Here is a 111,396-nt window from a genome sequence, read left to right on the forward strand (position 1 = left end):
GTCCACATTCATCGCTGGATTACCAGACGCCAGCTGAATTTGCAGCGGACTGGCGAAACGGGAAATATGAAGAAAAACCAACTGACATTACTAACTGAAGGTTGTATCTAATCTTGGGGGCAGGTCACATTTACAACAACTGGAAGACAGACAGGGAGTTAGCTTTTTACCAGACGTACACAATGCTCGTTAAGAACGTTGCTAAGCAGATTAAGAGTGATGTTGAGGTGATCATCGACCAGAAGATTGATAAATACAAAAAGAACGATGAAGTGACAGGTATTGTTGCTAACAACATGCTGGCTAGGGCAGGGATGAAGAAGCTGGTTAAGTCTGTGACGATGCACGACTCTAAGCATCATCTTGGATTACAAGTTGTCGACATTCTGACCGGAGCTGTGAACTCTGGGTACTTGAAGTACCTTAATCCTCGGCTAGAACTATCAGTGGCTAAGGAGCTTGCCTTTGAACGTATGGCTGCTCTGCTTGGCTGGGATTTTTTCCATTACGATACATTCCCGAATAAGGATTTTAATATCTGGCATTTCCCGCAAGAGATGCGAGCTATGCCGGGTTCAAAGAGTATTCGACCTGATTACAGCGTTCCATTGGTTAATCGGGAAGAGCTGCCCTAATCTTGACTTCAAAAATCGATTGTTTATGCATAGGCCGACCAGATTTAAAGGATAGGTGTCAATCGATACTGTAGTAGTGCACTAAATTTGGCCACTGGAACAAATATGTAAATGTCGGCTTCTCGCTCAAAGCCGACCAACAGCGCCCCTAGACACTGTAAGTCCAGTAGTGAGCTAGCACAGCTCAACATCATCCTCGATAACGCTTCCGGATTTTCTCCTTGAATAAAGCCATTCGTTTTTCTGCCTCCGAATGGCTGAGATAAACCGCGGTACCGTTTCTTAAGCGTTCAAGGTCGGCATCCACCCTTTCACGCAGCGACTGCTCCAGCAACATCGCCTCTACGTCCATTTCAGATTTATTCCGCTGTTCCATTGCCATCTCCTCCTTGAGATAGCATCGGGTCACGAATCAGTTACACCAACCCCATCCCCACCACGCCGGTCAGTGCGCCGCACAGCGCTACCAGCGCCGCCGTCAGGCACAGCGCCCGGGCGGAGAAAGCTTTGTTGAGCATCAGCAGCGAAGGCAGGCTAACCGCCGGCAGGGTCATCAGCAGCGCCAGCGCCGGGCCTGCGCCCATACCCGCCAGCATCATGGTCTGCACGATCGGGATTTCCGCCGCGGTGGGGATAACGAACAGGCAGCCGACGATCGCCAGCGCGATGATCCACAGCAGGCTATTGTCGACGGCGCCGTCGGCGTGCGGGAACAGCCAGACGCGCGCCGCCCCCAGCGCCAGCACCGCCAGCACGTAGATCGGGATGGTCGACCAAAACAGCGCCCACAGCGCTTTGCCCCAGCGGGCGAGGAACGGCTGCTCGTCGTTCTGCGCCGTCATCACCGGCGGCTGCGGCGCGGCGGGCTTCGGATCGTTGGCGGTCACGCGCTGCACCAGCCAGGCGATGCCCAACACCATCACCACGCCCGCCACCAGACGGATGGCGGCGAACGGCCAACCGAGCACAAACCCCATAAACACCAGCGTCGCCGGGTTCAACACCGGGTTGGCGAGCCAAAAGGCCAGCGCGGCACCGCTGGATACCGACTGGCGGCGCAGGCCGGCGGCAACCGGTGCGGCGCAGCAGGTGCACATCATGCCCGGCAGCGCGATCAGCGCCCCCAGCACGGTGCCGGAAAAACGCCGGTGGCCGAGCGTGCGCGCCAGCCAGTCGCGCGGGATCAGCACCTGCACCAGCGAACCTAACAGCACCCCGAGCAGCGCCGCCTTCCACACCGCGGTGAAGTAGACCAGCGCGTACTGCCAGGCCGCCAGCCAGGGACTCGCGGCGCCGTCGGCCAGGATCGATTTGCCGATCGAGTGGCTGTCCGCCGCCACGAACGCCTTGCCGTAGTAAGGCTGCCATTTGACGTAGTAGAGGCCGACGGCCACCACCAGCAGAAACAGGATCGGTTTCCACAGCGGCCAGGCGCGTGGGGCGGGTTCAGGGGCATTCAAAGGTTGCGGCATGGTAGCGGCCAGAGTCAGTCAACAGTGGCGCCAGCATAGCGCGCCGCCGCCGCCCGTGCACGTTCGGGCTGTCCTAAATAGTTCATCTGTTCGCCACCGAGGCGTAACGCGATTGTCATCTGCGCCCGTCACCATGATGCCAACTTGAAAACCACAGGATAGACGCACGATGAAACGCACCGCTTCCGCCTTCATCGCACAGCCATCGGTATGACGAGGTTTTTATTATGATGGAGTTATCTAGACATCCGACCACTTACCCCACCCGCTATCAGCAGATCGCCGCGCAGCTGGAACAGGAGCTGCGCACGCAGTACCGCTGTGGCGACTACCTGCCTTCGGAACAGCAGTTGGCCGAGCGTTATCAGGTCAATCGCCACACCCTGCGCCGCGCGGTGGATCAGCTGGTGGAGCGCGGCTGGCTGCAGCGCCGCCACGGCGTCGGCATTCTGGTGTTGATGCGGCCTTACGACTACCCGCTGCACGCCAACACCCGCTTCAGCCAGAACCTGTTCGAGCAGGGCAGCCATCCCACCAGTGAGCGCTTACTCGCTGTCTTGCGCCCGTGCAATGGGCATGTCGCCAGCGCGCTCTCGCGTGAAGAAGGCGAAATGGTGATCCACCTGCGCACCCTGCGCCGGGTCAACGGCGTGCCGATGAGCGTGATCGACCACTATCTGCCCGATCTGGACTGGTGGCCGGCGCTGCAGCAGTTCCACAGCGGTTCGCTGCACCAGTTTATCGAACAGCACCTCCAGCAGCCGCTGACCCGCCGCCAGACGCGCATCAGCGCACGCCGCGCGCAGGCCAAAGAGAGCCGGCTGCTGGAGATCGCCACCCACGCGCCACTGCTGTGCGTGCGCACCCTTAACGTCCGCAGCGGCGGCGAAGACGTGGCGGAATACTCCGTCAGCCTGGCCCGCGCCGACATGATTGAACTGACGATGGAGCACTGAATGCACGCCTTAGAGTCGAGACAACGCTGGATGTCGGTGCTGGCGCACAGCCGGCCCGAGCAGCTGCGCAGCCACTGGCAGGCGCTGAACCTCAGCCCGGGTTACCGCAGCATCCGCGCGCCGGAGATCGGCCTGGCCCAGCTGCAGGGGCGCATGGGCGCCACCGGCCGCCGCTTCGTGCTGGGGGACATGACCGTCACCCGCGCGGTGGTGCAGCTGGACAACGGCGGCTACGGCTACAGCTATATCGCCGGGCGCGACAAGGCGCACGCCGAGCTGTGCGCGCTGGCCGATGCGCTGCTGCAACAGCCGGAACACGGCGAACGCCTGCAACAACAGCTGATCGCGCCGCTGGCCGCGCTGCAGCACGAACAGCGCCAACTGCGCGCCCGGGCGATCGCCGCCAGCCGGGTGGACTTCTTTACGCTGGTGCGAGGGGATTAAGCCATGAGTTTATTGACCGGTTTTGAACAACCGATAGACCAATCGCAGCACGCTTTCCGTTTGATTCTTAAAGCCTTGAGCGAACCGGGCCACCGGGTGACGCTGCCGGCCGGCCCGGCCTGGGCGCCGCTGAACGCCGCCAGCACCGCCGCGCTGCTGACGCTGGCCGATCAGGAAACGCCGCTGCAGCTGTGCGCGGCGCTTAAAAGTAAGCAAGTGCTAACAAACATTCGTTTTCACAGCGGCGCGCCGCTGGCCGCCACGGCGCAGGAGGTCTGCTTTGCCCTGTTCGATGAGCACGTTCAGGCCGCCGATCTGCAGGCGTTGCCGCACGGCACTGAAATCTCGCCGGAATGCGGCGCCACGGTCATCGTGCAGCTCGCCGAGCTGGAGAACGGCGCCGCGCTGCGCCTGACCGGCCCCGGCATCGAGAGCCAACGCCTGATAGCGCCACGCCTGCCGCCGGCGCTGCTGGATTATCTGGTCAATCGTCCGCAGCGCTTCCCGCTGGGGCTGGATATTTTGCTGACCTGCGGCGATCGCCTGCTGGCGATCCCGCGGACCACCCGCGTGGAGGTGTGCTGATGTACGTAGCGGTAAAAGGGGGCGAAAAAGCCATTGAGGCCGCCCATCAGCTGCAGGAACAGCTGCGGCGCGGCGACGAGGCGCTGCCGGCGATCGGCGCGGAACAAATCGAACAGCAGCTGGGGCTGGCGGTGGATCGGGTGATGACCGAAGGCGGCATCTACGATCGCGAGCTGGCGGCGCTGGCCATCAAACAGGCCAGTGGCGATCTGGTAGAGGCGATCTTCCTGCTGCGCGCCTATCGCACCACCCTGCCGCGCCTGGCGGTCAGCGAGCCGCTGGCCAGCGAAAACATGCGGCTGGAGCGGCGCATCTCGGCGGTTTACAAGGACTTGCCCGGCGGGCAGGTACTGGGGCCGACCTACGACTACACCCACCGGCTGCTGGACTTCGCGCTGCTGGCAGAAGGCGAGGCGCCGCGTGCGCCGCAGGCCGACGAACCGCTGCCGGACAACTGCAGCCACGTGTTCGATCTGTTGTGTCGCCAGCAGCTGGCGCGGGAGGAACAGGACGACGGCAGCGCGCCGGACGACATCACCCGCAACCCGCCGGTTTACCCCTGCTCGCGCTCGGCGCGCCTGCAGCAGCTGGTGCGCGGCGACGAAGGTTTTCTGCTGGCGCTCGGCTATGCCACCCAGCGCGGCTACGGCCGCAACCACCCGTTCGCCGGCGAGATCCGCACCGGCCACGTTTCGGTGGAGATCGTGCCTGAAGAGCTCGGTTTCGCCATCGATATCGGCGAAATCCTGCTGACCGAGTGCGAAATGGTCAACGGCTTCGTCGATCCAAAAGACCACCCGCCGCACTTCACCCGCGGTTACGGGCTGGTGTTCGGCCGCGCCGAACGCAAGGCGATGGCGATGGCGCTGGTGGACCGCGCATTGCAGAGCCCGGACTACGGCGAAGGCGTCGCCGGCCCGGCGCAGGACGAAGAGTTCGTGCTGGCCCACGCCGACAACGTCGAGGCCGCCGGCTTCGTCTCCCATCTCAAGCTGCCGCACTACGTCGACTTCCAGGCCGAACTGGAGCTGCTCAAGCGGCTGCGACAGGAATACAGCGAGCGTCAGGAGGCCCGCGATGAGTGAAGTATTGACCGGCTATAACCTCGGTTATCTGGACGAACAGACCAAGCGCATGATCCGCCGCGCCATCCTGAAGGCGGTGGCGATCCCCGGCTATCAGGTGCCGTTTGGCGGCCGCGAGATGCCGATGCCCTACGGCTGGGGCACCGGCGGCATTCAGCTCACCGCCAGCGTCATCGGCCGCGCCGACGTGCTGAAGGTGATAGACCAAGGGGCCGACGACACCACTAACGCGGTGTCGATCCGCCGCTTCTTCCAGCGCGTCGCCGGGGTGGAAACCACCGAGCGCACGCCGGAGGCTACGCTGATCCAGACCCGTCACCGAATTCCGGAAACCGCGCTGCGCGAAGACCAGATCCTGATCTATCAGGTGCCGATCCCGGAGCCGCTGCGCTTTATCGAACCGCGCGAAACCGAGACCCGCAAAATGCACGCGCTGGAGGAGTACGGCGTGATGCAGGTGAAGCTGTATGAGGACATCGCGCGCTACGGCCATATCGCCACCACCTACGCCTACCCGGTTAAGGTCAACGATCGCTACGTGATGGATCCGTCACCGATCCCGAAATTCGACAACCCGAAAATGCACATGATGCCGGCGCTGCAGCTGTTCGGCGCCGGGCGCGAGAAACGCATCTACGCCCTGCCGCCATTCACCAAGGTGGAGAGCCTGGACTTCGACGACCATCCATTCAGCGTGCAGCAGTGGGACGAACCCTGCGCGCTGTGCGGCTCGCGCCACAGCTACCTGGACGAGGTGGTGCTCGACGATCGGGGCAACCGCATGTTCGTCTGTTCGGACACCGACTACTGCCGGCAGCAGCTGGCGCAATCTTCGCAAGAGGCGCAGCACTGATGACTTCCACCCTTTTGAGCACCACCCCGCTGCTGTCGGTGAACCGGCTCACCCACCTGTACGCCCCCGGCAAGGGCTTCAGCGACGTGTCGTTCGACATCTACCCCGGTGAAGTGCTGGGCATCGTCGGCGAATCCGGCTCCGGCAAAACCACGCTGCTGAAGTCAATCTCGGCGCGGCTGGCGCCGCAGCGCGGGCAGATCCTTTACCGCCCGCAGGCGGAGCAGGAGCACGACCTGTACGCCATGGCGGAGAGCGATCGCCGCCGCCTGCTGCGCACCGACTGGGGCGTGGTGCACCAGCACCCGCTCGACGGGCTGCGGCCGCAGGTCTCCGCCGGCGGCAACATCGGCGAGCGGCTGATGGCCATCGGCCAACGCCACTATGGCGACATTCGCCGCCAGGCCGGCCAGTGGCTGGAAGACGTCGAAATCCCGCTGTCGCGCCTCGACGATCTGCCGACCACCTTCTCCGGCGGCATGCAGCAGCGGCTGCAGATCGCCCGCAATCTGGTCACCCACCCCAGGCTGGTGTTTATGGATGAACCGACCGGCGGGCTGGACGTGTCGGTGCAGGCGCGCCTGCTCGATCTGCTGCGCAACCTGGTGGTGGAGATGCAGCTGGCGGCGGTGATCGTCACTCACGATCTCGGCGTGGCGCGGCTGCTGGCCCACCGCCTGCTGGTGATGAAACAGGGCGAAGTGGTGGAGAGCGGCCTGACCGACCGGGTGCTGGACGATCCTCACCACCCCTACACCCAGCTGCTGGTTTCTTCGGTGCTGTCGTAACCCAAGGCGATAACAAATGACTATGCAAATCCGAGTTGAACATCTCAGTAAAACCTTTGTGCTGCATCAGCAATACGGCACCCGCCTGCCGGTGCTGCACGACGCCAACCTGACGGTCCACGGCGGCGAATGCGTGGTGCTGCACGGCCACTCCGGCAGCGGCAAATCCACCCTGCTGCGCTCGCTGTACGCCAACTACCTGCCGGACAGCGGCCATATCTGGATCAACCACCAGGGCGACTGGCTGGACATGGTCAGCGCCGATGCGCGCCAGATTCTGGCGGTGCGCCGCCATACGCTGGGCTGGGTCAGCCAGTTCCTGCGGGTGATCCCGCGCATCAGCGCGCTGGAGGTGGTGATGCAACCCTTGCTGGAACAGGGCGTCGAGCGCGCCGAGTGCCGCGAACGCGCCGAAGCGCTGCTCGCTGCGCTCAACGTGCCGCCGCGCCTGTGGCCGCTGGCGCCGTCCACCTTCTCCGGCGGCGAACAGCAGCGGGTAAACATCGCGCGCGGCTTTATCGTCGATTACCCGATCCTGTTGCTGGACGAACCGACCGCCTCGCTCGACAGCCGCAACAGCGCGGCGGTGGTGCAGCTTATCGAACGCGCCAAGGCGCGCGGCGCGGCGATCGTCGGCATTTTTCACGATGAAGGCGTCCGCCGACAGGTCGCCGACCGGCTTTATGACATGCAGGCGCCGCAGGCGCTGGAGGCCCTCTGATGATCGTCAATAACGTTAAGCTGGTGCTGGATGACCAGGTGGTGCAAGGCTCGCTGGAGATGCAGGATGGCGTGATCCGCAGCTTCGCCGACGGCCCGAGCCGGCTGCCGCAGGCGCTGGACGGCGACGGCGGCTGGCTGCTGCCGGGGCTGATCGAGCTGCATACCGACAACCTGGACAAGTTCTTTACCCCGCGCCCGAACGTCGACTGGCCGGCCCATTCGGCGATGAGCAGCCACGATGCGCTGATGGTGGCCAACGGCATCACCACGGTGCTGGACGCGGTGGCGATCGGCGACGTGCGCGACGGCGGCCACCGGCTGGAAAACCTGCAGAAGATGATCGACGCGGTGATCCACAGCCAGCGCGCCGGGGTGAACCGCGCCGAGCATCGGCTGCACCTGCGCTGCGAGCTGCCGCACGAGAGCACCCTGCCGCTGTTCGAACAGCTGATGGACAAGCCGGGCGTGTCGCTGGTGTCGCTGATGGACCACTCGCCGGGCCAGCGCCAGTTCGCCTCGCGCGAAAAGTATCGCGAATATTATCAGGGCAAATACCACCTCAACGACCAGCAGATGAGCGAGTACGAGGAGCAGCAGGTCGCCCTGTCCGCCCGCTGGGCCGCACCGAACCGCGAGGCGATCGCCGCCCACTGCCGCGCGCGCCGCATCTCGCTGGCCAGCCATGACGACGCCACCGCCGCGCACGTGGCCGAGTCCTGCGCGCTGGGCAGCGCGATTGCCGAGTTCCCCACCACCGAGGCGGCCGCCCGCGCCTCGCACCAGCAGGGCCTGCAGGTGCTGATGGGCGCACCGAACATCGTGCGTGGCGGTTCCCACTCCGGCAACGTGGCGGCGCACCACCTGGCGGCGCTGGGGGTGCTGGATATTCTCTCTTCCGATTATTACCCGGCCAGCCTGCTGGACGCGGCGTTTCGCCTCGCGGCGGACGAGCGCAACGCCTACGATCTGCCCCAGGCGGTGCGTATGATCACCCGCAACCCGGCGCGGGCGCTGGATCTGCAGGATCGCGGCACCCTCGCCGAAGGATTGCGGGCGGATCTGGTGCTGGCACGGCCGCACGGCGAGCACGTTTACGTGCAGAACGTGTGGCGTCAGGGCAAGCAGGTGTTCTGATGGCGCGGCTCATCTATCTGATGGGGCCTTCCGGCGCAGGCAAGGACAGCCTGCTGGCCGCGCTGCGGGCCGACGCCGACCGCGCGCCGCTGGTGGCGCACCGCTACATCACCCGGCCGGCGGACGCCGGCTGCGAGAATCACATCGCGCTGAGCGAACCCGAATTTCTGCGCCGCCGCGCCAAGGGGCTGTTCGCGCTCGACTGGCAGGCCCACCAGCAGCGCTACGCGTTCGGGATCGAGGTGGATCTTTGGCTGCTGCAGGGGATCGACGTGGCGGTCAACGGTTCACGCGCCCACCTGCCGCAGGCGCAGCAGCGCTACGGGGCGCAGCTGCTGCCGGTGTGCCTGCAGGTCAGCGCCGCGATCCTGCGCCAGCGCCTGCAGGATCGCGGGCGGGAAAGCGCCGAACAGATCGAGCAGCGGCTGGCGCGGGCGGCGGAATATCAGCAGAGCCTGCCCGCCGGCTGCCGGGTGCTGCACAACGACGGCCCACTCGACGACACCCTGGCGGCGCTGCTGGCGCTGCTGCCGACCTCTACCCGACAAACTCAGGACGCGACGCCATGAACGACTTCGCCCAGCCGAAAATCGGCGACAACGTGACCCTTAACCGCACCCGGCTCGGCCAGTATGTGCATCTGGCCGACGATGCGATCCTGGAAGAGGTGGAGATGGGGGACTACTCCTACACCGCCGGGCACAACCAGATCTTTTACGCCACTATCGGCAAGTTCGTCTCCATCGCCTCCTATGCGCGCATCAATCCCGGCAACCACCCGACCTACCAGCGCATCGCGCAGCACCACTTTACCTACCGCGCCTCCGAATACGGGCTGGGGGAAGATGACGCAGCGTTCTTCGACTGGCGGCGCGAGCACCACGTCACCGTCGGCCACGACGTGTGGATCGGCCATAACGCCATTCTGATGCCGGGCGTCAGCGTCGGCAACGGCGCGGTGATCGGCAGCGCGGCGGTGGTCACCAAAGACGTGGAACCCTACAGCATCGTCGCCGGCGTGGCGGCCAAAAAGATCGGCATGCGCTTTGACGATGCGCTGATAGAGCGTATCGAACGCAGCCAGTGGTGGCACTGGGATCACGCCACGCTGCAGGCGCGGCTGGCGGATTTTCGCGACATCAACCGCTTTGCGCAGAAGTACCTTTAACGGAGGGGAGCGATGCAACTGACCTTTCTCGGCACCGGCGGCGCGCAGCAGGTGCCGGTGTTCGGCTGCGACTGCCCTATCTGCCAACGGGCGCGGCGCGAGCCGGCATTTCGGCGGCGGGCGTGCAGCGCCATGCTCAACTATCAGGGGGAAACGACCTTATTGGATGCGGGATTACCGGCTTTGGAGCGGCGGTTTTCGGCGGGGCAAATTCAACGTTTTTTACTGACACATTACCACATGGATCACGTTCAGGGGTTATTTCCTTTGCGTTGGGGGTGCGGAAATTCCATTCCGGTATATGGCCCGCCGGATGAACAGGGCTGCGACGACCTGTTCAAACACCCCGGCATTTTGGCATTTCAGCCGCCGCTGGCGCCCTTCGCCACCGTCGAACTGGGCGGCATGCGCATCACCCCGCTGCCGCTGCAACACTCCAAACTGACCCACGGCTATCTGATCCAGGCGGCGGGCGCTGCGCTGGCCTACCTGACCGACACCGTCGGCCTGCCGCCGGCCACCGTCGGCTATCTGCAGAACGTGGCGCTGGATCTGCTGGTGCTCGACTGCAGCCTGCCGCCTCAGCCGCAGGCGCCGCGCAACCACAACGATCTGACCCGCGCGCAGGAGACGCAGCGGTTGCTGCAGCCCAAACGCACGCTGCTGACGCACATCAGCCATCATCTCGATCTGTGGCTGCTGGACCACGAACTGCCCGCCGGGCTGGAGCTGGCGTTCGACCACCTCAGCGTCAGCCTCGGTAGCAGTGCAGCCGGTCCGACTCCAGCACCCTGACCCCTTCACCCGGCGTGAACGCCTGCTGCAACAGCGTCTGCGCCACGTCTTTGGCGGCGACCGCCCGCCATTTGCCGGGCAGCAGCCTGAACAGCGGCAACGTGAGGCGCTCCATCAGGCGCGGCGCCGGGCGATCCCCCACCAGCATGGAAGGCCGCACCAGCGTCAGGCGCGGCCAGCGCTGTTCGCGCAGCGCCTGCTCCATCTCGCCTTTGGTGCGGTTATACAGGAAGGTGGAATCCGCGTTGGCGCCCAGCGCGCTCACCACCAGACAGTGCTGCGCCCCCAAGCGGCGGCCGCTCAGCGCGCTCTCCACCACCAGTTGATAATCGACGTAGCGGAAGGCATCGGCGCTGCCCGCCGCCCGGCGGGTGGTGCCCAGGCAGCAGAACACCAGATCGACCGGTTGCTGCAGGCCGCTCAGCAGCTCGAACAGCGCATCGCCGACCGGGTTGGTCAGCTTGCCGTGCGGCGGCAGCGGCGTGCGCGTCGGCGCCACGATGGCCGTTATCTGCGGATCGCTTTGCAACCGCTGCAACAACTCGCGCCCCACCAGCCCGGTTGCGCCGACTAACAGTGCTCGCGCCATGCGATCTCCCGTTGTAATCAATACGTCGACTTAAAGTATAGACCGCGCCCAGTGCAGCTTCTTGCCGAAGCCGAGGGTGTTGTCGGTCATCTTCACCTCGTGCAGATCCAGCCGCCAAACCGAGGCCTTCATCGCCCTGGCGATCGGGAAACGCTTGCAGTAACGCGCGCGCGCCGCCTCGGCCTCTTCGCCGCTCAGCAGCACCGCCTCGGCGCGGTACTGCACGCCACGGATCAGCGCGATGCTTTTCGGCTTCGGCGCGATAGTGCCGACCACCCGGCCGTTGTTCAGCATCAGCCCGCCGTGGCGGGTGTGCGGTTCGGTCATCAGCCACAGCGCCATCGTCGCGGCGTCGAACACGTAAAAACAGTTGGCGCACCACATGTCGAGGCCGTCGCCGGCGCACAGCGTCAAGACGTGTTGCTTACCGATAAAATCCGCAATCTGCTGCCGTTGTTCTGGGGTATTCAAGGTCAATCGCCTCCCTGTTCACTCGCCTCATCTTACCCTGCGTTGTTGAGGCGAGTCACAAATAACGATAATCATCAAAAATCGCATGTGAATACAAAACCATTATATTTGAATTTTTACCCAATCCAGCATAAAGCAGGTTGATAACATAAATAACACAATACAGATTTATTTGATCGTTATGCAGCCGGTTATTTGACCGCTTTTTTTATTCCTTTCCGAGCGCCATTGAAATTAAGTGTTCAGGGCTCGCGAACATTAGCAATTCATTTACATGCCAACCTCTGCGCCTGGATGATACTTATGCAATACATTGCATAACCGGTGAATAGTTATTTATCAAAACCGGCATTTATGTGATTCTCATCACAATTTTTAGTGCATCTTGCGTTAAAATAGCGCCATCTTTTCACTCAGCAAGGTGGATTAGAAAATGGAAAACAATAACCGAAAAATGGCGCACATCAGGCGCACAACCCATATTATGATGATGGCTCATCGCAGCTGCTTTAGTTTCGCATTCTTCAACTACAGATAACCCTCACCCCCTCGCTCTTACGCCGTTGTTAAGAGTGTCTTTGCGTTTCACTTTATTCTCCGCACTCCGGTGATAATGTCTTTTTCTCGCTAAGCGGGAAGGACACGCAACACATTTTTAATTTCGGCCAAGCGCATCCAGGATAAATAAAACAGCGAACACAGTTAATGCCTTTCGGCATCACTGGGTTCTCGCACACCTTTATTTTCGTGAAGGCGTTAACGGCAAATGAAATTATTTGCCGGCGGAATGCCTTTGCCTGAAGAATGAGAAAAATGAAAAAATTAAAAATTGCCGCCAACACCCAAACCCTCGGCTGCTTTGAAACTGAACGCGACATTGTCGATGTGCATCACAGCGATTTCAATGACGTCGCCGCCATCGTGCTGTCGGTAGACGACGTCGCGCAAGGCATGGTGGCGCGCATCGAAGAACACGGCCTGAACATTCCGCTGTTCGTCGCCGTCTGCTGCGAAGAAGAGCTGGATAATGCCGTCTTGCCGGCGCTGCACGGCGTGTTTGAGCTGTGCGGCAAGAATACCCAGTTCTACGGCAAACAGCTGGAGGCCGCCGCCGCCAAATATGAGAGCGAGCTACTGCCGCCATTCTTCAACACGCTGACGCAATACGTAGAAATGGGTAACGCCACTTTCGCCTGCCCCGGCCACCAGGGCGGCGAGTTCTTCCGCAAACACCCGGCGGGCCGCCAGTTCTTCGACTTCTACGGCGAAACGCTTTTCCGCTCCGACATGTGCAACGCCGACGTCAAACTGGGCGACCTGTTGATCCACGAAGGCGCGCCTTGCGCCGCGCAGCAGCACGCCGCCAAGGTGTTCAACGCCGACAAGACCTACTTCGTGCTCAACGGCACCTCGGCCTCGAACAAGGTGGCGACCAACGCCCTGCTGACGCGCGGCGACCTGGTGCTGTTCGACCGCAACAACCATAAATCCAACCACCACGGCGCGTTGATCCAGGCCGGTGCTACGCCGGTTTACCTGGAAACCGCGCGCAACCCGTTCGGCTTTATCGGCGGCATCGACGCGCACTGCTTCGACGAACGCTACCTGCGCCAACAGATCCGCGAAGTGGCGCCGGAACGCGCCAACGAAGCCCGCCCGTTCCGCCTGGCGATCATCCAGCTCGGCACCTACGACGGCACCATCTACAACGCCCGCCAGGTGGTCGACAAAATTGGCCACCTGTGCGACTACATCCTGTTCGACTCCGCCTGGGTGGGCTATGAGCAGTTCATTCCGATGATGAAAGACTGCTCGCCGCTGCTGCTGGAGCTGAACGAAAACGATCCCGGCATCATCGTCACCCAGTCGGTGCACAAACAGCAGGCCGGTTTCTCGCAGACCTCGCAGATCCACAAAAAAGACAAGCATATCAAGGGGCAGAGCCGCTACTGCAACCACAAGCGCTTCAACAACGCCTTTATGCTGCACGCCTCCACCAGCCCGTTCTACCCGCTGTTCGCCGCGCTGGACGTCAACGCCAAGATGCACGAGGGCAAGAGCGGCCAGCGCCTGTGGCAAGAATGTGTGCGCGTGGGCATCGAAGCGCGCAAAATGCTGCTGGATACCTGCACGATGATCAAACCGTTCGTGCCGGATCAGATCGACGGCAAGCCGTGGCAGGCCTATGACACCGCGGCGATGGCCAACGATCTGCGCTTCTTCAACTTCGTGCCCGGCGAGAAATGGCACGCCTTTGAGGGCTATGCCGAGTCGCAGTACTTCGTCGATCCGTGCAAACTGCTGCTCACCACGCCGGGCATCGATACCGCCACCGGCAGCTACAGCGAGTTCGGCATCCCGGCGACCATTCTGGCCAACTACCTGCGTGAAAACGGCATCGTGCCGGAAAAATGCGATCTCAACTCGATCCTGTTCCTGCTGACGCCGGCGGAAGACATCGCCAAGATGCAGCATCTGGTGGCCCTGATCGCCCGCTTCGAGAAGCACATCGAGCAAAACTCATTGCTCAGCGAGGTGCTGCCTGCGGTCTATAAAAACCACCAGCAGCGCTACAAAAACTACACCATCCGCCAGCTGTGCCAGGAAATGCACGACCTTTACGTCAGCTATGACGTTAAAGAACTGCAAAAAGAGATGTTCCGCAAAAGCTATTTCCCACGCGTGGTGATGAACCCGCAGGACGCCAATACCGAGTTCGTGCGCGGCAATGTGGAATTGGTGTCGCTGGCCAAGGCCGAGGGCCGCATCGCCGCCGAAGGCGCCCTGCCTTACCCACCAGGCGTGCTGTGCGTGGTGCCCGGCGAAATTTGGGGTGGCGCCGCGCAGCGTTATTTCCTGGCACTGGAAGAAGGCATCAATTTATTGCCGGGATTCGCGCCGGAATTGCAGGGCGTTTATATCCAACAGGATGAGGACGGCTGGAACCGCGCTTACGGCTACGTCATGAAAAATTAATCACCTTACGGGGCGGCGATTATTCTCGCCGCCCGGATCGCATCCTAAAAGAGAAAATGATCATGAGTAAGTCCAATAATAAAATGGGGGTCGTGCAATTAACGATCCTGACCGCCGTGAATATGATGGGTTCCGGCATAATTATGCTGCCGACCAAGCTGGCCGAAGTGGGCACGATTTCGATCGTTTCCTGGCTGGTGACCGCCGTCGGCTCAATGGCGCTGGCCTACGCGTTCGCCAAATGCGGCATGTTCAGCCGTAAATCCGGCGGCATGGGCGGCTACGCCGAATACGCCTTCGGTAAATCAGGCAACTTTATGGCGAACTACACCTATGGCGTTTCGCTGCTGATCGCCAATATCGCCATCGCCATTTCCGCCGTCGGCTACGGCACCGAGCTGTTCGACACCACGCTCAGCCCGCTGGGGATCTGCATCGCCACCATCGGCGTGCTGTGGCTTGCGACCGTCGCCAACTTCGGCGGTGCGCGCATCACCGGCAAAATCAGCGGCATCACCGTCTGGGGCGTGATCATTCCGGTGGTGGGCATCTCGGTTATCGGCTGGTACTGGTTCAGCGGCAGCGCCTACGTCGCCGCCTGGAACCCGCATCAGGTGCCGACCTTCGAAGCCATCGGCGCCTCGATCTCGATGACCCTGTGGGCATTCCTGGGGCTGGAATCCGCCTGCGCCAACACCGACGTGGTGGAAAACCCGGAGCGCAACGTGCCGATCGCCGTACTGGGCGGCACCCTCAGCGCGGCGGTGATCTATATCGTTTCGACCAACGTGATCGCCGGCATCGTGCCGAACATGGATCTGGCCAACTCCACCGCTCCGTTCGGGCTGGCGTTCTCCCACATGTTCAACCCGACGGTCGGCAAGATCATCATGGCGTTGATGGTAATGTCCTGCGTCGGCTCGCTGCTCGGCTGGCAGTTCACCATCGCTCAGGTGTTCAAATCCTCCGCCGACAGCGGCTTCTTCCCGAAAATCTTCTCCAGGCTGAGCAAGGCCGACGCGCCGGTTAAAGGCATGCTGACCATCGTCGTCATCCAGAGCGGCCTGTCGCTGATGACCATCAGCCCATCGTTGAACAAGCAGTTCAACGTGCTGGTGAACCTGGCAGTGGTGACCAACATCATCCCGTACATCCTGTCGATGGCGGCGCTGGTCATTATTCAGAAAGTGGCGAAAGTGCCGGACAACAAGGCGCGCATCGCCAATATCATCGCCGGCATCGGCGCGCTGTACAGCTTCTATGCGCTTTACAGCTCCGGTGAGGAAGCGATGATGTGGGGCGCCATCGCCACCTTCCTCGGCTGGACGCTGTACGGCATCGTCTCGCCGCGCTTCGAGCTGGCGGGAAAAAAGGGGTAAAGCGGTAAAGCACCGGCGGCCGGGGATGGGATTGTGATAGGGCGCAATATCACCTCATCGCAACCCTGGCCAGCCGACGCTCTCTGTCGCCCACGCCGCTCTAGTGACTGGAATGACTCACTCTCTTTCTTACTCTCGGGCTTTATTATCAGTAAATCCAAGCCACCAAGCATAATTCCTGTTCACTACCGCCATTCATAAATAAAAAGCATCAAAACATCATTGATACCGCTTATATAAATCCATTTAAAACAGCGTTCTCGCTTCGTCACCCCATGTGCGCCAACGCCTTTACCATGAATAAAACCCCTTATTTAATATGTCGTTATGATGATTAATGCCGTTTTGCAGGGACTTTATTTCCTGAACGCCTAAGCACTTTCTATCATCTGCTCTGCTTTCCGGCGGTGCTATGATCATCGTTGATTTACAACCAATCACCGGCTCATCATCGGAATAAACGGCCAATTATTCACCCCGGAAGTCACGTGACGAGGTTTATATGAAAAACAATGAAAAACTCATTGTGAAAGCAGAAGAGACTCAACTGCCAAAAGATGTGGTTTATGCATTCTTGATGAACACGGCAAAGGAAGACGTCACCAATGCCGCCATGCGTCTTATCGATGAAAACGCGGTTTATACTTCCCTGAACTTTGAAAACAAAGAGCTCAAACAGATCGAGCCCTGGGCGGGCACTTCTCAAGGGCGACAGGTTTACATCGATACCTTTTCAAATGTCGGAACTTACTGGGAAATAAACGACTTCACGATCGGTGACATTCTTGCCGACGGAGGCACCGTGGCCGTATTTGGTCAATTCACCTATACCTCAGTAGCGTTAGGCCATCAGTTCACCTCTCCTTTCGCAATAAAAGCGCAAGTCAAAGACGGAAAAATCGTTTATTTCCAGTTTATGGAAGACACCTATGCTTCCGCGGCTTCATTCCGCGTCAGTGGCGAGTGGACAATTCAGCATCATAAAGGGGAAGAAAACAAATTTACCGTGGGTGTAAAATAATCCCTTATCGTCAAGACGGAATAAACAAACCGTTCCGCCAGTGGTGAAATCCATCGTTAAATCGTGACAAAATAGAGATGCCGCGCTTAGCTATGGCGGCCTGATGTCATCTCTACCCTTGCACAGGACCCCAATGATGGACTTACCCCACTGGTATCTCTATATGCTGCGTTTACCGAGCGGCATGCTGTATACCGGCATCACCACCGACGTGGCGCGCCGCCTGGCGCAACATCAAGCCGGCAAAGGTGCCAAGGCGCTGCGCGGTAAAGGGGAGCTGACGCTGGCGTTTCACTGCCAGGTGGGGGATCGCTCAACGGCGCTGAAGCTGGAATACCGCGTCAAACAGCTGAGCAAAATACAAAAAGAGCGGCTGGTGAATCACCCGCCGCTGTCGTTGGAGGATTTGTTGCCGATCGTTAAAAGCGATTAAACGGCGCCGAAAAAGCCACTTCGCCGCTGACGCCATTCAGGGCGTCTTCCGCCAGCGGATACACCTGGAATGCGCTTTCCGTGTCAGGCCAGCGACAATTCAGGCCATAGGCGGCGGCCGGTTTGAAACCGAAGCGGCCGTAATAGGCCGGATCGCCCAGCACCACCACCGCGGCGTAGCTGAATTCGTTCAGCGAATCCAACCCCTCGTACACCAGCTTTTCCGCCAGCCCCTGACGGCGCAGGCTTTCATCTACCGCCAGCGGCGCCAGCGCCACCCATTGACGGTCTTCACCGGCCACGTCTACCGGGCTGAACGCGGCATAACCCACTACGCCGCCTTCGTCGTCAGTGGCGACCACGCCCAGCGTCAGCAGGCCGTCTTCGCGCAGCTGTTGCACCAGGTCTGCTTCGTCGTCGCGGCCAAAGGCGCGGCGCAGCAAGGCATCGATGCCCGCCGCGTCTACCGGGATCTCTACGCGGATCAGCATGATACCGCCACACGGGAAGCCGACGCCGTGCCCTCCTGCAGCCCTGCTTCGACAAAATCAGCCAACTGCAGCAGCCCCATGCGCAGCGGCGCAGGCATGCTTTCCAGCTCGATGGCGTCCATCAAATTTTTCACATACAGGCCCAATTCGGTATCCCCTTCAATCTGCAGCCGACGCTGAAAGAACAGCGTATCCGGATCTTGCTTGCGCGCCGCGATCAGGATCAGATCGTTGGCGTCGCCGCTGAAGCTGACGTCCGCTTCGGCGTGCTGGCTGACCACCAGTTTGTCGTTTTCTACCGTCATAAACCAGTGTAGCGCCAGATCGCGAACTTCGATCTTTAACCAGCGCGATTCGAGAAATTCCAGCTCGCCATCCGCCAACGCCTGGCGGAACTGCCAGCTCAGCACCTGCTGCAGCAGCTGGCGCTGCAGGGCGAACGGCGTGAATTTCAGCGGGATGCGCAGCAGCGACGGCCCCTGGCGCACAAGGCGTGCTCGTAGTTGTTCCAACACGGTCATCCACTCCTTTCAATACGGACTACCGCTATTTTGCCACACTGGCGCGCGGCTTCAGCGGTCTATATCAACAAATAGTGCATTTCACCGCCATGTTTATCAATACGCCATAAGCTGCCCCAAATCAAAACCTGTGTGCGCCCCTTCGCCTAAAATGGCCTCCCCGATTCGCGTTTGCCGGCAGAACACCGCCGCCGGCAACCTTTAAAGACAGCGTGCGCCCGGCCGGGCGCACGGCTAAGCCAGGATAAATCTATGGAGCTGCTTTGCCCCGCCGGCAACCTGCCGGCCCTGAAGGCCGCGGTAGATAACGGCGCCGACGCCGTTTACATCGGGCTGAAAGACGATACCAACGCGCGCCACTTCGCCGGCCTCAACTTCACCGAGAAAAAGCTGCAGGAAGCGGTTGATTACGTGCATCGCCACGGCCGCAAATTGCATATCGCCATCAACACCTTCGCCCATCCCGACGGCTACGCCCGCTGGCAGCGCGCGGTGGATATGGCCGCCCAGCTGGGCGCCGACGCGCTGATTCTGGCGGATCTGGCGATGCTGGAATACGCCGCCCAGCGCTACCCGCAGCTGGAGCGCCACGTTTCGGTGCAGGCCTCCGCCACCAACGAAGAGGCGATCCGTTTCTACCAGCGCAACTTCGAGGTGGGCCGGGTGGTGCTGCCGCGCGTGCTGTCGATGCATCAGGTGAAACAGCTGGCGCGCACCAGCCCGGTGCCGCTGGAAGTGTTCGCCTTCGGCAGCCTGTGCATCATGGCCGAGGGGCGCTGCTACCTCTCCTCCTACCTGACCGGCGAGTCGCCGAACACCGTCGGCGCCTGCTCGCCGGCGCGCTTCGTGCGCTGGCAGCAAACCCCGCAGGGTATGGAGTCGCGCCTGAACGACGTGCTGATCGACCGCTACCAGGACCATGAAAACGCCGGTTACCCGACGCTGTGCAAGGGCCGCTATCTGGTGGACGACGTGCGCTACCACGCGCTGGAAGAGCCCACCAGCCTCAATACGCTGGAGCTGCTGCCGGAGCTGCTGGCCGCCAACATCGCCTCGGTGAAGATCGAAGGCCGCCAGCGCAGCCCGGCTTACGTCAGCCAGGTGGCGCGCGTCTGGCGCCAGGCGATCGACCATTGTCAGGCCGATCCGGCCGCCTACCGCGCCGACGCCGCCTGGATGGAGACGCTGGGCGCGATGTCCGAGGGCACCCAGACCACGCTGGGCGCCTATCACCGCAAATGGCAGTAGCCGGAGGAAACATGAAATACGCACTGGGGCCGGTACTCTACTACTGGCCGAAAACCGACATCGCGGCGTTCTATCAACAGGCGGCGGAGAGCAGCGCCGACATCATTTACCTTGGCGAGAGCGTCTGCACCAAACGGCGCGAGATGAAGGTCAGCGATTGGCTGGCGCTGGCGCGCGAGATCGCCCGCAGCGGCAAACAGGTGGTTATCTCCACGCTGGCGCTGCTGCAGGCGCCGTCCGAGCTGAATGAGCTGAAACGCTATGTGGAGAACGGCGAGTTCCTGCTGGAAGCCAACGATCTGGGCGCGGTGAACATGGCGGCGGAACGCGGCTTGCCGTTCGTCGCCGGCCATGCGCTGAACTGCTACAACGCCTATACCCTGCGCCTGCTGCGCCGCCAGGGCATGATCCGCTGGTGCATGCCGGTCGAGCTGTCGCGCGACTGGCTGGCCAACCTGCTGACGCAGTGCGACGAGCTGGGCTTCCGCCACGATTTCGAGGTGGAGGTGCTGAGCTACGGCCACCTGCCGTTGGCCTACTCGGCGCGCTGCTTCACCGCCCGCTCGGAGAACCGCGGCAAGGACGAGTGCGAAACCTGCTGCATCAAATATCCGCAGGGCCGCATGATGCGCTCCCAGGAGCAACAGCAGGTGTTCGTGCTCAACGGCATCCAGACCATGAGCGGCTACTGCTACAACCTCGGCAACGAGCTGCCAAGCATGCAGGGGCTGGTGGACATCGTGCGGCTGTCGCCGCAGGGCGCCGAGACGCTGGCGCAGATCGACGCCTTCCGCGCCAACGAGCGCGGCGAGCAACCGCTGAACTTGATCGACCGCGCCGACTGCAACGGCTACTGGCGCCGCGTGGCGGGGTTGGAGTTGGTGTCTTAACGAGGACAGAGCCGGCAGCGGGCGCTGCCGGCTCTGTTTATTTATCAAGATTAATGCGCTCATCTCCACCGTGGAACCAATGGAATAAACTTACACACATCAGGCAGCAGCTTCTGATACCAAAATAAGTGAAAACCGCGATGGCCGCATCTACCAAATGTTCTCCGTATGAAATAATACTCAGTGAGGAGAACGAGACAAGTAACATACTCAACGTTAGCGCAATCATATTACATAGCGGGTTTAAAAGACGTCTATTAACCATAACCCACCCTCTATTTTTGACACTCTAAAAGCGATTTACTCATCACCAGCGACATTGCCCATTAACGCTATTGGCGTTTTTATTCCCACCCAAGGCACCACCGTTATTCTTATTATTCCCGGCAGGGCTGTTATCTGCGCAAGAGACCGCCCCCATTAAGCCACCGGCAACGGCCATACCTATCATCCCTGGCGGGCCGCCGGAAAAACCGGTAAATGCGCCAATGATAATGCCCATTCCAACCTGATTGGCACAAGAGTTTGACGCACCTCTGCCTGGCCTGTCACGATCGCCGCCGTTATTTCCATCGCCACAACCGCCAATCAATTTCATCTCATCAAAATCAAGCGCGCTTATTGTTGACATATTATTCCATCCTTTAAATAACACGTTATAGATAAAGTTAACGCCAACCATTAATTCCCTAAGCAGGTCGACAATTACAACTACCAAAATCAACATAACAAATCAAATTAAAAATAAGAGTAGACGCCCAGCTAAATAAATCACCTTAGACATATCAATAATACGAAATAATAAAGGCGCCGAAAATGGCGCCTTTATTTATCCCCTACGCCCGCCGCTTCCTGAACATCCCGCGCAGCGCCACGCTGTTGCGCAAGAAGCCGACGCCAAAGCCTAGTAGGGTGTAGACCACACCGAGTATCAGCATCATCATCACGTCGCCCCACACCTCATTCAGCGACAGCCCCATCTGGTTGACGCCGGCGATCGCCTTGGTGCCCCAGGTGGAGGGAATGCTGTACGAGATGGCGCGCACCCAGGCCGGCATCGACTGCAGCGGCCAGATAGTGCCGGACAGGTAGAAGATCGGCGTGGTGATGAACGCCAGCGTCAGGTAGATCATCTCGACGCTGCGCAGACATTCTGTCACCAGCTTGCCCAGCCCCAATACCGCCAGCAGGAACGGGAAGGTCAGCAGCAGCAGTTCGGCGATGTTCGCCGTCTGCCTATAGCCCAATACCCACGGCCACAGCACGAACAGCACGATCGACAGGAACAGCCAGATCGGCAGCAGCGCCGTCAGCCCGCCGAGGTGCGCCGCCAGCGGCGCCTTGCCGCCGGGCATGCTCTTCATGGCGATATTGACGCGGATACAGGCGATCAGCAGCGAGTGCTGCAACAGCATCACCAGCAGGCCGGGGAAGATGATCGCCGCAAAGCTGATGCCGGGGTTGAACACGTCCAGCGTTTGCCCCAGTATCGGCGTCAGCAGTATCTGCGCCTGCCGTTCGCTGAAGCCGCTGCGCAGCAGCAGCCCGTTGTTGTATTGCGTCAGCAGCTGCTGATAGGCCGCCACCACGTCCTGCTGGATCTGGCCGTTGGCCAGGCGGTTGGTGGCGTCGCCGTACATCGGCACCACGATGTTCTGCCCGCTGAGAATTTTCTTCTCCAGATCCACCGGCATGATGATCACCGCAAACAGCTTGCGCCAGCTGAGATCGCGCTGCGCCTGTTCCAGGCTGTCGTAGGTTTCAATCGCGATCTTGGAGGTTGCGTCCAGTTGGCGGATCAGCTGCCGGCTGGCGGTGCTGTGATCCTGATCGATCACACCCACCGGCAGATCCCACACCGTGCGGTTGGCGTACACCAGGCTCATGATGCACAGCGACAGGATCAGCATCAGCCACACCGGCCGCTCCAGCATGCCGAGCAGCACTTTAACGAAGGTTTGCCAATAAAGCTTCATCAGGCGCTCCCCTCTTTTGCCAGCCGCGCCGGCAGGCGATTGCGCACCAGCAGCGCGGCCACCAGCGGATAGACCGCCAGCAGCGCGCACACGCTGAAGATGGCGCTGGCGTGCACCTGCCGCAGGAACACGTCAAACATCGCGTACAGCGCGTGGGTCAGCGGTTCGATGTTGGAAATAATGCGCGCCGGCAGCGGCATCGACAGCTCAGGCACCGCCATGCCGGAGAAGGTCATTGCGATACTGACCAAAATACCGATCAGGCTGTAGGCGGTGATGGTGCTGCCGGTAAAGGTGTACAGCAGCAGGCCGATGCTCTGCGCCGCCATCACATAGAACAGGCCGATCATCAGCATAAACAGCGGGTTGCCGCTGACGCGGGCGTCAAAGATGCCCACCAGCGCCGCGATCTCCACCATCAGCAGGGTGGTGAAACACAGCGTGTATGGCGCCAGCTTGCCGAGCAGCGCCAGGCTGAACGGCTTGGCCTGCAGCAGCGACTTGCTGCGCGCCAGCACATATATCATGCAGGTCACCGCGAACAGCTGCAGCAGGTGGATGGTGGCGGCGAACTGCTGGTAATAGATATAGCTGCCGCTGGCGTTGAACAGGCTGCCGTAGGAGAGCGTCACGTCCGCCAGCGGCGGCAACGTTTTGCCCATCTCGGTGGAGATGATGCTGCGGGTGCTGGCGTTGATTTCGTTCATCAGGCCGCCAAAGTCCTGGGTGGAGTACAGCCCGGCGCCGTAAAACAGCGCGTTGTAGTACATCACCACGCTCGGCTGTTTGCCCGACAGCGCATTGGCCTCAAAGTCCGGCGGGATATACAGCAACGCGTAATCCTGCGCGCTGCGCAGGCGGCTCAGCGACTCCGGCAGCCCGCCGCCGTATGCCTCGACGTGGGCGTGCGACCCGGCGTCCAGCCGGCGCGTCAGCGATTTGGACAGCGGGCTGTGATCGCTGTCCACTACCGAGACCGGCAGATCGAGCAGCGTGCCTTCGGAGAAGTTGCTGCTGATCAGCGCAAACAGGATCAGCGGAAAGATCCAGCTCAGCCAGTGCACCACCGGGCTGCGAAAGGCGACGCGACACTCTTTGTCGAACGCGTGACTGAAGCAGCGCCAGCCGGCCCTTACTCTTTCCATTGCCATAAGGTGCTCATCCCCGGACGCAGGCCGTCCACCGGCTGTGACGGATACAGGCGCACTTCGAAGGTTTTCAGGTCGAAGTCGCCGGTGGCGCGGGTGGCGCGTTTGGTGGCGTAATCCCCCAGCGGCGCGATGTAGCGCACCTCGGTGTCGATCATTTTGTCCTTCAGCGCCGGCACCCGCAGCTTGACCTTGTCGCCTTTGCGCACGTGGGCCAGGATGTCTTCACGCAGGTTAAACACGAAGTAAGCGTCCGGCACCCGGATCAACGTCACCAGCGGGCTGCCGGCGTTCAGCAATTCGCCCACTTCGGCCGGGATCGGCCCCACTTCGCCGTCCACCGGCGCTTTCACCTGCAGATCGTCGCTCTGCGCCTGGATCTGCAGCAGGTTCTCTTCCGCCGCCCGCAGCGCCGCCGCATATTGCTGCCGCTGCTCGACGCGGTCGCCGTTGATGCCTTCATCCAGGTTGGCCTTGGCGGCCTGCACCTGCTGGAAGGCGGTGTCGCGCGACCGGCGCGAAGCGTCCAGCTCGGACTTCGAGATATAGCCCTTGCCGGCCACGCTCAGGTTACGGTTGTAGTCGTTTTGCGCATTGCGGTACTGCGCCTCGGCCTGCGCCAGGTTGGCGCGCAGGTTGCGGATGCTCTCTTCTCGGGTGCCGTGCAGCGACAGTTCGAGCTGCGCTTTGGCCTCGTCGCGCGTCGCCTGCGCGGAACGCAGCTGCGCCATCAATTCGGGGCTGTCGAGTTGGATGATCAGCTGGCCGCTTTTCACGTCATCGCCGCGTTCGATCAGGCGTTCAACAACCCGGCCTTTCGCCTTGGATGCGACGATCACTTCGGGGGCATCCACTTCACCCTGCAGCAACAGATCCTGATTGTGCGCGCGGAACAGGATCGCCAATGCGATCGCCACCATCATCAGCAACAGGGTAAACAGCGTCTTTTTTTTCATTATATCGGCTCCCGGAACGGTAAGCGGCGGGCGGGGATCATCATTTCCATGTCTCAAATTGCTCCAAAAAACACCATTGCACTCATGAGGATATCACAAGCACATATCTCCTCTTTTATAACTATAAATTGGATTATGCTTTTAACACTAAAAAGCATCTTTTTTCGGCCTTTTAGTATGCAGATTCCTGCAATCGCCCTTTAAGCGATCCACTCTCTGATGGACGATGTCATGACTGAACACACTGCCGTACCGCTTTCGGTACTGGATTTATCGCCAATCCCGCAAGGGGCCAAGGCGCGCGACGCTTTCCACTGTTCGCTGGATCTGGCGCAACACGCCGAACGCTGGGGCTACCAGCGCTACTGGCTGGCCGAGCACCACAATATGACCGGCATCGGCAGCGCCGCCACCTCGGTGCTGCTGGGCTATCTGGCCGCCGGCACCCAGAGCATTCGCCTCGGCTCCGGCGGCGTAATGCTGCCGAACCATGCGCCGCTGGTGATCGCTGAACAGTTCGGCACGCTGGAATCGCTCTACCCCGGCCGCATCGATCTGGGGCTGGGCCGCGCGCCCGGCACCGATCAACGCACCATGATGGCGCTGCGCCGCCACCTGTCCGGCGATGTGGATACCTTCCCGCGCGACGTGCAGGAACTGCAAAACTACTTCTGCGACGCGCAGCCCGGCCAGCCGGTGCAGGCGGTGCCGGGCCAGGGGCTGCATGTGCCGCTCTGGCTGCTCGGCTCCAGCCTCTACAGCGCACAGCTGGCGGCGCAGCTCGGCCTGCCGTTCGCCTTCGCTTCGCACTTCGCTCCGGATATGCTGTTCCAGGCGCTGCAACTGTACCGCGAGAACTTCAAACCCTCCAAACAGCTGGCGCAGCCGCATGCCATGGTGTGCGTCAACGTGATCGCCGCCGACAGCGACCGCGACGCGCGCTTCCTGTTCAGCTCGATGCAGCAGCAGTTCATCAATCTGCGCCGCGGTTCGCCCGGCCCGCTGCCGCCGCCGGTGGATAACATCCACGCGCTGTGGAGCGCCGGCGAGCAGTACGGCGTCGAACAGGCGCTGCGGATGTCGATCGTCGGCGATGAAAAAACGGTGCGTCACGGGCTGCAAACGCTGCTGCGTGAAACCGATGCCGACGAGATCATGGTCAACGGCCAGATTTTCGATCATCAGGCGCGGCTGCGTTCGTTCGAGATCGTCGCCGGCGTGAAGGGCGACATCGTGAAGGGCTAAAAAGCGAAAAGGCGGTGGGAACCCCACCGCCTTGGCGTTAACGCTGGATCAGGTAGCGGATGGTCGGCCCGTCCTGCTGGATATCCAACACCTTGTAGCCGTGGTTGCGCGCATCGAGCGGGATGTTGTTGATCGACTGCGGGCAATCACTGATCACCTCCAGGATCTCCCCCGGCTTCAGCTGCGGCATCGCCTCCAGCGTCGCCACCGCCGGGTACGGGCAAGGCTCACCCAGCATGTCCAGCCGGTAGTCCGGCACTATCGTCGTCTCTTTCATGGCATGCTCCTCAAATTCACCACCTGCGCCTCAGGCCGGGCGCGGAAAAAGCGTTTCTCCCACCACAGCATGGCGGCGAAGGCCAGCGCCAGCAGCAGGTAAGTCACCAGCAGGCCGCCGATCGGGCCGAAGGTATCGAGCAGGTTGATCTTGTCGTAGTCGGTCGCCAGCGCCGGCGCCAGGTCGTCCCAGTAATAGGCCAGCAGCGTAGCGCCGATGATGTTGCCCAACCCCACCCACCAGTAGTGCACCTGCCCTTCCACGGCGCGGTACATCCAACCGGTCTCGCAGCCGCCGGCCAGCACGATGCCGAAGCCAAACAGCAAACCGCCCAGCACCGCATTCGGGCCGGCCCACATGATCTTCGGCGCCACGCCGAGCTGCACATAGCTGAAGATGCCGATGGCGCTCACCGCCATGCCGATGATGATGGCTTTCGCCATGTGGGTGCGGCCGGTGATCCACAGATCGCGGAACGCCGAAGTGAAGCAGATCTGTGCGCGCTCGATCAGCAGGCCAAAGCCGATGCCGAACAGCATGGCGATGCCGAGCTTCGGCGCATCGAACAGCGTCCACAGCGACCAGGCCACCGCCAGACCGAAGATCGCCATGCCCAACCGGAAGCGGCGGCGCGCCTGCTCAGGCTTCTGCGTCAGCGGCGCGGCGGCCTTCACCTTTTGCAATTTGACCGGAATGCGGAACATCGGCAGCAGCGTGAATTTGGCGCCGAAGTAAGAGCCGGCTGCGGTCGCCAGCGCGAAGAACCAGGCGTGCAACGAGAACTGAGGGATGCCGGTGAAGAACGCCGCCAGGTTGCACCCCATCGCCAGCCGCGCGCCGAAACCGGCGATGATGCCGCCCAGCAGCGCCTGCACGATGCGAATGCGGTGCTGCGGTTGACGCAGCTTGATGTTGTTGGCCCACAACGCGGCGGCGATGCAGCCGGCGAACATGCCGATGATCATGCGCCCGTCGATGCGCTCCAGCGGCGTGCCCTGCAGGCCGATGACCTTGAAATAGCCCCATTGCTCGGGGTGCAGGCCGAACCACTGCAGCACATGGCCGCCCCAGCGGGTGAATTCGCCGGTCACCGCCCAGAAGGTGCCGGTCATGCCGAAGTAGTAGGTAGAGAGGATCCCGGCGGCGATCACCGCCGGCAGCGGCGCCCAAAAGCGCACCAGGTATTGAGATTTGAACTGCTGCCAACTCATGGCATCTCCCGTGCATATCATCCGTAAGAAAAAACCTTATGAATGATACGCCATTCAGGGGCGTTTGACGGCAATTTTCAGGCATAAAAAAACCAGCCCGCAGGCTGGTTTTTCAGAGCGCTTCACCGCGAACGGCGAATCAGCGATTACGCGTCGCCGAAACGACGACGTGGTGCCGCCGGTGCGCCGTCATCACGGCGTGGCGCCGGCTTGCCGTCACGGTTGTAGTTACCGCCACGACGCTCGCCGCCGTTGCCGCCTTCACGACGTTCGCCGAAGGAGCGACGTGGGCCGCCTTCGCGACGTTCGCCGTTGAACGGACGACCGTTGCCGCGACGCTCGCCGCCGTTGCCACCGTCACGACGCTCGCGACGTTCGAACGGCTGTGCATCGCCCAGCAGCTGCATGTTCATCGGCTTGTTCAGGATGCGAGTGCGAGTGAAGTGATTCAGGATCTCGCCCGGCATGCCTTTTGGCAGCTCGATGGTGGAGTGGGAAGCGAACAGCTTGATGTTACCGATGTAACGGCTGCTGATGTCGCCTTCGTTAGCGATAGCGCCAACGATGTGACGCACTTCAACGCCATCGTCACGGCCCACTTCGATGCGGTACAGCTGCATTTCGCCAACGTCACGACGTTCGCGACGCGGACGATCGCCGTCACGGCTGTCACGACGGTCGCCACGATCACCGCGACGATCGTCACGGTCGTTGAACTCGCGGCGCTGACGCGGCTTGAAGACCGGATCCGGCGGCAGGATCAGCGGACGTTCGCCCTGTGCCATTTTCAGCAGCGCTGCGGCCAGGGTTTCCATATCCAGCTCTTCTTCCGGCTGCAGTTTGGTCAGCAGTGCGCGGTACAGGTCCAGATCGCTGCTTTCCAGCTGCTGCTGAACTTTCGCGGCGAACTTGGCCAGACGACGCTCGCCCAGCAGTTCTGCGTTCGGCAGCTCCACTTCCGGGATGGTCAGCTTCATGGTGCGTTCGATGTTGCGCAGCAGGCGGCGTTCGCGGTTTTCCACGAACAGCAGCGCGCGGCCGGCGCGGCCCGCACGACCGGTACGGCCGATACGGTGAACGTAAGACTCGGAGTCCATCGGGATGTCGTAGTTGACAACCAGGCTGATGCGCTCAACGTCCAGGCCACGGGCCGCAACGTCGGTCGCGATCAGGATATCCAGACGACCGTCTTTCAGACGCTCCAGAGTCTGCTCACGCAGCGCCTGGTTCATGTCGCCGTTCAGCGCGGCGCTGCTGTAACCGCTGCGCTCCAGCGCTTCGGCCACTTCCAGGGTCGCGTTCTTGGTACGGACGAAGATGATCGCCGCGTCAAAGTCTTCGGCTTCCAGGAAACGCACCAGCGCTTCGTTTTTACGCATGCCGTAGACCGACCAGTAGCTCTGGCTGATGTCCGGACGGGTGGTGACGCTGGACTGGATGCGCACTTCCTGCGGCTCTTTCATGAAGCGGCGGGTGATGCGACGGATCGCTTCCGGCATGGTGGCGGAGAACAGCGCGGTCTGATGCTCAGCCGGGATCTCAGCCATGATGGTTTCTACGTCTTCGATAAAGCCCATGCGCAGCATTTCGTCGGCTTCATCCAGCACCAGACCGCTCAGGTTGGAGAGGTTCAGGGTGCCGCGCTTCAGGTGGTCCAGCAGGCGGCCTGGGGTACCCACAACGATTTGCGGGCCCTGGCGCAGAGCGCGCAGCTGCACGTCGTAACGCTGGCCGCCGTACAGGGCTACCACGTTGACGCCGTTCATGTGTTTGGAGAAATCGGTCATCGCTTCGGCAACCTGAACCGCCAGTTCGCGGGTCGGCGCCAGCACCAGGATCTGAGGTGCTTTCAGGTCTGCCTGCAGGTTGTGCAGCAGCGGCAGCGAGAACGCTGCAGTTTTACCACTACCGGTCTGCGCCATGCCCAGCACGTCGCGGCCGTTCAACAGGTGAGGAATACACTCAGCCTGGATCGGAGATGGTTTTTCATAGCCCAGATCGTTCAGGGCGGAAATGATTGGAGCAGACAGCCCCAGATCGGCAAAAGAGGTTTCAAACTCAGTCGTCATGTACACGTGCCTCATTAATAATGGCAGCCAGTCTACATAACTCGTCGAGAAAATTTTCAGTCATTTTCATTGAAAAGTGTGAACCGGCTCAAATTAGATTATAAAACGAACAAAAAAGCCCTCGCCCGTTAAGGCGATAACTTTGGTTAAAAACCAATGTCCATCAGGCTGATAGGTGTTCGTCAGCTATTGCTGGTCCGATTCCGATAGGTCGTCTTGCTCTTGGCCCAAAAGCGCCAATTCCAACAATGCATAGCGGTGCTCAACGAAGTTGTGAACGTTGTTAGACACCGTCAGTTTGAACAGCGCCGAAGCGGTGTCCTTGTCCCCCAGACTCAGGTAGTGTTTACCCAAATAGAAGTCAGTTTCACTGAGATGCTCAGCGAGCGAAGTGTTATCCGTTGCATCTGCCTTGAGGCGTTCCATCAGCGTTTTTTCGCTGATCTTGCCCAGGTAGAATTCGACAATATTCCATCCCCATTGCCCTCTGTCCGCTTTGTCATAGCGCTGCTGAAGCGCTACCTCGGCCTTCTTGGGATCGATTTCTCGCTCCACCAGATACAGCCATAACGAACGGAAGGGATCGTTTGGGTCGTCTTGATAAAACGCCTGCAGATCATCCTGCGCCAACGGGAAGCGGCCGCCATAATACAGTGCGATGCCCCGGTTTAAACGCGCGTAATTGTAAGTTGGATCAAGCTCTAGTACAGAATCAAACGCTTCATAGGCAGCATCAAAATTGCCTGCCTGCGTTAAGTAAATGCCCAGGTAGTTGAAAACTTCCGGCATGTCGGGACGTATCGCCAGCGCCTGCGAGAAATCATTGCGCGCTAATGCACGTAACCCGAGGCTATCATACAGCACACCGCGCTCATATAAAAGCTGTGCGCGTTCGTCATCCGTCAGTGCCCGGCTGGCAAGAATTTGTTCCATGCGCGCCAGGATCACTTCCTGCTGCAACGTAGGCTGCAACGGGATTGCCAAAACTTCGTCTTTACGCCAATCATGGTTGCTGCATCCTGCCAGCATGAGTGCTGTCGCAACGTAACACCAGCGCAAGAAAGGCTTCATTTCCCACTCCCGAAGACAAACATTGGATGAACGTCCTGTCCTCCGTTTGCTAAAACGCGGGCATCCTACCCGCGCGATACGAACAGCCCCCAACCCCGTGGCGGGGAGCTGTAAAACTATCTATACAGTTATTCTGCTTCAGGCGCAGGTGAACCTGCTTCCGGCGCCATCGCTTCTTTGATGCTCAGACGCACGCGGCCCTGACGGTCAACTTCCAGTACCTTAACCGGCACTTCCTGACCCATCTGCAGATAGTCGGTCACTTTCTCAACGCGCTTGTCGGCGATCTGAGAAATGTGCACCAGACCTTCTTTACCACCGCCGATAGCGACGAATGCGCCGAAATCAACGATACGGGTCACTTTACCCTGGTAGATACGGCCCACTTCGATCTCTGCCGTGATCTCTTCGATGCGACGGATAGCGAATTTCGCTTTCTCACCGTCGGTCGCAGCGATTTTAACTGTACCATCATCTTCGATTTCGATGGTAGTGCCAGTCTCTTCGGTCAGCGCGCGGATAACGGAACCGCCCTTACCGATCACGTCTTTGATTTTATCCGGGTTGATGCGGATAGTATGAATACGCGGTGCGAATTCGGAGATATCGCCGCGCGGGGTGCTGATAGCCTGTTCCATTACGCCCAGGATGTGCAGACGCGCGCCCTTGGCCTGGTTCAGAGCCACCTGCATGATTTCGCGGGTGATGCCTTCGATTTTGATGTCCATCTGCAGCGCGGTGATACCGTCGCGGCTACCGGCCACTTTGAAGTCCATGTCGCCCAGGTGATCTTCGTCACCCAGAATGTCGGACAGAACCACATAGTTGTCGGCTTCTTTCACCAGACCCATCGCGATGCCCGCAACGGCAGCCTTGATTGGCACACCGGCGTCCATCAGCGCCAGAGACGCGCCGCACACGGAAGCCATGGAAGAAGAACCGTTGGATTCGGTGATTTCAGACACCACGCGAACCGTGTACGGGAAATCTTCCGGTTTAGGCATCATAGCCAATACGCCGCGTTTCGCCAGGCGACCGTGACCGATTTCACGACGCTTAGGAGAACCGACCATGCCGGTTTCGCCTACGGAGTACGGAGGGAAGTTGTAGTGGAACAGGAAGCTGTCGGTCTTCTCGCCCATCAGCTCGTCCAGGTTCTGGGCGTCGCGCGCGGTGCCCAGGGTCGCGGTAACCAGCGCCTGAGTTTCGCCACGGGTGAACAGCGCGGAACCGTGGGTGCGCGGCAGTACGCCGGTGCGCACGTCCAGGCCACGGATCATGTCTTTTTCACGGCCGTCGATACGCGGCTCGCCACGCAGTACGCGGCTGCGCACCACGTTTTTCTCCAGGTTGCCCAGGATGTCCTGGATCTCACCGGCGTCCAGCGTTTCGTCCTGCGCCAGCAGGGTTTCAACCACGCTGTCTTTGATCGCGTCAACCTGAGCGTAACGCTCTTGTTTTTCGGTGATGTGGTAAGCGTCGCCCAAGCGAGCTTCGGCCAGTTCAGCCACGCGCGCGTGCAGCGCTTCGTTGACCGCAGGCGCCTGCCAATCCCACTTCGGTTTGCCGGCTTCGGCAACCAGCGCGTTGATATTTTCGATAACCACTTGCTGCTGGTCGTGGCCGAACACCACGGCGCCCAGCATCTGATCTTCGCTCAGCACGTCCGCTTCGGATTCAACCATCAGCACCGCACCGGCAGTACCGGCAACCACCAGATCCAGACGGCTTTCTTTCAGCTCGTCGGTCGTCGGGTTCAGCACGTACTGGTCGTTGATGTAACCCACGCGCGCGGCGCCGATTGGGCCGTTGAACGGAATACCGGACAGGCTCAGGGCCGCGGAAGCACCGATCATCGCAACGATGTCCGGGTTCACCTGCGGGTTAACGGAAACCACGGTCGCGATCACCTGAACTTCGTTCAGGAAGCTGTCCGGGAACAGTGGACGGATCGGACGGTCGATCAGACGGGAAGTCAGGGTCTCGCCTTCGCTTGGACGGCCTTCGCGACGGAAGAAGCTGCCCGGGATACGGCCGGCGGCGTAGGTACGCTCTTGGTAGTTAACGGTCAGCGGGAAGAAGCTCTGGCCCGGCTTGGCTTTTTTCTGGCCAACGACGGTAACGAATACGGCGGTGTCATCCATGCTCACCATAACGGCGGCGGTGGCCTGACGAGCCATCATACCGGTTTCGATGGTGACGGTATGCTGGCCATACTGGAATTTGCGAATGATCGGTGTCAGCAAAATTATATCCTTGATTAGCGGCGCGCAATCGCATTGACGACTCGACACGCCTGTGACTCGATTTGCCTTCTCACTACATCCTCGCGACTAATGACAATCCTTATCTCAGGCGGGAGATAAAGCCTCTCATTAGCCGCGCGAACCTCTGTAACGGAAGAACCTGTTTGGAAACATCAGTAATACATTAACCTGATTTGCTTATGCTTCCTAGAAGAAAGGGGCCAAAATAGGCCCCTTTCCACTGAAACTTGCTAGATTAGCGACGCAGACCCAGACGCTCGATCAGGCTGGTGTAACGTGCTACATCTTTACGCTTCAGGTAGTCCAGCAGCTTACGACGCTGAGAAACCATACGCAGCAGACCACGACGGCTGTGGTGATCTTTTTTGTGCTCGGAGAAGTGGCCTTGCAGATGGTTGATCTGCGCAGTCAGCAGGGCAACCTGAACTTCGGTAGAACCGCTGTCGTTAGTACCACGACCGAAATCAGCTACGATTTGAGCTTTAGCTTCAACACTTAGAGACATTGTAATACTCCAGATTATAGATAATAAAAACAGGCGCCGATCTCTAATTCAGCAACCCAATGCATAAGCTGCGCCATTCTACTCTTAGCGCAGTGCGATCGCAAGGCGACGCAGTGCCCCGCCGTCAGTCGAAATGTTCGACCACCAGGCGGCGCGGCGCCACGCGACCATCCTCGGCGATGTCGCCAACGCCGATGAATTTCCGCTCTTCACCCTCGGTGATACGCACCATGCCGGAGGCCGGCGCGCCGGCCACCTGCACCGGCTGCCCCTGCTTGACGTAGCCCGCCACCACCGGCAACAAATTCACTTCCGGATAGTTCTCAACCGGGCTGTCCATCGGCATCAGCAGCGGATCGAGCAGCTCGCTGGGGGCGATCGCCTGTTCCTGCGCCTGCGCCAGCAAGGCGTTCAGCTGTTCCAGCGTCACCATGCGCGCGATCGGGTAAGTCGCCACCTGCAGGCGGCGCAGATAGATCACGTGCGCGCCGCAGCCCAGCAGCTCGCCGAGATCGTCGGTGATGGTGCGGATGTAGGTGCCTTTCGAGCAGTGGATCTCCAGCTCCAGCTCATCCCCTTCCCAGCGGATAAACTGCAGCTCGTACACCGTGATGCTGCGCGCTTCGCGCGGCACTTCAATCCCCTGGCGCGCATACTCGTAGAGTTTCTTGCCCTGGTATTTCAGCGCCGAATACATCGACGGCACCTGCTGGATGTCACCGCGGAAGGTGTCCAGCGCCGCGTCGAGCTGCGCCTGGGTAAAGTTCACCGGGCGCTCCTGCACGATCTGACCGTCGGCGTCCGAGGTATCGGTACGCTGCCCCAGCTTGGCGATCACCCGATAACGCTTGTCGGAATCGAGCAGATATTGCGAAAACTTGGTCGCTTCACCCAGGCAGATAGGCAGCATGCCGGTCGCCAACGGATCGAGCGCGCCGGTGTGACCCGCTCGGTTGGCGTTGTACAGGCGCTTTACTTTTTGCAGCGCATCGTTGGACGACAAACCCTGCGGCTTGTCCAGCAACAGCACGCCGTGGATATCACGGCCGCGGCGACGAGGGCGACTCATCAGTCCTCCTTGTCATCGCCTGAGGCGGAACGGCGCTCGGCGTCGTTCTTCACCACGTTGGTCACCAGGTTGGACATGCGCATGCCTTCCACCAGGGAGTTGTCGTAGGCGAAGGTCAGCTCCGGCACCACGCGCAGGCGCATCGCTTTGCCCAGCAGAGTGCGGATGTAACCGGAAGCGTCCTGCAACGCTTTGATGCCGTTGGTGACCAGATCCGGATCGTGGTTCTCGGTCAGCACGTTCAGGAAGGTGACGTAAACCTTGGCGTACGCCAGGTCACGGGACACTTCCACGCCGGAAACGGTCGCCATGCCGACGCGCGGATCTTTCACTTCACGCTGCAGAATGATCGCAATCTCTTTCTGCATCTCTTGCGCCACGCGTTGACCGCGGCTGAATTCTTTTGCCATTTTGGATTCTCCAGACAAATCGGGGGGCACAAAGGCCCCCCGTAAACAGATATAAGCAGATGTGCAATCGTTAAGCGATGGTGCGTTGGATCTCAATGATTTCGAACACTTCGATCATGTCGCCGACGCGCACGTCGTTATAGTTCTTAACGCCGATACCACATTCCATGCCGTTACGGACTTCGTTAACGTCATCTTTGAAGCGACGCAGGGATTCCAGCTCGCCTTCATAGATAACCACGTTGTCGCGCAGTACGCGGATTGGGTTGTGACGCTTGATGGTCCCTTCGGTAACCATACAGCCGGCGATAGCGCCGAACTTAGGCGATTTGAACACGTCGCGCACTTCGGCCAGGCCGATGATCTGCTGCTTGTATTCCGGCGCCAGCATGCCGCTCATCGCCTGCTTCACTTCGTCGATCAGGTTATAGATCACGGAGTAGTAACGCAGATCCAGGCTTTCCGCTTCGATCACGCGGCGCGCAGAAGCGTCGGCACGCACGTTGAAGCCCAGGATGATGGCGTTGGAAGCCGCCGCCAGCGTCGCGTCGGTTTCGGTGATACCACCTACGCCGGAGCCGACAATCTTCACCTTCACTTCGTCGGTGGAGAGTTTCAGCAGCGAGTCGCTGATCGCTTCGCAAGAACCCTGTACGTCGGATTTCAGTACGATGTTCAGCTCGGACACTTCGCCGTCGGTCATGTTGGCGAACATGTTTTCCAGCTTGGACTTCTGCTGACGCGCCAGTTTGACTTCGCGGAACTTGCCCTGACGGTACAGCGCCACTTCACGCGCTTTCTTCTCGTCACGCACCACGGTCGCTTCGTCACCCGCTGCAGGCACGCTGGACAGACCCAGGATTTCCACAGGGATGGACGGACCGGCGGAGGTCACTTCACGGCCCAATTCGTCGCGCATCGCACGCACACGGCCGTATTCGAAGCCACACAGGACGATGTCGCCCTTGTTCAGCGTACCTTCCTGAACCAGCACGGTAGCCACCGGGCCACGGCCTTTATCCAGGAAGGACTCGATCACTACGCCGCTCGCCATGCCGCTGCGTACCGCTTTCAGCTCCAGAACTTCGGCCTGCAGCAGGATAGCCTGCAGCAGCTCGTCGATACCGGTACCGGCTTTCGCGGACACGTGGACGAACTGCGCTTCGCCGCCCCACTCTTCCGGCATCACGCCGTACTGGGACAGTTCCTGCTTAACGCGGTCCGGATCGGCTTCCGGCTTGTCGATTTTGTTCACCGCAACCACCAACGGCACCTGCGCCGCTTTCGCGTGCTGGATAGCTTCGATGGTTTGTGGCATCACGCCGTCGTCGGCCGCCACCACCAGAACCACGATGTCAGTCGCCTGAGCACCGCGAGCACGCATCGAGGTAAACGCGGCGTGACCCGGGGTGTCCAGGAAGGTGATCATGCCGTTCTCGGTTTCTACGTGGTAGGCACCGATGTGCTGGGTAATGCCGCCGGCTTCGCCCGCCGCCACTTTGGTGGAGCGGATGTAGTCCAGCAGAGAGGTTTTACCGTGGTCAACGTGGCCCATGATGGTCACGACCGGCGCGCGCGGCTCGGCCGCAGCACCCGTATCACGGTCGCTCATCAGCGCTTCTTCCAGCTCGTTTTCACGACGCAGGATAACTTTGTGGCCCATCTCTTCGGCAACCAGCTGCGCGGTTTCCTGGTCGATAACCTGGTTGATGGTGGCCATGGCGCCCAGCTTCATCATCACTTTGATGACCTGAGAACCTTTTACCGCCATCTTGTTGGCCAGCTCGGCCACGGTGATGGTTTCACCGATCACCACGTCGCGGTTAACCACCTGCGCCGGCTTGTTGAAGCCCTGCTGCAGAGCGCTAGGCTTGCGTTTGCCTTTACCACCACGGGTAACGGCGCGCGCTTCTTCGCGATCCGCTTTGGATTCGGACAGCTTGTTGCCTTTCTTCTGCTTGGTGGCTTTGCCGCCGCGGGTGCGGCTGCGACGATCGCCTTCAACTTTGGCGTCGTTTTCATCTTCCGCGGCACGGGCGTGCTGAGAGGTGGTCACGTGATAGTCGGCGCTTTCAACCGCGGCGCTTGCCGCGTCTGCCTGGGCCCACTTCTCGCCGTTCTCTTCGGCCATGCGACGGGCTTCTTCCGCCACGCGCTTGGCTTCCTCTTCAACCTTGCGGCGCACTTCCTCTTCCGCTTTACGTTTCAGTTCAGCGGCTTCGGCTTCACGGCGTGCTTTTTCCGCCTGAGCTGGCTTGGTCATTTCGTCGGTATGTTGATTGGTCACTTTTTCTTTTTCCGCTGAATTACGCTTAGCAATCTCCGCGGCCTCACGTTTGGCTTGCTCTTCGGCTGCGCGCTTCGCTTCCGCTTCGCGTTTTGCGAGCTCTTCCGCTTCGCGCCGTGCCTGCTCTTCCGCTTCACGCTGTGCCTGCTCTGCCGCTTCAGCCAACTGGGCTTCCTGCGTATCGCGATTTACATAAGTGCGTTTCTTGCGGACCTCAATTTGCACCGATTTACTTTTACCGCCGGTGCTCGGGATATTCAAGGTGCTGCGCGTTTTGCGCTGCAAAGTGAGTTTACCCGGCGCGCTGCCGTGTTCACGGTTCAGGTGCGCCAGCAATGTTTCTTTTTCTTGCTGGGTAACAGAGTCCGACTCGGACTTGTTGATCCCTGCATCAGCAAACTGCTGTACCAGGCGATCAACCGGAGTCTGAATCTCTGCTGCCAGCGATTTTACGGTTACATCTGTCGTCATGCTGTTCCTTCCTGCTACAGTTATTACGCGTTGTCGCCAAACCAACAGATATTGCGCGCAGCCATGATCAGCTCGCCGGCTTGCTCGTCGCTAAGCCCTTCAATATCAGCCAGATCGTCAACACCCTGCTCGGCAAGATCTTCCAGCGTACAAACCCCACGCGCGGCCAGTTTAAAGGCCATGCTGCGCTCAAGACCCGGCAGGTTGAGCAAATCGTCGGCCGGTTTGTTGTCGCCCAGGCTTTCTTCTTGTGCCAGGGCCAGCGTGGTCAATGCAGCTTTGGCGCGTTCGCGCAATGCTTCAACCGTATCTTCATCCAGACCGTCGATTTCCAACAGCTCTTTGATCGGCACGTAGGCCAGCTCTTCCAGCGTGGAGAAGCCTTCTTCAACCAGTACGGTGGCGAAATCTTCGTCGATATCAAGATACTTGGTGAAGGTATCAATAGCGGCATGAGCCTCGGCCTGGTGCTTGGCCTGCAGGTCGTCCGCCGTCATCACGTTCAGTTCCCAACGATCGTCGCCGCGGTGTTGTTTCAGCAGCTGGGAAGCCAAACGCACGTTTTGGCCGTTACGGCCGATCGCCTGTGCCAGGTTGCTGGCTTCAACGGCGATATCCATGGTGCAGTTATCTTCATCTACCACGATCGACGCGACGTCGGCCGGCGCCATGGCGTTGATGACGAATTGCGCTGGATTATCATCCCACAGGATGATGTCGATGCGTTCGCCGCCGAGCTCGCTCGACACGGCCTGAACGCGCGCACCGCGCATACCTACGCAGGCGCCGACCGGGTCGATGCGCTTGTCGTTGGTTTTCACTGCAATTTTCGCACGGGAGCCAGGATCGCGGGCTGCCGCTTTAATTTCAATCACTTCTTCGCCGATTTCCGGCACTTCGATGCGGAACAGTTCTTTCAGCATTTCCGGGCTGGAACGGCTGACGAACAACTGCGCGCCGCGGGCTTCAGGACGCACGGCGTACAGTACGCCGCGAATGCGGTCGCCCGGACGGAAGTTTTCGCGCGGCAACATGTCTTCACGGCCAATCACCGCTTCGGCGTTGTTGCCCAGATCCAGCGCGATGCTGTCACGGTTCACTTTCTTCACCACGCCGGTGACGATCTCGCCTTCATGTTCACGGAAAGCGTCAACCACCATCGCGCGCTCGGCCTCGCGCACTTTCTGCACGATAACCTGCTTGGCGGTTTGGGTGGTGATGCGGTCGAAGGTTACGGATTCGATCTGATCTTCGACGTAGCCGCCGAGCTCGATGCTCGGATCTTCAAACTGAGCGGCTTCCAGCGTGATTTCACGCGTCGGCTGCGTCACTTCGTCTACGGCGACCCAACGGCGGAAGGTATCGAAATCGCCGGTTCTGCGGTCAATGCTGACGCGCACGTCGATTTCCTGCTCGTATTTTTTCTTGGTTGCGGTGGCTAATGCAGTTTCCAGCGCTTCGAAAATCTTCTCGCGCGGAAGGGATTTTTCATTGGAAACTGCTTCAACAACAGCCAGAATCTCTTTGTTCATCCTAGTTGCCTCTTCCAAACTTTAAAAGTGGGGTACCAGGTTCGCTTTCTGGATGTTGCTCAGCGCGAACACTTCATCTTTCCCTTCCACAGTAACCGTGATCATCTCGCCTTCGACAGACTTGATAATACCCTGCCACTTGCGACGGTTCTGTACCGCCATGCGCAGGACCAGGCTGACTTCTTCACCGAGGAAACGCGTATAGTGCTCTGCGGTGAACATCGGGCGATCAAGGCCAGGAGAGGAGACTTCCAAGTTGTAAGCGACCGTGATTGGATCTTCGACGTCCAATACAGCGCTGACCTGGTGGCTGACATCAGCGCAATCATCAACATTGATGCCGTTGTCACTATCAATATAGATGCGGAGCGTCGATTGGCGCGCACGAATGAATTCGATGCCTACAAGCTCAAAGCCCAACGCTTCTACGGGTGCCGAAAGCATCTCTGTTAACTGTTGCTCTAATGTGGACAAGCCCACCCCCAAGACATAAAAAAAGGGCTAAATAGCCCAGTGATTCTGTTGCCAAATAACAAAAAACCCCGAAAAATCGGGGCTTTATGCAACTGGACCCTGTTTGCCGCTAGGCGGCCTCGGTACAACTTTCGAGCAAGTGTCATTTTCAAATGTTGATCGAGAAAAGCGGATTTCAATCGAAAAGTGTATTTGAAAATAAACACTTAAAGGAAAGTGGTTGCGGGGGCCGGATTTGAACCGACGACCTTCGGGTTATGAGCCCGACGAGCTACCAGGCTGCTCCACCCCGCGTCCGAAAACGTGGCAAATACTACGCCGATAATCGCAAAATTGCAAGTTATCTCTGGGATTTGGTACCGAGGATGGGACTCGAACCCACAAGCCCGTTAGGGCACTACCACCTCAAGGTAGCGTGTCTACCAATTCCACCACCTCGGTACTGATTCTTACTGCTAACGGCCGTTGTTCTTTCGAGTTCACAACCACCGTTTACAAACTTTTTGCGGCTTACTGCGGGATGTCGCTGCTCGGCTTGGCAGGTGCTGCCGGCGCGGTTGTCTGCTCAGTTTTCACCGGCTGACCGAGGTTTTCCCACTCGCTGCCTTTCTTGCTTTGGTTGCTGCTGAGGTTGCCCAGAATCAGGCTGATGACGAAGAACAGCGTCGCCAATACAGCAGTCATGCGGGTCATAAAGTTACCGGAACCACTCGAACCGAACAACGTGCCTGATGCACCTGCTCCGAAAGAGGCTCCCATATCAGCGCCTTTACCTTGCTGCAACATAATCAGAGCAACCAGCCCGATTGAAATCAGCAGGAAAATTACCAGAAGAGCTTCGTACATAGTAGTACCCGTATCCTTGCGGCCTCACCGCATGCCAAATGCTTCACACTCATCAAGCAGGCGTGTTTATAAACTGCCTACTGAAGCGGGTGTGAATACTAACCAAAGCCGCCAACCCGCGCAAGGGCAATTTGCAGCCGCCGGCGCGTTTGCGGAAAAAAACGCCAACAATCGCCTGTTCGGGCTCAGCGATGCCAAGCCCGGCGGCTAACTGTCTGTTTTAACCTGCGGATTTCACCGCATCGGCGATGCGATGCGCCAGCGCGGTCACCTGCTGCTCGTCCTCACCCTCCACCATCACGCGGATCAGCGGTTCAGTGCCCGATTTGCGCAGCAGCACCCGGCCGCGACCGGCCAGCTCGGCTTCCACCTGTTCGGTGACCTTGCGCACCGCTTCGGACTCCAGCGGATTGTGATCGCCGGCGAAACGCACGTTGACCAGGATCTGCGGCAACAGCTTCATGCCGCTGCACAGGTCATGCAGGCTCATGTGGTTGCGCACCATGGCGGTCAGCACCTGCAACCCGGCCACGATGCCGTCGCCGGTGGTGGTTTTGTCCAGCAAGATCACATGGCCGGAGTTTTCCGCACCGATGCGCCAGCCTAACTCCTGCAGCTTCTCCAGCACGTAACGGTCGCCCACTTTGGCGCGAGCGAACGGAATGCCCAGCTGTTTCAGCGCCAGCTCCAGCCCCATATTGCTCATCAGGGTGCCGACCGCGCCGCCGCGCAGCTGCCCCTGACGCAGGCCTTCGCGGGCGATGATGTACAGGATCTGATCGCCGTCCACCTTATTGCCCAGGTGATCCACCATCATCACGCGGTCGCCGTCGCCGTCGAACGCCAGGCCAACGTGCGCTTTTTCCTGCAGCACGCGCTCCTGCAGCTGACGCACATCGGTAGCGCCGCATTTCTCGTTGATGTTCATGCCGTCCGGCTCAACGCCGATGGCGATCACCGTAGCGCCCAGCTCGCGCAGCACGCTCGGCGCGATGTGGTAAGTCGCGCCGTTGGCGCAGTCGACCACGATTTTCAGCCCTTTCAGGCTCAGCTCGCTCGGGAAGGTGCCTTTGCAGAATTCGATATAGCGGCCGGCGGCGTCGATGATGCGGCTGGCTTTACCCAGTTCGGCGGACTCCACGCAGGTCAGCGGTTTTTCCATCTCGGCTTCAATTGCCTCTTCGACGTTGTCCGGCAGCTTGGCGCCGTCGATCGAGAAGAATTTGATGCCGTTGTCGTAGAACGGGTTATGCGAGGCGGAAATGACAATGCCCGCTTCGGCGCGGAAGGTACGCGTCAAATAAGCCACCGCCGGCGTAGGCATCGGCCCGGTGAAGGAGGCGGACAATCCGGCGGCCGCCAGACCGGCTTCCAGCGCGGACTCCAGCATATAGCCGGAGATGCGCGTATCCTTACCGATGATGATCTTGCGGGAACCGTGACGCGCCAGCACTTTACCGGCCGCCCAGCCCAGCTTCAGCACGAAGTCCGGCGTGATGGGGCTGTCCCCGACCTTGCCACGGATGCCGTCGGTGCCAAAATATTTGCGCTCGCTCATGTCTCTACTGTCCCTTAGCTGAAAGTGTTGCCTCGACGACACGCATCGCCTCGACGGTTTCTTTAACGTCATGCACTCTGACAATCTGCGCACCCTGCATCGCCGCGATCACCGCGCAGGCCACGCTGCCGATAACCCGTTGATCCGGCGGCACGTTCAGCAGTTGTCCAATCATCGATTTGCGCGACATGCCGACCAACAGCGGCAAACCAAAACGATGAAACTCCGACAACCGAGCCAGAAGCTGATAGTTGTGCGCCAAATTTTTACCGAAACCGAAGCCGGGGTCGAGCAGCAATTTCTGATTTGTTATCCCCGCCTCGTTACAGCGCCGGATATGGTGCTCGAAAAACGTCTGAACGTCGGCGATCAGATCGTCGTAGTGCGGCGCCTGCTGCATGGTGCGCGGCTGTCCCTGCATGTGCATCAGGCAGACCGGCAAACCGCTTTCCGCCGCCGCCGCCAGGGCGCCCGGCTCCTGCAGCGAACGGATGTCGTTGATCAGATGGGCGCCGGCCTGCGCCGATTCGCGGATCACGCCCGCCTTCGAGGTATCGACCGAGATAAAGACCTCGAAGCGCTGCGCCAGCGCTTCCACCACTGGCACGACCCGCTCAAGCTCCTCCTCTTCGCTCACCTCCGCCGCCCCCGGCCTTGTCGATTCGCCGCCGACGTCGATCATCGTGGCGCCGGCCGAAATCAGCGCATGCGCATGCACCAGCGCCTGGTTCAGGGTGTTGTGGCGGCCGCCGTCGGAAAACGAATCCGGTGTCACGTTGAGGATGCCCATCACCTGCGGATGGGAGAGATTGAGCGTCATGTCGCGCACGGTTAACTGCATGGTTGGTCCACCTTACTGTTGCCTGGTTCACTGCCCGCCGGGCAAAAAAAAACCCCGGCGTACCGGGGTTTGATGTTATTACACAGCCGTTGTTACTTGTCGAGCTGTTCGGACATGGTGTTGCCCGGCGTTGGGGTGCGCGGCTCATCTACCGGCGTCGGGGCTTTCGGGGTGCCGCCGTTGTCGGAGCTGTTGCCTTTGTTCGCATCGTCCCAGCCCGCCGGCGGACGCACGTCTTTGCGGTTCATCAGATCGTCGATCTGCGGCGCATCGATGGTTTCATACTTCATCAGCGCATCCTTCATCGAGTGCAGGATGTCCATGTTTTCCATCAGCAGCGAGCGAGCACGCGTGTAGTTACGTTCGATCAGCGACTTCACTTCCTGGTCGATGATACGCGCGGTTTCATCCGACATGTGCTTCGCCTTGGCCACGGAACGGCCCAGGAACACTTCACCCTCTTCTTCCGCATACAGCAGCGGCCCCAGCTTCTCGGAGAAGCCCCATTGGGTCACCATGTTGCGGGCGATGGAGGTCGCCACTTTGATGTCGTTCGACGCACCGGTAGAGACTTTTTCCGGCCCGTAGATGATCTCTTCCGCCAGACGGCCGCCGTACAGGGTGGAGATTTGGCTCTCCAGCTTCTGACGGCTGGCGCTGATCGCATCCCCTTCCGGCAGGAAGAAGGTCACGCCAAGCGCACGGCCACGAGGAATGATCGTCACTTTATGTACCGGATCATGTTCAGGAACCAGGCGGCCAATGATGGCGTGGCCCGCTTCGTGATACGCGGTCGACTCTTTCTGCGCTTCGGTCATTACCATGGAGCGGCGTTCCGCACCCATCATGATCTTGTCTTTGGCTTTCTCGAACTCCACCATCGACACCACGCGCTTGTTGCCGCGGGCGGCGAACAGCGCCGCTTCGTTGACCAGGTTGGCCAGATCGGCACCGGAGAAGCCCGGCGTACCGCGCGCAATGACGGAGGCGTCGATGTCGGCAGCCAACGGCACGCGGCGCATGTGCACCTTCAGGATCTGCTCACGGCCACGCACATCCGGCAGCCCGACCACGACCTGACGGTCGAAACGGCCCGGGCGCAGCAGCGCGGGGTCAAGCACGTCCGGACGGTTGGTGGCCGCGATGACGATGATGCCCTCGTTGCCTTCGAAACCGTCCATCTCAACCAGCATCTGGTTCAGGGTCTGCTCGCGCTCATCGTGACCGCCACCCAGGCCGGCGCCACGCTGGCGGCCGACGGCGTCGATTTCATCGATGAAGATGATGCACGGCGCGGCTTTCTTCGCTTGTTCGAACATGTCACGCACGCGGGATGCGCCCACGCCGACGAACATTTCAACGAAGTCGGAACCGGAAATGGTGAAGAACGGCACCTTCGCTTCGCCGGCGATCGCTTTCGCCAACAGCGTTTTACCGGTCCCCGGCGGGCCAACCATCAGCACGCCTTTCGGGATCTTGCCGCCCAGCTTCTGGAAACGGCTCGGTTCGCGCAGGTATTCCACCAGTTCGCTCACCTCTTCTTTCGCTTCGTCACACCCGGCGACATCGGCGAAAGTGGTCTTGATCTGGTCTTCCGTCAGCATGCGGGCCTTGCTCTTGCCGAAGGACATCGCGCCCTTGCCGCCGCCGCCCTGCATTTGCCGCATAAAGAAGATCCAGACCCCGATCAGCAACAGCATCGGGAACCAGGAGATAAAGATAGAAGCCAGCAGGCTCGGCTCTTCAGGCGGCTCGCCGACAACTTTCACATTCTTCGTTAACAACGTATCCAGCAACTTAGGATCGTTGACGGGGATGTAGGTCGTGTATTTGTTACTGTCTTTCTTGGTAACGTTAATTTCACGTCCGTTGATTCGCGCTTCGCGAACCTGGTCCTGGGTCAGTTCGGACATGAAGGTAGAGTAATCCACCCTACGGCCATTCGACTCGCTGGGCCCAAAGCTCTGGAATACAGACATCAACACTACCGCGATGACTAACCAGAGAATTAGGTTTTTCGCCATGTCACTCAAGGGATTAACCTCATCTTACAACTGTGTTAACAAACAGCGTTAGGGTACTACAGTTTGCGCCCTGTCGCTACAATGTACACTTCGCGCGAACGGGCGCGGGAAGCGTCTGGCTTACGAATCTTAACCTTCGTAAACAGGGAGCGAATTTCCCGTAGGTACTCGTCAAAGCCATCTCCCTGGAACACCTTCACCAGGAAACTTCCGCCTGGTGCGAGGACATCACGACACATATCCAGCGCCAACTCCACCAGATACATCGACCTTGGAATATCGACCGCCGGGGTGCCACTCATATTCGGGGCCATATCGGACATGACCACCTGAACCTTACTCTCGCCTACTCGTTCCAACAGTGCCTTCAGCACCAGTTCATCACGAAAATCGCCCTGAAGGAAATCGACGCCAACGATAGGATCCATTGGCAAAATATCACAGGCGATGATGCGCCCGGTACCGCCGATTTGGGTGACCACATACTGCGACCAGCCGCCCGGTGCGGCGCCCAGGTCAACCACGGTCATGCCCGGTTTGAACAGTTTGTCGCTCTGCTGTATTTCATCAAGTTTAAACCAGGCACGGGAACGCAGTCCCTTTTTCTGCGCCTGCTGTACATATTTATCGCTAAAGTGTTCTTGTAACCAGCGACTGGAGCTAGCCGAACGCTTTTTATTAGCCATCTCGTTTTCCAACTATCATAAAAAGAGTCTTATGTCAGGGTCGCTGCTCACGTAGACTCACACCGGTGAAGACCGATTTGGTGATATACATGAGATGGCGGTAGAATGTACCGTTTTCAATCCCAACTTAAGCAAAAAAGACAATGAATCTGAATAATAAACAAAAACAGCACCTGAAAGGCCTGGCGCATCCGTTAAAACCGGTGGTGATGCTGGGCAATAACGGTCTTACCGAAGGGGTGCTGGCTGAAATTGAACAGGCTCTGGAGCATCATGAGCTGATCAAGGTAAAAATCGCCGCTGAAGATCGCGAAACCAAGACCCTGATCGCCGACGCTATCGTGCGTGAAACGGGCGCCTGCAATGTGCAAGTTATCGGCAGTACGCTTATTCTTTACCGCCCGTCGAAAGAGCGCAAGATCAGTCTACCGCGTTAATAACCATCAGGTTAACGAAAAGGTGCCATGCGCCTGACCAAGATAAAAGGCCGCTTGCGGCCTTTTTCCTATCTTTACAAAACGTTGGCGCATTAATGACCAACGATCCCGATCAGAGATACTCGACCTTCAGGATCTCGTATTCCACGTCGCCGCCTGGGGTTTTGATTACTACCACATCGTCTTGCTCTTTGCCAATCAGGCCGCGCGCCATCGGCGAGTTTACCGAAATCAGATTTTTCTTGAAATCGGCCTCATCGTCGCCAACGATGCGGTAAGTCACTTCTTCTTCACTGTCCAGATTCATCACCGATACGGTGGCGCCGAAGATCACCCGGCCGGTGTTCGGCATCTTGGTGATATCGATCACCTGCGCATTGGACAGTTTGGCTTCGATTTCCTGAATGCGGCCTTCGCAGAAACCCTGCTGTTCGCGGGCGGCATGGTACTCGGCATTTTCTTTCAAGTCGCCGTGTTCACGCGCTTCAGCGATATCCGCAATGATTTTCGGGCGGCGCACGCTTTTCAGATATTCGAGCTCTTCGCGCAGTTTTTCAGCGCCAAACAAGGTCATCGGAATTTGGTTCATCGTATAAATACCTCTAAATCTTTCCTGTTCAAATAACCGTCATCCTGACGTATTCGTATGAAAACACGGTTGGCATACCGCCCCCCGCCTCCAGGCGACAAACAAAAGAAACCTGACTCGGAACGGAGCCCAAGCCAAGATCGGTTTTGCATTTTGATACGCATTTTAGCCTAGAGTTCCTTGAGGGTCATCGTTTACTTTTTCCCTGATTGCACCGTAGTATGACGGCACGTTATCCAGCTGTTATCCCGAGATTATGCGTTTTTCACGAATTGTCAGTGCATTGGCTTGCGCATTTGTTCTGAATGCGAATGCGGCCCCGGTTGAAGAGTACACACAATATCTGCCTGATGGGGCCAACCTTGCCCTGGTCGTTCAGAAGATCGGCGCCGGCTCGCCGACGATCGATTACCACTCTCAGCAGATGGCGCTGCCGGCCAGTACCCAAAAAGTGCTGACGGCGCTGGCGGCATTGCTGCAACTCGGGCCCGATTACCGTTTCACCACCACGCTGGAGAGCCAGGGTGATATCCGCGACGGCGTGCTGCGCGGCAACCTGATCGCCCGCTTCAGCGGCGATCCGACCTTCAAACGCCAGAGCCTGCGCAATATGGTGGCCGTCCTAAAAAAGCAGGGCGTGCGCCAAATCAGCGGCGACGTGCTGGTCGATACCTCGGTCTTCGCCAGCCATGACAAGGCGCCCGGCTGGCCGTGGAACGATCTGACGCAGTGCTTCAGCGCGCCGCCGGCCGCCGCCATTGTCGATCGCAACTGTTTCTCGGTCTCGCTGTACAGCGCGCCGAATCCGGGCGACATGGCGTTTATCCGCGTCGCCTCCTATTATCCGGTTAATATGTTTAGCCAGGTGCGCACCCTGGCGCGCGGCTCCGCAGACGCGCAGTACTGCGAGCTGGACGTGGTGCCGGGCGAGCTGAACCGCTTTACCCTGACCGGCTGCCTGACGCAGCGCAGCGAGCCGTTGCCGCTGGCCTTCGCCATCCAGGACGGCGCCAGCTATGCGGGCGCCATCCTGAAAGACGAGCTGAAGCAGGCCGACATCCAGATCGACGGGCATTTGAAACGCCAGACGCGCCCCGGCATCACCGGCACGGTGATCGCGCAAACCCAGTCGGCGCCGCTGCACGATCTGTTGAAAATCATGCTGAAGAAATCGGACAACATGATCGCCGATACCGTCTTCCGCACCATCGGCCACGAACGCTTCGGCGTGCCGGGCACCTGGCGAGCCGGTTCCGATGCGGTACGGCAGGTGCTGCGCCAGAAGGCCGGCATCGATCTGGGCAACACCATCATCGCCGACGGTTCCGGCCTGTCGCGCCACAACCTGCTGGCCCCGGCGACCATGATGCAGGCGCTGCAGTACATCGCGCAGCACGACAACGAGCTGAACTTTATCTCGATGCTGCCGCTGTCCGGCTATGATGGCACCCTGCGCTACCGCGGCGGCCTGCATGAGGCTGGCGTAGACGGCAAGGTGTCGGCCAAGACCGGCGCGCTGCAGGGCGTCTACAACCTGGCGGGCTTCATCACTACCGCCAGCGGCCAGCGCATGGCCTTCGTGCAGTATCTCTCCGGCTACGCCGTGCCGCCGGAAGATCAGAAACAGCGCCGCGCACCGCTGGTGCGTTTCGAAAGCCGCCTGTATCGGGATATTTACCAAAACAACTGAGGATCGCCATGAAGCTGCTGGTCGTTGAAGATGATGAACTGCTGCAACAAGGGCTGGCGCTGGCGCTGACCGGTGAAGGCTACGTGTGCGACTGCGCCGCCACAGCGGCGGAGGCCAGCAGCCTGCTCATCACCAGCCAATACAGCATGGTGATCCTGGATCTCGGCCTGCCGGACATGGACGGCGCAGCGCTGCTGCGGCAGTGGCGCCGCCAGCAGATCGATCTGCCGGTGCTGATCCTGACCGCCCGCGACGCCCTGGAAGACCGCGTCGATGGGCTGGACGCCGGCGCCGACGACTACCTGGTCAAACCCTTCGCGCTGGTTGAGCTGCAGGCGCGCGTGCGCGCTCTCCTGCGGCGCTACCAGGGCCACAGCGACAATCTGATGCAGGTGGATGACCTGCAGTTGAATCTCTCCAGCCAGCAGGTCTATCTGCAACAGCAGCCGGTGGAGGTCACGCCGAAAGAGTTCGCCATTCTGGCGCGCCTGATCATGCGTGCCGGGCAGACGGTCAACCGCGAACTCCTGCAGCAGGATCTCTACACCTGGCAAGATGATTTAGGTTCCAACACCCTGGAAGTGCATATTCACAACCTGCGCCGCAAACTGGGCAAGGATCGCATTCGCACCGTGCGCGGCATCGGCTACCGCCTGGAACCCTCGTCATGATCAGCATGCGCCGCCGCCTGCTGCTGATGCTGGCGCTGATCCTGCTGGTCACGCAACTCATCAGCGCCTTCTGGCTGTGGCACGAAAGCCAGGAGCAGATCAGCTTCCTGGTGGACGAAACCCTGTCCGCCAAAGTGCGTACCGAACGCGTCGATACCGAGATCGCCGAGGCCATCGCATCGCTGTTGGCGCCTTCGCTGATCATGATGATCGTCACCCTGTTGGCGTCATTCTGGGCTATCAGCTGGATCATCCGCCCACTCAACCAACTGCAACAGCGGCTGGAAAAGCGCTCTGCCGATAACCTGACGCCGCTGCCGATCACCAGCGATAGCCAGGAAATGGTGGCCGTCACCAATGCGCTCAATCAGCTGTTCTCACGGTTGGACAACACCATTCAACAGGAACGCCTGTTCACCGCCGACGCCGCCCACGAACTGCGCACGCCGCTGGCCGGCATCCGCCTGCATCTGGAATTGATGGAAAAACAAGGCGTCAAGGGCAGCCAGGCGCTGATCGCCCGCATCGATCAGCTGATGCATACCGTCGAGCAGTTGCTGATGCTGTCGCGCGCCGGGCAAGACTTCGCCAGCGGCCATTATCAGCATTTCGATTGGGTGGCCGATGTGATCCAGCCGCTGCGCGAAGAGCTCGACGAAATGGCCGCCCAACGCGGGCAGACGCTGGGCTGGCAATTGCCGGCTGCTGCCACAGTGAACGGCGATCCGGTGTTGCTGCGGCTTCTGCTGCGCAACCTGGTCGAAAACGCTCACCGTTACGGCCCGGAAGGCGGCGCGATACAGGTGCGGTTAACGCCGCAAGACAACGGCTATCTGCTGCAGGTCATCGACGATGGCCCGGGAATCAAGGAAGAAATGGTCGGGGAGCTGACGCAGGCGTTTCGCCGCATGGATCAACGCTACGGCGGCAGCGGACTGGGCCTGAATATCGTGATCCGCATTGCGCAACTGCACCAGGGGCGTTTGACGCTGGAAAACCGCCGCGATGCGCGCGGCCTGAATGCCCAGTGCTGGCTGCCGGAAAAGGCGCTCAAATAATAAGGGCCCAGCGTTGCTGAGCCCTTTATCACCGAATTACTTCTGGTAAATGATTTCGACGCCTTCGTCGTCGTCTTCGTCCCAGTCGTCATCCCAGTCATCTTCCGCTTCGGCTTCCACTTCCGCGATTTGCTCGCGGTGGTAGTCATCCCACATGAATTCGACTTTTTCCGGTGCGCTTTCTTCGATCGCCATCGCTTTCGGCTGGGTGTTGATGAAGTTCATCACGTCCCAGCACAGCGCGTTGACGCCTTCGCGGTTGGCGGCGGAGATCATGTAGTACTTCCCTTCCCAGCCCATGCCTTCCACAATCGCCTTGGCGCGTTCGGCGGCTTCTTCCTCACCAATCACATCAATTTTGTTGAACACCAGCCAGCGCGGCTTCTGCGCCAGATTTTCGCTGTATTGGTTCAACTCGTTGATGATGACTTTGGCGTTTTCCACCGGATCGGATTCGTCGATCGGCGCGATGTCCACCAGGTGCAGCAGCACGCGGCAACGCTCCAGGTGTTTCAGGAAACGAATACCCAGGCCGGCGCCTTCGGAGGCGCCCTCGATCAGCCCCGGAATGTCGGCGACCACAAAGCTCTGCTCGTGATCCATGCGCACCACGCCCAGGCTCGGCACCAGCGTGGTAAACGGATAATCGGCCACCTTCGGCTTGGCGGCGGACACCGCGCGGATGAAGGTCGATTTGCCGGCGTTCGGCAGCCCCAGCATGCCCACATCGGCCAGCAGCAACAGCTCCAGCAACAGGTCACGCGCTTCGCCGGCGGTACCCAGCGTCTTCTGACGCGGCGCGCGGTTGACCGAAGATTTGAAACGGGTGTTGCCCAGACCGTGCCAGCCGCCTTTGGCGACCATCAGCTTCTGCTCGTGGCGGGTCATGTCGCCGAGGATCTCGCCGGTGCCCTGATCCTTCACGCGCGTGCCGACCGGCACCTTGATGATGACGTCTTTACCGCGTTTGCCGGTACAGTCGCGGCTCTGGCCATTCTGGCCGCGTTCGGCGCGGAAAGACTTCTCAAAGCGGTAGTCGATCAGGGTGTTAAGGTTCTCGTCCGCCAGCAGGTAGACGTCGCCGCCGTCGCCGCCGTCACCGCCGTCAGGCCCACCGTTCGGGATATATTTTTCGCGGCGGAAGCTGACGCACCCGTTGCCGCCGTCGCCTGCAACGACCAGAATCGCTGCTTCATCTACAAACTTCATTTACCGTCTCCGTAAATCATTCACCGGGCTGCTTCAAAGGAGCAACCAGGGGGGGGTCTGCCCGTCGCGGCCACCACCGGTGACCAATTGCGGAAAACATGGCGCCCGCCACAACCACAAACGCACCGACATAGCCGACGATGTTCAGCGTCGGCATGGCGAATGCCTGGGGCCAAGCCAGCGCCAATAAATCTGAAAACAGCAGGGTAAACAGCGGGGTCAGCGTAACCAACGCGCTCACCTGCGCCGCCTGCCAGCGCGCCATCGCTTCTGCCAGCGCGCCATAGCCGATCAGCGTGTTGGCGCCGCAAAACAGCAGGCACGCCAATTGCCAGCCGCTAAGCTGGAAAATCACCTCGGGTTTGGCCAGAGGGAACAACGCAATCGCACATAAAGTGTACAACATAACCAGGATCTGCGGCGAAGCCAGCCGGCGCAGCAACACCTTCTGCGCCACGCCATAGCTCACCCAGACCATCGCCGCACACACACCCAGCATGACGCCCAGCGTGTAGTCCGTCAGCCGGGTGAAGATCTCTATCAGACTGACGTTGAAAAACAGCATCAGCCCGCAAATCAGCATCAGGGCGCCAATGACCTGGGTGATGCGCATGCGCTCTTTTAAAATCAGCACGCTGGCGAACATCATACCGACTGGCGACAGCTGGCCAATCACCTGCGACGCCGTCGGGCTCAGGTATTGCAGCGAGGAGCTGAAGAACACAAAGTTGCCCAGCAGCCCCGCCGTCGCGATCGCCAACAGCAGCAGCCAACGCGGCTGGCGGAACATCGTCAGCGGCGGCAGCTTGCCGCGCACCGCAAGGATCAGGCCCAAACCGATGGCGGCCATGGTAAAGCGATACCAGACAACGGTAAACGGCTCCATCACCACCAACACTTCTTTCATCGCGATCGGCAACGCGCCCCAGCAAACCGCCGTGGTTAACGCCAAAGAAATACCAACGCCGACCTGCTGCTTCGTATCCATATCACCTTCGCCAACGCTGACGGGCCAACCCTCAGGCAACCCATAAATGTAAAAAGCCCCGCAACGAATTGCGGGGCTTACATCTATTTCGTAAGGCTCGAAAAATTATTCAGCTTCGATGCTGATGAATTTACGATTGCTCGGGCCTTTAACTTCGAATTTGACTTTACCGTCTTTCAAAGCAAACAGAGTGTGGTCTTTGCCGCAACCCACGTTGGTACCAGCGTGGAATTTGGTGCCGCGCTGACGAACGATGATGCTGCCTGCCAGTACTGCTTCGCCGCCAAAGCGTTTTACGCCCAGACGTTTAGCTTCTGAATCGCGACCGTTACGAGTCGAGCCGCCAGCCTTTTTGTGTGCCATTAATCCGCTCTCCTAACTTAAGCGCTGATGCCGGTGATTTTAACGTCAGTGAACCACTGACGGTGGCCCTGCTGCTTACGGTGGTGTTTACGACGACGAAACTTAACGATTTTAATTTTCTCGCCACGACCGTGAGCAACGACTTCAGCTTTGATCTTGCCGCCATCGACGAAAGGAACGCCGATTTTGATATCTTCGCCATTAGCGATCATCAGAATCTGGTCAAACTCAACCGCTTCACCAGTTGCGATGTCCAGCTTTTCCAAGCGAACGGTCTGACCTTCGCTTACTCGGTGTTGTTTACCACCACTTTGGAAAACCGCGTACATATAAAACTCCGCTTTCCGCGTGCCCGACTGTGTTAGTTCAGAGCGCGCTATAAATATTCACAATAGGGCGCGAATTCTACGCAAAAAAGCGGCGCATGACAAGAGCAGAATAAGACCAGAAGGAGAAAAAAGAAGAAAAAAAGCGCAGTTTCTTTCGTGGCGTTTATCTGAACCGTTTTTCAAGTACAATCATAGGGACAGTTACCGCCATGTACCGATGTGAGCAGCGATCTCAACGCGGTGAAGAGAAACACAGCTGAAAAAAACACAATGAACCTAGAGCAAATTACCGAGTTAACCGCGCAAGATATGGCGGCCGTGAACGCAACAATTCTCGAACAGCTGAATTCCGATGTCACGCTCATCAATCAGCTTGGCTATTACATTATCAGCGGTGGCGGTAAGCGCATCCGGCCGATGATCGCCGTCCTGGCGGCGCGGGCGTTGGGCTACGAAGGCAACAAGCACGTCACCGTAGCCGCCCTGATCGAATTCATTCATACCGCCACGCTGTTGCATGACGACGTCGTCGACGAGTCGGATATGCGCCGCGGCAAAGCCACCGCCAACGCGGCGTTCGGCAACGCCGCCAGCGTGCTGGTCGGCGACTTTATCTATACCCGCGCCTTCCAGATGATGACCAGCCTGGAATCGCTGCGCGTGCTGGCGCTGATGTCGGAGGCGGTCAACGTCATCGCCGAAGGCGAAGTGCTGCAGTTGATGAACGTGCACGATCCTGACATCAGCGAAGAAAGCTATATGCGGGTGATCTACAGCAAAACCGCCCGTCTGTTTGAGGCGGCGGCGCAATCGTCGGCGATCCTGTCCGGCGCCAACGCCGAGCAAGAGAAGGCGCTGCAAGATTATGGCCGCTACCTCGGCACCGCTTTCCAGCTGATCGACGATCTGCTCGACTACAGCGCCGACGGCAGCACCCTGGGCAAAAACACCGGTGACGATCTGAATGAAGGGAAACCGACCCTGCCGCTGCTGCACGCGATGCACAACGGCGACGACGCCCAGCGTGACATGATCCGCGGCGCGATTGAGCAAGGTAACGGCCGCCACCTGCTGGAGCCGGTGCTGCAGGCGATGCAACAATGCGGTTCGCTGGAATACACCCGCCAACGCGCCGAGGAAGAAGCCGACAAGGCGATCGCCGCGCTGCAGGTCTTGCCGGCCTCGGAGCACCGCACGGCGCTGGAAGGCCTGGCGCATCTGGCAGTGCAACGCGACTTTTAAGAAACAAAAGTTTCTTAACGTTCTTATCAGGCCCGCTGAGGCGGGCCTGTCTAGGTATTGTTCTCTTCGTCAATGCGCGCCAGCAGGCCGCCTATCCCTTCCCGCATCAGGAAAGCCACCATTTTCTCGCGCTCGCTCTCCGTCAAATGGTAGTAATACTCGATCCATACCGCCAACGGATCCTGGCGTTCTACGTCATATGTCGCCCCGTCTTCTTTCAGCGCCAGCAGGTTACGCACGCCTGGAGGCAGGCTGTCGATATGGTACTCCAACGCTTTTCCCTGCACGCCTTTACGCCTGCGGCTGATCCAGCCTTCGCGTCGGGCCATCAGATTGATTCCCTGTGGTGAGGAAGGTAATCCTGCGATGCCTGTCAGTTCCTTGGCGGCAAACCACTCGTTTTTCATAGCCATCATCTCTGGGCAATAGTGGGCAATGTCGTTTTTTGGAAATTACTTGGGTATTTTTTAGGAAATTTAATGGTATTCTTGTTTCCGAATAAGCGTTTCACGTTGTTCAAACGCTTAACCATGACCCGTTAGTTATACCACTAACGCAACTTTGGCTAATCAGAAAAGGAATGTAAACATGAATTCAAGGAACCCAGATTGGCATCCGGCAGATATCATCGCGGCGCTACGCAAGCAGGGCACCACGCTGGCGGCAGTGTCGCGCAAGGCCGGATTAAGCTCATCGACGCTGGCCAATGCGCTGTCGCGCCCGTGGCCAAAGGGGGAATGGCTGATCGCCGAAGCGATAGGCATCCACCCTTCGGAGATCTGGCCAAGCCGCTATTACGATCCGCACAGCGATTGCCTGCTGGATCGCAAAGCACGCATCAAATCGTGAACGCGGAGCAAAAAAAACCGCCGGAACAGCGTCCGGCGGCGTTTATCGGCTGACTATCGGTGTCGATCAGTTATTGATGAACTTCTCGCCCAGTTCGATATCTTTATGCAGCACGTCCAGCATCTCGTTCAGTGCTTTCTGCTCGAAGGCGCTCAGGGTGCCGATATCTTTGCGTTCTTCAACGCCGTTCTTGCCCAGCACCAGCGGCTGCGCGAAGAAGCGAGCGTATTTGCCGTCGCCTTCAACGTAAGCGCATTCCACAACGCCTTTCTCGCCCTGCAGCGCACGCACCAGAGACAGACCGAAACGGGCGGCCGCCTGACCCATGGACAGCGTTGCAGACCCGCCGCCGGCTTTGGCTTCCACCACTTCAGTGCCGGCGTTCTGAATACGTTTGGTCAGATCCGCCACTTCCTGATCGGTGAAGCTCACGCCAGGGATCTGCGACAGCAGAGGCAGGATGGTCACGCCAGAGTGGCCGCCGATCACCGGCACGTTCAGTTCTTCAGGCTGCTTGCCTTTCAGCTCGGCCACGAAGGTATTGGAACGGATGATATCCAGCGAAGTCACGCCGAACAGTTTGTTCTTGTCGTAAACGCCGGCTTTTTTCAGCACTTCCGCCGCGATGGCGACCGTGGTGTTAACCGGGTTGGTGATGATGCCGATGCAGGCTTTCGGGCAGGTTTTCGCCACTTGCTCAATCAGGTTACGCACGATGCCGGCGTTAACGTTGAACAGGTCAGAGCGATCCATGCCTGGCTTACGGGCCACGCCGGCGGAAATCAGCACCACGTCCGCACCGTGCAGAGCCGGAGTCGCGTCTTCGCCGCTGAAGCCTTTGATTTTAACTGCGGTTGGGATGTGGCTTAAGTCGACGGCAACGCCTGGGGTAACGGGGGCAATGTCGTAGAGAGAGAGTTCAGAACCTGAAGGAAGCTGGGTTTTGAGTAGAAGGGCGAGGGCCTGGCCGATACCGCCAGCAGCACCGAGAACTGCAACTTTCATCCTATACTCCTTTATTATCTTAAATATATAAAGCGCCGTGAATGTGTTGGTTACGGACCTTACGTTATTACACCTTTCAAAACAATAAATTAGCCAATTCTTGCCTGCAGGTGTAATAAAACGGCCGCTGTCGCGCCCATTTTAGATTAAATCGCTTACGCATGAAGGGCATAGCGCACACTAATCAAAAAAAGTGCGAGGTTATTCACGAGCAAGTTAACCGGCCGTTACATTACACCCTTACGCAACATCAGAACAACATCATTTTAATAACATTTTATTTACCACCGCAGGCCGATTTTCCGTCGTCAAAAGGGCATATTCATCGCGGCCGGATTTTGTTAAAATGCCGCCCTTTCCTCGCCGTCCGGTCATTTTTATTTTCTTTGGGGCGGCCTTTGTTGCATAAAAATTCATCTATATGCATAATCATGACTTCCACTATCAACATTCCACGGTGCAAAATGCGTAATCCCGCAAAACAGGAAGATCTGATCAAGACGTTCAAAGCGTTATTGAAAGAAGAAAAATTCAGTTCTCAAGGCGAGATCGTTTTGGCGCTGCAAGAAGAAGGCTTCGAAAACATTAACCAATCCAAAGTATCGCGCATGCTGACCAAGTTCGGCGCGGTACGTACGCGCAATGCCAAAATGGAAATGGTGTATTGCCTTCCTGCCGAACTCGGCGTGCCGACCACCACCAGCCCATTGAAGAATCTGGTGCTCGACGTCGACCATAACGATGCCGTCGTGGTGATCCACACCAGCCCGGGCGCCGCACAGCTGATCGCCCGCCTGCTCGACTCACTGGGTAAATCCCAGGGTATCCTCGGCACAATTGCCGGCGACGACACGATTTTCGTCACCCCGTCCAACGGCTTTACCGCTCAGAAGCTGCATGAAGCGATCCTGGGCGTGTTCGAACAAGAGCTGTGAAACCTGGCGCTAACAAAGTGCGGCTGTAAACCGCATTTTGTTAGCGCTTCTTTAACCCTCGCGTTACCTTCCCAGCCTTCAACCGCGTTTAACACTGCTTTTTTATCCCGCAACAACACATTTCCATGACATCTCCATGTAACCAGCAGTACCCACTGTGATCTTCCGCACTTTTGGTCAAAATCACTTACCTTATTGAAATTACATAAATTTAACATCAAAAGATCGTTTTATGAGCGTTTTTTATTCCTTACGGTTATAAAAAATAAGGATCATGAGGTTAAAGTTTCACTAGCAACTGTTAGCGAACTATTAATTTTTCGCGTTACTAGCTGTATACTCATTTTCGTGAACTGAATCACAGTTCGTTGGAACTGATAAAAGAATACGATGAGGTGAGATGATGAAAATTAAAGCTACCGTTGCAACCCTGAGCGTTCTGTCCATGCTTTCCTTTGGTGCATTCGCAGCACAATCTGTTGATGCAACCCAGGCCGCAAAACTGCAGCCCGCCGGTGTGATCACCGTGAGCGGCGTCGCCGCTGCGCCTTCCGACATTCGCCAGGCACTGTCCGACAAAGCCGACGCCAAAGGGGCGACCGCTTACCGCGTGATCGAAGCGCGCAACGACGGCAACTTCCACGCGACCGCTGAAATCTACAAATAAGTAACGGCATTACCCGGCAACGGGCAATACATCTCTGGAATCAAACGCTGTCATAACGGCCTTCAAGAATAAAAATCGCTGCCAAGCCCTTCCAGGCTGTTATGACCAAGGATCGCTATCATGAACATGAAAACTACTGTTGCTGCACTCGGTTTGCTGTCCGTCATCTCCTTCGGCGCGTCTGCCGCCCAGTTGGTGACTAACGATCAGACCGCCAATCTGCAATCTATCGGCACCATTACCGTCAGCGGCATCGACGGCGCGCCGACCGACATTCGCCAGGCGTTGTCGGAGAAAGCCGACGCGAAAGGCGCGACCGCCTACCGCGTGATCGAAGCCCGTAACGAAGGCAACTACCACGCCACCGCCGAGATTTACAAATAACAACTCTGGGAACGGCTTTGCAGAGCTGATTACCCTCGTCACTGCCACTGCCGAGTTCTGACGCAAACGCCGATTTCCCAGAGACCCTCTCGTCGTCCTATCCGACGAACCCCGTTGCCCTCGCTCGCGAGGGCTTTTTTATGGGCGTAAAAAAGGCCGCGAATGCGGCCCTTAGGTTGGCTGATGCGGCTAAGCGATCAGTAGGTCACCTTCGGTTCCTGCTTTTTCGCCAGCGCGTCCAGCAAGCGATCGTGAATACCGCCGAAACCGCCGTTGCTCATCACCAGAATGTGGTCGCCCGGCTGTGCGGTTTTCACCACCATCTCCACCAGCGTGTCGAGATCCGCGCTCCAATGCGCCGGCTGCACGCAGGCATCCGCCACTTCCGCGACCTGCCACGGAATGTGGTGCGGCTGGAACAGGAACACTTCGTCGGCACGGCCGAGCGAAGGCGCCAGATCATTTTTGCTGATGCCCATTTTCATGGTGTTGGATCGCGGTTCCAGCACCGCCAGAATGCGCGCCGTACCGCCGACCTTGCCGCGCAGCGCGGCCAGAGTGGCCAGGATCGCCGTCGGGTGGTGCGCGAAATCGTCGTAAACCGTGACGCCGTTGGCTTCGCCGCGCAGCTCCAGGCGGCGGCGGGCGTTGATGAAATCGCCCAACGCGCGGCAGGCGTCCGCCGGCTGCACGCCGACGTGGCGAGTCGCGGCGATGGCCATCAGGCCGTTATGCATGTTGTGCTCGCCCACCAGCGCCCACTTCACTTCGCCGACCTGCTCACCGTCGAGGAACACCGCGTAATGGCTGGCGTCCGGCGTCAGCTTCTGCGCGCGCCAGGCGCCCTCTTCGCCCACCAGCTCCTGTTCGCTCCAGCAGCCCATCGCCATCACCTGCTTCAGGTGGCTGTCGTTGTCCGGCAGGATGATTTTACCTTTGCCCGGCACCAGACGCACCAGGTGGTGGAACTGTTTCTGGATGGCTTTCAGATCGTCGAAAATATCGGCGTGGTCGAACTCCAGGTTGTTCATGATCAGCGTGCGCGGGCTGTAGTGCACGAACTTGGAGCGCTTGTCGAAGAACGCGCAGTCATACTCGTCGGCCTCGATCACGAAGAACGGGCTGCCGCCGAGGCGGGCCGATACGTCGAAGTTGCCCGGCACGCCGCCGATGACGAAGCCGGGCTGGTAGCCGCAGGCCTCGAGGATCCAGGTCGCCATGCCGGCGGTGGTGGTTTTGCCGTGGGTGCCGGCGACCGCCAGTACCCAGCGATCGCGCAACACGGCGTCGTGCAGCCACTGCGGGCCGGAAACGTAAGGGATACCACGCTCCAGCACCGCCTCCACGCACGGGTTGCCGCGCGTCATGGCGTTGCCGATGATCACCAGATCCGGCGCCGGATCCAGCTGGGCGGGATCATAACCCTGAATCAGATCGATCCCCTGGTTCTCCAGCAGCGTGCTCATCGGCGGATAGACGTTGGCGTCCGAACCGGTGACGTCATGCCCCAGTGAGCGCGCCAGCATCGCCAGCCCGCCCATAAAGGTGCCACAGATCCCAAGAATGTGAATGCGCATAGGTTTCTCATGTGAGTGCATCGAATGTCGGCATATTCTAACGCTCAGAATCGTCCAGAAGAAATGGATTTGCCTATGAATGGCGCGCATCTTTGGGCTACACTGCACGCGAAAACGTTGGCGGTTTGTTAACAGGCCGCTATCCATCCGTAGATTCAGGGATTGTGTCATGAAAACGTTAGGCGAATTTATCGTCGAGAAACAGCACGACTTCTCTCACGCCACCGGCGAGCTGACCGCGTTACTTTCTGCAATTAAACTGGGCGCCAAAATCATCCACCGCGACATCAACAAGGCCGGCCTGGTTGATATTCTGGGAACCAGCGGGGTGTCCAACGTACAGGGCGAAGTTCAGATGAAACTGGACCTGTACGCGAACGAAAAACTGAAAGCGGCGTTGAAAGCGCGTGGTGAAGTTGCGGGTATCGCTTCCGAAGAAGAAGATGAAATCGTGATATTCGACGGCGAGCGAGCTGAAAATGCCAAGTATGTCGTATTGATGGATCCGTTGGACGGCTCGTCCAACATCGATGTCAACGTCTCGGTCGGTACGATTTTCTCTATCTATCGTCGCATCACGCCGGTCGGCACGCCGGTGACCGAAGAAGACTTCCTGCAGCCGGGCAGCGCCCAGGTCGCAGCGGGTTACGTGGTTTACGGCTCGTCCACCATGCTGGTGTACACCACCGGTTACGGCGTCCACGCCTTCACGTACGATCCGTCTCTGGGCGTGTTCTGTCTCTCTCACGAGAAAGTGCGCTTCCCGGCGAGCGGCAACATGTATTCCATCAACGAAGGCAACTACATCAAGTTCCCTCTCGGCGTGAAGAAATACATCAAGTACTGCCAGGAGCAGGACGAAGCGACGCAGCGCCCTTATACCTCGCGCTACATCGGTTCTCTGGTGGCGGACTTCCACCGCAACCTGCTGAAAGGCGGCATCTACATCTACCCAAGCACCGCCAGCCACCCGCAAGGCAAGCTGCGCCTGCTGTACGAATGCAACCCGATGGCGTTCCTGGCCGAACAGGCCGGCGGTAAGGCCAGCGACGGCAAAAATCGCATTCTGGACATCACGCCGGTGAAACTGCACCAGCGCGCGCCATTCTTCGTCGGCACCAAGTCGATGGTAGAAGACGCAGAACGCTTCATCGCCGAAAACCCGGACGAGTAACGCGTTACTGGCAAGGGTTCGGCGCCGCGCCGAACCCTTATCGCCTTACAGCTTGAACGCCGCCATGCTCTGCGCCAGCAGCTGAGCCTGCTCTTCCAGCGAGCGCGTCGCCGCCGCCGACTCTTCCACCAGCGCCGCATTCTGCTGCGCCACCTGATCCATCTGCGCCACCGCCAGATTCACCTGTTCGATACCGCTGCTTTGTTCGCGCGTCGCCGCCGAGATCTCACGCATCAACGCCGTCACCCGGCCCACTTCACCGGTGATACCGCTCATGGTCTGCGCCGCCGACTCCACCATCTGCTCGCCTTCCTGCACCCGGTTCTGCGACGCTTCGATCAACCCTTTGATCTCTTTCGCCGACTGGGCGCTGCGCTGCGCCAGATTGCGCACTTCGCCGGCCACCACCGCGAAGCCGCGGCCCTGTTCACCGGCGCGCGCCGCCTCCACCGCTGCGTTCAACGCCAGGATATTGGTCTGGAAGGCGATGCCGTCCATCACGCTGATGATATCGGCGATGCGGCGCGAGCTGTCGGTGATCGCCTGCATCTTGCTCATCACCTGACTGACCACGTCGCTGCCCTGGTTGGCGATATCGGACACGCTCAGCGCCAGTTGGTTGGCTTGCTCGCAGTTCTCGGCGTTCATTTTCACCGTCGAGGTCAGCTGTTCCATGCTGGCGGCAGTCTCTTCCAGCGAAGCGGCCGATTCTTCGGTGCGCTGCGCCAGATGCAGGTTACCGGCCGCCAGTTCGCGTGAACCGGTGTCGATCTGGCTGCTGGCGTCACGCACTTTGCTGACCGAATTGGCCAGCGCCCGCTGCATGCGCTGCATCGCCCGCACCAGGCGGCCCATTTCGGTATCGCCCTCGCCGCGGATCTCATGGGTCAGATCGCCGCCGGCGATGTATTCCAGCTGCGCGATGGACTCATCCAGCGGACGCAAAATGATCACCCGCAACGCAAACCAGGCCAGCACCGCCAGCAGCACGCTGAGCAGGCCCGCCACCACGATCAGCGAGATCTTGGTGCTGGCGTTGCTTTCGGCGTCATACACCTGCTTCTCGCCGAGCTTCATGGCGAAACTGCGGAAATCGCTGAGATCCTTTTCAAACGCGATGCTCAAGGCGGAAATGCGCGTCTCCTGGATATGGTAATACTCATCGATCTTGCCGGCCTTGATGGCGGCGGCCATCGGCTTCACACCCTGCTCCAGATAGGCGCGATAGCTGTTTTGCAGGCGGCTGGAGAGTTCGCGGCCGCGCTCGGTCACGGTGCCGACGCCGACAAAGCGCGCCATTTCCTTGTTCGACTGCTCGAGGTAACCGTAGATGCGGCCCACGGTGGCGTCGGAGACATCAGTCTGGCCGATCTCCCGTTGGCGCACCGCCAGCGAAGCGGCGGTTCGGGCGCGCAGCGTCAGGTTGGAGCTGTTGGCCAGCGAGCCCAGCTCTTCGCCGAGGATCTGGTTTAAGGTATGGATCGAGCGCGATCCTTCGTTAATCGCGTTGACGCCAATAACGCTGACCATGATCAGCAGCATGGTCATCAGGCTCAGCAGGGCGATCAGCCCAGCCTTCACCGTAATCTTTTTTAGCATGAGTTCTTCCCGGCTTCAGAATAGTGAGATCAGACGTAGTAGGGGTGGCAAAACGCGGAGCCAGCTTTGCTGGCTCATTATTGTTTGTTGAAGTTATCGGCAGGCGGAGGCAAAACTTCATGCCGCGGCGGGATTAATCTGGAAATTCTCCGCGCGCAGAGACACTGGGTTTTCGACGATGAAAAGGGCAGGAAATCGCAAAAGAGTCCGCTATAATAGCCGCCACTCCATTTCTGGTTTGATGATTAAAGGAAACCGACATGAGCTTGAATCTGGTCCCAGCTGGCAAAGACCTGCCGGAAGACATCTACGTAGTAATCGAAATCCCGGCCAACGCCGATCCAATCAAATACGAAATCGACAAAGAAACCGGCGCGCTGTTCGTTGACCGTTTCATGTCCACCGCGATGTTCTACCCGTGCAACTACGGCTACATCAACCACACTCTGTCTCTGGATGGTGATCCGGTTGACGTGCTGGTCCCAACCCCATATCCGCTGCAGCCGGGCTCCGTGATCCGCTGCCGTCCGGTTGGCGTGCTGAAGATGACCGACGAAGCCGGTGAAGACGCCAAGCTGGTTGCGGTACCGCACAGCAAGCTGACCAAAGAGTACGATCACGTGAAAGACGTGAACGACCTGCCGGAACTGCTGAAAGCCCAGATCGCTCACTTCTTCGAGCACTACAAAGATCTGGAAAAAGGCAAATGGGTGAAAGTGGAAGGCTGGGCAGACGCTGCCGCAGCTAAAGCGGAAATCATCGCCTCCTTCGAACGCGCCGCCAAGAAGTAATTTTCGCCGCCGTCCGATGAAAAAACACCGCTCATTGAGCGGTGTTTTTTTATTACTGATCTTCGAGGCGTTTCAGCCAGTCACCGCTGGTAATTCGCGGGTAACCGTCCACGCTGTGTTTATACAGGTAGATCCACGCACTCCCATAAGGCGTCTGAATCAGCTCGCGCTTATAGTCCTTGGTGTTGCTTTTCAGTTCGTCCAGCTCTGCCAGAATCGATGAGTTAATACGATACACTTCGCAATGTATCGTGCCCTCTCCAGGGATCGCCGCCGGGTAATGGCCCAGATTATAAATCTGATAGCCTTCGAGCTCGTGCTCGCCGAGCCATTGGGCGTTGGTCATCCAATGGCTGTTTCCCTGTTTGCGCCGTAAACTGCCGTAGACAATTATTCGCATCGCTAAAACTCAAACTGATAGAGCAAATCTAATGCCTGGTCGAGACCAGACACCGCTTCAAGATACAACTTAGGCATCAGGCGATAACGCAACGTCAGCGTGGCCAGCGAGTCGAAAATGCCCACCCCATATTTTACTTGTAAGCCTGGGAGGACATAGCCGCTCACGACAACCTGGGAATTGTCGCCAACCCCTTGAGTGTCCAGAGCCAAATTACTCACGCCGAATGCCTCGCCGATTTTACCCACAAGTTGACCACTTTGTGCAACCCCCATGCCGATTAACATCGACGTCATGGCGTTGCCGTCGGCGCCGGAACTGCTTAAGCCCTGACCGCGCAGCAGATAAGACAGGGCTTCCTGTTGCGATTTGGCCGGATCGGAGAACACTTCCAGCTTCGGCGCATCCGCCAGGCCGGTCACGCGCACGCCGGCGGTCACGTCGTCCTCGGTGGATTCCGGGTTGCGGATCGCCTCGATATTGAGCAGCGGCTGATCCGGCGGGCCAGAGAACATCAGCTGCCCTTTACGCACGATCAAATCCTGACCATAAGCATGGAAGCGACCGGAAGGGATGTCAATCTGGCCATTGAGGCCCAGCCCTTTCTTGTCCTGCACCACTTTCAAATCGCCCTTCAGGCGGGCTTTCAGGCCGAAGGCGTCCAGCCGCACGTCGTTGCCGACGTGGATCATCAGATTGCTGTTGATCGGGATCGAGGCGGTCTTCGGTTGAATCGGCTTCAGCTGATCGTCCAGCATCACCTCGTCGGAAGAGACGCCCACCGCGCTTTCCGGCAGTTCCTGCACCGTGATGCGCGCCCAGGGAATATCGACCTTGCCGTTGAGCGAGAACAGCTGCGGCGTGGCTTCGAACACCAGATCCGGCGACACGTCGATGCGGATCATCGGCGGTACCGTCACCCGCAGCTTGTCGCCCTTGGCGGCAATGCGCGCACGCCAGGCATTGATGTCACGCCAGTCGGCATCGCCCGCCAGATTCAGCTGGCCGCGCGTGGTGCTGAGCAGCCCTTCCAGCGTCGAGGTCATGCCGTTGAAATTCACCGCCAGCCGCGCGTCGGTCATATCGAACGGCATCCAGTGTCCTTGCACCTTCGCCCGATCCAACGCCAGACGGCCGAACACCAGCGGCTTCTGCGCGCTGCCGCCCAGGCGCAGGTTGGCGTTCAGCATGCCCGCCGCGCTTTCGCCCTTCATCAGCGCCGGGTTGATCAGCGCCAGCGAGATGTTGGTGATATTGACATTGCCGCTGATGGTGCGCCGCACCTGCGGATCCGCCACCTGGATATTGCCGTCGAACTGGCCGTTGTTGGTCAGTTTGATCCGCCAGTCGGCCTGCGCGCGGCCGTTGTTCAGGCCGGCGTTGAGGGTCAGCGTATCGAAGGCGATCGGTAGCGCGTTGCCCTGCACCTGCTGCACCACCTTGACGCCGTTGCCGGCCAACGTGACCTTCGCCTCTGGCAGCGCGCCGCCCGGTTTCCAGCTGACGTCGGCCCGGCCGGTGAACACGCCGCTCAGGGCGGTCTCCGGGCCGAGGAACGGCTTGATCATCGCCAGATCGAAGCGGTTGAGCACCACGCTGGCCTGGCCGCTCTGGCCGGCTTCGATGGTCTTCGGCACGCACAGCTCGGCGTTCGGGTTCTGCCAGCAGTGCGGCCCGACGCTGATCTTCTGCGCGGTGTTCAGGTAGTCCAGCGCGATGGCGCGCGTCAGGCGCCACTCCCCCACCGGCGTATCGAAGCGGGTATTGTTCAGATTGCCGCGCCAGCGCTGCTGCTGACGATCGAAGCTGCCCTGCAGCGCCAGCTGGCCGGAGACCGGTTTGCCGTCGATCTTCAACTGCAGCTGATGCTGCTTCTCGCTGCCTTTGGCGTCGAGGGTCAGCAGGCTGACCTCCAGCGCGTCCTGCTTCAGCTGCTCGACGCGTACCGCCAGCTGCCCCTGGATCTGATCCGTGGAGCGCACGTCGCCGTCGATCTTCACGCGGTTGATGCGCAGCGCCTGCCACTGCAAGCCGGAGGCGGTCAAATCCGCCAGCAGCTGAGGCGCCTGCAGATTGCCGCGCAGCTTCAGCAGCCCTTTGGCGGTGCCGCCGAGGCCCGGCAGCGCGCCGTCCAGACGCGGCGCGTCGATGTTGGCGTCCAGGTTCCAGTTCTTCTCGTCCAGCTGTCCTTTGACATTCAGCTGGTTGCGCCCCAGCGTCAGATCGATGCCGGGGATTTTCCACTGCCCGGCGGCGTTGCCGCTCAGCGTGCCGCGCGCCGTGACCTTGTTCTGCTTCACGTTGCCGTCCAGCTGCAGCACCGGCACCTGCAGCTGCCAGCTGCCGCCGTGCAGGCTGCCGCGCGTGGTGATCTTGCCGTCGAGTTTCGCCGGCCATTCCGGCCACTGCTTGGCGGTATTGATGCCGCTCAGCGTCAATTGCGAGGTCCAGCTGATGGCCTTGCTCCAGTCCACCAGCGCGGTGAGATCGGTATTGCCCTGCAGCGCCGCCAGGCGCAGGCGCTCCAGCCTGAACTGCTCGACGTTGCCTTTGCCGTCCAGCGTCAGCACCGCCGGCGGCAGATCCTGGCCTTTCAGATTGGCGCGCGTCGACAGCGCATAGTCGGTCGCCTTGCCGTTAAAGCGCAGGCGGAAATCGTTGACCTGATACTGCGCCTCGCCGCTCAGCGGCCATTTCAGCTGCTTGCTCTGCAGCGTCAGCGCCAGCGGCAGGCCCGCTTCGGCCAGCCGGGTTTGCACATCGAGCTGGGCGCCGACCGGGCCGGACAGATTCAGCGCCACCTTCAGCTCATCACGCAACCCGCCGTCGATGTTCAGCTTCACCTTCTCGCCCTTCAACGGGTCGATATTCAACGCGCTGTTGGCGGTCAGCGCCACCGGCCAGTCGCCGGTCAGGGTCGCCTGCCCCTGCACCGACAGCGTGCCCTGCGGCGACTTCACGTCGAAGTTGTCCAGCTGGATATGCTGATCCTGCGTGCTGGCCTGCAGCAACAGGCTCGTGATCAGCACGTCAGTATCGCCGGTCAAGCGCAGCTGTTCGCCGCTGATCTCTTTCACGGTGATATCCAGCGGCAGGCGGATGTCCGGCAGATCCGGCAACAGCGGTTTGGCGAACAGTTCCTTCAGCGTTTCGCCGAGCGGCTTCTCCTCCGGCTGCGGCGCCGGTTTCGCCGCGTCGGTAACCTGCTCACCGACCTTTTTCGCCACCTCGACCGCCGGTTGCACCGCTTCCGGCAACGGATTTTGCGGCGTTTTCGGCAAGGCGATCAGCAACGAGCCGATCTTGGTTGGCATCAGCGTCAGCGCGCGCTCTTGCCACTGCGCGCCGGTGCGGAACTCGGCCAGAGAAATGGCGGTGTCGTCGACGGTGACCTTGACGTTATTCAGCGCCAACAGGCGCAGGGTGATCGGATAAGGGGTGCTGAGATTGGTGGTCGGTTCACTGCTCTCCTCCACCGGCGCGGAGGGCGCCATCTCTTTGGTGTTCACCGCCACGTCCACGTCCTGAGCGGTCAAAGCGTTGACGCACAGCGAGCTGCGTTTAAAGCAGGAGAGATCGAGGGAGAGATGGAACTGCCCGGCGTTGACCGTCACGCCCGGCATCTGATACTTCACGCCCTTCAGCGTCAGATCGCGCCAGCCGCCGCTGACGCCGGCGATCTCCAGCCCCGGCACCCAGCGCGCCGCGCCGTTGATGACCATATGCAAACCGGTGGTGGTCCCCACCAGAAAGGCCAGTCCGCCGATCAGCAGCAGCAGAATGACCAGAAATCCGAGGCAAATCTTTTTAACCAGGCTCATAGTTCAGGCCCCAAACCGATGTAGAACTGCATCCCGTGGGTGTCCTTGTCCCCCACGGGCGCGGCGATATCCAGCTTCACCGGCCCCACCGGCGACTGCCAGCGCACGCCTACGCCGGCGCCGGTCTTGAAGTTGCTCTGCTTGATATCGTTCACCGCTTCACCGGAATCGACGAACATCGCCCCCCACCATTTGCCGGTCACGTTGTATTGATACTCCAGCGAGCCGGTCAGCATCTTGGAGGCGCCGGTCAGCTTGCCGTCGTCGCCGCGCGGCGAAATGTCTTTGTACTTGTAGCCACGAATGCTGCGGTCACCGCCGGCGAAGAAGCGCAGATCCGGCGGCACCTTGTCGAAGTCGTTGGTTTCGATCCAGCCCACCTGCCCGCGCGCTACAAAGCGATGCTTGTCGGCCAGGGTGCGGATCCAGACGTTCTGCGCCTGCATCAGCGCGAAGTCCACGCCGGAGCCCCAGGAAGTGTCGGACACGTCGATGGAATAGCGTTGGCTGTCGCCCCAGGTCGGCATCAGCCCGCCGCGCGAACGGGTGCGGTTGAAGCTGACGCCGGGGTACAGCAGCATGGTGGTGTTGCTGACGTTGCCCTGGGTAAAGTTATCCCAGCGCCAGGTCAGGTTGATCGCCCGCTGCCAGCCGCTGGAGAGATCCCAGTTGCGCGAGGCCACCACTTTGGAGGTCACGGATTTGGTGTCGTTAAGATCGACGTTCTTGAGCCCGCCCTGCAGCAGGTAATACTGCTCCAGCGGGTTCTTGAGCAGCGGGATCTTGTAAGTCAGATCCAGCTGCTGCTCCGGCGCCGACACGCTGGCGCTGGTTTCCAGGCTATGCCCGCGATCGTTGAGCCAGGGCTTTTTCCAGGTGCCTTTCACCCGCGGGCCGACGTCGGTGGAATAACCGATACCGGTTTCGACGGTGTTGCGCGTGCGCGGCGTCACCAGCGCGTCCAACGGCAAAATCTTGTTCTCTTTGGCATCGTTGAAATCAGGGGACACCACCACCGAGTTGAACCAGTTGGTGGCGGACAAACGGCGGTTCAGCTCGGCCAAATCCTCCGAACTGTAGTAATCCCCCTGATGAAAGGGCACCAGATTTTGCAGATAGTCTTCGCGGATTTGCGAACCGGTGAATTTCACCTTGCCGAAGCGGTAACGTTCGCCGCTGTTGAAATCGATATCCCAAAACGCCTTGTGCAGATCTTCGGCCACGCCGAGCTGGCTTTTGGTCATGTCGGCGTCGAAGTAGCCTTTGCGCAGCGCCAGGCCGGTCAGCGAGCCTTTGAAACTGTCATACTTGCCGTGGTTGAGGATCTCACCGATGGTCGGCCGATCCTTCTTTACCAGCGCCAGGTAGTCCTCATCGGTCTTCGCGCCGCCTTCCAGCACGATGTTGGCGCCGGCGATGCGCACCGGTTCGCCCGGATTGACCTTGGCATGCAGCACCGGGCGCGACATCCCCGGCCGATCGTCCAGCGTAAACTCGATAGTCGGCTGGTAATAGCCGAGCGCGCGCAGCCCCTGGCGCACCGCCTCGTCCACCCGTGCGCGGAAGCGGCCGTCGGTGCCGACCTCTTCAGGCGTGATCGACGACAGCCGCACCCGGACGTTTTTTTCCAACTCTCCGCTTAACCCCTCCACCTGCAGCCGCACGTTCGCCGCATAGGCTGCAGGTGCCGCAAGCAACACAGATATCAAGCACATGACCGGGTACTTTGGCACGTGTTCTCCTTATTGATTTTACTGTCCTGTTATGGTGTTCGCTCCGGGGCCAGGGCAGACTCCGCGCTATCATGACGGCAGCCCTCTTCAACCTTCTTCCGGACGCCGCCCGCCGCGCTTTGCCACCGCCGCGCAACAGGCGAATTCTTCACTTTTGGCGCTCAAAATACTGCGTTAAGCTTATACAAAATCCAACTTGCCGCTTATTGTGGGCAAAGACGCGGTGAGATACAACCGAACCGCCGCCATGTAGGGTCAATTCTTACTGTGACAACAGGAGTCAACCGTGGTGCCATTTTTTGATAAATCACAAACCGTCGATAAGGCAAGCGCGCTGCCTGGCCGCACCACGCCAATGCCTGTCGCAACGCTCAACGTCGTCACCGAACACTCGATGACTCAGGTGCCGGCCGGCATGGAGGTGGCAGTTTTCGCCATGGGCTGTTTCTGGGGCGTTGAGCGCCTGTTCTGGCAACAGCCGGGCGTCTACAGCACCGCCGCCGGCTACAGCGGCGGCTACACGCCGAACCCGACCTACCGCGAAGTGTGCAGCGGCCAGACCGGCCACGCCGAAGTGGTGCGCGTGGTGTTCGATCCGCACGTCGTCAGCTACAAACAGCTGCTGCAGCTGTTCTGGGAAAATCACGATCCGGCGCAGGGCATGCGCCAGGGCGGCGACGTCGGCACGCAGTACCGCTCGGCGATTTATACGCTGAGCCCAGAGCAGCAGGCCGAGGCGGAAAGCAGCCTGCAACGCTTCCAGCAGGCGATGGATGCGGCGGGCGATAAGCGCGCCATCACCACCGAGATCGCACCGGCTCTGCCGTTCTATTACGCGGAAGACGATCACCAACAGTACCTGTACAAGAACCCGGAAGGCTACTGCGGGCTGGGCGGCATCGGCGTTTGCCTGCCGCCGCAGGGCTGATTTGATGCCGGCCGGCGGCACTTTTTTAACCGCTGGCGGCCCCTGTGGGGCAACTGCTATACTATGCGGGCCGCTTCTGCGGCCCGATAGCTTCCCTTCTGGTTGTTATCGCTGCTTTTTTTACTATGTACTACCCTTCCTCAAGAGCGCCGGCATCCCGTCGGCACGTATGGATAGATTATGTTAAACAGTATTTTACTGATTCTTTTTCTGATCGCGGTGAGTGCGTTCTTCTCACTGTCGGAAATCTCTCTGGCCGCCTCGCGCAAGATCAAACTGAAGCTGATGGCTGACGAAGGTAACGTCAACGCCGCCAGAGTGCTCAAGCTGCAAGAAACCCCTGGCATCTTTTTCACCGTGGTGCAGATCGGCCTGAACGCCGTGGCCATCCTCGGCGGTATCGTCGGCGACGCGGCTTTCTCGCCCACTTTCAAGGTGTTGTTCGATCGTTTCCTGTCGCCCGAATTGGCGGAACAGGTCAGCTTCATCTGCTCTTTCGTGCTGGTGACCAGCCTGTTTATCCTGTTCGCCGATTTGACCCCGAAGCGCATCGGTATGATTGCACCAGAGACGGTCGCCGTCCGGATCATCAACCCGATGCGTTTCTCCATCATGATCTTCCGCCCGCTGGTGTGGTTCTTCAACGGCATGGCCAACCTGATCTTCCGTATGTTCAAGCTGCCGATGGTGCGTAAAGACGACATCACCTCCGATGACATCTATGCGGTGGTGGAAGCCGGCGCCCTGGCGGGCGTACTGCGCAAACAGGAGCACGAGCTGATTGAAAACGTGTTCGAACTGGAATCGCGCACCGTGCCGTCTTCGATGACCTCGCGCGAAAGCGTGGTGTACTTCGATCTGCGCGAAAGCGAAGAGAGCATCAAGGAGAAAGTCTCGACTCACCCGCACTCCAAGTTCCTGGTGTGCGACGGCCATATCGATCAGGTGGTCGGCTACGTCGATTCCAAAGACCTGCTGAACCGCGTGCTGGGCAACCAAAGCCTGGTGCTGAGCAGCGGCGTGCAGATCCGCTCGGCGCTGATCGTGCCGGACACGCTGACGCTGTCCGAAGCGCTGGAAAGCTTCAAAACCGCCGGCGAAGACTTCGCGGTGATCCTCAATGAATATGCGTTGGTGGTGGGCATCATCACCCTTAACGACGTGATGACCACGCTGATGGGCGATCTGGTCGGCCAGGGCCAGGAAGAGCAGATCGTGGCGCGCGACGAAAGTTCATGGCTGATTGAAGGCGGCACGCCGATCGACGACGTGATGCGCGTGCTGGACATCGACGAGTTCCCGCAGGCGGGCAACTACGAGACCATCGGCGGCTTTATGATGTATATGCTGCGCAAGATCCCGAAACGCACCGACTTCGTCAAATACGCCGGCTACAAGTTCGAAGTGGTGGATATCGACAGCTACAAGATAGACCAGCTGCTGGTCACCCGGCTGAGCGACAAGCCGGCGGCGGTGCTGCCGAAAGCGCCGGACGACACGCCTGCGGCCTGACGGCGCGAAGGACAAAAACATCAGCGGCCCCATCGGGGCCGCATTTTTTTACCGCTGTCAGCGAGGTGCTCACCCCATCTCGGTCTGCAACAGCAGCACCTGACGGTTCACTTCAGACATCACGCTGAAATGGCGCTTGTCGCGAATCTTCGGCGGCAGGATTTTCCCCTCGTCGAATTCAAATGCGCCCACGTCCTTGATATACAGCCTTCCGCGAAACAGGGTCTTAACGTACTTTGCCACTTTCAAAGGGTTATAACGCTGGAAGATTCTCATTCTTTTACGCTCCTCCCGTTGATCCATGCGCTCAGCGAGCCGCCAAAGGTGGCAGCCTCGAAATTCAGAACGCAACTTGATTGCATGTAGTAGACCCAGTAAAGACCAGAACGTTCACTTCTGCCCGGATATCTACGCTGGATTTACACTTTTTGACAGAATTGTATATGATAATTTATAACGTTTTCAGGATATCCCTTCAAAATCTGATGATTAGCGAACCAAGGGAAAATCTGCGATCCGGTTAACAGGACAGACCTCTTATCACATCCTATGCTTTAGGCTGTCGAAGTGCTGTCGCACAAATTCCCCCCATTACAAGGAGAAAGCATGAAAACAAGTCGCATGCTGATGGTATCCCTGCTGCTCGCCCCGCTTTTCGCTTCCGCGCACAACTTCCAGCTCCAGCAGCGCGTGGCGCCGGTCGGCGTCAGCGACAAAGGAGAGCTCAATTACGCTGACGGTAATTTTAGCTACCAGAACTGGAACAGCGCGCAGCTCAGTGGAAAAGTGCGAGTGATACAACATATTGCCGGCCGCAGCTCCGCCAAAGACATGAACGACCCACTGATTGAAGCGATCAAGAAGGCGAAGCTACCACACGATCGTTACCAAACGACGACAATCGTCAACACCGACGATGCCCTGATGGGCACCGCGATGTTCGTGCGCAGCAGCATTGAAGACAGCAAGAAGGAGTTCCCATGGTCGCAGTTTATCGTCGACAGCGACGGCAACGTGCGCAAAGCCTGGGATCTGCAGCCGAAAGGCTCCGCCATCGTGGTGCTGGATAAGCAAGGGCGCATCCAGTTCGCCAAAGACGGCGCGCTGACGCCGGAAGAGGTGCAGCAGGTGATGTCCAAGCTGCACCAGCTGTTGGCGAACTAACTCAGAACAGCGACACCCGGAAGCCGGGGTTGAGGAAAGATTCACGCGGGGTATAGAGCAATGGCTTACCCTGCCAATCGTGAATTTGCGCCCCGGCGGCCACCGCCACCGCATGCCCTGCGGCGGTATCCCAAATGTTGGTCGGCCCGAAGCGCGGATAGAGCTGCGCCTTGCCTTCCGCCACCAGACAGAACTTCAGCGAGGAACCGACTGACACGGTCTGGTGCTCGCCCAACTGCTGCAAATAATCTTTCAGTTCGTCATCGATATGCGAGCGGCTCACCACCACCAGCGGCGGATGCGCGTTGCTGACGCCGATCGCCTGCCGCACGCCCTTCTCTTCTTTCCAGGCCTTACCGCGCTCCGCCAGATACAACACGTCGATCGCCGGGGCATACACCACCCCCATCACCGCCTGCCCATCTTCAATCAGGGCGATATTGACCGTGAACTCGCCATTGCGATGTAAAAACTCTTTGGTGCCGTCCAACGGATCGACCAGCCAGTAGCGCGTCCAGCCGCGCCGCTCTTCCCACGCCGGCGGATCCTCTTCCGACAGCAGCGGCACCTCCGGCGTCAGCGCCGCCAGGCCGCGCTTGATGATATGGTGTGCCGCCAGATCGGCCGCCGTCACCGGTGAATCATCTTTTTTCTGTGCGACATCAAGCGGTTGTTCACCATCGTACACCGCCATGATCGCCGCCCCCGCCTCGCGGGACAGTTGGCAAATTCGCTCTAACATCATGCACCTCAACTCCGCATCTCCGTGGGAAATTTCCCCCTGTCTCTGCTAGCAGACTAGTTTTTTTTACGCCGAATATCCATCTCAACCGCCTAAGCCTCGGGAATTCCTCATTTCTTGTTGGGCACAACTGTGAACTTCCCCGCGTTACCCGCCGCCATTTTCTGCCACACTTCACAGTTTACTGTGGCAAGCAATGTTAATTACATTTCCCTCTGCGATAACACTCGAATAATGGAATGGAGAGAATCCCAAATGATGAAGCATCCACTGACGCTGTCCGCGCTTGCGCTGCTGGTGTGCGCCTCCGCGCAAGCGGCCACCGTCGATCTGAGCGTGCTGGAAACCACCGATCTGCACAGCAACATGATGGACTTCGATTACTACAAGGACACACCGACCGACAAGTTCGGCCTGGTGCGCACCGCCAGCCTGATCCAACAGGCGCGCCAGCAGGCCGCCAACGCGGTGTTGGTGGACAACGGCGACATCATTCAGGGCAGCCCGCTCGGCGACTACATGGCGGCCAAGGGGCTGAAACCGGGCGACGTGCACCCGGTCTATAAGGCGATGAACACGCTGGACTACGTCGTCGGCAACATCGGCAACCATGAGTTCAACTATGGGCTGGACTACCTGAAGAACGCTATCGCGGGCGCCAAATTCCCGTATATCAACGCCAACGTCATCGACGCCAAAACGCAAAAACCGCTGTTCACGCCGTACATCATCGTCGATACGCCGGTGAAAGATCGCGACGGCAAGGCGCATACGCTGCGCATCGGCTACATCGGCTTCGTGCCGCCGCAGATCCTGGTGTGGGACAAGGCCAACCTGCAGGGCAAAGTGACGGTGGACGACATCACCGCCACCGCCAAGCGCTACGTGCCGCAGATGCGTAAAGAGGGCGCCGATCTGGTGGTGGCGATCCCTCATTCCGGGCTGTCCAGCGAGCCTTACAAGGCGATGGCGGAAAACTCGGTCTATTACCTCAGCCAGGTGCCGGGCATCGACGCCATCATGTTCGGCCACGCCCATGCGGTGTTCCCGAGCAAGGACTTTGCCAACATCAAAGGCGCGGATATCGACAAAGGCCTGCTGAACGGCGTGCCGGCGGTGATGCCGGGCCAATGGGGCGATCATCTCGGCGTGGTCGACCTGCAGCTCAACAACGATGGCGGCAGCTGGAAAGTGACCGCCGCCAACGCGGAAGCACGGCCGATCTACGACAAAGAGAACAAGAAATCGCTGGCGGCGGAAGACGCCGCGCTGGTGAAAGTGTTGGCGGACGATCACAAGGGCACGCGCGAGTTCGTCAGCCAGCCGATCGGTAAATCCGACGGCAACATGTACAGCTACCTGGCGCTGGTGCAGGACGACCCGACGGTGCAGATCGTCAACAATGCGCAGAAAGCCTACGTCGAACATTACATCCAGGGCGACCCGGACCTGGCCGATCTGCCGGTGCTGTCGGCGGCGGCCCCGTTCAAGGTCGGCGGCCGCAAGAACGATCCCGCCAGCTTCGTCGAAGTGGAAAAAGGCCAGCTCACCTTCCGCAACGCCGCCGATCTCTATCTCTACCCCAATACGCTGGTGGTGGTGAAGGCGAGCGGCAAAGAGGTGAAAGAGTGGCTGGAGTGCTCCGCCGGTCAGTTCAACCAGATCGACGTCAACAGCGCCAAGCCGCAGGGCTTGATCAACTGGGACGGCTTCCGTACCTATAACTTCGACGTGATCGACGGCGTCAACTACCAGATCGACGTCAGTCAGCCGGCGCGCTACGACGGCGAATGCCAACTGATCAACGACAAGGCGGAGCGTATCAAGCAGTTGACCTTCAACGGCAAGCCGATCGATCCGAACGCCACCTTCCTGGTCGCCACCAACAACTACCGCGCCTACGGCGGCAAATTTGCCGGCACCGGCGACCAACATATCGCCTTCGCTTCGCCGGATGAAAACCGCTCGGTGCTGGCGGCCTACATCAGCGCCGAAACCCAGCGGCATGGCGCGGTGCGCCCGCAGGCGGACAACAACTGGCGTTTGGCGAACTTCAGCAGCCAGCAGCCGCTGGATATCCGCTTCGAGACCTCGCCTTCGGACAAAGCGACAAGGTTTATCAAAGAGCACGCCCAATATCCGATGAGCGCCGCAGGCAGCGACAGCATCGGCTTCGCGGTTTATCGCATCGATTTAAGCGGTAAGTAACACGGTTTATGGCCGGCGCGCCCGGCCATTCATCGCCCGTCTGCGCGGCGCATAAAATAAGGGCGCCACGAAGGCGCCCAGAACAATCCTCGGTGGGATTACAGGATTTCCAGCAGCTCGACGTCGAACACCAGCGCGCTGAACGGCGGGATGGACGCGCCTGCGCCACGCTCGCCGTAGGCCAGGTTGTGCGGGATATACAGCTGCCATTTGGAGCCGACCGGCATCAGGGTCAGCGCTTCGATCCAGCCTGGGATCACGCCGCTGACCGGGAATTCTGCCGGCTGGCCGCGTTCAACCGAGCTGTCGAACACGTCGCCGTTGATCAGACGGCCGGTGTAGTGCACGCGCACGCGATCCTGACGGGACGGAATTGGGCCGTTGCCCTGCTCCAGTACGGAGAACTGCAGGCCAGACTCGGTCAGCGTCACGTCATCGCGCTTGGCGTTGTCGTCCAGGAATTTCTGGCCTTCAACCGCCATCGCCTGCTGGCGCTCGCGGCGCACCGCGTCCGCACGCTCGTGGATTTCACGCAGCGCACGGTGCACCACGTCTACCGGAACCGCCGGGGCATTCCCTTCCAGCGCGTCACGCAAACCCGCCAGCAAAGCTTCCGGTTGCAAACCTTCCAGCCCGGACTCTTGCAGCTGCTGGCCGACCTGTAAACCAATCCCGTAACTTGCTTGCGCTTCAACGCTGTCAAAAGAAGGGGTTGTCATGGGGTTTTCCTTAAGTCTGTAAAAAGTCGAAAGCGCAGCATAACAGCGCGTCAATGCCGGGTAAAATCTTGTGTGGAGAATGATGACTTTTGTCGTAGAAAAAGAAACAATAACCTTCTGTTAACGCCCGCAGCCGCAAACCCCGGCTCTGCCGCTCAGCCGCCTTTCACTTCAATCAGTTAGCGGACTATACTGAAAGCAGGATATCGGGCAGGCGACGCGTTTGCCGCGCCGCACTGATTATTACGCCGTCGAAGAGAGGTCACCATGGGCAGAATCGCGCCCAGGAGAAGGAAAACCACCCGCATCTACCAGCCGCTGCTGCGCACCTGGCTGAACATCAGCCAGCGCCTGAAACCAGGCGCCGCACCCACGGCTGAAGGCGCGGAACCGCCATCGGAGCCGCCGTCGGCCAACGACAAAATGCAGCGGGTCAAAGCGCTGCTGATTAAAGTCTGGCATCTGCCGGACGGTTTCCATTGGATGGAACCGCTGCCCTACTTTCATCGCCGCTGGGTGCTGATCTTCGGCATCATTCTGCTGCTGGCGTTGCTATGGCCCTACTCGCCCGAAAGACAGCCGTTCCCGGTCTCTCAGCAGGAAACCAGCGTGCCGCTGCAGGCCGAGCTGCAAAACGGCGGTAGCGCCGCCACGCCTGCCAACGAACCGACGCCGGCAGGCAACTGGCAGCGTTATCAGATCCAGCCCGGCCAGACCCTGGCCCAACTGTTTCGCGACAACAATCTGCCGGTGAATGAAGTGTTCGCCATGGCACAGGTGGAAGGCGGCGACAAGCCGCTGAGCAACATGAAAGCCGGCCAGGAAGTGCGCATCGAACGCGATGCCAACGGTGTGATTAGCGCGCTGTCGGTCACCACGGCAGACAACAGCCAGGCGCTGTTCCGCCGCCAGGCCGACGGCAGCTACCGCCGGGAACGCTAATCTCTACAGCTGCGCCAGCAGAAACTCGCGCAGCACCACGCCCTGATTGTGCTCGGTATCTTTGCTGCCATACAGCAACGTCAGCGTTTGCCCCTGCCGTAACAGCGCCACCAGCGGCTGCCAGGCGTCGTTGGCCGCCAGCTGTTGGCGATAGCGCGTCTCAAAGGCTTCCCACTGGTCGGTATGCTGATGGAACCACTTGCGCAGCTCGTCATCCGGCGCCACCTGTTTCAACCACTGCACGCCCGTCAACCGCTCTTTGCTGATGCCGCGCGGCCATAGCCGGTCTATCAGATAACAGTGTTCCGGCGCCGGCGCGCTGAAATCGTAAACCCGCTGTAGCGTAATCGTTGCCATCGCACGCTCTCCTTTTCATCCCGTCTTCAAGCGTAGCGCGTTTTGCCGGGCGCAGAAAAGCAAAACGCCAGCGCGAGGCTGGCGTTTTAACCGGTTAACAGCAGCGTAAATTACGCTTCTGCAACCACAACTACATTCAGCTGTGCGAACACGTCGCTGTGTACCTGGAAGTGCACTTCGTGCTCGCCAGTGGTACGCAGAACGCCGTTCGGCAGACGAACTTCGCTCTTGGCAACTTCAACGCCTGCCGCAGTCACTGCGTCAGCGATGTCGCGGGTGCCGATAGAGCCGAACAGTTTACCTTCGTCGCCAGATTTGGAAGCGATGGTGACTGAACCCAGTTCGTTGATCTTGGTTGCGCGAGCTTCAGCAGCAGCCAGAACGTCAGCCAGTTTGGCTTCCAGTTCAGCACGGCGTGCTTCGAAGAACTCAACGTTTTTCTTGGTAGCAGGAACAGCTTTGCCCTGTGGTACCAAGAAGTTACGAGCGTAGCCCGCTTTAACGTTAACTTGATCACCCAGGCTGCCCAGGTTTGCTACTTTATCAAGCAGAATAACTTGCATTACCTTATCCTCTCAAAGTCGTTAATGGACAGTGGCCGATTACTGATGACGATCAGTGTACGGCAACAAAGACAGGTAGCGCGCGCGCTTGATAGCACGGGCCAGCTGGCGCTGATATTTTGCACGAGTACCGGTGATACGGCTCGGTACAATTTTACCACTTTCGGTGATGTAGTTTTTCAGCGTAGCGATGTCTTTATAGTCAATCTCTTGAACGCCTTCCGCGGTGAAACGGCAGAACTTGCGACGACGGAAATAACGTGCCATTTGGCTAGTCTCCAGAATCTATCAATTCAATCTGCTCGGCATGCAGAACCAATTTGCTCAGCCCGTTGCGCCCTTGATGGCAGCTTACAAAGCCTTGCACGGTAATCTGACTGCCGACCGTTAATCTTTGAGTTAGTGCTTGTGACTGTTGTCCGCTGACAACCACGGGCATTCGGCACCATGCTTGTCTGCTGAATCCGGCTTCCGTCTGCTGCGAACGGTGATCTAGCACAAATTGGCAGTGCGGTATCCCGGAAGGACTCACTTTTCGAACCGGCGCCTTGCACACAGTGCCCGACAAAACCAGACGATTAGCCGTCACGGCGGCAATTACTCTTCAGAATCCCCAGCATCTGCATCATCTGCGGTTTCGTTAGCGAAATCTTCGCGGCGATCGCCACGACGTTCGTCTTTCGCTTTAACCATCGGAGATGCTTCGGTTACCGCGTGCTTAACGCGCATAACCATGCTGCGGATAACGGCGTCGTTGAAGCGGAAGTTAGTTTCCAGCTCATCGATCGCTTCCTGCGGCGCTTCAACGTTCAGCAGAACGTAGTGAGCTTTGTGCAGTTTGTTGATCGGATAAGCCAGCTGACGGCGGCCCCAGTCTTCCAGACGGTGAATCTGACCTTGCGCGTTAGTGATGGTAGCACTGTAACGCTCGATCATGCCCGGAACCTGTTCGCTTTGGTCAGGATGGACCATAAAAACGATTTCGTAATGACGCATCGAATTGCTCCTTACGGATTATTCAGCCTCCTGTCAGGGTCAACCGCGGCCCATGGAAGCAAGGAACGTGTTTAGTGTGCGGCTGAAAAATGACGCGTAATCATACTGACGCAGGGCGGGAAACTCAAGGACTGCGTGGGTTTTATTCGCGTTAATGCGAGGCGCTATGGGAAATAGCACGATTTGCTCGTGAGTGAACCTATGTACGCCGATCCATCAGTTCAAAAATCTTTCAATGAAATCAGCGTTGAGTCACAAATCTATTTCACTTTTTTTGAAGGATGCCTTCAAAACACCCCGCTTTTTAATCGCCGGCAACGGACTAAAATTAACCATATCCGCCGCAGACAGCGCGACGAAAAAGATCCCAGGTTATTCAATGCAGATAAATGACTTTTTGCCGCAGCGACACTCGCTGTCAGGCCGTAACGGCAAAAAGTAAGAGAGGCACTATGAAACGCATTATTCTCGCGACGGCGCTGGCCGCCCTGTTCTCCGCCAATGTGATGGCCGCGACGGAGATCACCTCGCACCAGGCCGATCAACGCCAAAGCGTCGGCTTCGTCACCCTGAACCAGAATGTGGTTTCGCCGGACGACGCCAGCAGCCAGGTCAGTAAAATCGCCGACCAACGCGGCGCAAGCTCTTATCGCATCATCGCCCTGCACGAACCGGGCGACAACAGCACGATGCACGTCAGCGCCGAGCTGTACCGCTAAAGAGACGCGCCACGCCAGGGAAATCCCAGGGCTTCATCAGAAAGCCCGTTCAGTCCGCACCGGAGCGCCGCCCGTTGGGCGCTCCGCTTCCCCCGCCAATCAGAGCTTGAGCAACGCCGGCGCGTTGAGCGCCTTGCCCGGATTGTGCAACTGCAACGCCATCCGCAGATAGTGGGTGCGCATTTGCAGCAGATCGGCACTTTCCGCCAGGGTCGCCCGCTGTTCGAACGAGAGCGCTCCCGGCGCCGCAGTGTGAGTGGCCGCCGCTTTCGGCGCGAAAGAGAACAGTGCCGTCATGTTTTGCACCGTCTGCGCGGTAATGCGCGACAGCGGATGCACCTTGCCGTCGGCTGCCTCCAGCATCTCGCTGAAGGCCGCTGAGTTAAGCTCGGCGCGCGCTTTCATCGTTCCCATCAAACTGCGATCGGCGTCGGCCGTCTTGCTGATACCCTTTATCATGCCCTGCTCCTTGCTGCCCCAGAAAGAATTCACGCTGACATTCTCCCCTTCATTCGGCCAAACGATGGCCGAAACAGCAGGCACAGAGCGCTGCAATTCCATGCATCGTGCCCGGCGGCGCATCACAGCTCGCGGCGGAAAAAGTCGGCCGTGGCGGACAACGCCAACGGCGTGATGCGGTGCTTCACCCCCGGCTCGACGAGCGACGTCAAACGGCCATCCGCGCCTTGCCGCCGCAGTTCGGCCGCCAAACGCAGGCTGTCCGCCGCAGGCACCACGTCGTCCGTCTCGCCGTGCCACAGCAACAACGGCCGCCCGGCTATCGTCTCCAAACGCCCTTCCAGCTCATATTCCGCCAGCACGGCGGTGCGCGCGGCAAACGCCGCCGGCGAGAGCACCTCGCCCTCTTCGCCCAACGGCGGATACAGCGTTTGCGCCAGTGAACGGTAATAGCCGGAGCCCATCAGACTGGCGGCCGCCCGGATCCACGGGAAGCGCGCGAAGGCGCCAAGCGCGGTCATGCCGCCCATTGAGGCGCCGGCAACGCCGATGCGTCCGTCGGCAATCAGGCCAAGCCGCTCAAAATGTGCCTTGATCTGCGGCAGCTCGTCGATATTGCTGCGCAGGATCTCCCAGAACGCCGCCAGGCGCCGCGTCTCATCGCCGTCGAACCGCTCGCCGTGCCGATCGGCATCCGGCAGCACCGCCCGAAAACCGGCGCGCGCCAGCGCATAGGCGAAGTAGGCGTACACCTCTTTCGACGAGGTATAACCATGGCAGAAGAACACCGTCGGCAGCGGCCGATGATACTGCCCCGCCGGCACCGCATGGATCACCGCAATATCGCCCGCCCGCTCGTCATGAATTTCGATCATCCGTTCATCCTCAACTCACCTGTTGGCATTCATCATGACAAACTTGCGCCAGCCAGCGTTAGCTCAATCTGTTCCAGCTTATATTGCGTTACACTGAAGCCATCGCACCGGCTCTTTCGAGGTTCCCATGACGTTTGTCCGCACACTTATCGCCCTGACGCTGGCCGCACAGCTTGCCGCCTGCGGCATCATGACCACCACGCCGAAACCGCCGCCGCCGCCCACCGCACAGGCGCAGGAGATCGTCCGCGCGCAGACCGCCGAGCTGGTGAAAATCGGCACCGTCACCGCCGTGGTACGCGGCAGCCCGATGGACGTGGAAGCGGAGATCCAGCGCAAGGCCACCGCCGCCGGCGCCCGTTATTATGTGATCATCATGAACAGCGAAACCGTCGTGCCGGGCCAATGGTATTCCCAGGCGATCCTGTATCGCTAAGGCGGGGATTTTTTAAGCAGATTTACACTGGCTTTGCACAGGCTGAAGCAGGGTGTTGCACACTGAGGGACAGCATGCCGCATGTTGCGGGTGCGATTCAGGATCTGACGAAGGGGAACGCCATGAAACGCTCCACCGCACTCACCTCCCTCTTGCTTTCCATGGGGTTGCTCAGCACCGGCGCACAGTCCGCCGAGCTGGCGCCCGCCGATCGCGTGACGCCGCTCAGTGAAATCGCCGAGATCACCTTCAGCAATCTGCCCGGCTCGCCGCAGGAAGCGGAACTGGCCATCGCCCGCACCGCCGACCGACACGGCGCCAGTTATTACCGCATCCTGCGGATGGAAGAGCAGGCGCACCCGCTTGGCTGGCGCGCCTCGGCCATCTTATACCTTTAGTAGCTCATGCACGCCGCATTCAACACGCCGCCGCTAACGGAGACGCCCCCCAGGAAAATCCCGGCGGCCAGGTGATTCGCTTCGATCTTTTCGCTGATGCGCGGCATGTAGATCTTCACGGCCGCGAACAGCAGCAGTTGCACCACCAGCGCCACTACGCCCCACAGCAGGTAATCCAGCAGGCTGATCGAGTTGATCGCCGCGCTGGCCAGCGGGATCACATACCCCAGGCAAGCGCCGATAAAAGCAAAGGCGGCGGATTGATTATCGGCCTTGATCAACGCCCATTCGTCGTGCGGGGTGATGCGGGTATAGACGAACAGAAACACCAAAATCATGGCGAAACCGCTGAAGAAGTAAGAGGCGAACGCCGCCAACGCGCTGAGAATATCCATGTGCATTTTCCTGTCAGAGTGAGGCTGAATTAAAAAGGTTTTCGCCGCCGCGCGCCACCCTTTTCCCTAACCGCCGATGGCGCGGTTCAGCAGCAGTTCGCACACCTCGGCCGACAGCAGGCTCTCGCCGCGATGATCCAGCGTCAGGTGGCACCAGGCGTCGGCGATCTGCGGGCTGGCATGCTGCAGCAGCTGCGCGGCGCAGCACAGGTCGAACAGCTGCTGGGTCAGCAGCCGCCCCATCTCTTCACGCGGTTGCCGGGCGCGCTGCTGCCACTGCCGCCAGGCGTGATCGAACAACCGATTCTGGCCGCGCACCGGCTGCAGCTCGAACTGCAACATCTCGAGCGCGCCCGGCAGTTTATGCAGACTGCGCAACACGTCCAGACACATGATGTTGCCGGAGCCCTCCCAGATGCTGTTCACCGGCATTTCACGGTACAGGCGCGGCAGCTCGCTCTCTTCGCAGTAGCCGATGCCGCCCAGCACCTCCATCGCCTCGGCGATGAACGGCATGCCCTGGCGGCAGATGCTGTATTTGGCCGCCGGCGTCAGCAGGCGGCTGTAGATCAGCTCGCCCTCATTGCTGCGACTTTCCCAGGCGCGAGCCAGCCGGAACAGCAACGCGGTATGCCCTTCCAGCCGCAGCGCCATGCGCGCCAGAACCTGGCGCATTAGCGGTTGTTCGATCAACAGCTTACCAAATGCCTGCCGCTGCAGCGCATGATACAACGCCACCGACAACCCGCGGCGCATCAGACCGTGGCTGCCCAGCGAGCAGTCGAAACGGGTCAGGCCACCCATTTTCAGGATATGCCGCACGCCGTCGCCCTCATCGCCCAGCAGCCAGGCCGCGGCGTCCTGAAACTCCACCTCGCTGCTGGCGTTGGAGCGGTTGCCCAGCTTGTCTTTCAGCCGTTCCAGGCGAATGGCGTTGCGGCTGCCGTCCGGCAAAATGCGCGGCAGGAAGAAGCAGGACAGCCCGCCTTCGGCCTGCGCCAGCACCAGGTGCGCATCGCTCTGCGGCACCGAGAAGAACCACTTGTGCCCCACCAGCCGGTAGGCTTCGCCCGGCCCACGCGCGCCGAGCGGCACGGCGGTGGTGGTATTGCTCAAGACATCGGAGCCGCCCTGCTTCTCCGTCATGCCCATGCCGATCAGCAGGCCGCGCTTTTGCCCGCCAGGCAGCAGGTGAGCATCATAACGATCCGACAGCAACGGCGTCAGCCAGGAACGGAATTCCGCCGGTAACGCCTGCAGCAACAGCGGCGTGGCGCCGAAGGTCATGGTCACCGGGCACAGCGTGCCGGCCTCGACCTGCGCATGCAGCATAAAGCGCGCGGCGCGCGCCACGAAGGAACCGATGCGCGCATCCTCCTGCCAGGGCAGGTTGTGCACCCGGTTGGCGATCAGCCCCTGCATCAGGATATGCCAGGCCGGGTGAAAGCGGACGTCGTCCAGTCGCTGGCCGGTGGCGTCGTAGCGCAGCAGCTCCGGCGGGTTGGCGTTGGCCAGCCGCCCCAGCTCCAGCGACTCCTGCGTGCCGAGCTGCTGGCCCAGCGAAGCCAATACCTCGGCGTCCCAACCACCTTGCTCGCGCTGCAGCGCTTCGCGCAGCGGCGTATCGGAGAGAAACAGGTTGCTGTTACCCAGCGGCTTGGGTTGGTTAAAAACGGTGTGCGTAGTCCAGACCATGAGAGTGCTCCCTGAAAAAAGCGTCAGGAGTAAGTATGGTCGGCGCAGGGATTTCTGCCGCAGGCGGGATCACAAGAGGGGGAATTAACGGGGGCACTGCGCCCCCGTCAGGAGAATCAGCCGCGCTGACGCACCGCTTCGAACAGGCAGATGCCGGTGGCGACCGACACGTTCAGCGAAGAGACGGTACCGGCCATCGGGATGCTGATCAGCTCGTCGCAGTGTTCGCGGGTCAGGCGGCGCATACCTTCGCCTTCCGCGCCCATCACCAGCGCCATCGGGCCGGTCATTTTGCTCTGATACAGCGTATGGTCGGCTTCGCCGGCGGTGCCCACCACCCAGACATTCATTTCCTGCAACAGACGCAGCGTGCGCGCCAGGTTGGTCACGCGGATCAGCGGCACGTTTTCAGCCGCGCCGCAGGCCACTTTCTTGGCGGTGGCGTTCAGCTGGGCGGAACGGTCGCGCGGCACGATCACCGCGTGCACGCCGGCCGCGTCGGCGCTGCGCAGGCAGGCACCGAGGTTGTGCGGGTCGGTCACGCCATCCAGCACCAGCAGGAACGGCGTCTCCACGCTTTCCAGCAGGCCTGGCAGATCGTTCTCCTGATACTGACGCCCTTCGCGCACCCGGGCGATGATCCCCTGGTGCACCGCGCCTTCAACCTTGTCATCCAGCCATTGGCGGTTCGCCACCTGGATCACGATGCCGGTCGCTTCCAGCTCGGCGATCAGCGGTTGCAGGCGGCGATCTTCGCGGCCTTTCAGGATAAACACTTCCAGGAAGCGTTGCGGGTCGCGCTCTAACAGGGCTTTGACGGCGTGGATGCCGTAAATAATTTCGCTCATGATGCTCTTTTAAATTCGTGCGGCCGGCGATAACCGGCCGATGATAACGATGTGCGGCAGGTTAGGCCTGCTCGGCACCTTTCTTCTTGGCTGCGCGTTTGGCTTTGGTCGCCGCCGCGATTTTCCGCGTTTTGTCGGACGCTTTCTTGGCTTTCTTTTTCGCCTTCTTCACGTTGTCCGCAGGCTTGGCGTCATCCTGCTTGCGGAAGGCGCTGTCCGGCTCGAAGTTGGCCGGCGGTTTGCCGCCGCGGCGCTTGCCGCGCCCTGCGCTACCGTTGTCGCGCAGCGTACGCTGGCCGCCTTTCTTGGCGCGATCGCGCTCGGTTTTGCCTTCACCGCGCGCTTTGCGGGTGCTGGACACCAGCGCGAAGTCGATCTTGCGCTCGTCCATATGCACCGCGTCCACGCGGATCTCCACCGTATCCCCCAGGCGATAGACCGTGCCGGAAGACTCGCCGATCAGGCGCTGGCCGATATTATCGTAGCGATAGTAATCATTATCCAGCGTTGATACGTGCACCAGCCCGTCGATAAACAGATCGTTCAGGCGCACGAAGAAGCCGAAGCCGGTCACGCTGGAGATGATGCCGCTGAACACTTCACCGACGTGATCCTGCATGAAGTCGCACTTCAGCCAGTCGGCGACGTTGCGCGTCGCTTCGTCCGCGCGACGCTCGGTCATCGAGCAGTGTTCGCCCAGCTGCAGCATCTCTTCAAATTCGCTGTGCCAGCCGCCGGTCGGCGTCCAGCGCTCTTTCGGCTCGCCGTGTTCTTTGGCCAGCTGATATTTGATCGCGCGGTGCAGCGCCAGATCCGGATAACGGCGGATCGGCGAGGTGAAGTGGCCGTAAGACGCCAGCGCCAGGCCGAAGTGGCCGCGGTTTTCCGGATCGTAAATCGCCTGTTTCATCGAGCGCAGCAACATGGTTTGCAGCATTTCGTGGTCAGGGCGCTCAGACACTTCATCCATCAGCACCGCATAGTCCTTCGGCTGCGGCTTATTGCCGCCGCCCAGCGTCAGCCCCAGTTCGCTCAGCACGCTGCGCAGTGCGGAGATGTGATCGTCGCTTGGACGATCGTGCACGCGGTACAGCGCCGGCTCGTTGCGTTTCTCGACGAAGCGCGCGGCCGCCACGTTGGCCATGATCATGCACTCTTCGATCAGCTTGTGGGCGTCGTTGCGCACCGTCGGCTCTACGCGCTCGATGCGACGCTCGGCGTTGAAGATGAATTTGGCTTCTTCGGTTTCGAACGCGATGCCGCCGCGCTCGGCGCGCGCCTTATCCAGCACCTTGTACATGGCGTGCAGCTCTTCCAGGTGCTTGACCAGCGGATGGTAATGCTCGCGCAGCTCCTGATCGCCCTGCAGAATGTGCCACACCTTGTTGTAGGTCAGGCGGGCGTGAGAGCTCATTACCGCCTCGTAGAACTTGGCCGTGGACAGGCGCCCCTGGGCGGAGATGGTCATCTCGCACACCATGCACAGGCGATCGACCTGCGGGTTCAGGGAGCACAGCCCGTTGGACAGCACTTCCGGCAGCATCGGGATCACCTGCGACGGGAAATACACCGAGTTGCCGCGGCTGCGCGCTTCATCGTCCAGCGCGGTGCGCGGACGCACGTAGTAGCTGACGTCGGCGATCGCCACCCACAGGCGCCAACCGCCGCCGCGTTTTTTCTCGCAGTACACGGCGTCATCGAAGTCGCGCGCGTCTTCACCATCGATGGTGACCAACGGCAGCTTGCGCAGATCGACGCGGCCCTTCTTGGCCGCTTCCGGCACCTGTTCGCTGAGATCGGCCACCTGTTTTTCCACCTGCGGCGGCCAGGTATGCGGGATCTCATGGGTGCGCAGCGCGATGTCCACCGCCATGCTGGTGCCCATCTTGTCGCCGAGGATCTCAACGATCTTGCCAACCGCCTTGGTGCGGCGGGTCGGACGCTGAGTCAACTCCACCACCACCATAAAGCCCATGCGCGCGCCGCTGACGCTGTCCGCCGGGATCAGAATATCGAAGCTCAGACGGCTGTCGTCCGGCACCACGAAGCCGGTACCGGCGTCCATGAAGAAGCGGCCGACGATCTGGCTGGTTTTCGGCACCAGCACGCGCACGATGCGCGCTTCGCGGCGCCCTTTGCGATCCGCGCCCAGCGCCTGCGCCAGCACCACGTCACCGTGGATCGCCATTTTCATCTGTTCGGCGGACAGGTACAGGTCGTCTTTGCTGCCTTCAACGCGCAGGAAGCCGTAGCCGTCACGGTGGCCGATCACCGTGCCGCGCAGCAGATCCAAACGTTCCGGCAGCGCGTAGCACTGGCGGCGGGTAAACACTAACTGTCCATCGCGCTCCATGGCGCGCAGGCGGCGGCGCAGCGCTTCCAGCTGTTCTTCACCGCTGAGACCCAATTCGTTGCCCAGTTCTTCGCGGCTGGCCGGCGTTTCTCTTTTCGCCAAATGGGCCAGGATATATTCACGGCTGGGGATAGGGGATTCGTATTTTTCTGCTTCTCGTTCCAGGAATGGATCTTGTGACATTGCGGTTCCTCCGTTGTCATCAGCAGGATGACGTTGAGCCTTGTCTTCTCAACGTCGTTTTATTCGACAAGCAATAGCTTGTAGAGCGGCGGATTGTCTTCGACCATGTCGGCCAACGTATGCTTATCCAGCTCTTCAAGGAAATTCTGTACGCCCTGGTGGAGCACCTGCTTCAATCGGCAGGCAGGGGTGATGTGGCAAAACTCGCTGCTGCAGTTAACCAGCGCGAGCGGCTCCAGCGCCCGCACCACGTCGCCGAGGCGAATGCTCTCGGCCGGTTTGCCCAAACGGATGCCGCCATGCTTGCCGCGCACCGCCGTGACAAAACCCACCCGGCTCAACTGATTGATGATCTTCACCATATGGTTGCGAGACACGCCATAAACCTCGGTCACTTCCGAGATGCTGGTCATCTTGTCCTGCGGCAACGAGGCCATGTAGATCAACGCCCGCAGGCCATAATCAGTAAAACTTGTTAACTGCACATCTTACCTCTGGGTATCACTTTACCCGTCTGATACGCCGCTTTTCGGCGCTATTCAAAAGATTACTCATTGGATAATAAACCAGCCGGAGAGTTCGTCGCTAATTATTTAGCGAATCCCGCGCCCTAAGGCGGGTTTATGAAAGGATTTTTTGACGTGAAACCGCAATCGGAGGGAGTCAGGATAAAAACAAACCGGGACGCGCCCGGTTTGTTTAATGCCGCAAAGCCTGATTATGCGTCGAACGGGTCGCGCAGGATCATGGTTTCGCTGCGATCCGGGCCGGTAGAGATGATGTCTACCGGTACGCCGGTCACTTCTTCGATGCGCTTGATGTAGTTCAGCGCAGCCTGAGGCAGCTTGCTGTGCTCTTTCACGCCAAAGGTGGTTTCGCTCCAGCCCGGCATGGTTTCGTAGATAGGCTCGATGCCTTCCCAGCCTTCAGCCGCCAGCGGAGTGGTGTCCACTTCGCGGCCGTCCGGCATGCGGTAGCCCACGCAGATCTTCACTTCTTTCAGGCCGTCCAGGACGTCCAGTTTGGTCAGGCAGAAGCCGGACAGGGAGTTGATCTGCACGGCGCGGCGCACCGCTACCGCGTCCAGCCAGCCGGTACGACGACGACGGCCGGTGGTGGCGCCGAACTCGTTACCCTGCTTGCACAGGTACTCGCCGGTTTCATCGAACAGTTCGGTTGGGAACGGACCTGCACCCACGCGAGTGGAGTAGGCTTTCACGATGCCCAGCACGTAGTCCACATAACGTGGGCCAATGCCGGAACCGGTAGCTACGCCGCCTGCGGTGGTGTTGGAAGAGGTAACGTACGGGTAAGTACCGTGGTCGATATCCAGCAGGGTGCCCTGAGCGCCTTCGAACATGATCAGGTCGCCACGCTTGCGCGCGCCGTCCAGCAGTTCGGAAACGTCAACCACCATGGCGGTCAGGATGTCGGCGATAGACAGCACATAGTCCAGCGTCGCCTGATAATCGACGGCGTCAACTTTGTAGTAGTTGACCAGCTGGAAGTTGTGGTAATCGACGATCTCTTTCAGCTTAACGGCGAAAGTTTCTTTGTTGAACAGATCGCCGACGCGCAGGCCGCGACGAGCCACTTTATCTTCGTAAGCCGGGCCGATGCCGCGACCGGTGGTGCCGATCGCTTTCGCGCCGCGCGCTTTCTCACGCGCGTTATCCAACGCAACGTGGTAAGGCAGGATCAACGGGCAAGCTTCAGAGAGCAACAGACGTTCGCGTACCGGGATGCCACGCGCTTCGAGTTCACCCATTTCTTTCATCAACGCGTCCGGCGCCAGAACAACACCGTTGCCGATGATGCTGGTGACGTTTTCACGCAGAATACCTGAAGGAATTAAATGAAGAACGGTTTTTTCACCGTTGATTACCAGAGTGTGGCCAGCGTTATGGCCACCTTGGTAGCGCACAACATATTGAGCCCGTTCAGTCAGCAGGTCTACAACCTTGCCTTTACCTTCGTCACCCCATTGGGTGCCCAGTACGACGACGTTCTTACCCATTTTTCAAAATCACCGATTGCTTAAAAATGGATTCTACCACCGTAATTTTCGATTTTCAGCACTTTTAGCATACGATTGCATAAATTTTGGGCTAGACTTTAAAGACCCGTGCGGCCGCTCAACATGTAGTAGATCACGCAGCCCGCAACCACTATTCCACCGCCAAATCGCCGCAGCGTCGCGTCCGGCAACTGCGACATCGCCACAATCATTTTGCGCCAGGCCTGCGGAAACAGCATCGGCCCCAATCCTTCCAGCACCAGAACCAGCCCGAGCGCCAGCCAAATCGTTGAGTTCATGCATCCCCCAAAAACGAGAAAGGGCCCGCGTAAACGGGCCCTCGATCAGATTGCCTCCCGCGCTTATTTGCGCAGGGTATCAGGCGACTTCATGTAGCGGAAGAAATCGCTGTCCGGGCTCAGTACCAGCACGTCCTGATTGTCCTTGAAGCTGGCTTCATAGGCACGCAGGCTGCGGATAAAGGCATAGAAGTCCGGATCCTGGCTGAACGCGTTGGCGAACAGCTTGGCTGCTTCGGCATCGCCTTCACCGCGGGTGATACGCGCCTGACGCTCTGCTTCCGCCAGGGTACGGGTCACTTCGTAATCCGCGCTGGCGCGCAGCTTCTCGGCTTCTTCCTGGCCCTGCGAGCGCAGACGACGGGCTACCGCTTCACGCTCGGCGCGCATACGCTGGTAGATGGCGTCGGACACTTCGGCTGGCAGGTTGATCTGCTTGATACGCACGTCGATCACTTCGATGCCCAGCGCCGCCATGCTGTTCGGGTTCACCTGCGGCTGTTTGCCGGTGGTTTCCCGCTCAACGCGCGCCGCCGCAGAGGCGATAGCGTCATCGGCTTCGGTGGTCGCCACTTCTTCGCCGTCGCCCACTGTGCCGGTGTTCAGCGCGTCACGCACGTCAGACATCAGCTTGCCGCGCGAGTCGGTCACGATGTCTTTCACGTCCAGGCGGCCGATTTCGGAACGCAGACGGTCGCTGAACTTGCGTTTCAGCAGCACTTCGGCCTGGGAGACGTCGCCGCCGCCGGTCGCCAGATAGTAACGGCTGAAATCGCTGATGCGCCACTTCAGATAGGAGTCGACGATCAGGTCTTTCTTCTCGCTGGTCACGAAGCGATCGGCCTGGTTGTCCATGGTCTGGATGCGCGCATCCAGGTTCTTCACGGTCTCAATGAATGGGATCTTGAGGTGCAGACCCGGCGCATACACCAGCGGCTTGTTTTCGCCATCGCGCAGCACCTTGCCGAAGCGCAGCACGATGCCGCGCTGGCCTTCCTGCACCACGAACAGCGAAGCGTACAGCACCACCAGCACCGCGAGGACAATAACTACAAAAGACTTACGCATTGATTACTCTCTCCCTACGCGAGTGGTGTCGTCACGCTGCGCATTCGCCCGGCGCTGATCCATAACCGATCCGCCGCTGGTGCGCGGAGTGCTGCTGTTGGCAGCCGGCGCAGGATTCGGATTGAGGCGAATCAGGCTGGTATCCTTGTTGCCGCTCTCCGTCGCCGCGCCTTGGCCGCGCAGCATCTGATCCAGCGGCAGCACCATCAGGTTGTTGCCTTTGTCGCTCACCAACACCTTACGGGTATGGCCCAGCACTTTTTCCATGGTTTCGATATACAGACGCTCGCGGGTGATCTGCGGTGCGGACTTGTATTCCGGCAACAGCTTGGCAAAGCGCGCCACCTCACCCTGAGCTTCCAGGACGGTGCGGTCCTTATAAGCCTTGGAGTCTTCCAGCAAACGCTGCGCCTGGCCGTTCGCACGCGGCTGAACTTCGTTGGCGTAAGCTTCCGCTTCACGGATGTATTGCTGCTCGTTCTCACGCGCGGCGATCGCATCGTCGAACGACGCCTTCACCTCTTCCGGCGGACGCGCCGCCTGGAAGTTGACGTCCAGCAGCGTGATGCCCATGTTGTAAGGACGAATGGTCTCTTCCAGCATGCGCTGCGTATCGTTACGCACCACGGTACGGCCTTCGGTCAGGATGCGGTCCATCGAGTATTTGCCGATCACGCCGCGCAGGGCGCTGTCGGTCGCCTGGCTCAGGCTGTCGTCGGCATTGACGACGCTGAACAGGTACGCTTCCGGGTTGGTCACGCGGTACTGCACGTTCATTTCCACGCGCACCACGTTTTCATCGGAGGTCAGCATCACGCCGGACGCTGCCAATTCGCGCACGGACTCCACGTTCACCGGACGCACGTCGTCGATGAAGGTCGGCTTCCAGTTCAGGCCCGGCTGCACCAGATGACTGAACTTACCGAAACGCGTCACGACGCCGCGCTCGGCTTCCTTGATGGTGTAGAAGCCGCTGGCGGCCCAGATCACCACCACGGCGACCGCCGCGATACCGATAATGCGGCCGCTGAAGCCCGGACCAGAGGTGCCGGTGCCGCCGCTATTGCTGTTGGAGCCTTTGCCCCCGCCGAAACCGCTCAATTTCTTGCTCAGTTTGCGGAAGATATCGTCCAAATCAGGTGGCCCTTGATCACGACCGCCTTTGTTGTTACCGCCAGAGTTGCCGCCATTGTTATTGCTGCTCCCCCACGGGTCGCGGTCCTGTCCGTTATTACCGGGCTGATTCCACGCCATGTTTTAGCTCCATATTCTGTGATTGGGTACTTCAGGCTTTCGCGAAGCATAAATGTAACAGGATATGATCATACGATAAAGTCAATCAGGTCCTGTTCTTGCTTGCAGAGACGACGCCATTCGACGATCGGCATTCGCACCACCACGCCAATGCTGCCGTCTTCTTCGTTCCACTCTTTTTCAATCGCCTGAAGCTGGTAAAAACGGCTGCGAAGACGGCCTGCCCGTGGCGGTAAGCGCAATTCGTAATGCGCGATCTCCCCCGATAAGCGCTCCGTCAACGCCTGATACAGCAACGGAATACCCTCTCCGCTGGCGGCGGACAGCCACACCCGGATCGGCAGGTTTTCGTCGTTGCGGTCGATACGCGGCACAAAATCGTCCAGCATATCTATTTTGTTCATCACTAACAGTGTAGGAATTTCATCCGAGTCTATCTCCGCCAGCACGGTGTTCACCGCTTCGATGTTCTCATCGACGCGCGGATCTGCGGCATCGATGACGTGCAGCAGCAGAGATGCCTGGCGCGTTTCCTGCAGCGTCGCCTTGAAGGCGGCCACCAGATCGTGCGGCAGGTGCCGGATAAAGCCTACGGTATCCGCCAACACGGTATCCCCCACGTCCGGCACGTCAATGCGCCGCAACGTAGGATCCAGGGTGGCAAATAGCTGGTCCGCCGCATACACCTCGGCAGACGTTATTCGGTTAAACAGGGTGGATTTGCCGGCGTTGGTGTAGCCCACCAGCGATACGGTCGGCACATCGGCGCGGGTCCGCGCGCGTCGGCCTTGTTCACGCTGCTTTTCTACCCGCTCCAGGCGGCGCAGAATCAAGCTGATGCGATCGCGCAACAGGCGACGGTCGGTCTCAAGCTGGGTTTCCCCCGGCCCGCGCAGGCCAATCCCCCCTTTTTGCCGCTCCAGGTGCGTCCAGCCGCGTACCAGGCGCGTGGCGATGTGACGCAACTGCGCCAGCTCCACCTGCAGCTTACCTTCATGGGTGCGGGCACGCTGGGCAAAGATGTCTAAAATCAGCCCGGTGCGATCGATCACCCGGCATTCGCACAGGCGCTCGAGGTTTCTTTCCTGCGCCGGGGAAAGGGAATGATCAAACAGGACAACAGACGCGCCGCTGGCTTTCACCGCATCTGCAATTTCTTCGGCCTTTCCTTCGCCGACAAAGTACTTCGGATGCGGGGCTTTGCGGCTACCAGTCACCACTTGCAAAGCTTCGACACCGGCTGAGGAGACCAGCGATTCGAACTCGTTGAGGTCTTCCGTATCTTTGTCTTGCGAGAAATAGATATGAACCAGTACGGCCTGCTCACCGGCTTCATAACGGTCAAACAAGCGTGCAACCTCTCAAACGGACACTCACCGTGAGTTTGGGGGACATAAACAGCCCGCGGCTGCTTATGCTCCCCGTCATGGTTGACTTGCAACGCGCTTTATTCAGCGTCATCGCTTTCCTGCTGCGGCTGTTGCTGCGCAGACGGATTGTTGCCATGGTGATAGTTGCTTGAACCGCCGCTCGGGTTGTTGCTGTGATGCGAAACCGGGCGTGACGGGACAACGGTAGAGATAGCGTGCTTGTACACCATCTGGCTAACCGTGTTCTTCAACAGGATGACAAACTGGTCAAAAGACTCAATCTGGCCTTGCAGCTTAATACCATTCACCAAATAAATAGAAACCGGAACACGTTCACGACGCAATGCGTTCAGGAACGGATCTTGCAAAGATTGCCCCTTAGCCATTCTATCTTTTCCTTATTTGCTTGTTGTTTGTAACTAAGAACCTGTCGGCTCTAAAATAAACGACGTAAAAAATTTGCGCGCTGAATACTCAGCAATTGTACACAATCACCCAACCTATGCACTAACAACCTGTGTCACCGAGTCCAAAGCCTCTCCCGGCTTTTCACTGTCCAACCAATGGACCGACTCCCAACCCCGTAACCAGGTCATCTGGCGTTTAGCCAACTGACGTGTTGCGCAAATACCACGATAAACCATCTCATCGTAACTAATTTCACCAGACAAGTATGACCACATCTGGCGGTAACCGACACAGCGAATGGAGGGCAAGTCCGTATGCAAATCACCCCGTGCGAAAAGTGCACGCGCTTCCGTCTCAAAACCCGCCGCCAACATTTGATGGTACCGCAGCTCGATGCGTTGATGGATCAACTCACGGCTGGTCGGCGCTATCGCAAATTGGTGAACTTGATACGGCAACGATTCACCCGAAATTTGAGTCAGTTCCGTTAAAGTTTTACCCGAAATAAAAAAAACTTCCAGTGCTCTGGACAGTCTCTGCGGATCATTCGGATGAATTCTCAATGCCGCGACCGGATCGATCGCCTGTAACTGACGGTGCAACGCCTCCCAGCCCTGCTCCGCCGCTTGCCGTTCGATGCGCTCGCGCACCGCGGGATCGGCGGACGGCAACGGCGACAATCCTTCCAGCAACGCCTTGAAATACAACATGGTGCCGCCCACCAACAGCGGAATGCGGCCGGCGGCGGTGATGTCGGCCATCTCTTTGAGCGCATCGGCGCGGAACTCCGCGGCCGAGTAAGCTTCGGCGGGATCGCGGATATCGATCAGCCGGTGCGGCGCCTGCGCCAATTCTTCGGCGCTCGGCTTGGCGGTGCCGATATCCATGCCGCGGTAAATCAGCGCGGAATCGACGCTGATCAGCTCCACCGGCAGGCGTTCACGCAGCGCGATCGCCAGCGCAGTCTTGCCTGAGGCGGTTGGCCCCATGATGAAAATAGCCGGGGGACGTGGTGTCATTTCAGTGTCAGTCATGCTTGAGGGCCGCCAGTGCGGCCTGTAAATCAACGGGTTGTAAAAGTCCGCTCGGTGGCGATTTGACCAGCTGCGGGCAAAGTCGTTCAACGTCGGTCAGCAATTGTATCGCTTGCGAGGTGTTCCACTGTTCATGTTCGCTGCCAAGGCGGCGAGCGAGCCAGGTAGCCAGCACCGCGGGCGACATCTCCTGATGTTCGGCCAGATAGCCTAACAGTTCGGGTATCAGTTTTTGTAAATTTTGTTGGCGTAATGGTAAAGGCACTGCGCGCAGCGTCACACGGCCGTGATCCGCCTGCAGATCCAGCCCCATCATCGTCAGCAGCGCCTGATGCCGCGCGATGGCCGCCGCTTCGCTCTTCTCCAACGTCAGCTTGACTGGGATCAGCAGCGGCTGCGGCCGCAGCCCTTCTGCCGGCGGGTTGAGCTGCGCCTGGCGCAGCCAGCGTTCCGCCACCGTCAGATTGAGCAACGCCGGCTGCTGGCACTGTTCAATCAACGCATAACACGGCGGATGGATCATCAACACTCGGCCAAAACTGTGCTGGCCACCCGCCAACGGCGTTTCCGCTGCGGCTTTCGCCGGCGGGAACAGCGGCGGCTTGCTTGAGACTTCCGGCGCGGCCTCGGCCGGCGGCTCGGCGGCGGGCTGCATCAGTTTACCGTACAGCTCGCCTTCGCGTTTTTGGTAACCGCCCGCCGTTTGCCAACCGGGCTGCGGCGCGCGCTCGCGGGCGGCGCCGGGCGATGACGGCGTTTCACGTCGCGACGCCGGCAAAGAAAAATGGTTGCCGCCGGCGGCGACGCGGTTTTCCTGCTGCCAGACCGGCGCGGGCGCTTCGTCCGGCGTTTCCGCCAGCGGCAGCGACGGCGTCTGCCCGGCCTGTTGCAGCACGGTGGTCACTGCCTGGTAGATAAAATCGTGCACCAGCCGCGCCTGATGGAAACGCACCTCGTGCTTGGCGGGATGAACGTTGACATCCACCTGGTGCGGATCGACCTCCAGATACAGCACGTAAGCGGGCTGCTGATCGTCCTTCAACTGGTCCTGATAGGCCTGACGAATGGCGTGGTTGATCAAGCGATCGCGCATCATGCGGCAGTTGACGTAACAATACTGCATTTCACCCAGTTGGCGTGCCCCGGCCGGATCCGCCACCCAACCGCGGATGCTCAGATCGCCGTGCTGCCAGTCGATGCTCAACGCATGCTGTAAAAACGCCGGGCCGCAGATGCTGCCTAAACGGCGCTCGTGCTGGCTCTCTTCCTTCGCCGCCCGGTATTGGCGGATCAGTTTGCCGTTGTGGCTGAGGTTGATCGCCACATCGAAACGCGCCAGCGCGATGCGCCGCACCACTTCATCGATATGGCCAAATTCGGTTTTCTCGGTGCGCATGAACTTGCGGCGCGCCGGCGTGTTGTAAAACAGATCCAGCACTTCCAGTGTGCTGCCGACCGGGTGTGCAGCGGGTTTGACCGTCACCGCCTGCTCGCGCCCTTCGGCGTAGGCTTGCCACGCTTCGCTCTGCTCGGCGGTGCGCGACGTCAGGGTCAAACGGGACACCGAACTGATACTGGCCAGCGCTTCGCCGCGAAAACCGAGGCTGACGATCGCTTCCAGGTCGTCGAGCGTGCTGATTTTACTGGTGGCATGCCGCGCCAGCGCCAGCGCCAAATCGTCCTTGCCGATGCCGCAGCCGTTATCGCGAATGCGGATCAGCTTGGCACCGCCGCGTTCGATATCGATATCGATGCGCGTCGCACCGGCGTCCAGACTGTTTTCCACCAGCTCTTTGACCACCGACGCGGGGCGTTCAACCACCTCTCCGGCGGCGATCTGGTTGGCGAGCTGTGGCGGTAACACCTGGATAGGCATGCTGACTCCTGTAGCGGTGGCGCTAGGCCTGCGGAATGGTCAACGTCCGATCCAGCGGCGCGACGTCCGACTTCAGATTATTGACCCGTTTCAGATCGCCGACGCTGACCCCATAACGAGAAGCGATAGAGGACAGCGTGTCCCCACGGGCCACTTTATGTTTAGACGGCTTCTTCGCCGGCGTTTTCGCCTTGGCGACGGCGGTGACGGCGGCGGTTTTCCCCGCCGGCACCTTCAGGCGTTGCCCGACCCACACGCCGTCTTTCTTCAGTTTGTTCAGATCCCGCAGGGCCGCCATGGTGGTGCCGTAGCTGTCGGCGATGCCGGACAGCGTCTCCGCCCGCTTCACCACGTGGATCTGGGTCTTGCCGCTAACGCTGCGGCTCGCGCCGGCCGGGCTGACGATAGGCTCCGGCTGGCGCACGTCTGGTGTTGAGGTGTTAACCGCCGCTGCGACGTCCAGCGGTCGGTTTTCCACCTTTGGGTCGGCTTGCAGCGGATGCGCCAGGAAGTAGCTGCGCAGGCCGTTATGAATGGCCTTGGCAATCTTCTCCTGATACGCGCTACTGCCCAGCAGCCGCTCCTCCGTGCTATTACTGATAAATCCTGTTTCCACCAGCAGCGATGGAATATCCGGCGAACGCAGCACGCCCAGGCTGGCGTGTTCCGGCCGACGTTTATGCAACGATCCGACGCTCTGCAGCTGCTGCAGCACTTTCACCGCCACATCGTACCCGACGCGCTGCGAGTGGCCGAACTGCAGATCCAGCACCGCCTGGCTCAGATAAGGGTCGGCCTGGCTGTTGGCCAGCAAATCGCCGGCGCCGCCGAGCAGCTCAGACTGCTTCTCGTGCTGTTCCAGCCAGCCGGCCATTTCGCTGTTGGCGCGGCGGTTGGACAGCACCCAGACGGAAGCGCCGCTGGCGCTGCGGTTTGGCGCGGCGTCGGCATGAATGGAGACCAGCACGTTGGCGCCCTGTTTGCGCGCAACGTCGGAACGCCCCATCACCGAGATGAAATAGTCGCCGTTACGCGTCAGCACCGGTTTGAACTGCGGATCGGCGTCCAGCATCGCCTGCAGGCGGCGTGCGATGGCGATGGTGACATTCTTTTCTTTCAACCCGCTCGGGCCAATGGCCCCCGGATCCTGGCCGCCGTGGCCGGCGTCGATCGCCACCACCACCCGATCGCCGGAACCGGCGGAAACGCGGCTGCTGCGCGGCGTGACCTCAGTGGCGGTGCCTGCGACCACAGTCTGTTTTTGGGTAAAGGGATTCGATCCCGTCGGCGCTTTGCGCAGCGGCGGCTCCGGCGCTTCACGCACCGCAACCGGCGCCTGACGCGGCGGTTGACTGACGGCGACCGGCGGAGGCGTTTGCACCGGCGCTTTACGCGCCACGATATTGGCGCCGCCTTCGGCCGAAATGGTGAACACCACGGTATGCACGCCGCCGTTCTGGCGAGTGGAAACGCGGGTTTTGGCGCGCTGGGTCAGATCAAACACCAGGCGCACGCTCTGAGCGTCTTTCGGCGCGCTGGAGCGAATGCTCTTTACCAGGTTTTGCCCGCTAAAGTTGAGCGGCAGGCCGCCGACTTTGCCCTTCTGGTTAACGTCCAGCACCACCCGTTCCGGGCCGTGCAGCGGGAAAAACGCATAGTCCGGCGGGCCATTGAAGCTCACCGACACCGTCGCTTCGCGTTGGGCGTTCGACACTTTGATATCGGACAGCGAGGACGCCGCCAGCGCGTTCAACGCGCCGAGCGGCCCCAGCACGGCGATCAGCATGATGACCGCAAATTTTTTCAACGCATGCGTCATTGCAGCATCATCCCTGTGATCCATGAATGCGGTCTAACAACTGGCTGCCGTATGCGGAAATCGCCTCGATCTTCGCCTCTCGCCCCTCGCCCTGATAGCTGAGGTGCAGCGCCAGATCCGGCTCCGGCAGCACGCCGGTGCCCTGCTGCGGCCATTCGACCAGGCAGATGGCGTCTTGCGCGAAGTAATCACGAATGCCCATGAATTCAAGCTCTTCCGGATCGGCCAGGCGATACAGATCGAAGTGATACACCGCCAGCGGCTGCAAGGCATAGGGTTCCACCAGCGTGTAGGTCGGGCTTTTGACATTGCCCTGATGCCCCAACGCCTGCAAGAAGCCACGGCTGAAGGTGGTTTTACCGGCGCCCAGGTCGCCGTAGAGATAGATGACGCTGGCGCGATCGCAGGCCTTGGCCAAAGTGGTGCCCAAAGCGACAGTCGCTGCCTCGTCCGGCAGAGGTAAAACGAGTTCTTTCATTCGATAAAGTCTATTTTGCCCACTCAGGGTTAACGAAATGAAGGATGTCCGGCAGTAAATCGGTCGCCAACATGCCTCTTGTTCCTTGTCTTTCCGCTACGCGATCGCCGGCCGCGCCATGCACGACGCAGCCCGCACAGGCGGCATCATACAGCGGGAGCTTTTGCGCCAGCAAACCGCCGATGATGCCCGACAGCACATCACCCATGCCGCCGGAGGCCATGCCGGCGTTGCCGACGTCGGCGATCGCCATCTGCCCCTGCTCATCGGCGATCAGCGTACCGGCGCCTTTCAGCACCGCCACGCCGCCGTAGCGCGCCGTCAGCTTGCGCACAGCAAGTAAGCGATCACTCTCGATGTCGGCAGTGCTGCAGCTCAACAGCCGCGCCGCCTCTCCAGGATGCGGAGTCATCACGCGATTCTGCCGTTTCTCGGGATTTAATGCCAGCAAGTTCAGCGCATCGGCGTCCCACAAGGCTGGTTTATCGCTGGTTTGCAGCACGCTCAAGGCGTTTTTGCCCCACTCAGCCTGGCCCAGCCCCGGGCCAATCACCAGCACATCCGCCCATTGCATCGCCTGCCGCAGCGTCGCCTCGTCGAGCGCCTGCGCCATCAGCTCCGGCCTGGCCGCCAGCAGCGGCGCAACATGATCAATGTGAGTAAGCACTCGCACCAATCCAGCCCCGCTGCGCAGCGCCGCTTCCGCCGCCATGCGAATGGCGCCACCGAAACCGCTATCGCCGCCCACCAACAGCAGGCGGCCATGCTCGCCCTTATGCGCGCAAGGACGGCGCGGATGCAGCCAGCGCGGCAACGCCTCGGCGGTAAGCCGCTGAATCTGCTCCGGTTGCTTCGCCAACCAACCCGATAAGCCTAGCGCATTCTGATGAAGTTGCCCGACCCAGTCGCGCGCCTGGCCGGTCAGCAGCCCCGGTTTGAGGCCGATGAACGTGACGGTATGCGCGGCACGCACCACCGCGCCCGGCGCCGCGCCGCTTTCCGCCAGCAGCCCGGACGGGACATCGAGCGCCACCACCGGCGCCGAATGGCGGTTGGCGGCCTCAATCAGCGCATCAAAAGGCGCGCGCGGCGCGCTGCCAAGGCCAGTGCCCAGCAAGCCGTCGATAATGAGCGAAACAGACGCCGGCCAGCGGCTGTTCGCCGGCAGAATGTCGCCGCCTGCAGCTTGCCAGGCCTCGCGAGCCGCTGCGGCTTCCGGTGGCAAAGGGCGTGCGCCTTCGCAGGCGATCAGCGTCACCTGCACGCCCGCCGCCTTCGCCAGGCGCGCCACCACATAGCCGTCGCCGCCGTTGTTGCCGTGGCCACACAGCACCAGCCAGTGGTCACGGGAGGGGTACGCGTTGCGAGCCAGCGCGTAGGCCGCCTGACCGGCGCGCTGCATCAAATCGTAAAGAGAAATACCGAGCGAGGCCGCCGCCGCGGGTTCCGAGCGACGGATCCAATCCGCAGGCCAGACAGAGTGTGGTAAACTGTCAGCGTATGCTTTTTCACTGTGGCCCGTCATGACGCACCCCCTCGATCTTCATCAACTCGCCCAACATATCAAGCAATGGGGGCAATCGCTAGGATTCCAGCAGGTTGGCATCTGCGATACCGATCTGAGCCTTGAAGAGCCGAAGCTGCAGGCCTGGCTCGACAAGCAGTACCACGGCGAGATGGAATGGATGGCGCGCCACGGCATGTTGCGCGCACGCCCTCACGAACTGTTGCCGGGCACGCTGCGAGTGATCAGCGTACGCATGAACTACCTGCCGGCCAAGGCGGCGTTCGCCAGCACCTTGCAGAATTCGCAACTGGGCTACGTCAGCCGCTACGCGCTGGGGCGTGACTATCACAAGCTGTTGCGCCAGCGCCTGAAAAAACTGGGCGATCAGATCCAGGAATACTGCGGCGAGTTGAATTTCCGCCCCTTTGTCGATTCTGCGCCGGTGATGGAGCGCGCGCTGGCCGCCAAGGCGGGCATCGGCTGGGTTGGTAAACACTCACTAATTCTCAACCGTGAAGCCGGGTCGTGGTTTTTCCTCGGCGAGTTGCTGATCGATCTGCCGCTGCCGGTGGATCGGCCGCAGGAAGAGCAGTGCGGCCGCTGCGTCGCCTGCATCACCACTTGCCCGACCGGCGCCATCGTCGCCCCCTATACTGTCGACGCCCGGCGCTGCATCTCCTACCTCACCATCGAGCTGGAAGGCGCGATCCCGGAAGAATTTCGCCCGCTGCTCGGCAACCGCATCTACGGCTGCGACGACTGCCAGCTGATCTGCCCGTGGAATCGCTTTTCGCAGCTCACTGACGAAGACGATTTCAGCCCGCGCGCCGCACTGCATGCGCCGCAGCTGATCGATCTGTTCAACTGGACAGAAGAAAAATTCCTGCGCATCACCGAAGGCTCGGCGATACGCCGCATCGGCCACCTGCGCTGGTTGCGCAATATCGCCATGGCGCTGGGCAATGCGCCTTATGAGGACGGCGTCGTGCTCGCGCTGCGCACGCGTTTGGGCCAGGACAGCATGCTGGACGAGCATATCCACTGGGCGCTGGCGCAACAGCTTGCTCGCCGTGAAGCGCAGGGCATCGAGGTGCAGACGGCACAGAAAAAACGGCTGATACGGGCTGTGGAAAAAGGTTTGCCGAGGGACGCCTGACGGCGTGCGCCGCGCGGCCGCATCACCGGCATCCTTACTCTGTGGATTTGTGCATAAAAATAAAAACACGTTGTCTTTCAACTGCAACAAAAAGAGCAAGTGATCGGCATAACGTTTTGGGATAAATAAATAAGCATATAAATCAAATAGATAAATATTTAATTTGTATGACGTTGATTTTTCAGGCAGGCGAGTTTATGTGCAGAGGCTGTGGATAACTCTGTTCACAACATTTTTACCGGGCGTGTAAAACGGGACAAAAATCCGCGCCGGATAAGGCGTTGGACTTGAGTTTGAAACGAAGAGAAAATTGGAGCGGGAAACGAGACTCGAACTCGCGACCCCGACCTTGGCAAGGTCGTGCTCTACCAACTGAGCTATTCCCGCATAGAGATGCTTTCGGCATCCGGTCACCAAACACTGGCGTGACCTTTGAATTTTTGGAGCGGGAAACGAGGCTCGAACTCGCGACCTCAACCTTGGCAAGGTTGCGCTCTACCAACTGAGCTATTCCCGCGTCGCATAGGTACTGCTTGATACTGCTTTATTTATTCATCATGCCGCATCGCGACATTGTTGAATTTGGAGCGGGAAACGAGACTCGAACTCGCGACCCCGACCTTGGCAAGGTCGTGCTCTACCAACTGAGCTATTCCCGCCCGGCGTATCGATGGTGGAACGTTACGAAATTCTTCATCGGTACGGGGTGCGCATTATACGAGAAATCCTTTTTGCCGCAAGCCCCTGAAAGCAAAAAAACGCGATTTTTGTTTGATTGCCGATTAAAGCGCCAGATTGGCGAATTAAGCGGCTAAAAACGGCGTATTTTCCCCGCAGGGGCCGCCATCGCCTTAAAGCTGAATGAAATGTTCGCGGTAATAAGCCAGTTCGGCCACCGATTCGCGGATGTCATCCAGCGCCTGATGGGTGCCCTGCTTCTTAAAGCCGCCAAGAATTTCCGGCTTCCAACGGCGTGCCAGTTCCTTCAGCGTGCTGACGTCCAGGTAGCGGTAATGGAAGTAGGCTTCCAGCTCCGGCATGTAGCGGAACAGGAAACGGCGATCCTGGCCCACGCTGTTGCCGCAGATCGGCGATTTGCCGGCCGGCACCCATTGCTGCAGGAAGGCGATGGTTTCCAGCTCGGCGGCGCGATCGTCCTGGCGGCTGGCTTTCACCCGCTCCACCAGCCCGCTGCCGGTATGGGTGCGCACGTTCCACTCGTCCATCAAGGCCAGCTGCTCGTCGGATTGGTGCACGGCGATCACCGGCCCTTCGGCCAGGATGTTCAGGTTGGCGTCGGTGACCAGCGTGGCGATCTCGATAATGCGGTCACGCTCGGGATCCAGCCCGGTCATCTCCAAATCGATCCAAATCAGGTTATTTTCGTTTCCTGTCATGATGTTTCCTGCCTAAAAGCCGAGAGAAAAACGCTGTGCGGACGAGACGACGGGCGCCGCCGGTGGCGACGCGCCGCAGCCGGCGGCTAACAACGGTTATTTAATATAAAATAGCGTGTATCATAGTCTTTTTGGTCGCCTTGGGCGACATATACCCTGACGGGTTCAAGGCTGCGCCGGGGGCAACTCCCCGCCGCGGCTGTGCATATACGTAAAGGTATAAAACCGATTCAAGTGAGGCGCAGTGAGTAAGAACAAACTGTCCAAAGGTCAGCAACGCCGCGTGCAGGCGAACCATCAGCGCCGTTTGAAGCGCGCCGATAACAAACCGGAACCGGATGATTCCCAGCTGGGCGAGCCGCAGGAAGGCGTCGTCATCAGCCGTTTCGGCATGCACGCCGACGTTGAGGCGCCGGATGGCACTCAGCACCGCTGCAACATCCGCCGCACGCTGCGTTCGCTGGTCACCGGCGATCGCGTGGTGTGGCGCCCCGGCCTGGGCACCCATGAAGGGGTGAAGGGCATCGTGGAAGCGGTGCACGAGCGCACCTCGGTGCTGACGCGCCCGGACTTCTATGACGGCGTGAAGCCGATCGCCGCCAATATCAATCAGATCGTCATTGTGTCGGCGATCCTGCCCGAGCTGTCGCTGAACATCATCGACCGCTATCTGGTGGCCTGCGAAACGCTCGAAGTCGAGCCGCTGATCGTGCTCAACAAAATTGACCTGCTGGACGCCGAAGCGCGCAAGCTGGTCGACGGCATGATGGATATCTATCGCAAGATTGGCTACCGGGTGCTGGAAGTCTCCAGCCAGACGCGGGAAGGCATGGCGGAATTCGAACAGGCGCTGGCCGGGCGCATCAGCATCTTCGCCGGCCAGTCGGGGGTCGGCAAATCCAGCCTGCTGAACGCGCTGCTGCCGCCGTCTGAAGAGCAAATTCTGGTAAATCAGGTTTCCGACGTCTCGGGCCTCGGGCAACATACCACCACCGCCGCGCGGCTGTACCACTTCCAGCACGGCGGCGACGTGATCGACTCCCCCGGAGTGCGCGAGTTTGGCCTGTGGCACCTGGAGCCGGAACAAATTACCCGCGGCTTTGTCGAATTCCGTGATTATTTAGGCGGTTGCAAATTCCGCGACTGCCGCCACGATACCGATCCCGGCTGCGCTATCCGCGCGGCGATGGAGAAAGGCGATATCGCGCAAGAGCGTTTCGACAACTACCACCGCATTCTGGAAAGCATGGCGCAGGTGAAGGTTCGCAAGAACTTCACGGACGCCGCAGACTGACACTGACGGGCGGGCATTGACGACGGCGGAGCCCTCGTTACAATGCGCGCCCTTTACCCTGATTCACGAGGTTAACGTGCTGGATAGCATCAAGATTAAACTGCAATATTGGCTGCCGAAGCTGGCGCTGACCCGCCTGGCGGGCTGGGGCGCCGACAAACGTGCCGGCTGGCTGACCCAACTGGTGGTCAAAACCTTCGCCCGCTACTACCGCGTGGACATGCAGGAAGCGCAAAACCCGGACCTGGCGTCTTACGCCACCTTCAACGACTTCTTCGTGCGCCCGCTGCGCGATGGCGCGCGCCCGATCATCGCCGACGCCAACTGGCTGGCGCTGCCCGCCGATGGCGCCATCAGCCAGCTCGGCCCGATCCGCGAGGATCAAATCTTCCAGGCCAAAGGCCACCACTACAGCCTGGAAGCGCTGCTGGCCGGCAACTATCTGTTGGCCGAGCCGTTCCGCAACGGCCTGTTCGCCACCACCTACCTGGCGCCGCGCGACTATCACCGCGTCCACATGCCGTGCGCCGGCGTGCTGCGCGAAATGATCTATGTGCCGGGCGATCTGTTCTCGGTCAACCCGCTCACCGCCGCCAACGTGCCTAACCTGTTCGCACGCAACGAGCGCGTGATCTGCGTCTTCGACACCGACATCGGGCCGATGGTGCAAATCCTGGTCGGCGCCACCATCGTCGGCAGCATTGAAACCGTCTGGGCCGGCACCGTCACGCCGCCGCGCGAAGGCATTATCAAGCGCTGGACCTACCCGGCCGCTGGTGAAGAAGGCGCCATCACATTGGAAAAAGGCGCCGAGATGGGCCGTTTCAAGCTCGGCTCCACGGTGATCAACCTGTTTACCGCAGGCAGCGTGCAGTTTGCGCCGCAGCTGCATAACGGCACCGTCACCCGCATGGGTGAAGCCTTCGCCGAAATCCCGGCCGCCGCTGAAACACCACAGACCCCGATCTAAAGGAATCGACGCCGTGCGCCTTTTCATCACGCTTTTGCTCGGTTGCCTGTTGTGGCAACCGGCGCTGGCCGCCCCCGTGCCGACCGAGAGCCAGCTCAAACAGGAGCTGAAGCAGGCGGAAAGCAGCAAAAACGCGCCGAATCAGGCGGAAACCACCGAGGCGCTGCAAAGCGCCCTCAACTGGCTGACGGAGCGCAAAGAGTCGCAGACTCGCTCCGAGCAGTATCAGAGGGTGATCGACGATTTCCCGAAGATGACGCAGGAGCTGCGCCGTCAGTTGGTGCTGGAAAGCAACAAGATCCTGCCGAACGGCGACGATTTGCCGGCCGCCGAGCTGGAACAGCAGATCCTGCAAACCAGCAGCCTGCTGCTGGAACAGGCGCGCCTGCTGCAGCAAGAGCAGGATCGCACGCGGGAGATCAGCGATTCGCTCGGCCAGCTGCCGCAGCAGCAGACCGACGCTCGCCGTGCGCTGACGGAAGTGCAGCGCCGCCTGCAGGCGCAGCCTGCCAACCCGACCACGCCGTACGCGCAGGCCGCCCTGGCCCTGCTGCAGACCGAAGCGGCGGCGCGCAAAGCCAAAGTGGACGAGCTGGAGCTGGCGCAGCTGTCGGCCAACAACCGGCAGGAGCTGGCGCGCATGCGCGCCGAGGTCTATAAAAAGCGCCACGAGAAAATAGACGTGCAGCTGCAGGCGCTGCGCAACAACCTCAATGCCCAGCGCCAACGCGAAGCGGAACTGGCGCTGGAAAAAACCGAGCAGTTGGCCGAGCAGAACGGCGACTTGCCAAGAAGCATCAGCCAACAGTTGCAGATCAACCGCGAACTGTCCGCCGCGCTGAACAGCCAGGCGCAGCGCATGGATCTGATTTCGTCGCAGCAGCGGCAGGCGGCGGCACAGACGCTGCAGGTGCGCCAGGCGCTGAGCACCATCATCGAACAGGCCCAGTGGCTCGGCTCGTCGTCGGCGCTGGGGGAAACCCTGCGCGCCCAAGTGGCGACGCTGCCGGAAATGCCCAAGCCGCAACAGCTGGACGGCGACATGGCCCAGCTGCGCGTGCAGCGCCTGCAGTTTGAAAATCAGTTGGAAAAGCTGTCGCAGCGCGAATTCAAGCGCGACGACGGCAGCGCGCTGACCAGCCAGGAGCAGCGCATCGTCGATGCCCAGCTGCGCACCCAGCGCGAGCTGCTCAACTCGCTGCTGTCCGGTTGCGACACCCAAATCCTCGAGCTGACCAAGCTGAAGGTGGCCAACACCCAACTGATCGAAGCGTTGAACGAAATTCGCGACGCCACCCACCGCTATCTGTTCTGGGTGCCGGACGTCAATCCGATCAACTTCTCTTATCCGCTCAACGTGGCGCACGATCTGACGCGCGTCCTGTCGTTGGACACGCTGTCGCAGCTCGGCGGCGCCTTCATGATGATGGTGACCAGCCGCGAAACGCTGATCCCGATCTTCGGCGCCCTGCTGCTGGTGATTTTCAGCATCAGTTCACGCAAGCACTATCACGCCTTCCTCGAGCGCGCCAGCAGCCGCGTCGGCAAGGTGACGCAGGACGAATTCTTCCTCACGGTGCGCACCGTGTTCTGGTCGATTCTGGTGGCGATGCCGCTGCCGGTGCTGTGGGCCGCGCTCGGTTACGGCCTGCAGAGCGCCTGGAACTACCCGGTGGCAGAAGCGATCGGCAAAGGGGTGACCGCCACGCTGCCGATCCTGTGGATCTGCATGATCTGCGCCGCCTTCGCCCACCCGCAGGGGCTGTTCATCGTGCACTTCCGCTGGCCGGCGAAGCAGGTCTCGCGCGCCATGCGCTACTACAAGATGTCGATCTGGCTGATCGTGCCGCTGATCATGGCGCTGATCACCTTCGATAGCCTGAAAGAACGCGAGTTCGCCAACACCCTGGGACGGCTGTGCTTTATCCTGCTGTGTCTGGCGCTGGCGCTGGTCACCCACAGCCTGAAACGCGCCGGCATTCCGCTGTATCTGGATAAAAACGGCTCCGGCGACAACATGCTCAACAGCGCCTTCTGGGGGCTGCTGCTGTCGGCGCCGCTGCTGGCGGCGCTGGCGTCGACCGTCGGTTACCTCACCACCGCGCAGGCGCTGTTGGCGCGCCTGGAGACCTCGGTGGCGATCTGGTTCCTGTTGCTGGTCATCTACCACATCATCCGCCGCTGGATGCTGATCCAACGGCGGCGCATCGCCTTCGATCGCGCCAAACAGCGCCGCGCCGACATCCTGGCCCAGCGCGCCCGCGGCGAAGACGAAACCTCGCACACCCCGAACAGCACCGAAGGCGCCATCGATCCGGACGATTCGGACTTCGATCTGGACACCATCAGCGCCCAGTCGCTGCGGCTGGTGCGGTCGATCCTGACGCTGATCGCGCTGGTGTCGGTGATCGTGCTGTGGTCCGAGATCCACTCCGCGTTCGCCTTCCTGGAAAACATCTCGCTGTGGGACGTGACTTCGACGGTGAACGGCGTAGAGACCGCCCATCCGATCACCCTCGGCGCGGTTCTGATCGCTATTCTGGTGCTGATCATCACCATGCAGCTGGTGCGCAACCTGCCGGCGCTGCTGGAGCTGGCGGTGCTGCAGCACTTGGATCTGTCGCCGGGCACCGGCTACGCCATCACCACCATCACCAAGTACTTGCTGCTGCTGTTCGGCGCGGTGCTCAGCTTCGCCTGGATCGGCATCGAATGGTCAAAACTGCAGTGGGTGGTTACCGCGCTCAGTCTGGGGTTGGGCTTCGGCATGCAGGAGATCTTCTCTAACTTCATCTCCGGCCTGATCATCCTGTTCGAGAAACCGATCCGCATCGGCGACACCGTGACGATCCGCAACCTGACCGGCACCGTCACCAAGATCAATACCCGCGCCACCACCATTTCGGACTGGGACCGCAAAGAGATCATCGTGCCGAACAAAGCGTTCATCACCGAACAGTTCGTCAACTGGTCGCTGTCGGACACCCTGACCCGTGTGGTGCTGACCGTACCGGCGCCGGGCGAAGCCAACAGCGAGGAGGTGACCAAAATCCTGATGAACGCCGCCGAACGCTGCTCGCTGGTGCTGGATAATCCGGCGCCGGAGGTTTACCTGGTCGATCTGCAACAGGGCATCCAGATCTTCGAGATGCGTATTTACGCCGCCGAGATGGGCCACCGCATGCCGCTGCGCCACGAGATCCACCAGCTGATCCTGGCGGGCTATCGCGAGCACGGCATCACGCTGCCGTACCCGCCGTTCCAGGTGCGCACCGAGACGCTGTCGCGGCTGACCAACAACGGCCGTACGCCGCCGTCTACGCCGGCGCCGAATACCAAGCGCGACGCCGGAGGACTGTAAGGGATTCTCGCGATAAAAAAAGGGCCGGCAAATGCCGACCCTTTTTGCTTTTCTTACCGCCTGAAACGTCAGGCGATCCCGACCGGGAAGGCCAACACGTCGCTTAGGCTCTCGGCGCCCAGCGCCAGCATCACCAGACGATCCACGCCCAGCGCCACGCCGGAACATTCCGGCATGCCGTGCTGCAACGCCGCCAACAGGTGATAGTCGATCGGCTGCTGCGGCAGACCGCGCTCCGCGCGTTTGCGGTTGTCCTGCTCGAAGCGCTGCTGTTGTTCACGGCCGTCGGTCAGCTCGCGGAAACCGTTCGCCAGTTCGATGCCCTTGAAGTACACCTCGAAACGCTCCGCCACGCGGTGGTCTTCGGTGCTGATCTCCGCCAACGCCGCCTGGCTGGCCGGGAAGTGGTAAACGAACGCCGGCTTTTCACGGCCGATATGCGGTTCCACGCCCACGGTGAACAGCAGCTGCAGCAGCGTATCGCGATCTTCTTCGGTATCGGCGATGTTGCTCAGATCGAGTTTGGCCGCCGCTTCGCGCAGCTGCGTCTTCTCCGCCGACAGCGGATCGATGTCCAGATGGCGCAGGAACGCCTGCTGATAAGACAGGGTCTCCGCGCTCTCGCAGTCCAGCACCTGTTGCAGCAGATCGTCCACCTCATTCATCAGGCGGTACATGTCGTAGTGCGGACGGTACCACTCCAGCATGGTGAATTCCGGGTTGTGATGCCGCCCGGCTTCTTCATTGCGGAAGCTGCGCCCCATTTGGTAGATCGGGCCGCTGCCCGCCGCCAGCAGGCGCTTCATGTGATATTCCGGGCTGGTCATCATGTATAGCGTCAGGCCCTCTGCCGCCCCCGGCCCGACGAAACGCGTCTCGAACGGGAACAGGTGAACGTCGGTGACCGTCGCCTGGCTCATGGTGGGCGTCTCAACTTCCAGCACGCCACGATCGGCGAAGAAACGCCGGATCTCAGCCAGAATCGCTGCGCGTTTCAACAAATTGGCGATGGGTGCACTAGGCTGCCAGCTTGCCGTTTCGCTCATGGTAATTAACTCCGAAATCAAACAGGGGATGCAGTCTACTCGCATCCTTGCAGCCAAACAAATTCTTCACGATGCGCAACCGGCCATAACGCCAATTTCCGATAAATAGGCGGCAAAAGCGCGTTAAAAAGGGTAAAGCACGCCGAACGCGCGAAAAGGCAGGCAAGCCTGTTGGGCAAGCGTTAATCGACAAAACAATCGATCACATCAAATTTCGACTACTTAACTTTAGGTATAGTTAATTCCCCATTATTGGTGGGAGATATCTATCCTTAACCTTTAAGCAACATTAATCGGTTCAATTAGTTAGCACCCGAAGAGTTCGCTAAATTTTAAGCATAGATATTTAACTTGCCGTTCTTAACAAGAACATTGGAGGAATGCAGTGCAAACCTTTAACGCCGATCTTGCCATTATTGGGGCCGGGGGCGCTGGTTTACGTGCAGCAATAGCCGCAGCGGAAGCCAATCCCCAACTGAAAATCGCGCTGATCTCTAAGGTCTACCCGATGCGCAGCCACACGGTCGCCGCCGAGGGGGGCTCCGCCGCCGTCACTCAGGATCACGATACCTTTGACTACCACTTCCACGACACCGTCGCCGGCGGCGACTGGCTGTGCGAGCAGGACGTGGTCGATCACTTCGTGCATCAGTGTCCGCGCGAGATGACCCAGCTCGAACAATGGGGCTGCCCGTGGAGCCGCAAACCGGACGGTTCGGTCAACGTGCGGCGTTTCGGCGGCATGAAGATCGAACGCACCTGGTTCGCCGCCGACAAGACCGGCTTCCACATGCTGCACACCCTGTTCCAGACCTCGCTGAAATACCCGCAAATTCAACGCTTCGACGAGCACTTCGTACTGGATATCCTGGTGGATGACGGCCAGGCGCGCGGCCTGGTGGCGCTCAACATGATGGAAGGTACCCGCGTGCAGATCCGCGCCAACGCGGTGGTGATGGCCACCGGCGGCGCCGGGCGCGTTTACCGCTACAACACCAACGGCGGCATCGTCACCGGCGACGGCATGGGCATGGCGTTCCACCACGGCGTACCGCTGCGCGACATGGAGTTCGTGCAGTATCACCCGACCGGCCTGCCCGGTTCCGGCATCCTGATGACCGAGGGCTGCCGCGGCGAAGGCGGCATCCTGGTGAACAAGGATGGCTACCGCTACCTGCAAGACTACGGCATGGGCCCGGAAACCCCGCTGGGCGAGCCGAAGAACAAATACATGGAGCTGGGCCCACGCGATAAAGTGTCGCAGGCTTTCTGGCACGAATGGCGCGCCGGCCGCACCATCGCCACCCCACGCGGCGACGTGGTCTACCTCGATCTGCGCCACCTGGGCGAGAAAAAGCTGCTGGAGCGGCTGCCGTTCATCTGTGAACTGGCCAAGGCCTATGTCGGCGTCGATCCGGTGAAAGATCCGATCCCGGTGCGCCCTACCGCGCACTACACCA

General features: G+C 59.8%; 110 protein-coding genes, 5 tRNA genes and 1 pseudogene (1 of these 116 only partly in view). 44 read left to right on the plus strand and 72 right to left on the minus strand.

Features of this window, described 5'->3' with window-relative positions:
* Window positions 1-125: 125 nt before the first annotated feature.
* A pseudogene (locus GT753_RS22250) lies at window positions 126-635 on the plus strand (DUF3800 domain-containing protein); the annotation flags it as partial.
* A gap of 190 nt (window positions 636-825) precedes the next feature.
* Here GT753_RS22250 and GT753_RS22255 read toward each other — a convergent pair.
* Together GT753_RS22255 and GT753_RS22260 are read right to left on the minus strand one after the other, a co-directional pair.
* The gene (locus GT753_RS22255) at window positions 826-1,011 is read right to left on the minus strand and encodes a hypothetical protein (RefSeq protein WP_160125960.1); all 186 of its coding nucleotides are present in this window, start codon (window positions 1,009-1,011) and stop codon (window positions 826-828) included.
* Window positions 1,012-1,051: 40 nt separating this feature from the next.
* Window positions 1,052-2,107, minus strand: a complete 1,056-nt coding sequence (locus tag GT753_RS22260; RefSeq protein WP_160125961.1) for a permease — start codon at window positions 2,105-2,107, stop codon at window positions 1,052-1,054.
* A gap of 227 nt (window positions 2,108-2,334) precedes the next feature.
* On the opposite strand from GT753_RS22260, the gene phnF reads away from it, so the two are divergent.
* From phnF to phnP, 11 genes are read left to right on the plus strand one after another with little or no spacing between them, the layout of a single operon-like run.
* Window positions 2,335-3,063, plus strand: a complete 729-nt coding sequence (phnF, locus tag GT753_RS22265; RefSeq protein ID WP_015376439.1) for a phosphonate metabolism transcriptional regulator PhnF — start codon at window positions 2,335-2,337, stop codon at window positions 3,061-3,063.
* Window positions 3,064-3,507, plus strand: a complete 444-nt coding sequence (gene phnG, locus GT753_RS22270; RefSeq protein WP_016929298.1) for a phosphonate C-P lyase system protein PhnG — start codon at window positions 3,064-3,066, stop codon at window positions 3,505-3,507.
* 3 nt (window positions 3,508-3,510) lie between these two features.
* Complete coding sequence (gene phnH, locus GT753_RS22275) at window positions 3,511-4,092, plus strand: phosphonate C-P lyase system protein PhnH (RefSeq protein WP_160125962.1); 582 nt, start codon at window positions 3,511-3,513, stop codon at window positions 4,090-4,092.
* Window positions 4,092-5,177 carry a carbon-phosphorus lyase complex subunit PhnI gene (locus tag GT753_RS22280; protein WP_021504231.1) on the plus strand — a complete coding sequence of 362 codons (1,086 nt, stop codon included), beginning with the start codon at window positions 4,092-4,094 and terminating at the stop codon, window positions 5,175-5,177. The genes phnH and GT753_RS22280 overlap by 1 nt, the downstream gene beginning before the upstream one ends.
* Entirely contained in the window at window positions 5,170-6,030 is an 861-nt protein-coding gene (locus GT753_RS22285; protein WP_004933420.1) for an alpha-D-ribose 1-methylphosphonate 5-phosphate C-P-lyase PhnJ, read from the plus strand. The genes GT753_RS22280 and GT753_RS22285 overlap by 8 nt, the downstream gene beginning before the upstream one ends.
* Window positions 6,030-6,818: a phosphonate C-P lyase system protein PhnK gene (gene phnK / locus GT753_RS22290; protein WP_160125963.1), complete on the plus strand. Its 789-nt coding sequence runs from the start codon at window positions 6,030-6,032 to the stop codon at window positions 6,816-6,818. Before GT753_RS22285 ends, phnK begins: the two co-directional genes overlap by 1 nt.
* A 16-nt stretch (window positions 6,819-6,834) precedes the next feature.
* Entirely contained in the window at window positions 6,835-7,539 is a 705-nt protein-coding gene (gene phnL / locus GT753_RS22295) for a phosphonate C-P lyase system protein PhnL (protein ID WP_033631640.1), read from the plus strand.
* Window positions 7,539-8,675 carry an alpha-D-ribose 1-methylphosphonate 5-triphosphate diphosphatase gene (phnM, locus tag GT753_RS22300; protein WP_160125964.1) on the plus strand — a complete coding sequence of 379 codons (1,137 nt, stop codon included), beginning with the start codon at window positions 7,539-7,541 and terminating at the stop codon, window positions 8,673-8,675. Before phnL ends, phnM begins: the two co-directional genes overlap by 1 nt.
* Complete coding sequence (gene phnN / locus GT753_RS22305) at window positions 8,675-9,244, plus strand: ribose 1,5-bisphosphokinase (protein ID WP_021504235.1); 570 nt, start codon at window positions 8,675-8,677, stop codon at window positions 9,242-9,244. Before phnM ends, phnN begins: the two co-directional genes overlap by 1 nt.
* Entirely contained in the window at window positions 9,241-9,843 is a 603-nt protein-coding gene (locus tag GT753_RS22310) for a DapH/DapD/GlmU-related protein (RefSeq protein WP_015376431.1), read from the plus strand. Before phnN ends, GT753_RS22310 begins: the two co-directional genes overlap by 4 nt.
* 12 nt (window positions 9,844-9,855) lie before the next feature.
* The gene (phnP, locus tag GT753_RS22315) at window positions 9,856-10,638 is read left to right on the plus strand and encodes a phosphonate metabolism protein PhnP (protein ID WP_015376430.1); all 783 of its coding nucleotides are present in this window, start codon (window positions 9,856-9,858) and stop codon (window positions 10,636-10,638) included.
* Here the strand turns inward: phnP and GT753_RS22320 are convergent.
* Window positions 10,595-11,227, minus strand: a complete 633-nt coding sequence (locus GT753_RS22320; RefSeq protein ID WP_160125965.1) for an NAD(P)H-binding protein — start codon at window positions 11,225-11,227, stop codon at window positions 10,595-10,597. The genes phnP and GT753_RS22320 overlap by 44 nt on opposite strands.
* A 30-nt stretch (window positions 11,228-11,257) precedes the next feature.
* Window positions 11,258-11,698, minus strand: coding sequence for a YhbP family protein (locus GT753_RS22325; RefSeq protein ID WP_015376428.1), 441 nt, complete (start codon window positions 11,696-11,698; stop codon window positions 11,258-11,260).
* A gap of 433 nt (window positions 11,699-12,131) precedes the next feature.
* Between GT753_RS22325 and speFL the strand changes: the two genes are divergently transcribed.
* The 5 genes from speFL to GT753_RS22350 all read left to right on the plus strand — a co-directional run bounded on the left by speFL (window position 12,132) and on the right by GT753_RS22350 (window position 17,507).
* Window positions 12,132-12,236: a leader peptide SpeFL gene (gene speFL / locus GT753_RS22330; RefSeq protein WP_004933443.1), complete on the plus strand. Its 105-nt coding sequence runs from the start codon at window positions 12,132-12,134 to the stop codon at window positions 12,234-12,236.
* 275 nt (window positions 12,237-12,511) lie between these two features.
* Entirely contained in the window at window positions 12,512-14,674 is a 2,163-nt protein-coding gene (speF, locus tag GT753_RS22335) for an ornithine decarboxylase SpeF (RefSeq protein ID WP_015376427.1), read from the plus strand.
* Between the two features lie 62 nt (window positions 14,675-14,736).
* Window positions 14,737-16,053, plus strand: a complete 1,317-nt coding sequence (gene potE, locus GT753_RS22340; protein WP_015376426.1) for a putrescine-ornithine antiporter — start codon at window positions 14,737-14,739, stop codon at window positions 16,051-16,053.
* 502 nt (window positions 16,054-16,555) lie between these two features.
* Window positions 16,556-17,074, plus strand: coding sequence for a nuclear transport factor 2 family protein (locus GT753_RS22345; protein ID WP_004933453.1), 519 nt, complete (start codon window positions 16,556-16,558; stop codon window positions 17,072-17,074).
* Window positions 17,075-17,210: 136 nt separating this feature from the next.
* Window positions 17,211-17,507 carry a GIY-YIG nuclease family protein gene (locus tag GT753_RS22350; RefSeq protein ID WP_160125993.1) on the plus strand — a complete coding sequence of 99 codons (297 nt, stop codon included), beginning with the start codon at window positions 17,211-17,213 and terminating at the stop codon, window positions 17,505-17,507.
* Here GT753_RS22350 and GT753_RS22355 read toward each other — a convergent pair.
* Together GT753_RS22355 and GT753_RS22360 are read right to left on the minus strand one after the other, a co-directional pair.
* Window positions 17,494-17,997, minus strand: coding sequence for a GNAT family N-acetyltransferase (locus GT753_RS22355; protein ID WP_033648656.1), 504 nt, complete (start codon window positions 17,995-17,997; stop codon window positions 17,494-17,496). The genes GT753_RS22350 and GT753_RS22355 overlap by 14 nt on opposite strands.
* On the minus strand, window positions 17,991-18,512 hold the full coding sequence (locus tag GT753_RS22360; protein ID WP_049187007.1) for an SCP2 domain-containing protein: 522 nt from the start codon (window positions 18,510-18,512) through the stop codon (window positions 17,991-17,993). Before GT753_RS22360 ends, GT753_RS22355 begins: the two co-directional genes overlap by 7 nt.
* Before the next feature lie 258 nt (window positions 18,513-18,770).
* Here GT753_RS22360 and GT753_RS22365 point away from each other — a divergent pair, with 258 nt between their 5' ends.
* On the plus strand, window positions 18,771-19,766 hold the full coding sequence (locus GT753_RS22365; RefSeq protein ID WP_160125966.1) for a peptidase U32 family protein: 996 nt from the start codon (window positions 18,771-18,773) through the stop codon (window positions 19,764-19,766).
* Between the two features lie 11 nt (window positions 19,767-19,777).
* Entirely contained in the window at window positions 19,778-20,656 is an 879-nt protein-coding gene (locus GT753_RS22370; RefSeq protein ID WP_160125967.1) for a U32 family peptidase, read from the plus strand.
* A gap of 307 nt (window positions 20,657-20,963) precedes the next feature.
* On the opposite strand, the gene GT753_RS22375 is transcribed toward GT753_RS22370, so the two are convergent.
* From GT753_RS22375 to GT753_RS22390, 4 genes are all read right to left on the minus strand, one after another.
* Window positions 20,964-21,383, minus strand: coding sequence for a hypothetical protein (locus tag GT753_RS22375; RefSeq protein ID WP_160125968.1), 420 nt, complete (start codon window positions 21,381-21,383; stop codon window positions 20,964-20,966).
* Window positions 21,384-21,492: 109 nt separating this feature from the next.
* Window positions 21,493-22,632 carry an ABC transporter permease gene (locus tag GT753_RS22380; RefSeq protein WP_099982336.1) on the minus strand — a complete coding sequence of 380 codons (1,140 nt, stop codon included), beginning with the start codon at window positions 22,630-22,632 and terminating at the stop codon, window positions 21,493-21,495.
* On the minus strand, window positions 22,632-23,783 hold the full coding sequence (locus tag GT753_RS22385; protein ID WP_160125969.1) for an ABC transporter permease: 1,152 nt from the start codon (window positions 23,781-23,783) through the stop codon (window positions 22,632-22,634). The genes GT753_RS22380 and GT753_RS22385 overlap by 1 nt, the downstream gene beginning before the upstream one ends.
* Window positions 23,765-24,736, minus strand: a complete 972-nt coding sequence (locus tag GT753_RS22390) for an HlyD family secretion protein (protein WP_004933479.1) — start codon at window positions 24,734-24,736, stop codon at window positions 23,765-23,767. The genes GT753_RS22385 and GT753_RS22390 overlap by 19 nt, the downstream gene beginning before the upstream one ends.
* A 231-nt stretch (window positions 24,737-24,967) precedes the next feature.
* Between GT753_RS22390 and GT753_RS22395 the strand changes: the two genes are divergently transcribed.
* Window positions 24,968-25,981 (plus strand): LLM class flavin-dependent oxidoreductase, encoded by a 1,014-nt coding sequence (locus tag GT753_RS22395; protein WP_015376417.1) that lies wholly within the window; start codon window positions 24,968-24,970, stop codon window positions 25,979-25,981.
* 37 nt (window positions 25,982-26,018) lie between these two features.
* Here the strand turns inward: GT753_RS22395 and yedF are convergent, their stop codons facing one another.
* The 19 genes from yedF to rlmE form a co-directional block, all read right to left on the minus strand.
* Window positions 26,019-26,258, minus strand: coding sequence for a sulfurtransferase-like selenium metabolism protein YedF (gene yedF, locus GT753_RS22400; RefSeq protein ID WP_004933486.1), 240 nt, complete (start codon window positions 26,256-26,258; stop codon window positions 26,019-26,021).
* The gene (gene yedE, locus GT753_RS22405; protein ID WP_004933488.1) at window positions 26,255-27,469 is read right to left on the minus strand and encodes a selenium metabolism membrane protein YedE/FdhT; all 1,215 of its coding nucleotides are present in this window, start codon (window positions 27,467-27,469) and stop codon (window positions 26,255-26,257) included. The genes yedF and yedE overlap by 4 nt, the downstream gene beginning before the upstream one ends.
* 146 nt (window positions 27,470-27,615) lie before the next feature.
* Window positions 27,616-29,538 carry a DEAD/DEAH family ATP-dependent RNA helicase gene (locus GT753_RS22410; protein ID WP_004933492.1) on the minus strand — a complete coding sequence of 641 codons (1,923 nt, stop codon included), beginning with the start codon at window positions 29,536-29,538 and terminating at the stop codon, window positions 27,616-27,618.
* Complete coding sequence (yrbN, locus tag GT753_RS25995) at window positions 29,528-29,608, minus strand: protein YrbN (RefSeq protein WP_099032700.1); 81 nt, start codon at window positions 29,606-29,608, stop codon at window positions 29,528-29,530. The genes GT753_RS22410 and yrbN overlap by 11 nt, the downstream gene beginning before the upstream one ends.
* Window positions 29,609-29,724: 116 nt before the next feature.
* The gene (nlpI, locus tag GT753_RS22420; protein ID WP_004933495.1) at window positions 29,725-30,609 is read right to left on the minus strand and encodes a lipoprotein NlpI; all 885 of its coding nucleotides are present in this window, start codon (window positions 30,607-30,609) and stop codon (window positions 29,725-29,727) included.
* A 128-nt stretch (window positions 30,610-30,737) separates the two neighbouring features.
* Entirely contained in the window at window positions 30,738-32,855 is a 2,118-nt protein-coding gene (pnp, locus tag GT753_RS22425) for a polyribonucleotide nucleotidyltransferase (RefSeq protein ID WP_004933498.1), read from the minus strand.
* A gap of 256 nt (window positions 32,856-33,111) precedes the next feature.
* Complete coding sequence (rpsO, locus tag GT753_RS22430; RefSeq protein WP_004933502.1) at window positions 33,112-33,381, minus strand: 30S ribosomal protein S15; 270 nt, start codon at window positions 33,379-33,381, stop codon at window positions 33,112-33,114.
* 124 nt (window positions 33,382-33,505) lie between these two features.
* Complete coding sequence (gene truB / locus GT753_RS22435; protein ID WP_160125970.1) at window positions 33,506-34,450, minus strand: tRNA pseudouridine(55) synthase TruB; 945 nt, start codon at window positions 34,448-34,450, stop codon at window positions 33,506-33,508.
* Entirely contained in the window at window positions 34,450-34,860 is a 411-nt protein-coding gene (rbfA, locus tag GT753_RS22440) for a 30S ribosome-binding factor RbfA (protein WP_004933508.1), read from the minus strand. Before rbfA ends, truB begins: the two co-directional genes overlap by 1 nt.
* Before the next feature lie 70 nt (window positions 34,861-34,930).
* Window positions 34,931-37,618, minus strand: coding sequence for a translation initiation factor IF-2 (infB, locus tag GT753_RS22445; protein WP_004933511.1), 2,688 nt, complete (start codon window positions 37,616-37,618; stop codon window positions 34,931-34,933).
* A 23-nt stretch (window positions 37,619-37,641) separates the two neighbouring features.
* Window positions 37,642-39,150: a transcription termination factor NusA gene (gene nusA / locus GT753_RS22450; RefSeq protein ID WP_004933514.1), complete on the minus strand. Its 1,509-nt coding sequence runs from the start codon at window positions 39,148-39,150 to the stop codon at window positions 37,642-37,644.
* A gap of 21 nt (window positions 39,151-39,171) precedes the next feature.
* Window positions 39,172-39,624, minus strand: coding sequence for a ribosome maturation factor RimP (gene rimP / locus GT753_RS22455; protein ID WP_028127574.1), 453 nt, complete (start codon window positions 39,622-39,624; stop codon window positions 39,172-39,174).
* A 217-nt stretch (window positions 39,625-39,841) separates the two neighbouring features.
* Window positions 39,842-39,918: transfer RNA gene (locus GT753_RS22460), tRNA-Met, on the minus strand.
* 60 nt (window positions 39,919-39,978) lie between these two features.
* Window positions 39,979-40,065 (minus strand) — tRNA-Leu (locus GT753_RS22465).
* 69 nt (window positions 40,066-40,134) lie between these two features.
* Window positions 40,135-40,470, minus strand: coding sequence for a preprotein translocase subunit SecG (gene secG, locus GT753_RS22470; protein ID WP_004933519.1), 336 nt, complete (start codon window positions 40,468-40,470; stop codon window positions 40,135-40,137).
* A gap of 220 nt (window positions 40,471-40,690) precedes the next feature.
* Window positions 40,691-42,028: a phosphoglucosamine mutase gene (gene glmM / locus GT753_RS22475; RefSeq protein WP_021504256.1), complete on the minus strand. Its 1,338-nt coding sequence runs from the start codon at window positions 42,026-42,028 to the stop codon at window positions 40,691-40,693.
* Between the two features lie 4 nt (window positions 42,029-42,032).
* A complete protein-coding gene (gene folP, locus GT753_RS22480) occupies window positions 42,033-42,869 on the minus strand; it encodes a dihydropteroate synthase (protein WP_076740837.1) in 837 nt (278 codons plus the stop codon).
* 92 nt (window positions 42,870-42,961) lie between these two features.
* On the minus strand, window positions 42,962-44,893 hold the full coding sequence (gene ftsH / locus GT753_RS22485) for an ATP-dependent zinc metalloprotease FtsH (protein ID WP_004933529.1): 1,932 nt from the start codon (window positions 44,891-44,893) through the stop codon (window positions 42,962-42,964).
* 56 nt (window positions 44,894-44,949) lie between these two features.
* Window positions 44,950-45,579, minus strand: coding sequence for a 23S rRNA (uridine(2552)-2'-O)-methyltransferase RlmE (gene rlmE, locus GT753_RS22490; RefSeq protein ID WP_004933533.1), 630 nt, complete (start codon window positions 45,577-45,579; stop codon window positions 44,950-44,952).
* Between the two features lie 143 nt (window positions 45,580-45,722).
* Here rlmE and yhbY point away from each other — a divergent pair, with 143 nt between their 5' ends.
* Window positions 45,723-46,016: a ribosome assembly RNA-binding protein YhbY gene (gene yhbY, locus GT753_RS22495; RefSeq protein ID WP_004933536.1), complete on the plus strand. Its 294-nt coding sequence runs from the start codon at window positions 45,723-45,725 to the stop codon at window positions 46,014-46,016.
* Between the two features lie 112 nt (window positions 46,017-46,128).
* Here yhbY and greA read toward each other — a convergent pair whose 3' ends face one another.
* A complete protein-coding gene (gene greA / locus GT753_RS22500; RefSeq protein WP_004933539.1) occupies window positions 46,129-46,605 on the minus strand; it encodes a transcription elongation factor GreA in 477 nt (158 codons plus the stop codon).
* 256 nt (window positions 46,606-46,861) lie between these two features.
* On the opposite strand from greA, the gene dacB reads away from it, so the two are divergent.
* From dacB to pmrB, 3 genes are read left to right on the plus strand one after another with little or no spacing between them, the layout of a single operon-like run.
* Window positions 46,862-48,295 carry a serine-type D-Ala-D-Ala carboxypeptidase gene (dacB, locus tag GT753_RS22505; RefSeq protein ID WP_160125971.1) on the plus strand — a complete coding sequence of 478 codons (1,434 nt, stop codon included), beginning with the start codon at window positions 46,862-46,864 and terminating at the stop codon, window positions 48,293-48,295.
* Window positions 48,296-48,303: 8 nt separating this feature from the next.
* On the plus strand, window positions 48,304-48,966 hold the full coding sequence (gene pmrA / locus GT753_RS22510; RefSeq protein WP_004933545.1) for a two-component system response regulator PmrA: 663 nt from the start codon (window positions 48,304-48,306) through the stop codon (window positions 48,964-48,966).
* Window positions 48,963-50,024, plus strand: a complete 1,062-nt coding sequence (gene pmrB, locus GT753_RS22515; RefSeq protein ID WP_021504259.1) for a two-component system sensor histidine kinase PmrB — start codon at window positions 48,963-48,965, stop codon at window positions 50,022-50,024. Before pmrA ends, pmrB begins: the two co-directional genes overlap by 4 nt.
* 36 nt (window positions 50,025-50,060) lie before the next feature.
* Here pmrB and cgtA read toward each other — a convergent pair whose 3' ends face one another.
* The 4 genes from cgtA to rplU form a co-directional block, all read right to left on the minus strand.
* Window positions 50,061-51,233, minus strand: a complete 1,173-nt coding sequence (gene cgtA / locus GT753_RS22520; RefSeq protein ID WP_004933553.1) for an Obg family GTPase CgtA — start codon at window positions 51,231-51,233, stop codon at window positions 50,061-50,063.
* 16 nt (window positions 51,234-51,249) lie between these two features.
* Complete coding sequence (locus GT753_RS22525) at window positions 51,250-52,221, minus strand: DMT family transporter (protein ID WP_016929330.1); 972 nt, start codon at window positions 52,219-52,221, stop codon at window positions 51,250-51,252.
* A gap of 105 nt (window positions 52,222-52,326) precedes the next feature.
* Window positions 52,327-52,584: a 50S ribosomal protein L27 gene (rpmA, locus tag GT753_RS22530; protein ID WP_004933559.1), complete on the minus strand. Its 258-nt coding sequence runs from the start codon at window positions 52,582-52,584 to the stop codon at window positions 52,327-52,329.
* Between the two features lie 17 nt (window positions 52,585-52,601).
* Window positions 52,602-52,913, minus strand: coding sequence for a 50S ribosomal protein L21 (gene rplU, locus GT753_RS22535; protein ID WP_004933561.1), 312 nt, complete (start codon window positions 52,911-52,913; stop codon window positions 52,602-52,604).
* A gap of 270 nt (window positions 52,914-53,183) precedes the next feature.
* On the opposite strand from rplU, the gene ispB reads away from it, so the two are divergent.
* The gene (gene ispB, locus GT753_RS22540; RefSeq protein WP_015376407.1) at window positions 53,184-54,155 is read left to right on the plus strand and encodes an octaprenyl diphosphate synthase; all 972 of its coding nucleotides are present in this window, start codon (window positions 53,184-53,186) and stop codon (window positions 54,153-54,155) included.
* Window positions 54,156-54,205: 50 nt separating this feature from the next.
* On the opposite strand, the gene GT753_RS22545 is transcribed toward ispB, so the two are convergent.
* Window positions 54,206-54,562 carry a DNA-binding protein gene (locus GT753_RS22545; RefSeq protein WP_045610224.1) on the minus strand — a complete coding sequence of 119 codons (357 nt, stop codon included), beginning with the start codon at window positions 54,560-54,562 and terminating at the stop codon, window positions 54,206-54,208.
* 181 nt (window positions 54,563-54,743) lie between these two features.
* On the opposite strand from GT753_RS22545, the gene GT753_RS22550 reads away from it, so the two are divergent.
* Window positions 54,744-55,004, plus strand: coding sequence for a helix-turn-helix transcriptional regulator (locus GT753_RS22550; RefSeq protein WP_004933567.1), 261 nt, complete (start codon window positions 54,744-54,746; stop codon window positions 55,002-55,004).
* A 66-nt stretch (window positions 55,005-55,070) separates the two neighbouring features.
* On the opposite strand, the gene mdh is transcribed toward GT753_RS22550, so the two are convergent.
* On the minus strand, window positions 55,071-56,009 hold the full coding sequence (mdh, locus tag GT753_RS22555; RefSeq protein ID WP_004933569.1) for a malate dehydrogenase: 939 nt from the start codon (window positions 56,007-56,009) through the stop codon (window positions 55,071-55,073).
* A 464-nt stretch (window positions 56,010-56,473) separates the two neighbouring features.
* On the opposite strand from mdh, the gene argR reads away from it, so the two are divergent.
* The 3 genes from argR (at window position 56,474) to yhcN (GT753_RS22570) (ending at window position 57,995) form a co-directional block, all read left to right on the plus strand.
* Entirely contained in the window at window positions 56,474-56,944 is a 471-nt protein-coding gene (gene argR / locus GT753_RS22560; RefSeq protein WP_004933572.1) for a transcriptional regulator ArgR, read from the plus strand.
* 403 nt (window positions 56,945-57,347) lie between these two features.
* The gene (gene yhcN / locus GT753_RS22565) at window positions 57,348-57,611 is read left to right on the plus strand and encodes a peroxide/acid stress response protein YhcN (RefSeq protein WP_004933574.1); all 264 of its coding nucleotides are present in this window, start codon (window positions 57,348-57,350) and stop codon (window positions 57,609-57,611) included.
* Between the two features lie 120 nt (window positions 57,612-57,731).
* On the plus strand, window positions 57,732-57,995 hold the full coding sequence (gene yhcN, locus GT753_RS22570; RefSeq protein ID WP_004933578.1) for a peroxide/acid stress response protein YhcN: 264 nt from the start codon (window positions 57,732-57,734) through the stop codon (window positions 57,993-57,995).
* A gap of 197 nt (window positions 57,996-58,192) precedes the next feature.
* Here the strand turns inward: yhcN (GT753_RS22570) and mpl are convergent, their stop codons facing one another.
* Window positions 58,193-59,572 carry a UDP-N-acetylmuramate:L-alanyl-gamma-D-glutamyl-meso-diaminopimelate ligase gene (gene mpl, locus GT753_RS22575; protein ID WP_044029874.1) on the minus strand — a complete coding sequence of 460 codons (1,380 nt, stop codon included), beginning with the start codon at window positions 59,570-59,572 and terminating at the stop codon, window positions 58,193-58,195.
* A 169-nt stretch (window positions 59,573-59,741) separates the two neighbouring features.
* Here mpl and fbp point away from each other — a divergent pair, with 169 nt between their 5' ends.
* Window positions 59,742-60,746, plus strand: coding sequence for a class 1 fructose-bisphosphatase (gene fbp, locus GT753_RS22580; protein ID WP_004933587.1), 1,005 nt, complete (start codon window positions 59,742-59,744; stop codon window positions 60,744-60,746).
* Between the two features lie 45 nt (window positions 60,747-60,791).
* On the opposite strand, the gene GT753_RS22585 is transcribed toward fbp, so the two are convergent.
* On the minus strand, window positions 60,792-62,345 hold the full coding sequence (locus GT753_RS22585; RefSeq protein WP_160125972.1) for a methyl-accepting chemotaxis protein: 1,554 nt from the start codon (window positions 62,343-62,345) through the stop codon (window positions 60,792-60,794).
* A 260-nt stretch (window positions 62,346-62,605) separates the two neighbouring features.
* Here GT753_RS22585 and ppa point away from each other — a divergent pair, with 260 nt between their 5' ends.
* On the plus strand, window positions 62,606-63,136 hold the full coding sequence (ppa, locus tag GT753_RS22590) for an inorganic diphosphatase (protein ID WP_004933594.1): 531 nt from the start codon (window positions 62,606-62,608) through the stop codon (window positions 63,134-63,136).
* 52 nt (window positions 63,137-63,188) lie between these two features.
* Here ppa and GT753_RS22595 read toward each other — a convergent pair whose 3' ends face one another.
* From GT753_RS22595 to GT753_RS22605, 3 genes are read right to left on the minus strand one after another with little or no spacing between them, the layout of a single operon-like run.
* Entirely contained in the window at window positions 63,189-63,536 is a 348-nt protein-coding gene (locus tag GT753_RS22595; RefSeq protein WP_004933596.1) for a gamma-glutamylcyclotransferase, read from the minus strand.
* 2 nt (window positions 63,537-63,538) lie between these two features.
* Window positions 63,539-67,357 carry a translocation/assembly module TamB domain-containing protein gene (locus GT753_RS22600; protein ID WP_160125973.1) on the minus strand — a complete coding sequence of 1,273 codons (3,819 nt, stop codon included), beginning with the start codon at window positions 67,355-67,357 and terminating at the stop codon, window positions 63,539-63,541.
* Window positions 67,354-69,072: an autotransporter assembly complex family protein gene (locus GT753_RS22605; RefSeq protein ID WP_170310347.1), complete on the minus strand. Its 1,719-nt coding sequence runs from the start codon at window positions 69,070-69,072 to the stop codon at window positions 67,354-67,356. The genes GT753_RS22600 and GT753_RS22605 overlap by 4 nt, the downstream gene beginning before the upstream one ends.
* A 304-nt stretch (window positions 69,073-69,376) precedes the next feature.
* On the opposite strand from GT753_RS22605, the gene msrA reads away from it, so the two are divergent.
* The gene (gene msrA / locus GT753_RS22610; protein WP_174242172.1) at window positions 69,377-70,018 is read left to right on the plus strand and encodes a peptide-methionine (S)-S-oxide reductase MsrA; all 642 of its coding nucleotides are present in this window, start codon (window positions 69,377-69,379) and stop codon (window positions 70,016-70,018) included.
* Window positions 70,019-70,198: 180 nt separating this feature from the next.
* On the plus strand, window positions 70,199-71,530 hold the full coding sequence (locus GT753_RS22615) for a hemolysin family protein (RefSeq protein ID WP_004933603.1): 1,332 nt from the start codon (window positions 70,199-70,201) through the stop codon (window positions 71,528-71,530).
* Window positions 71,531-71,599: 69 nt separating this feature from the next.
* Here the strand turns inward: GT753_RS22615 and GT753_RS22620 are convergent, their stop codons facing one another.
* Window positions 71,600-71,806: a DUF1107 domain-containing protein gene (locus tag GT753_RS22620; RefSeq protein ID WP_004933604.1), complete on the minus strand. Its 207-nt coding sequence runs from the start codon at window positions 71,804-71,806 to the stop codon at window positions 71,600-71,602.
* Window positions 71,807-72,136: 330 nt separating this feature from the next.
* Between GT753_RS22620 and GT753_RS22625 the strand changes: the two genes are divergently transcribed.
* Window positions 72,137-72,694, plus strand: a complete 558-nt coding sequence (locus GT753_RS22625) for a YtfJ family protein (protein ID WP_025159587.1) — start codon at window positions 72,137-72,139, stop codon at window positions 72,692-72,694.
* Window position 72,695: 1 nt separating this feature from the next.
* On the opposite strand, the gene cysQ is transcribed toward GT753_RS22625, so the two are convergent.
* Entirely contained in the window at window positions 72,696-73,436 is a 741-nt protein-coding gene (cysQ, locus tag GT753_RS22630) for a 3'(2'),5'-bisphosphate nucleotidase CysQ (RefSeq protein WP_031300142.1), read from the minus strand.
* 255 nt (window positions 73,437-73,691) lie between these two features.
* On the opposite strand from cysQ, the gene GT753_RS22635 reads away from it, so the two are divergent.
* Window positions 73,692-75,644, plus strand: coding sequence for a bifunctional 2',3'-cyclic-nucleotide 2'-phosphodiesterase/3'-nucleotidase (locus GT753_RS22635; RefSeq protein ID WP_160125974.1), 1,953 nt, complete (start codon window positions 73,692-73,694; stop codon window positions 75,642-75,644).
* Window positions 75,645-75,742: 98 nt separating this feature from the next.
* Here the strand turns inward: GT753_RS22635 and fklB are convergent, their stop codons facing one another.
* Entirely contained in the window at window positions 75,743-76,363 is a 621-nt protein-coding gene (gene fklB / locus GT753_RS22640) for an FKBP-type peptidyl-prolyl cis-trans isomerase (protein WP_004933618.1), read from the minus strand.
* Window positions 76,364-76,630: 267 nt separating this feature from the next.
* On the opposite strand from fklB, the gene GT753_RS22645 reads away from it, so the two are divergent.
* Window positions 76,631-77,305 carry an OapA family protein gene (locus tag GT753_RS22645; protein ID WP_016929348.1) on the plus strand — a complete coding sequence of 225 codons (675 nt, stop codon included), beginning with the start codon at window positions 76,631-76,633 and terminating at the stop codon, window positions 77,303-77,305.
* Window positions 77,306-77,308: 3 nt separating this feature from the next.
* Here the strand turns inward: GT753_RS22645 and GT753_RS22650 are convergent, their stop codons facing one another.
* The 5 genes from GT753_RS22650 to rpsF form a co-directional block, all read right to left on the minus strand.
* Window positions 77,309-77,662, minus strand: coding sequence for a DUF488 domain-containing protein (locus GT753_RS22650; RefSeq protein ID WP_015376398.1), 354 nt, complete (start codon window positions 77,660-77,662; stop codon window positions 77,309-77,311).
* A gap of 110 nt (window positions 77,663-77,772) precedes the next feature.
* On the minus strand, window positions 77,773-78,225 hold the full coding sequence (gene rplI / locus GT753_RS22655) for a 50S ribosomal protein L9 (RefSeq protein WP_004933629.1): 453 nt from the start codon (window positions 78,223-78,225) through the stop codon (window positions 77,773-77,775).
* A gap of 39 nt (window positions 78,226-78,264) precedes the next feature.
* Entirely contained in the window at window positions 78,265-78,492 is a 228-nt protein-coding gene (gene rpsR / locus GT753_RS22660) for a 30S ribosomal protein S18 (RefSeq protein WP_000135199.1), read from the minus strand.
* Window positions 78,493-78,496: 4 nt separating this feature from the next.
* Complete coding sequence (priB, locus tag GT753_RS22665; protein WP_160125975.1) at window positions 78,497-78,814, minus strand: primosomal replication protein N; 318 nt, start codon at window positions 78,812-78,814, stop codon at window positions 78,497-78,499.
* A gap of 8 nt (window positions 78,815-78,822) precedes the next feature.
* Entirely contained in the window at window positions 78,823-79,221 is a 399-nt protein-coding gene (gene rpsF, locus GT753_RS22670) for a 30S ribosomal protein S6 (RefSeq protein ID WP_004933634.1), read from the minus strand.
* A 452-nt stretch (window positions 79,222-79,673) separates the two neighbouring features.
* Between rpsF and GT753_RS22675 the strand changes: the two genes are divergently transcribed.
* The gene (locus GT753_RS22675; RefSeq protein ID WP_004933636.1) at window positions 79,674-79,940 is read left to right on the plus strand and encodes a DUF1471 domain-containing protein; all 267 of its coding nucleotides are present in this window, start codon (window positions 79,674-79,676) and stop codon (window positions 79,938-79,940) included.
* A 99-nt stretch (window positions 79,941-80,039) separates the two neighbouring features.
* On the opposite strand, the gene GT753_RS22680 is transcribed toward GT753_RS22675, so the two are convergent.
* Both GT753_RS22680 and yjfP read right to left on the minus strand, forming a co-directional pair.
* On the minus strand, window positions 80,040-80,399 hold the full coding sequence (locus GT753_RS22680; protein ID WP_174242173.1) for a hypothetical protein: 360 nt from the start codon (window positions 80,397-80,399) through the stop codon (window positions 80,040-80,042).
* A 122-nt stretch (window positions 80,400-80,521) separates the two neighbouring features.
* Entirely contained in the window at window positions 80,522-81,274 is a 753-nt protein-coding gene (gene yjfP / locus GT753_RS22685) for an esterase (RefSeq protein ID WP_015376396.1), read from the minus strand.
* Between the two features lie 127 nt (window positions 81,275-81,401).
* Between yjfP and bsmA the strand changes: the two genes are divergently transcribed.
* Window positions 81,402-81,710, plus strand: coding sequence for a biofilm peroxide resistance protein BsmA (gene bsmA, locus GT753_RS22690; RefSeq protein ID WP_160125977.1), 309 nt, complete (start codon window positions 81,402-81,404; stop codon window positions 81,708-81,710).
* A 122-nt stretch (window positions 81,711-81,832) separates the two neighbouring features.
* A complete protein-coding gene (locus GT753_RS22695; protein WP_031300149.1) occupies window positions 81,833-82,108 on the plus strand; it encodes a DUF1471 domain-containing protein in 276 nt (91 codons plus the stop codon).
* Here the strand turns inward: GT753_RS22695 and GT753_RS22700 are convergent.
* The 16 genes from GT753_RS22700 to nnr form a co-directional block, all read right to left on the minus strand.
* A complete protein-coding gene (locus tag GT753_RS22700; RefSeq protein ID WP_016929354.1) occupies window positions 82,105-82,503 on the minus strand; it encodes a DUF350 domain-containing protein in 399 nt (132 codons plus the stop codon). The genes GT753_RS22695 and GT753_RS22700 overlap by 4 nt on opposite strands.
* 66 nt (window positions 82,504-82,569) lie before the next feature.
* The gene (locus GT753_RS22705) at window positions 82,570-84,198 is read right to left on the minus strand and encodes an isovaleryl-CoA dehydrogenase (RefSeq protein ID WP_160125978.1); all 1,629 of its coding nucleotides are present in this window, start codon (window positions 84,196-84,198) and stop codon (window positions 82,570-82,572) included.
* 116 nt (window positions 84,199-84,314) lie between these two features.
* Entirely contained in the window at window positions 84,315-85,046 is a 732-nt protein-coding gene (gene rlmB, locus GT753_RS22710) for a 23S rRNA (guanosine(2251)-2'-O)-methyltransferase RlmB (protein WP_004933653.1), read from the minus strand.
* A gap of 61 nt (window positions 85,047-85,107) precedes the next feature.
* Window positions 85,108-87,582, minus strand: a complete 2,475-nt coding sequence (gene rnr / locus GT753_RS22715; RefSeq protein ID WP_015376392.1) for a ribonuclease R — start codon at window positions 87,580-87,582, stop codon at window positions 85,108-85,110.
* Window positions 87,583-87,641: 59 nt separating this feature from the next.
* Window positions 87,642-88,067 (minus strand): nitric oxide-sensing transcriptional repressor NsrR, encoded by a 426-nt coding sequence (gene nsrR, locus GT753_RS22720; protein ID WP_004933660.1) that lies wholly within the window; start codon window positions 88,065-88,067, stop codon window positions 87,642-87,644.
* 233 nt (window positions 88,068-88,300) lie between these two features.
* A complete protein-coding gene (locus GT753_RS22725; protein ID WP_004933663.1) occupies window positions 88,301-89,599 on the minus strand; it encodes an adenylosuccinate synthase in 1,299 nt (432 codons plus the stop codon).
* 98 nt (window positions 89,600-89,697) lie between these two features.
* Entirely contained in the window at window positions 89,698-89,898 is a 201-nt protein-coding gene (locus GT753_RS22730) for a DUF2065 domain-containing protein (RefSeq protein WP_004933666.1), read from the minus strand.
* Between the two features lie 63 nt (window positions 89,899-89,961).
* The gene (hflC, locus tag GT753_RS22735) at window positions 89,962-90,966 is read right to left on the minus strand and encodes a protease modulator HflC (RefSeq protein WP_004933669.1); all 1,005 of its coding nucleotides are present in this window, start codon (window positions 90,964-90,966) and stop codon (window positions 89,962-89,964) included.
* A 3-nt stretch (window positions 90,967-90,969) separates the two neighbouring features.
* Window positions 90,970-92,220 (minus strand): FtsH protease activity modulator HflK, encoded by a 1,251-nt coding sequence (gene hflK, locus GT753_RS22740; protein ID WP_016929360.1) that lies wholly within the window; start codon window positions 92,218-92,220, stop codon window positions 90,970-90,972.
* 68 nt (window positions 92,221-92,288) lie between these two features.
* On the minus strand, window positions 92,289-93,569 hold the full coding sequence (gene hflX, locus GT753_RS22745; RefSeq protein WP_004933675.1) for a ribosome rescue GTPase HflX: 1,281 nt from the start codon (window positions 93,567-93,569) through the stop codon (window positions 92,289-92,291).
* Between the two features lie 98 nt (window positions 93,570-93,667).
* Complete coding sequence (gene hfq, locus GT753_RS22750) at window positions 93,668-93,976, minus strand: RNA chaperone Hfq (protein WP_004933678.1); 309 nt, start codon at window positions 93,974-93,976, stop codon at window positions 93,668-93,670.
* 114 nt (window positions 93,977-94,090) lie between these two features.
* Window positions 94,091-95,032, minus strand: coding sequence for a tRNA (adenosine(37)-N6)-dimethylallyltransferase MiaA (miaA, locus tag GT753_RS22755; RefSeq protein WP_049243000.1), 942 nt, complete (start codon window positions 95,030-95,032; stop codon window positions 94,091-94,093).
* Window positions 95,025-96,908, minus strand: coding sequence for a DNA mismatch repair endonuclease MutL (gene mutL, locus GT753_RS22760; protein ID WP_088381169.1), 1,884 nt, complete (start codon window positions 96,906-96,908; stop codon window positions 95,025-95,027). Before mutL ends, miaA begins: the two co-directional genes overlap by 8 nt.
* Window positions 96,909-96,930: 22 nt before the next feature.
* On the minus strand, window positions 96,931-98,727 hold the full coding sequence (gene amiB / locus GT753_RS22765; protein WP_160125979.1) for an N-acetylmuramoyl-L-alanine amidase AmiB: 1,797 nt from the start codon (window positions 98,725-98,727) through the stop codon (window positions 96,931-96,933).
* Window positions 98,728-98,734: 7 nt separating this feature from the next.
* Window positions 98,735-99,205, minus strand: a complete 471-nt coding sequence (gene tsaE, locus GT753_RS22770; RefSeq protein ID WP_025305017.1) for a tRNA (adenosine(37)-N6)-threonylcarbamoyltransferase complex ATPase subunit type 1 TsaE — start codon at window positions 99,203-99,205, stop codon at window positions 98,735-98,737.
* A gap of 10 nt (window positions 99,206-99,215) precedes the next feature.
* Entirely contained in the window at window positions 99,216-100,730 is a 1,515-nt protein-coding gene (nnr, locus tag GT753_RS22775) for a bifunctional ADP-dependent NAD(P)H-hydrate dehydratase/NAD(P)H-hydrate epimerase (protein WP_041922173.1), read from the minus strand.
* On the opposite strand from nnr, the gene queG reads away from it, so the two are divergent.
* Window positions 100,729-101,868 carry a tRNA epoxyqueuosine(34) reductase QueG gene (gene queG / locus GT753_RS22780; RefSeq protein WP_160125980.1) on the plus strand — a complete coding sequence of 380 codons (1,140 nt, stop codon included), beginning with the start codon at window positions 100,729-100,731 and terminating at the stop codon, window positions 101,866-101,868. The two genes, nnr and queG, sit on opposite strands and share 2 nt — an antisense overlap.
* 311 nt (window positions 101,869-102,179) lie before the next feature.
* On the opposite strand, the gene GT753_RS22785 is transcribed toward queG, so the two are convergent.
* The 4 genes from GT753_RS22785 to orn all read right to left on the minus strand — a co-directional run bounded on the left by GT753_RS22785 (window position 102,180) and on the right by orn (window position 103,265).
* Window positions 102,180-102,255: transfer RNA gene (locus GT753_RS22785), tRNA-Gly, on the minus strand.
* Between the two features lie 54 nt (window positions 102,256-102,309).
* A tRNA-Gly gene (locus GT753_RS22790) sits at window positions 102,310-102,385 on the minus strand.
* 66 nt (window positions 102,386-102,451) lie between these two features.
* Window positions 102,452-102,527: transfer RNA gene (locus GT753_RS22795), tRNA-Gly, on the minus strand.
* A gap of 192 nt (window positions 102,528-102,719) precedes the next feature.
* Window positions 102,720-103,265: an oligoribonuclease gene (gene orn, locus GT753_RS22800; protein ID WP_004929689.1), complete on the minus strand. Its 546-nt coding sequence runs from the start codon at window positions 103,263-103,265 to the stop codon at window positions 102,720-102,722.
* 244 nt (window positions 103,266-103,509) lie between these two features.
* Between orn and rsgA the strand changes: the two genes are divergently transcribed.
* From rsgA to mscM, 3 genes are all read left to right on the plus strand, one after another.
* Window positions 103,510-104,559 (plus strand): small ribosomal subunit biogenesis GTPase RsgA, encoded by a 1,050-nt coding sequence (gene rsgA, locus GT753_RS22805; protein ID WP_021504946.1) that lies wholly within the window; start codon window positions 103,510-103,512, stop codon window positions 104,557-104,559.
* Window positions 104,560-104,635: 76 nt separating this feature from the next.
* Window positions 104,636-105,529 (plus strand): archaetidylserine decarboxylase, encoded by an 894-nt coding sequence (asd, locus tag GT753_RS22810; RefSeq protein WP_015376384.1) that lies wholly within the window; start codon window positions 104,636-104,638, stop codon window positions 105,527-105,529.
* 13 nt (window positions 105,530-105,542) lie between these two features.
* The gene (gene mscM / locus GT753_RS22815) at window positions 105,543-108,890 is read left to right on the plus strand and encodes a miniconductance mechanosensitive channel MscM (RefSeq protein ID WP_015376383.1); all 3,348 of its coding nucleotides are present in this window, start codon (window positions 105,543-105,545) and stop codon (window positions 108,888-108,890) included.
* Between the two features lie 68 nt (window positions 108,891-108,958).
* Here the strand turns inward: mscM and epmA are convergent, their stop codons facing one another.
* On the minus strand, window positions 108,959-109,936 hold the full coding sequence (gene epmA, locus GT753_RS22820; protein WP_031300154.1) for an elongation factor P--(R)-beta-lysine ligase: 978 nt from the start codon (window positions 109,934-109,936) through the stop codon (window positions 108,959-108,961).
* 385 nt (window positions 109,937-110,321) lie between these two features.
* On the opposite strand from epmA, the gene frdA reads away from it, so the two are divergent.
* Window positions 110,322-111,396 carry the 5' portion of a fumarate reductase (quinol) flavoprotein subunit gene (frdA, locus tag GT753_RS22825; RefSeq protein ID WP_015376381.1) on the plus strand. Its footprint extends 722 nt past the window's final position, so only the first 1,075 of its 1,797 coding nucleotides appear in the window; its start codon is at window positions 110,322-110,324; its stop codon lies off the right edge, out of view.

This window comes from Serratia sp. Z4, assembly GCF_009900725.1.
GTDB lineage: Bacteria > Pseudomonadota > Gammaproteobacteria > Enterobacterales > Enterobacteriaceae > Serratia > Serratia nematodiphila.

Bases quoted from the DNA above. Each gene is read 5' to 3' on its own strand.
- GT753_RS22255 (WP_160125960.1), bottom strand. From the start codon at position 1,011: ATGGAACAGCGGAATAAATCTGAAATGGACGTAGAGGCGATGTTGCTG.
- GT753_RS22260 (WP_160125961.1), bottom strand. From the start codon at position 2,107: ATGCCGCAACCTTTGAATGCCCCTGAACCCGCCCCACGCGCCTGGCCG.
- phnF (WP_015376439.1), top strand. From the start codon at position 2,335: ATGATGGAGTTATCTAGACATCCGACCACTTACCCCACCCGCTATCAG.
- phnG (WP_016929298.1), top strand. From the start codon at position 3,064: ATGCACGCCTTAGAGTCGAGACAACGCTGGATGTCGGTGCTGGCGCAC.
- phnH (WP_160125962.1), top strand. From the start codon at position 3,511: ATGAGTTTATTGACCGGTTTTGAACAACCGATAGACCAATCGCAGCAC.
- GT753_RS22280 (WP_021504231.1), top strand. From the start codon at position 4,092: ATGTACGTAGCGGTAAAAGGGGGCGAAAAAGCCATTGAGGCCGCCCAT.
- GT753_RS22285 (WP_004933420.1), top strand. From the start codon at position 5,170: ATGAGTGAAGTATTGACCGGCTATAACCTCGGTTATCTGGACGAACAG.
- phnK (WP_160125963.1), top strand. From the start codon at position 6,030: ATGACTTCCACCCTTTTGAGCACCACCCCGCTGCTGTCGGTGAACCGG.
- phnL (WP_033631640.1), top strand. From the start codon at position 6,835: ATGACTATGCAAATCCGAGTTGAACATCTCAGTAAAACCTTTGTGCTG.
- phnM (WP_160125964.1), top strand. From the start codon at position 7,539: ATGATCGTCAATAACGTTAAGCTGGTGCTGGATGACCAGGTGGTGCAA.
- phnN (WP_021504235.1), top strand. From the start codon at position 8,675: ATGGCGCGGCTCATCTATCTGATGGGGCCTTCCGGCGCAGGCAAGGAC.
- GT753_RS22310 (WP_015376431.1), top strand. From the start codon at position 9,241: ATGAACGACTTCGCCCAGCCGAAAATCGGCGACAACGTGACCCTTAAC.
- phnP (WP_015376430.1), top strand. From the start codon at position 9,856: ATGCAACTGACCTTTCTCGGCACCGGCGGCGCGCAGCAGGTGCCGGTG.
- GT753_RS22320 (WP_160125965.1), bottom strand. From the start codon at position 11,227: ATGGCGCGAGCACTGTTAGTCGGCGCAACCGGGCTGGTGGGGCGCGAG.
- speFL (WP_004933443.1), top strand. From the start codon at position 12,132: ATGGAAAACAATAACCGAAAAATGGCGCACATCAGGCGCACAACCCAT.
- speF (WP_015376427.1), top strand. From the start codon at position 12,512: ATGAAAAAATTAAAAATTGCCGCCAACACCCAAACCCTCGGCTGCTTT.
- potE (WP_015376426.1), top strand. From the start codon at position 14,737: ATGAGTAAGTCCAATAATAAAATGGGGGTCGTGCAATTAACGATCCTG.
- GT753_RS22345 (WP_004933453.1), top strand. From the start codon at position 16,556: ATGAAAAACAATGAAAAACTCATTGTGAAAGCAGAAGAGACTCAACTG.
- GT753_RS22350 (WP_160125993.1), top strand. From the start codon at position 17,211: ATGGACTTACCCCACTGGTATCTCTATATGCTGCGTTTACCGAGCGGC.
- GT753_RS22355 (WP_033648656.1), bottom strand. From the start codon at position 17,997: ATGCTGATCCGCGTAGAGATCCCGGTAGACGCGGCGGGCATCGATGCC.
- GT753_RS22365 (WP_160125966.1), top strand. From the start codon at position 18,771: ATGGAGCTGCTTTGCCCCGCCGGCAACCTGCCGGCCCTGAAGGCCGCG.
- GT753_RS22370 (WP_160125967.1), top strand. From the start codon at position 19,778: ATGAAATACGCACTGGGGCCGGTACTCTACTACTGGCCGAAAACCGAC.
- GT753_RS22375 (WP_160125968.1), bottom strand. From the start codon at position 21,383: ATGTTGATTTTGGTAGTTGTAATTGTCGACCTGCTTAGGGAATTAATG.
- GT753_RS22380 (WP_099982336.1), bottom strand. From the start codon at position 22,632: ATGAAGCTTTATTGGCAAACCTTCGTTAAAGTGCTGCTCGGCATGCTG.
- GT753_RS22385 (WP_160125969.1), bottom strand. From the start codon at position 23,783: ATGGCAATGGAAAGAGTAAGGGCCGGCTGGCGCTGCTTCAGTCACGCG.
- GT753_RS22390 (WP_004933479.1), bottom strand. From the start codon at position 24,736: ATGAAAAAAAAGACGCTGTTTACCCTGTTGCTGATGATGGTGGCGATC.
- GT753_RS22395 (WP_015376417.1), top strand. From the start codon at position 24,968: ATGACTGAACACACTGCCGTACCGCTTTCGGTACTGGATTTATCGCCA.
- yedF (WP_004933486.1), bottom strand. From the start codon at position 26,258: ATGAAAGAGACGACGATAGTGCCGGACTACCGGCTGGACATGCTGGGT.
- yedE (WP_004933488.1), bottom strand. From the start codon at position 27,469: ATGAGTTGGCAGCAGTTCAAATCTCAATACCTGGTGCGCTTTTGGGCG.
- GT753_RS22410 (WP_004933492.1), bottom strand. From the start codon at position 29,538: ATGACGACTGAGTTTGAAACCTCTTTTGCCGATCTGGGGCTGTCTGCT.
- yrbN (WP_099032700.1), bottom strand. From the start codon at position 29,608: ATGAAAATGACTGAAAATTTTCTCGACGAGTTATGTAGACTGGCTGCC.
- nlpI (WP_004933495.1), bottom strand. From the start codon at position 30,609: ATGAAGCCTTTCTTGCGCTGGTGTTACGTTGCGACAGCACTCATGCTG.
- rpsO (WP_004933502.1), bottom strand. From the start codon at position 33,381: ATGTCTCTAAGTGTTGAAGCTAAAGCTCAAATCGTAGCTGATTTCGGT.
- truB (WP_160125970.1), bottom strand. From the start codon at position 34,450: ATGAGTCGCCCTCGTCGCCGCGGCCGTGATATCCACGGCGTGCTGTTG.
- rbfA (WP_004933508.1), bottom strand. From the start codon at position 34,860: ATGGCAAAAGAATTCAGCCGCGGTCAACGCGTGGCGCAAGAGATGCAG.
- infB (WP_004933511.1), bottom strand. From the start codon at position 37,618: ATGACGACAGATGTAACCGTAAAATCGCTGGCAGCAGAGATTCAGACT.
- nusA (WP_004933514.1), bottom strand. From the start codon at position 39,150: ATGAACAAAGAGATTCTGGCTGTTGTTGAAGCAGTTTCCAATGAAAAA.
- secG (WP_004933519.1), bottom strand. From the start codon at position 40,470: ATGTACGAAGCTCTTCTGGTAATTTTCCTGCTGATTTCAATCGGGCTG.
- glmM (WP_021504256.1), bottom strand. From the start codon at position 42,028: ATGAGCGAGCGCAAATATTTTGGCACCGACGGCATCCGTGGCAAGGTC.
- folP (WP_076740837.1), bottom strand. From the start codon at position 42,869: ATGCAGTTAACCGTGCGCGACATGACGCTCAATCTCTCCCATCCGCAG.
- ftsH (WP_004933529.1), bottom strand. From the start codon at position 44,893: ATGGCGAAAAACCTAATTCTCTGGTTAGTCATCGCGGTAGTGTTGATG.
- rlmE (WP_004933533.1), bottom strand. From the start codon at position 45,579: ATGGCTAATAAAAAGCGTTCGGCTAGCTCCAGTCGCTGGTTACAAGAA.
- yhbY (WP_004933536.1), top strand. From the start codon at position 45,723: ATGAATCTGAATAATAAACAAAAACAGCACCTGAAAGGCCTGGCGCAT.
- greA (WP_004933539.1), bottom strand. From the start codon at position 46,605: ATGAACCAAATTCCGATGACCTTGTTTGGCGCTGAAAAACTGCGCGAA.
- dacB (WP_160125971.1), top strand. From the start codon at position 46,862: ATGCGTTTTTCACGAATTGTCAGTGCATTGGCTTGCGCATTTGTTCTG.
- pmrA (WP_004933545.1), top strand. From the start codon at position 48,304: ATGAAGCTGCTGGTCGTTGAAGATGATGAACTGCTGCAACAAGGGCTG.
- pmrB (WP_021504259.1), top strand. From the start codon at position 48,963: ATGATCAGCATGCGCCGCCGCCTGCTGCTGATGCTGGCGCTGATCCTG.
- cgtA (WP_004933553.1), bottom strand. From the start codon at position 51,233: ATGAAGTTTGTAGATGAAGCAGCGATTCTGGTCGTTGCAGGCGACGGC.
- GT753_RS22525 (WP_016929330.1), bottom strand. From the start codon at position 52,221: ATGGATACGAAGCAGCAGGTCGGCGTTGGTATTTCTTTGGCGTTAACC.
- rpmA (WP_004933559.1), bottom strand. From the start codon at position 52,584: ATGGCACACAAAAAGGCTGGCGGCTCGACTCGTAACGGTCGCGATTCA.
- rplU (WP_004933561.1), bottom strand. From the start codon at position 52,913: ATGTACGCGGTTTTCCAAAGTGGTGGTAAACAACACCGAGTAAGCGAA.
- ispB (WP_015376407.1), top strand. From the start codon at position 53,184: ATGAACCTAGAGCAAATTACCGAGTTAACCGCGCAAGATATGGCGGCC.
- GT753_RS22545 (WP_045610224.1), bottom strand. From the start codon at position 54,562: ATGAAAAACGAGTGGTTTGCCGCCAAGGAACTGACAGGCATCGCAGGA.
- GT753_RS22550 (WP_004933567.1), top strand. From the start codon at position 54,744: ATGAATTCAAGGAACCCAGATTGGCATCCGGCAGATATCATCGCGGCG.
- mdh (WP_004933569.1), bottom strand. From the start codon at position 56,009: ATGAAAGTTGCAGTTCTCGGTGCTGCTGGCGGTATCGGCCAGGCCCTC.
- argR (WP_004933572.1), top strand. From the start codon at position 56,474: ATGCGTAATCCCGCAAAACAGGAAGATCTGATCAAGACGTTCAAAGCG.
- yhcN (WP_004933574.1), top strand. From the start codon at position 57,348: ATGAAAATTAAAGCTACCGTTGCAACCCTGAGCGTTCTGTCCATGCTT.
- yhcN (WP_004933578.1), top strand. From the start codon at position 57,732: ATGAACATGAAAACTACTGTTGCTGCACTCGGTTTGCTGTCCGTCATC.
- mpl (WP_044029874.1), bottom strand. From the start codon at position 59,572: ATGCGCATTCACATTCTTGGGATCTGTGGCACCTTTATGGGCGGGCTG.
- fbp (WP_004933587.1), top strand. From the start codon at position 59,742: ATGAAAACGTTAGGCGAATTTATCGTCGAGAAACAGCACGACTTCTCT.
- GT753_RS22585 (WP_160125972.1), bottom strand. From the start codon at position 62,345: ATGCTAAAAAAGATTACGGTGAAGGCTGGGCTGATCGCCCTGCTGAGC.
- ppa (WP_004933594.1), top strand. From the start codon at position 62,606: ATGAGCTTGAATCTGGTCCCAGCTGGCAAAGACCTGCCGGAAGACATC.
- GT753_RS22595 (WP_004933596.1), bottom strand. From the start codon at position 63,536: ATGCGAATAATTGTCTACGGCAGTTTACGGCGCAAACAGGGAAACAGC.
- GT753_RS22600 (WP_160125973.1), bottom strand. From the start codon at position 67,357: ATGAGCCTGGTTAAAAAGATTTGCCTCGGATTTCTGGTCATTCTGCTG.
- GT753_RS22605 (WP_170310347.1), bottom strand. From the start codon at position 69,072: ATGTGCTTGATATCTGTGTTGCTTGCGGCACCTGCAGCCTATGCGGCG.
- GT753_RS22615 (WP_004933603.1), top strand. From the start codon at position 70,199: ATGTTAAACAGTATTTTACTGATTCTTTTTCTGATCGCGGTGAGTGCG.
- GT753_RS22620 (WP_004933604.1), bottom strand. From the start codon at position 71,806: ATGAGAATCTTCCAGCGTTATAACCCTTTGAAAGTGGCAAAGTACGTT.
- GT753_RS22625 (WP_025159587.1), top strand. From the start codon at position 72,137: ATGAAAACAAGTCGCATGCTGATGGTATCCCTGCTGCTCGCCCCGCTT.
- cysQ (WP_031300142.1), bottom strand. From the start codon at position 73,436: ATGTTAGAGCGAATTTGCCAACTGTCCCGCGAGGCGGGGGCGGCGATC.
- GT753_RS22635 (WP_160125974.1), top strand. From the start codon at position 73,692: ATGATGAAGCATCCACTGACGCTGTCCGCGCTTGCGCTGCTGGTGTGC.
- fklB (WP_004933618.1), bottom strand. From the start codon at position 76,363: ATGACAACCCCTTCTTTTGACAGCGTTGAAGCGCAAGCAAGTTACGGG.
- GT753_RS22645 (WP_016929348.1), top strand. From the start codon at position 76,631: ATGGGCAGAATCGCGCCCAGGAGAAGGAAAACCACCCGCATCTACCAG.
- GT753_RS22650 (WP_015376398.1), bottom strand. From the start codon at position 77,662: ATGGCAACGATTACGCTACAGCGGGTTTACGATTTCAGCGCGCCGGCG.
- rplI (WP_004933629.1), bottom strand. From the start codon at position 78,225: ATGCAAGTTATTCTGCTTGATAAAGTAGCAAACCTGGGCAGCCTGGGT.
- rpsR (WP_000135199.1), bottom strand. From the start codon at position 78,492: ATGGCACGTTATTTCCGTCGTCGCAAGTTCTGCCGTTTCACCGCGGAA.
- rpsF (WP_004933634.1), bottom strand. From the start codon at position 79,221: ATGCGTCATTACGAAATCGTTTTTATGGTCCATCCTGACCAAAGCGAA.
- GT753_RS22675 (WP_004933636.1), top strand. From the start codon at position 79,674: ATGAAACGCATTATTCTCGCGACGGCGCTGGCCGCCCTGTTCTCCGCC.
- GT753_RS22680 (WP_174242173.1), bottom strand. From the start codon at position 80,399: ATGATAAAGGGTATCAGCAAGACGGCCGACGCCGATCGCAGTTTGATG.
- yjfP (WP_015376396.1), bottom strand. From the start codon at position 81,274: ATGATCGAAATTCATGACGAGCGGGCGGGCGATATTGCGGTGATCCAT.
- bsmA (WP_160125977.1), top strand. From the start codon at position 81,402: ATGACGTTTGTCCGCACACTTATCGCCCTGACGCTGGCCGCACAGCTT.
- GT753_RS22695 (WP_031300149.1), top strand. From the start codon at position 81,833: ATGAAACGCTCCACCGCACTCACCTCCCTCTTGCTTTCCATGGGGTTG.
- GT753_RS22700 (WP_016929354.1), bottom strand. From the start codon at position 82,503: ATGGATATTCTCAGCGCGTTGGCGGCGTTCGCCTCTTACTTCTTCAGC.
- GT753_RS22705 (WP_160125978.1), bottom strand. From the start codon at position 84,198: ATGGTCTGGACTACGCACACCGTTTTTAACCAACCCAAGCCGCTGGGT.
- rlmB (WP_004933653.1), bottom strand. From the start codon at position 85,046: ATGAGCGAAATTATTTACGGCATCCACGCCGTCAAAGCCCTGTTAGAG.
- rnr (WP_015376392.1), bottom strand. From the start codon at position 87,582: ATGTCACAAGATCCATTCCTGGAACGAGAAGCAGAAAAATACGAATCC.
- GT753_RS22725 (WP_004933663.1), bottom strand. From the start codon at position 89,599: ATGGGTAAGAACGTCGTCGTACTGGGCACCCAATGGGGTGACGAAGGT.
- GT753_RS22730 (WP_004933666.1), bottom strand. From the start codon at position 89,898: ATGAACTCAACGATTTGGCTGGCGCTCGGGCTGGTTCTGGTGCTGGAA.
- hflC (WP_004933669.1), bottom strand. From the start codon at position 90,966: ATGCGTAAGTCTTTTGTAGTTATTGTCCTCGCGGTGCTGGTGGTGCTG.
- hflK (WP_016929360.1), bottom strand. From the start codon at position 92,220: ATGGCGTGGAATCAGCCCGGTAATAACGGACAGGACCGCGACCCGTGG.
- hfq (WP_004933678.1), bottom strand. From the start codon at position 93,976: ATGGCTAAGGGGCAATCTTTGCAAGATCCGTTCCTGAACGCATTGCGT.
- miaA (WP_049243000.1), bottom strand. From the start codon at position 95,032: ATGACTGACACTGAAATGACACCACGTCCCCCGGCTATTTTCATCATG.
- mutL (WP_088381169.1), bottom strand. From the start codon at position 96,908: ATGCCTATCCAGGTGTTACCGCCACAGCTCGCCAACCAGATCGCCGCC.
- amiB (WP_160125979.1), bottom strand. From the start codon at position 98,727: ATGACGCATGCGTTGAAAAAATTTGCGGTCATCATGCTGATCGCCGTG.
- tsaE (WP_025305017.1), bottom strand. From the start codon at position 99,205: ATGAAAGAACTCGTTTTACCTCTGCCGGACGAGGCAGCGACTGTCGCT.
- queG (WP_160125980.1), top strand. From the start codon at position 100,729: ATGACGCACCCCCTCGATCTTCATCAACTCGCCCAACATATCAAGCAA.
- nnr (WP_041922173.1), bottom strand. From the start codon at position 100,730: ATGACGGGCCACAGTGAAAAAGCATACGCTGACAGTTTACCACACTCT.
- orn (WP_004929689.1), bottom strand. From the start codon at position 103,265: ATGACAGGAAACGAAAATAACCTGATTTGGATCGATTTGGAGATGACC.
- epmA (WP_031300154.1), bottom strand. From the start codon at position 109,936: ATGAGCGAAACGGCAAGCTGGCAGCCTAGTGCACCCATCGCCAATTTG.